Below are 115343 nucleotides of genomic sequence, written 5' to 3' on the forward strand. Positions count from 1 at the left end.
GCCAGCACCGTCTTCGTCAGCGCGTCCTCGCGCTGCTGCCCTGACAGCTTCGGGTGGTCGTAGACGAACACCGCCACGTCCAGGCCCTGCGCTCGCAGGTGACGCAGCTGCTCCAGCATGTTCGCCACCGCCTCACTGCCCCGGCCGTCCGGATACGGGCTGCGCCAGAACGGGGCCTCCATCAGCTTGAGCCAGTTCACCTCGCCGCCCTGACTCTGGAGGAAGGTGGTGATGCGATCCTCGTTCTCCACCGGCAGCTCCAGGCCCACCGTCACCGGCATGCCGGACGTGACGAGCTGACACACGGACTGCGCGATGAAGCGCGGCACTTCCTGCGTGCCGTGCAGCTCGCCCAGCAGCAGCACCCCGCCCGCCTTCGCCAGCTTCTTCAGCCCGAGGATGGACTGGCCGCATTCGGTGAACGTCGCCGCTGCCTCCGCCACCGGCTGCTCCGTCTTCACCGGCTGCGTCTTCGCGAGCTTGGGCATGATGCCCCGGAACACCCGCCACTCCATGGTCAGGTCGCGCGTGCCCTGTCCCGACTCCATGTAGAAGGCATTCTCTCCCACCGGGAAGGACAGCCGGTCCGCATCGTCCTCAGGGCTCAGGTCCCCGGCATTTTCAGCGTCAGGGGCCCGGCCAGCGGTAGTGCCCCAGTCCAGCTCCTTCCCGGGCCGGGACAGCGTCTTGTTCACCGACTTGGTGATGCGGATGATCCACAGCTTGCTCTTGGTCGGCGTCTCCCGCTTGCCGATGACCATGTACCGGTGCCAGTAGCCGGCGATTTTGGAGCCGCCGAACTCCTGCTTCCACTCGGTCTCCAGCACCAGGCTGCCCCGGTCCTCCCGGTAGGGCAGGTTCGCGTCCGTGAAGTACTCACGGACCGACGGCCACATCTCCTCCAGCGGCACGTCGTAGATGGCTTCGTAGTCCGGCGTCTCCAGGTCCTGCCGTCCGGCGCACCCCACCGCCAGGAGCAACGCGAGCCATCCCACTTTCACCATCGAGCGCATCCGCGAGACCTCCCTCTCCGATGCGCAGAACAACGTTGGGGGAGCGGTGGGCATATCGGGTCCCGTGAAAAGCCAGAGGCCGCGCGGGCCACCGTCTCCGGTGACTCGCACGGCCCCTGTGCTTCTCCCTCGGGTACGGGTTACGGAGCGGACGCGGGTTCCTGCGCGGGCGCCTCGTCCGGGTTCCCCAGCCCCTTGAGGATGGCCGGTTCGGACGCCGTCACGTGGCCCACGTAGAAGACGCCGTGGTAGCCCTCTGCGTTGGCCGAGCTCCAGGTGTGCATGAAGAAGCGGTCGCCGTTGTCCTTGCCCTTCGCTTCCTTCACACCGCAGTCCAGCTTGCTGCTCTGCTGGTTCGCCGCGCAGATCCATGCCGTGCCGCTGTCGTAGGCCATGTCCAGTGCCGTGACATCCTCGAGCTGTGCCTTCAGCAGGTGGCCCATGGGCTTGTACTGCTTGTCCCAGGGCAGCCCCTTCTCCGTGCGGGGGTGGATGTTGCCGCTCACCACCAGGTGGAAGCGCTCCGGCTTTGCCTTCACCTGTGCCAGCACCGTCTTCGTCAGCGCGTCCTCGCGCTGCTGCCCTGACAGCTTCGGGTGGTCGTAGACGAACACCGCCACGTCCAGGCCCTGCGCTCGCAGGTGACGCAGCTGCTCCAGCATGTTCGCCACCGCCTCGCTGCCACGGCCGTCCGGATACGGGCTGCGCCAGAAGGGGGCTTCCATCAGCTTGAGCCAGTCCACGTCACCCCCCTGGCTCTGGAGGAAGGCGGTGATGCGGTCCTCGTTCTCCACCGGCAGCTCCAGGCCCACCGTCACTGGCATGCCGGACGTGACGAGCTGGCACACGGCCTGCGCGATGAAGCGCGGCACCTCCTGCGTGCCGTGCAGCTCCCCAAGCAACATCACCCCACCCGCCTTCGCCAGCTTCTTCAGTCCGAGGATGGACTGGCCGCACTCGGTGAACACCGGTGCGTCCTGCGCGCCCGGCGCCTTCGCCACCTGCTGCTCCGCGCTCACCGCCTGCTTCTTCGCGAGCTTCGGCATGATGCCCCGGAACACGCGCCACTCCATGGTCAGGTCGCGCGTGCCCTGCCCCGACTCCATGTAGAAGGCATTCTCTCCCACCGGGAAGGCCAGCCGGTCCTCATCGTCTTCCACGCTCAGGATATTCGGATCACCGCCCCTGAGAACCACCCGGGAGACGCTCCAATCCAGCTCCTTGCCGGGCTGCGACAGCGTCTTGTTCACCGACTTGGTGATGCGGGTGATCCACAGCTTGCTCTTCGTCGGCGTCTCCCGCTTGCCCATGACCATGTACCGGTGCCAGTAGCCGGCGATCTTCGAGCCGCCAAACTCCTGCTTCCACTCGGTCTCCAGCACCATGCTGCCGCGGTCTTCGCGGTAGGGCAGGTGCGCGGCCGTGAAGTACTCACGGACCGACGGCCACATCTCCTCCAGGGGCACGTCGTAGATGGCCTCGTAGTCCGGCGTCTCCAGGTCCTGCCGTCCGGCGCAGCCCACCGCCAGGAGCAACGCCAGCCATCCCACTTTCACCCTTGAGCACATCCGCAGTGTCCCCTCTCGTTCCCCGATGCGCTGAACAACGCCGTGGGGGCGGTGGGCATATCGGGTCCCGTGCAAAAACCAGAGGCCGCGCGGGCCACCGGCTCCGGTGACTCGCACGGCCCCTGTGCTTCTCCCTCGGGTACGGGTTACGGAGCGGACGCGGGCTCTTGCGCGGGCGGCGCGTTCGGATTCCCCAGGCCCTTGAGGACGGCGGGCTCGGAAGCCGTCACGTGGCCCACGTAGAAGACGCCGTGGTAGCCGTCCTTGTTGGCGGAGCTCCAGGTGTGCACGAAGAAGCGGTCGCCGTTGTCCTTGCCCTTCGCTTCCTTCACACCACAGTCCAGCTTGCGTCCCTGAGCATCCGCCGCGCAGACCCACGCCGTGCCGCTGTCGTAGGCCATGTCCAACGCGGTGACGTCCTCGAGCTGTGCCTTCAGCAGGTGGCCCATGGGCTTGTACTGCTTGTCCCAGGGCAGCCCCTTCGCCGTGCGCGGATGGACGTTGCCACTCAGCACCAGATGGAAGCGCCGAGGTGTCGCCTTCACCTGCGCCAGCACCGTCTTCGTCAGCGCATCCTCGCGCGGCTGGCCGGACAGCTTCGGGTGGTCGTAGACGAACACCGCCACGTCCAGGCCCTGCGCTCGCAACTGCCGCAACTGCTCCAGCATGTTGGCCACCGCCTCGCTGCCACGGCCGTCCGGATACGGGCTGCGCCAGAAGGGGGCTTCCATCAGCTTGAGCCAATCCACCTCACCGCCCTGGCTCTGGAGGAACGTGGTGATGCGCTCCTCGTTCTCCACCGGCAGCTCCAGACCCACCGTCACCGGCATGCCCGCCGTGACGAGCTGGCAGACGGACTGCGCGATGAAGCGCGGCACCTCCTGCGTGCCGTGCAGCTCCCCCAGCAGCATCACCCCGCCCTCCTTCGCCAGCTTCTTCAGCCCGAGGATGGACTGGCCGCACTCGGTGAACACCGGTGCTTCCTTCGCGCCCGGCGCCTTCGCCACCTGCTGCTCCGCGCTCACCGCCTGCTTCTTCGCGAGCTTCGGCATGATGCCCCGGAACACGCGCCACTCCATGGTCAGGTCTCGCGTCCCCTGCCCCGAGTCCACGTAGAAGGCGTTCTCTCCCACCGGGAAGGCCAGCCGGTCCTCGTCGTCCTCGACGGAGATGCCGTATGCGACGCTCGAGGACGAATCGCCCGGGGCCCCAGTGCCGCGGTCATCGAGAATTCCGCCGACCCCGCGACCGACGCCCCAATCCAGCTCCCGGCCCGGCTGCGACAGCGTCTTGTTCACCGACTTGGTGATGCGGATGATCCACAGCTTGCTCTTGGTCGGCGTCTCCCGCTTGCCGATGACCATGTAGCGGTGCCAGTAGCCGGCGATTTTGGAGCCACCGAACTCCTGCTTCCACTCGGTCTCCAGCACCAGGCTGCCCCGATCCTCCCGGTAGGGCAGGTTCGCGTCCGTGAAGTACTCCCGGACCGACGGCCACATCTCCTCCAGCGGCAGGTCGTAGATGGCTTCGTAGTCTGGCGTCTCCAGGTCCTGCCGCCCGGCGCAGCCCCCCACGGCCAGTCCCATCAGCATCACCAGCGACAACCAGATTCCTGAACGCATCCGAATCCTCCCGCCCCACCAACGCGCCGGCGGCGCCCCCATATCGGACCGGGTCCCCGTCCTACGGATAGAGGCGCCGGGCGAGCTGCTGGAACGCCCTGCCACCCTCCTCCGTCAGCGGATGGCGGCCGTCCCGGACCACCAGCCGGCCCGCCACGGCCACCTCTCGCACCGCGCCTCCCGCCGCCCCAAAGACGATGCCCGGCAGGAGCGACGCCACGCCCGCGCCCACCAGCGACGGGTGATTCACGTCCACCGTGAAGAAGTCCGCGGGAGACCCCGGCGACAGCGTGCCCGTGCCCATCCCCAGGCTTCGCGCGCCCTGCACCGTGGCCATGTCGAAGAGCCGCGCCGCCAGTCCGTCCAGGGTCCCCGTCCCCGGGTCCAACACCGCCCGGCGCAGCCGCACCAGCCGCAGGTGCTGCTCCAGCTGCCGCGCCTCGTCCAGCAGGTCCACCACCGTCTGGCTGTCCGAGCCGAAGCTCACGCGCGCCCCGGCCTTCACCAGCGCGTCCGCCGGCACGATGCCGTCGCCCAGGTTGCGCTCCGTGGACGGGCACGCGCACACCGTGGCCTCCGCGCGGCCCAGCAGCGCCACCTCCTCCTCCGTCAGGTGCACGCCGTGCACCGCCGTGAAGCGCGGCCCCAGCAGGCCCACGTCCGACACCAGCTCCACCGGACGGCGGCCGTGCTCCGCGAGGCACGCTTCAATCTCCTTCGGCTGCTCCGCCACGTGCATGTGGATGGGCATGCCGGCGGGCGCGGCGCGGGCCACCTGCGTCAGCCAGTCCCGCGACACCGCGCGCACGCTGTGCGGCGCGAGCCCCACGTTCACCCGCGCGTCACCGCGCACCGCGTGGGCCAGCGCCTCCGTGGTGGACAGGAACGTGTCCACGTCCGCGTCGATGAAGCGGCGCTGGCGCGGGTTCGCTTGCACGTTGAAGCCCGCGCGCGCGTAGCCCACCCGCAGCAGACAGATGCGCAGCCCCACGTCCGTGGCCGCGCGGATGACCGCGTGCGCCAGCGCGTTGCGGTCCGCGTAGGGTGTCCCGTCCGGCTGGTGGTGCAGGTAGTGGAACTCGCCCACCGTGGTGATGCCCGCGAGCACCATCTCCAGGAACACCTGCCGGGAGGCGATGTGGAGCTCCTCCGGCGTGAGCGCCTCCGCGGCGCGGTACATCGCCTCGCGCCAGGACCAGAAGTCGTCCTGTCCTCCAGCGGACGCCACGTATTCGGTGCGTCCGCGGATGAGCCGCTGGAACGCGTGCGAGTGGCCGTTGACGAGCCCCGGCAACAGCGCCCGCCCCGCGAGCCGCTCCACGCGCGCCCCTTCGGGCACCGCGTCGAGGACCCGTCCATCCGCGCCCACCGCCAGCGCGCGGCCTTCGTGGAAACGCCCTTCCGTGAAGAGGAAGTCGGGTTGGTAGACAGTGATGTCGCTCACGCGCGGCAGCGTATGCCAGTTCCCCGCGACGCGCGGTAGCGGCTTCAGGCGCCCATTTCGGCGGTGTCCATGAAGGGCAATCGGCTGTCCGCCCAGGGCCGGGTGCGCACCGCGTCGCGGATCCACGTGCCGTGGCGGCGTTCGTCCTCGCGGTGCTGACGGATGAGGGCCTTCACCTCCGGGGACCACTCGAACTGGAGCGCCAGCTCATAGGCCCGGTCGAACAGCTCCTCGTTGCCGAGCATGGCCCACAGCGTGGCCTCCGTCCCCATCAGCCCCGTCATGGCCGTCAGGCCCTTCATCGCGGAGCCCTTCAGGTCCGGGCGCAGCGTCACCGGTTCGCCCCCGAAGTGCTGGATGAGCGCGTTGAGGTCCTGCACGTGGCGCAGGTGGTCCGCGCGGAAGCTGTTGAGGCGCTCGCGCACCAGGGCGGGCCCGATGCGGGCGATGGCCACGTCATACGCGCCCACCGCGTCGGCATCGAGCTGGGCCAGGCTGTGCAGGCGGCGCTCCACTTCGGACTTGTCGGCCATGGGTGCCTCCTCCAACCGGGTGCCATGAATGCCTGGGCCCGAACAACGTGGGGCCTCCTCCGCCCGGAACCAACGGCCCTCCCCGGTACCCATCCCTCCTTCGCACCCAGAGCAGGCGGGCAGCCTGGGTTTCACTCGGGGGTGTGGCCGAAAAGCGGGGCCCGGGTCCGCATGGAGCGCCTGCCCTCCTGGTCCCCCACCAACCCATGTGAGGAATTGCGCGCTCGCCCTCCTGTGCAGAGCGTTGGAGGGTGAAGACCTCCGAGACCCAGAAGCGGCTGCGGCGCTACCAGACGAAGCGCGACTTCCAGCTCACCCCCGAGCCGTCCCCGGACGTGGTGGCGCCGAGGACGTCCGCGCCCGTCTTCGTCATCCACAAGCATGACGCCACGCGCCTGCACTACGACCTGCGCCTGGAGATTGGCGGCGTGCTGGTGAGCTGGGCCATTCCCAAGGGCCCCAGCCACGACCCTTCCGTGAAGCGGCTCGCGGTCCAGACGGAGGACCACCCGCGCTCCTACGCGGACTTCGAGGGCCACATCCCGGATGACCAGTACGGCGGCGGTGATTCGCTGCTCTGGGAGTCCGGGACCTTCGAGGTCGTGCCTCCCGGCGACGCCGAGGCGCAGCTGAAGCGCGGGCACCTGGAGGTCCTGCTGCACGGCGCGAAGCTCAAGGGGCGCTGGCACCTCATCCGCACGCGTCCACGCGGCGGCAAGGCGCAGTGGCTCTTCTTCAAGGCGAAGGACGAATACGCCAAGGCTGGCTACGACGTCACCGTGGAGCGCCCCGAGTCCGTGAAGAGCGGACAGGTGGAGACGCAAGGGCCTCGAAAGCCCGGCGTGCTGCGCAACAAGAAGCCCGCGGCGCCCGTGCGCGCGGCCCGTCTCCCGAAGGCCGTGCGCAAGGCCGCGAAGAAGCCGGCCCGTCCGCCCTCGACGCCGGAGAAGCTGCTGGAGCGCGTGTGGCCGCCCATGCTGGCGCGGCTGGCCGTGTCCGACGAGGTGCACGACGAGACGCACGCCTACGAGGTGAAGTACGACGGCTTCCGCGCCGTGTGCGCGCTCACGCACGGGAAGCTCGCCTTCCAGAGCCGCCGGGGCAACGACCTGTCGGGCCGCTTCGCCCGGCTCACCGCCGCGCTGCGCGAGCTGCCCGCGAAGGACGTCGTCGTGGATGGAGAGATTGTCGCGCTCGACACGAAGGGCCGCTCGCGCTTCCAGATCCTGCAGAACACGGAAGAGGGCGCGGAGCAGCGCTTCATGGTGTTCGACCTGCTGTGGATGGACGGCGAGGACCTGCGCGAGCGTCCCTATACGGAGCGCCGCGCGCGGCTGGAGAAGCTGATGGCCGGGGCGCGGCTGCCCCTACAGCTCTCCGAGAAGGTGGACCTGCCGCTGTCGCGCGCCCTGCTGGAAGCGCGGCGCAAGGGGTGGGAGGGGCTCATCGCCAAGCGCGAGGACTCGCCCTACACGGGCACGCGCTCCGGGGACTGGCTGAAGCTGAAGGTGGTCGCGGGCCAGGAGGTCGTCATCCTGGGCTACCTGCCCATCAAGAACGAGCGGGCGAAGTCGGAGATTGGCGCGCTGCGCGTGGGAGTGCGCGGCAAGGACGGCTTCCACGACGTGGGCAAGGTGGGCACGGGCTACACGTCGAAGGACCGCCGCGAGCTGCGCTGGCTGCTGGACGCCACGCGCGTGAAGAAGCCCACCGCCGTGGATGCGCCCACGAACACGGACACCGTCTGGGTGAAGCCGAAGTACGTGGCGCAGGTGAACTTCACCGAATGGACGAAGGACGGCCGCCTGCGCCACCCCGTGTTCCAGGGCCTGCGCAGCGACAAGGTGCCGCAGGAGGTCGTGCGCGAACACCCCGCCCCCATCGAAGGCGCCGCACGCCGGGGCTCGCGGCGCGCGCCGGTGCAGGCCGCTGCCCGCACCGCGAAGGCGCCCGCCGTGAAGACGCAGCGTGGGAAGCAACGCGCGCCGGAGGTGGCCCTCACGCACGGCGACCGCGTGCTGTTCCCCGAAGCCGGCCTGACGAAGGCGGACGTGTTCGCGTACTACGAGCAGGTGGCGCCGCTGCTGTTGCCCGTGCTCGCGGACCGGCCCCTGGCCCACCAGCAGTGGCCCGCGGGCATCCAGGCCCCCGGCTTCTTCCGGCACGAGCTGTCCGGCCTCCCCGCGTGGATGCCCACGCTGCGCGTGCGCCACGAGGACAAGACGCTGCGCCACGTGAACGTGAAGAGCACGTCCGCGCTCCTGTGGCTCGCCAACCAGTCCGCGCTCACGCTGCACATGTGGCTGTCCCACGCGCCCCGGCTGGCGCAGCCGGACTTCGTGGTGTTCGACCTGGACCCTGGCGAGGGCGGCTGGAAGGACGTGGTGAAGGTGGCCACCCTGCTGCACGCGCGCCTGGACGAGCTGGGGCTCAAGGCCTTCCCGAAGACGTCCGGCAAGCGCGGCCTGCACGTGCTGGTGCCCCTGGCGCCAGGCCACACCTACGCGCGCACCCAGGCGTTCGCGGACGCGCGGGCGCGAGAGCTGGAGGAGGAGCTGGGCGACATCGCCACCACGGAGCGCTCCATCCGCGAGCGCGGCGGGCGGCTCTACATCGACGCGGGCCAGAACGCGCGCGGCAAGACGGTGGTGGCGCCCTACTCCCTGCGCGCCGTGGAGGGCGCACCCTTCTCCGCGCCGCTCGAGTGGAGCGAGGTGAACGGCCGCCTGGACCCGCACCGCTTCCGCCTGAGGACGCTGAAGAAGCGCCTGGACGCCGTGGGGGACCTGTTCGCGCCCGTGCTCCGGCTGAAGCAGGTGCTGCCGGACGAGTGAGCAGGCGGCTGACGCGCCGCGCCCTGAACGGATGTTTCCCGAAGGGGCGGCGCGTGTTAGTGCGGCGCCGCCATGTCGTCCGTGACCGTCGTGACCCCGGCCGCGCAGCCCGCGCCGCGGTGGAAGGTGTCCCTCGCCTACGCCACCTGCTTCATCCTCTGGGGCTCCACGTGGGCCGCGGTCAAAGTGGGGCTGGAGGACCTGCCGCCCCTGCGCTTCGTGGGCACGCGCATGCTCGTGGCCGGGGTGGCGCTGTTGCCCTTCGCGCGCTCGCGCGGGACGGCGCTGGGGGGCGGCACCGGGTGGCGCATCGCGGGGCTGGGCATACTCCAGCTGGCGGTGCCCTTCGGGATGCTCTTCGTGGCGCAGCAATGGATTCCCTCCAGCTGGTCCGCGCTGCTCTTCTCCACCTTCCCCGTGTGGCTGCTGCTGGTGGGGCGCGTGGTGTTTCCGGACCAGCCGCTCACCGGGCGCAAGCTCTTCGCGGCGGGGCTGGGCCTGACGGGCGTGGTGGCGCTCCAGCACCAGGAGCTGGTGTCGCTCAGCTTCTCCGGGCAGGTGCTGCTGGGCTGCGCGATGACGCTGTTCGCGGCGTCGGTGGTGGCGGTGGCCAACGTGCTGGTGCGCCGGCACATGACGCACGTGCCGCCGCACCTGCTGACGTTGGTGCAGACGTTGAGCAGCGCGGTGCTGCTGCTCTCCGCGTCCGCGATGTTCGAGTGGAACCAGCCGTCGCACTGGACCCCGAAGGCGGTGGGCGCGCTCCTGTACCTGGCGCTGGGCGGGACGGTGCTCACCTACCAGTGCCTGTACTGGCTCCTGCCGCGCATCTCGCTGGCGGCGCTGGGCGCCATGGCGCTGCTGGACACGCTGGTGGCGGTGACGCTGGGCGTGGCGCTGCTGGACGAGCCGCTCACGCCGTCGCTGCTCGCGGGCGGCGTGCTCATCCTCACGGCGGCGGCGCTCGCCAACCGCGACGAGGCCCCGGAGGCGAAGGTGCCTCCGGAAGCCCCGCCCGCGGGGTGAATCAGAACGGCAGGGGCAGCGAGTACGCCGTGCCGTTCTGCGTGCCGGTGCGGTAGCTCCTCGGCGCGCCGATGACGACCGACGGCGGCGAGCCTCCGGAGCCCGGGACGACGGCGATGGACTGGCCCAGATAGGAGCGCTCCGCGCCGTCTCCCACCACCAGCAGGAACGGCGACAGCGCGCCCGTGGACTTCGCGCCACCGGCGAAGAGGAACGCCGCGCCGTCGCCGTCCGAGGCCACCGACGCGTTGGGCGCGCCCACCCACAGGTCCGGCACGCTGTCGCCATTCAGGTCCGTGCCGCCCGACAGCGACGTGCCGAAGCTCACCGCGCGGGCGCGGTACGTCACGGGAATGGGCGTCAGCCCGTCGTTGATGGCGCCCACCAGGGTCTCGCCGGAGGAGGCCGGGCGCCTCGCGTTGATGGCGGCGACGTCGTAGAGCAGCACCGTGGGCTGGTTCACGCCTTCGAACAGGTAGTTGTTGGCCGTCACCGCGATGAAGTCGCGCGAGTCCCCCAGGAACTTCCCCGCGCGCGTGGTGGCCACGCCCAGGTTCATCAGCGCGATGTTCTTCTCCGTGTCACCGGAGATGCGCACCATGGACGGCGTCGTGCGGGCACCGCACCGCGTGCCCCCCGGGTCGTAGCCATAGAGGATGACGATGCCGGAGCGGGTGCCGTCGTTGTAGCGCCACGCCACCTCATCGCATCTGTCCCCGTTCAGGTCGCCCAACGCGGCGGGCGCGGACGTCTGCAGTCCGGCGGTCGCGGCGGAGAAGAAGGAGGAGTAGAGGGGGTCGCAGGCCAGCGTCATCTTCGCGAGCGACGCATCCTCGGGTGCACGGCCCAGGAACAGCTCGAAGCCGCGATCCCGCAGCACGGCCAGGTCCTGCTTGCCATCGCCGTTGAAGTCGAAGCCGCCCACCACCCCCCGGCCGATGCTGGTGCGCTTGCACCGGGCAGCCGCGGCATCGTCGCAGTCGGTGACCACGGACGGCGCGAACACGCGGTAGGCCGGCTTGAAGGTGCCGTCCGACTGGCCCAGCGACACCAGCAGTCCGCCCAACGACTGGGTGGCCGTCGTCATGCAGGCGTTCTGCACGTAGGGGTCCCGCTCCGTCGCGGCGGAGTTCGTGGCCGGGATGACGAGCCCCGTGGCGCCGGCCACCATGTCCGGCCGGCCGTCGCCGTTGAAGTCCGTGAACGCCACGTCCACGCCCACGTTGCGGCCGCCATGCCACGGAGAGCTGGCGCCCTCCCCTGACACGATGGCCTTCCCCGGCTCCGCGGTGTCGAAGGTGTACGCGCGGCCCACGGTCATGTCCGCGCCGTCGTTGTTGGGGCCCGGGCCGGAGAAGCCCGGCGAGCCCACCAGGGCCATCACCTTGCTGTTGAGGCGCGCGACCGCCACGGCCTCACCGAAGCGCTCCACGCTGGCCTTGGCCGTCACGTCCATGCCGCTGCGCGACCACTCCGCGATGCTCGCACCGGCCTTGGAGAAGACATCCACGCGGCCGGTGAAGGCGCCCGGGGTGAGAGACGCGCGGCCGGAGAAGCCCGCCAGCACCGGGCCGGACGGCAGGTTCCACGCCGCGAGGCCCGCGCCCAGCACCTCCGCCTTCGCCGCGCCGCCCAGCGCCGCGAGCGGCTTGTTCATCACCGTGTCCTTCGACAGGCCGGTGAGCGGGAACACCAGCACCTTGCCCGCGTTGCCCAGCGTCGTCGTGCCCGACATCACCGACGCGTAGGGCGCGCCCAGGAGCAGCTCCGGCCCCGCGGTGCCGTCCACGTCCATCACCGCCCAGCTCCGGGTCGCGGTGATGCTCCGCGCGTCGCCGTAGAAGCGCGCGAACGCGTTCGCCAGCGGCACCGTCGGCGGATTCACCACCGACGGGTCCGCCGCCAGCGTCGCGCCCCGCAGGTCGAACAGGTACGCGCCGCCCGCGTCCTGCGCCGCCGCCACGCCCCCCACCTTGCTCAAGTCCGGCGAGTCCGCCTTGTCCGCCATCACCACGAGGAACGGGGGGCGGCTGCCCTCGCCAGGGATGGCGCCCAGGCGGAAGGTGCCCTCGTTGGCCATCGTCTCCACGGCGGTGTTGGACACCAGCACGTACTGGTCCGCCGCGGAGCGGTAGCGCGGCGCCGAGTCCCGCGCGAAGTACACCGCCACGGCCATCTGCTGCCCGTTGGTGCTGCCGTCCGCGTTGTAGCGGGTCAGCCGGTGCAGCGCCGCCAGGTCCGGGCGGCCGTCGTCGTTGAGGTCCGCCACCACGAGCGCCCGGCCCAGCTCCGTGGTGCTCTTCAGCAGGAACTTGCCGCTCGCATCCAGGTCCTGGCCGCCCAGGCGCACCACCGGCAGGTCCGGAACGGTCTGACCCTTGGTGAGGATGAAGATGTCGATGACGCCGCGCCGGCTGATGCCGGAGAGGGTGGACAGGTCCGCGCCGGGCGAGCCCACGAACAGGTCCATGTCCCCGTCGCCATCCGCGTCCGCGATGGCCAGGCCCGTGCCGAACCCGCCGCGGCCCAGGCCGGTGAGCGCGGGCCTCATCAGCGCGGGCCCCTGGCCCGGCTTGAACGAGTAGAGGTACACCGCGCCCGAGTCACCGATGGTGACGTCCGCGGCCGGCGAGGACACCGCCAGGTCCGCGATCCCGTCGCCGTCCAGGTCACCCGCGGCCAGCATGTCGCCGAAGAGCGCGCCCTCCGTCTCACCCGTCAGCACCCAGGTGGGCTTCGAGGGCAGGCCGGACGCGCTGCCCTTGTAGATGAACACCGCGCCGCCCGTGGGGCGCGCCAGCTCGCTCTCGCGCTGGCCCACCGCCAGGTCCTGGATGCCGTCGCCGTCGAAGTCCGCGGTCACCAGCGTGGCCACGTCCGACAGCTTGCCGTGCGCCAGCAGGGGCCGCGTCAGCTCGTCCAGCACGCGCACCGACACCGGGGCCACGTCGCCGGTGAAGGCGTCCTTCGCCTCCAGCACGACGGTGCCTGCCGCGCCCGCCTCCACCACGATGCGGCCGTTCACCACGGAGCCGGGGCCGGACTTCTTCGTCCACGTCACGCGGTCCGAGCCGCCCGTCGTGCCCAGCGGCGCGGAACTGCCCGACGGCACGCCCAGGTACTGCGGGTCGCCCACCAGCTTCGCGGCCTTGCTCACGGTGTACTGGAGCGACTCCGTGTCGCCGGACTTCGTGTCGCGCACCGTGATGACGTCCAGCGCCTCCACCTGCCCCGCCGTGTAGAGGCCCGTGTCGGAGAGCGTGGCGCCGGAGCCGTTGTTGGTGAGCGCGAAGGTCGCCGTGCCCACCAGCCCTTCGATGGCGATTTGAAAGGACGTGCCCGGCCGCAGCATCGCGCGCGCTGGCGCGACGCCGAACCTGGAGATCACCTTCACCCGCACGCTGGTGGCGCCGCCGCACTGCTCGTCCACCACCGTCAGCGTGTCCTCGCCGGGCGTGCCACCCGCGACGAAGCGATTGCCACGCACGTCGCCGGAGGAGCCGCCTGCCTCCGCGCGGAAGGAGTAGTGGCCGCTGCCGCCGCCGGCCGTCAGCGTGGCCACGCTGCCGGAGCGCACCGTGGTGGGCTCCGCCGACAGCGTCAGCGGGGCGAGGCCCTCGCAGGGGCCCACGTAGGGAAGCTGGTCGGCGGGCTTGAGCTCACCGTCACAGGCCAGGGTCAGCAGCGCGGCGAGGGGGGTCGCGCGGAGGAGACGTTTCATGGGGGTGCCTCGGAAGGGGGCGCCCGTCCTCCCCCGGGACGAAAGGAAGACGGGCGCATGCAACTGACGGAGAAGCAGTCTTGAAGCAGGGACTTCAGGGCAGCGCGCCGGAAGACACCCATCGCTGGATGAGGGCGATGCCCTGCTGATCCAACGGCCCGTCCGCGGGCATGCGCACGTCGCGCACCGCCGCGTTGATGAGCTGGGCGTTGGACTTCCACAACTCGTAGGTGTTCAGCGCCCGGCCGTTGCCGCCGGGGGTGTGGCACTTGGCGCAGCGGGCTTCGTGGATGGGCCGGATGTCGCGCGCCCAGCTGGGGACGGTGGCGAGCGGCTGGTAGAGGAAGGGCATCTGCCGGCGCGCCTCCGTGCCGTCCTCGAAGCGGGACACGACGCTCAGCGTGTGGCCGCCCGGCGCCAGGGTGGTGAAGGAGAACGCCTTGAGCGTCTCGCCGTCCGCCTCCAGGCCGCCCATGCTGAACGCGGGCCCGGTGGCTTCGACCTCCTGGCCTTCCAACTGGAAGTGGACGCTCTTCGGCGGAGTGCCCGGCGGCAGGCGGGCCTGGACCACCAGCCCGTCATCCACCACCAGCATGCCCTGGTGCATGCCCGTCACGCGCGGCGCCGGCGTCTGGCTGATGGCCAGGGCCTGCTCACCCACGCGCAGCCACGCGCAGCCACTCTCGTCCGCGGCCAGCAGCGTCACCGCGCCGGATGGCAGCCCCTCCGCGGAGCCCCAGAGCTTCGTGTCCGCGTCGTAGGTGAAGAGCCGGTCCCCGGCGCGGGCCCAGAGGTAGCGCCCCGCGCCCAGCAGCTGTTCGGGCAGCGCCGGCAGCGACACCGTGCTCCAGCCGTCCGTGTTCCGGCGCAGCACGCGGGTGCTGGTGAGCACCCAGGCCTCACCCGCCGTGCCCGTGCCCGCGCTCAGCCCCGCGAGCGCGCGCACCGTCTCACCTCCGGCGAGAGGCGCGTCCGTGCCGCGCACCTGGTAGACGCCCGGCGCGGACGCCACCACCACGTTCAGCTTGCCCTCGCGCGCGAACCACAGGCCCGCGAGGCCGTCCTCCGCGGGCGCGGCCGCCATGGTGGTGATGCCGGTGAGCGGCTGCCCGGACAGCTTCAGCGACGCGAGCACGCCGCCTTGAATCTGGAACAGGCCCGTGGGGTGGGCAATCCAGGCGGCGCCGTCCGCGGTCCGCGCGGTGGCGACGATGCCGGTGCCCAGCACCTCCTGCCACAGCGGTTCGATGAGCCAGCCCTGGTCCGCGAGGAACAGGCCGCGGTCCGTCTCCACCAGGGCGCTGTGCGGCCCCAGGCGGAAGGTGGCGCGCACCGAGCCCAGCGCCGCCGTGTTCTTCGGGTGGGCGGAGAGCGCGGCCTTGCTGCCGTCCAGCCGCAGGCGCACGGCCTCACCCGTCGCGGTGGCGAAGATGCCGCCGCCGGACTGGTCCGCGAAGCCGGGCACCGCGGCCAGCGACTGCGCCGTGGTGACCCGCGTGGCCGTGAATGCCGCGGGCTTCGCCGGGTCGCTGCCCGGAGGTGCGTCCTCGCCGCACGCGGCGGACAGCACCGCGGACATCAGCAGGAGCGAGGTGGGGAGGAAGCGCGCCACGGAGGGGGAACCGTGGCGCGGACGGGGACGCATGAGGGGAGTGCTCATCAAGGTTCAGGCAAGGATGAACCGCAGCGGGTCCACCCGCGTGATGCTGTAGTCCAGCTTCGCCGAGGCCAGCACCGTGGCGATGATGTGCTCGGGGAAGATGTTGGAGCCGTTCGGATCATTGGCGCCCGTGCGCAGGTCCACCAGGCCCGGCGACATGCCAATGTCACCGCTGCGGCCCACCACCAGGTTGTGCTTGATGCCCGCGCCCATCAGCAGGCAGCTGTTGGACAGGTGGTGGTCGCGGCCGCCCGTGGCGTTGATGGTGGGCGTGCGAGCGAACTCGCTGAACACCAGGATGGTGGTGTGGTCCATGAAGTTGCCGCCGCCCGGGTGCTGGGTGGCGCGCAGGTCCGTCACCAGCAGGTTCAGCGCGTTGAAGCCCGCGCGCTGGTTGGTCGCGTGCGTCTGCTGCGTGCCGAAGTGGGTGTCCAGGCCGCCCGCCAGGTTGATGGACACGCACTGGCTGATGCCCTTCTTCAGGGCGGTGGCCACCATGGCCGCGCGGCCCGCGGCGCTGTTGTACGGGTAGGCCTGGTTGTTGAGCCCGTAGAAGTCGCGCACGGACTGGTTGGCCGCCAGCTGGAAGCGGAACGAGTCCGACAGCTTGTTCTCCATCACGGTCTGCATCTGGCCGCGGCTGCTCTCATAGGCGGTGCCCACGCCCCGCGCGGTGAGCGCCTGCTCCTCGCAGGTGATGGGCATGCCGTTGAGGTCGATGAGGCTCTTCTCGATTTCGCTGTCCAGCTGGCGCGACGCCACGGGCGGGTCCAGCGTGAGCACCAGGTCCGCCAGGCCGCTGACGCGCAGCGCGTTGGCGTAGCCACCGTAGCGGTCGTTGTAGGACTCCACGCCCTGGGCGATGGACGGGATGGGCACCGTGGGCTTCATCTGGCCCACGATCTCCGTGGCGGTGGAGGAGCCGCGCGCCGCGCTGCCGATGGGCATCTTCCCGGTGAGGAAGTAGCGGTAGCCCACCTCGTGGGTGAGCGTGCTCATGTTGATGCCGCGCACCACCGTCATCAGGTCGTAGTGGTCCGACAGGTTGGCCACGCGCGGGTCGCCGATGGCCGGCCCGAACGCGATGTTCGACGGGCCCGCCCCCGCCCGCTCCTTGGGGGTGACGGGGGTCTGCGCGAAGGCCCCGTCGGTGAGCAGGCTGTAGCCCGGCATGATGCGCGTATCGCTGACCTTGTCAGCGGTGAACACCGCCGGGTCACGCGGGTCGAACGCGAGCAGTTGGTCCCACCCTCCGCTGAAGTAAACGAACACGAAGCAGCGGTCGGGCGGGGCCAGGTTCGTCGCCTGGGCCACGGCCTTGAAGGGGATGCCTCCCAGGAGGAGGGAGCCCATGAAGCCGGCTCCGGCCTTGAGGAAGGTGCGGCGCTCGGGGCTGCTGAGGTCGTCTTGGCGTGTCTTCTTCATCGCAGGCACCGTCAAGGTCAGTAGGTGATGAAGCGCGAGTCCGTCAGCATGGCGATGCAGACCACCGCCAGCGCCTGGTCGCGCTTCTTGAGGGTTTCGGCCCGGGCCGCGGCCTTGCGGAAGAACGTCGCGTAGCGCGTCAGCTCCTCACCGGCGAGGGGCGCGCCCCAGAACCGGGTGGAGAGGTACACGAGCGTTTCGTCCACCTGCGCGTCCGTGAGCTTCGTCAGGTCGCTCATGGGCGAAGGCAGCGTGCGCCCCAGGGTGCGCAAGCTCACGTCCACCTGCGCGATGTCCTTCTGCGCCTGGGCGATGCAGACCTTGCGCGCGCCGTCGTCCAGGAAGCGGGCGAAGACGAGGTTGGGCTCCGTGTTCTCCGAAGTGATGAGCGCGTAGTCGGCGCGGCCCAGCGACTGGGCGCGCGCCTCCAGCTCATCCCACTCCATGCCCACGGCGATGCGGATGGACTCCTTGAGCTGCGCGACGGTGAGGCGGCGGGGCGCGCGGCCCACGCTGCCGCCCTGGGCCTCCGGGTCCGGCAGCGGGTCGATCTGGTCCGTGTTCCCGTGCGGGTTGGGCACCGGGTCCAGCTGGGCGTCCAGCGGGACGGGCTTGGCGGGGACGTCCACGGAGCCCTGGGTGCAGCCCGTGGCGAGCGCGAGCAGCGCGGTCAGCAGAAGGCGGCGCATCAGTCGATCCTCCGGTACGCGTCGGACATCACCACCTGCTCGATGAGGCCCTTGAGGCTGTGGTTGTTCTTGGCGAAGTCCTGCGACAGCGTCTGGAGGTACATGCGCTGCTCCTCGGCCGTCATGGCGCGGCCCAGGAACTCGTTCCAGACGCGCTTGACGGTGCAGCGCTCCAGGTCGCCCGTCTCCATCATGCGCTCCACCAGCGCCTGCGGACCGCCCTCGATGTTCTTCTCCTCGGCCGGGCTGCGGTAGAGGTAGGTCTTCAGGAGGCCCAGCGAGTTGGCGCCGTCGCCGTCGAAGGCCTGCATCACGTACTGGCTGCACTCGCCGCCGCAGTTGGTGTCACCGTTGATGGCGCAGTCGCGGCACTTCACGTCCAGGCGGGGGAACTGGTCCGGGGACAGGAACAGCGCGGAGCGCTCCGCGTAGCGGCCCCAGTGCGCGCCCGTGGGCTCGATGGTGGCGTGGCAGTAGTTGCAGCCGCAGCGCGTGGCCAGGTTGTTGCTCCGGTTGCAGATGTCGTCCGGGGACGGCAGGTTCGCGTCCGCGGCCGGGGCGAAGTGCTTGCAGAGGAACGCCTCGTAGAAATGGTTCACGCGGGCGCGCTGCGTGGGGAAGCGGTAGAGGAACGCGGGCGTGGTGAGCACGCCGGAGTGGGTGTTGTCGCGGACGTACGAGGTCCACTCGGTGGCGTTCGCGTACGTCACGGCGGGCAGCGTGGCCGCGTCCGCGGGGGACTTGATGCTGAAGACGCCCACGCCCTGGCGCTGCTTGTAGAACTCCGCCAGCGGGCCGTTCACGAAGGAGCCGCGGGTGGTGAGGATGTTGAAGTAGGGCTCGTCGTTCCGCACCACGGAGTCCGTGATGTAGAGCGGCTCCTCGTTGAAGGCTGCCACGCGCGCGGTGTGCACGTCGGCGATCTCGCAGCGGCGCATCTTGTCGCCGCAGCCGCAGCTGCGGTCGCTGTTGAAGCGCGGCGTCTCACAGGACTCGCCCGTGTACGGGTTCGCCGCGCGGTCCTGCGCCTCCACGGCACACACCTTCACGGTCTCCGTGGTGGTGGACCAGAAGGGCTGCACCGTGGTGGTGACGTAGCCCTCGCGCTGCACGCAGCCGCGCTGCGTCGCCCAGACGCCGTCGCGGGTCGGCCTGTTGTTGACGTCCGTCTTGATGTCGAACCCGCAGCGCTTCAACGTCAGGGTGCCGGTCCCACCCGCCGGCTGCACCCATTCGGTGATGGTGCCCGTGGCCGGCGACGCCACCAGCACGTTGGTGGTGTTCTTGTTCGGGTCCGGCAGGCAGAGGTAGCCCACGGACTTGCCCGCGGACGCCAGGAAGCGGTTGTCGCAGAAGTTCACGTACTTGCCGTACGTCGCGTCGGCCTTCAGCGCGTTGCAGTCCGCGAACTTCAGCTCCGGCGCCGTGGAGGCCACGTCCAGCTGGCGGCACTGGTAGAAGTTCGTGTCGTAGTCGTAGCTGACCGGCAGCGGAATGCCCTGCGCGTCACGGCAGGCGGGGGCCGTGGAGTTGTCCTGGTGGGGGTCCTGCGGGTTCGCCTTGCAGCTGTCCTGCGCGATCTCCCCATCACAGCGCTGGCTCTGGCCACCGCGCAGGTTGTTGGAGTTGTTGCCCGCGAAGCTCAGCGGCGTGCCGGACACGCGGTAGTCGCCGTTGCCCTGCACGCTCGAGTTGATGTTCGAGCGCAGCAGCGCGCGGTGGTAGTTGCGCATCCGCGCGTAGAAGGACTCGTCCTTCATCATCGCGCGGACGTCTTCCGCCGTGACGGAGCCCTTGGCCTGGAACGCCTTGTACTCCTCCATGGTCGGAGGACGTCCCAGCAAATCGAGAGAAAGCTGACGTAGATGCCGCTCCAAGGGAACCTTCGCCACGGGCGCGCACACCGCTTCTTCAGCGGCTGCGGGCAGGGCGAGCAGGAGGGCGGCGCTCGCCAGGGGGGCAAGGCAACGCACGCTGAACACGGGGAACCTCCGAGAGGGGGGGTCGGGGGTGACGCAGTGGACCGAAGTATGAAGGAATTTCCGGTTTGATATCCAGTTGACCTAACCGATTCCATTCAACCGACATGTAGGCATTAGCGGGATTCCGCTTGGAGTCCCTGTTGCAAGCCGTCCGGACGCGGTCCACAAGGGAGACATGTCCAACGCCGCTTCCGGGCTCACCCCGTCGTCTTCGTCCACCAACGACCGCTCCTTCTTCATCGCGATCGGCGTGGTGTCCGCTGGCGCGCTGGCGCTGCTGGCGTGGCTGCTGCTCATCCGGCGCGGAGGCGCGGGCATGGGCGTGGACCTGCGCTTCATGCCGGCGGTGAACGCGGGGCTCAACGCGACGGCGGCGGCGCTGCTTTTGGGCGGCTGGGTGGCCATCAAGCGCGGCGCGCGGAAGGTGCACCAGAATCTAATGGTGAGCGCGTTCGCCGCGTCCGCGCTGTTCCTGGTGGGCTACCTCGCCTACCACTTCGTGCACGGGGACACGCGCTACGTGGGCGACTTCCGAGGGCTGTACCTGACGCTGCTGGCCAGCCACGTGCTCCTGTCCATGCCGGTGCTGCCCATGGCGCTGGTGGCCTTCTACTTCTCCTGGCGGCAGCAGTTCGCCCGGCACCGCAAGGTGACGCGGTGGCTGGCGCCCATCTGGCTCTACGTGTCGGTGACGGGCGTGGTGGTGTTCTTCATGCTGCGCGGCGGCGTGCCCGCGGTGTCCTGAAGCGCCGCGCTACGGCGCGGTGTGCTCGGACGTGGACCGCGCGGGCCCCGCGGGGAGCGCGATGCCCCGGGGCAGGCGCACGGTGAAGGTGGAGCCCTGCCCCTCCACGCTGCGCACGGCGAGCGTGCCGCCGTGCAGCTCCACCATGCGGCGCGCGCTGGCCAGGCCCACGCCGCTGCCGGACACGTCCCGGGACACATTGCGCCCGCGGTGGAAGCGCTCGAAGACGAAGGGCAGGTCCCCGGCAGGGATGCCGATGCCCTGGTCCGTCACGGCGAGCAGCACGAACTGCTGCGTCTGCGCTTCTTCCACCGTCAGGTGCACGATGACGGTGGAGCCCGCGGCGCTGTACTTCACCGCGTTGCCCATCAGGTTCTCCAGCACGCGCTCCAGGGCGTGCGCGTCCCAGTCGCCGGTGAAGTCGCGCCCGTCCGGCACCTCCAGGACGAAGTGGTGGCGTGACGCGTTGGCCTCCAGCTCGCGCACCTTGCCGCGCACCATGGCCAGCAGGTCCATGGGCTCGCGCTTGAGGGGGCGCTCCTGGCCGCGCGTCACCTCCAGGAAGTGGTCGATGAGTTCGCCCATGCGGTGCGCCGCGCGCACGATGTGGCCCAGGCGCGTCTCCAGGGCGGGCGTCATCGCGGCGGGGGGAATCTGCCGGCGCAGCACCTGGGCGTTGAGCGTCATGATTTGAAGCGGGCCCTTCAAGTCGTGCGTCGCCAGCGAGAAGAGCTCGTCGCGCACGGCCAGGGCCTCGCGAGCGGCGGCCTCGGCGCGCTCGGCACGCAGGCGGCGCTCCTCCAGCTCGCGCGTCATCAGCACCGTGTCCACCGCGGCGCGCAGGCTGCGGCGCAGGCGCTCCGGGCTGAAGGTCTCCTTCACCAGGTAGTCCTGGGCACCGGCCTTCATGGCGTCCACCGCGACGCGCTCGTTGCCGCTGCCGGTGAGCACCACCACGGCGGGCACCCTGGGCAGCGCCAGCTCCGTGAGCCTCTGGAGCATGCTGACGCCGTTCATGCCGGGCAGGTGGTAGTCGAGCAGCATCGCGTCCACGGTGTTGGCGGCCAGGTACGCCAGCGCGTCCTCCGCGGAGGACACCGGCACCACCTCCCACTGCATGTCCGGGTCACGCGCCAGCGCGCGGCTGACCGCGAGGCGGTCCGCCATGCCGTCGTCCACCAGCAGCACGCGCAGGCTCATGCTTCCGGCTCCTGGACCTCGGGCAGGCGCGCGGCCTTGAACCAGAAGGCGTGGAGCGCCTCCGCGGTGGCCTGCAGCTGGGGACCGACTTCCGGCTTGAAGAGGTAGCTGTTGGCGCCGTCCGCGTAGGCGCCCTCCACGTCCCCTACCTCCACGGAGGAGGAGAAGATGATGACGGGGATGGAGCGCAGGTCCGGGTCCGCCTTCAGCGTGGCCAGCACCTCGCGCCCGCTGATGCCGGGCATGTGCAGGTCCAGCAGGACGAGCACCGGGCGCTCCGCGTCCGCGTGGGCCCCGCGCCGGTAGAGGTAGTCCAGGGCGTTCTCGCCGTCGCGCACGCGCACCACCGGCACGGGCAGGGGCAGCCGCTTCGCGATGCGCATCAGCGCCTCCGCGTCTGGATCACTGTCCTCCACCAGCAGCAGCGGCTTCATGAACGCGGTCCCTCGCCCAGCGTGAAGAAGAAGGTGGAGCCCTGGCCCGGCGCGGAGTCCACCCAGAGCGCGCCGCCGTGCAGCGACACCAGCCGGCGCGCGATGGCCAGCCCCGCCCCCGTGCCGCCGCCATAGGCCTGCGCGGGATGCAGGCGGCGGAACAGCTCGAAGATGGCTTCGTGGAATTGCGGCGCGATTCCGATGCCCGGGTCCTTCACGTAGAAAAGGTAGGGCGCGGTGACGTGCCGCGCCGCCTCCGGGCGCGCTTCCCCGGGCCCCACGAAGCCCACCTCCACCCAGCGCGGCTCGGCTGTCTGGTACTTGGCCGCGTTGCTGATGAGGTTGGCCCACACCTGGCGGATGCGGACGGCGTCACACGCCACCGTGGGCAGGCGGCGGGGCAGGCGGACCGCCACCCTGCCCTCCTCCAGCCGTGCGCCCAGCGTCCTCAGCACGTCCTCCACCAGGGCCTGCTGATCCGTCTCCTCCCACGACAGCTCCAGGCGGCCCAGGCGGCTGAACTCGAAGAGGTTGTCCAGCAGCTCGTGCGTGCGCTTCGCCAGCCACCCCAGGGCCTCCAGCTGCCCGAGTCCGTCCGTGCCCAGCGTGGAGCCGAAGTCCTCCTGCAGGAAGGAGCTGTACTGGAGGATGCCGCGCAGGGGCTCCTTGAGGTCGTGCGCCACGGTGCCGCCGAACGCGTCCAGCTCCGCGTTGGAGCGGGCCAGCTCCCGCGACAGCCGGGCCAGCTCCTCCGCGTGCCGCAGCACCACGCCCACCAGCGCCCCCTTGAGCGCGCGCGCCGCCTCCAGGTCCTGCGCGGACCACGGAGTGGAGGCGCCCTTCATCTCCTCGCGCCACACGTCGAAGGACGCGCGGGGACGCAGCCGTGCATGGCCCGGTTCCGGACGCACGGGCTTGTTCGGGTTGCCAGCCCACGCCACGGTGCGCGCCACCTCCGGGCGGAACCACAGCGCGAAGTGCGGCACGGACGGGTCCAGGCGCACCGCCAGCAGGCCCGCGGCCACGTCCGCGCGCGAGGCCAGCGGCGGGTACACGTCCCCCAGCCGGTCCACGTGGAAGGCTTCCTCCGAAAGCTCGCGCTCCGAAAGCCAGGCCACCAGGGCGCGCACCTCCTCCGCGGACGGCGTGGTGCCGAGCAAGAGGGGCGACGCCTCCGGGCCCGCGCTCGCGCCCAGCACCAGCGCCACGCCGTGGGAGCCCGTGAGCTCCATCAGCAGCGGGGCCTGCGCCTCCAGCGCCTTCGCGGGGCTGTGCTCGCCCAGGTTCGGCAGGACCAGCGCGTTGAGCAGCGACGCGCGGCGCGCCTGGGCGGCGGACTCCAGGCTCCGCTCCTCCGCGGCGAGCTGGAGCGACAACACGCGCGCCAGCACCTCGCACGCCTGCCGCCGCGCGGCGGACACCGTGCGGGGCGCCAGGTGGTGGCAGGCCATGAGCCCCCAGAGCTGTCCGTCCTTCAGGAGCGACACGCTGAAGGACGCGCCCACGCCCATGTTGCGCAGGTACTCCAGGTGGATCTCCGACACGCTGCGGAGCGCGGAGCCGGACAGGTCCAACGGGCGCTGGGTGCCCGGCAGCACCGGCGGCACCAGGCCCACGGCCTTCGCGTCCACGTCCGCGATGAGGCGCACGGGGTTGCGCGTGTAGAGGGCGCGCGCCTGCGCGGGGATGTCGCTCGCGGGGTAGTGCAGGCCCATGAAGGAATCCACGCCCTCGCGCACGCTCTCCGCCACGACCTCGCCGTGGAAGTCCGCGTGGAAGCGGTAGACCATCACCCGGTCGTAGCCGATGAGCTCCCGCACCGCGTCCGCGGCCTCTTGAAGCAGCGCGACCGTGCCCTTCGCGCGCGCCAGCGGCGACACCAGCCGCTGCACCGCGCCCAGCGCCGTCTCCTCCGCGCCCACGTCCTCGTCCGCCAGCGGCTCCAGCTCCAGCACGCGCAGGCCGTCGCTGTCATGCAGGAGCGCGGAGCAGCGCTGTCCCGACACCTCCACGGTGACGGGCCCCGGCCCCGTGCCCGCCTCCACGCGCGCGAGCAGCCCGCGCGGCAGCACGCCGGACAGGGGCTTGCCCAGGAGCGCATCCGGCCCTGCGCCGAGCAGCGCGGGGACGTTCGCGCTCACGACCGCGACGGCCTCCGTGTCCGGGGGGAAGGCGACGAGCACACCCCGGGGCTGGATGCCCCCCAGCAGGTGGATGGGCTCGCGTTCGCAGACGCTGAGGTCGGCATCAGAGACGGACGGAGCCATCGTGCTCTCGCATCAACCAGGCGGCGAAGGTGTCGAAGGTATCGCGGGCGCCCTGCACGACGGCTGCGTCGAAGGTGTCGGAGGCCGCCCGTTCGGACGCCCGGGTGAGGGCTTCACCGAACGCGCGCCACATGGGGCCCACCTGGTCGCCATAGGCCCGGAAGAAGGCGAAGTTCCCCACGCGCGCGTCCGGCCCGAAGTGGCGCGTCAGGTGGCGCAGGATGAGCTGGCCCCCCAGCGTGGAGCCCTCCAGCACGTATGCGCAGCCCAGCGCCTCCGCCAGCCCCGGCAGCGCCGGCAGTGAAGAGGCGCGCGGCAGCCGCGCGAGCGAGGCCGTGTCGTGCCCCATGGCGCGCAGGTCCGCATCCAACAGCGGCGTCTTCCAGCGCGCCCTCGAATCCAGCGCCGGCTCCAGGGCCGCCAGGGGTCCGGCGAGCAGCGCTTCCAGGGGCAGGTAGAGACCGTAGAAGGCCTCCAACTGGCGCTGGTAGTCCGCGGGTGTCAGGTGCGCGTCCATCAGACGCACCGCGCCCTCCGTGCGCTCATGGTGGGGGCGCGTCTCCGTCCTCAGCCGCTGCATCAGTTCCAAGGTGCCCGGAGGATCGGGAGCGGCGCGGCACGAGGAAAGAACCAATTGCGCTGAATGTTGGCCGTTCATCGCGGGTGACTGTTGTCCGTTCACTTACGCATGCGGCGGGGGGCGCACGGAGCGTGAGGCTTCACGGGGTGCCTGTTTCCCCGGCACCACTCCACGCGGTGAGTCGACCCCCTGAGTCGCCCTGTCTTTACGGGCCGCGACACAACGCGTTAGCCTGAATGCTCCACAGCTTGGCTTCCCGCGTCATGCGGGAAAGGGGCCCTGACGATGCCGTTCACCCTCCCTCCGCGCTACGGGCTGTATGAGCCGGAGACCGAGCACGACGCCTGCGGCGTGGGATTCGTGGCCCACATCCGTGGACAGCGTTCGCGGGGCATCGTGGAGGACGCGCTGGAGCTGCTCAACCGGCTGAGCCACCGCGCCGCGGCAGGGCGCGACCCGGAGACGGGCGACGGCGCCGGCATCCTGGTGCAGCTGCCGCACCGCTTCTTCAACCACGAAGCGCCGCGGCTGGGTTTCGAATTGCCGCCGCGACGCCAGTACGGCGTGGCGCAGGTGTTCCTGCCACCGGAGCCGGAGGCGCGCCGCGCGTGCGAGGCGCTGTTCGAGGACGTGGTGGAGGAGGAGGGGCAGCGGCTGCTCGGCTGGCGCGACGTGCCGGTGGCGCCGGAGGAGCTGGGGCCGCTTGCTCGGGAGGCGGCGCCGGTCATCCGGCAGCTCTTCATCGCGCGCAGGCGCGTGGTGCCCAGCGCCTTCGAGCGCAAGCTCTACCGCATCCGCAAGCTGGTGGAGAACCGCGTGCTGGCGCGCGGCGTGGATCCGCAGGGGCGCTTCCACGTGGCCAGCTGTTCGTCGGAGACGCTCATCTACAAGGGCCTGCTCTTGCCCCGGCAGCTGCCGCGCTTCTACGCGGACCTGCGGCACCCGGAGTTCGTGAGCGCGCTGGCGCTGGTGCACTCGCGCTTCTCCACCAACACCTTCCCCACGTGGGAGCTGGCGCAGCCGTTCCGCTTCATCGCGCACAACGGTGAAATCAATACACTGCGTGGCAACCGCAACTGGATGACGGCGCGGCGCGGGCTGCTCCAGACGGCGAAGCTGGGCGGGAGCCTGGAGCCGCTGTGGCCCATCATCGTCCCGGGCAAGAGCGACTCCGCGCAGTTCGACAACATGGTGGAGCTGCTCTACCTGGGCGGCCGCACCCTGCCCCACGCGATGATGATGATGATCCCGGAGGCGTGGGAGGGCCACAAGGAGATGGGCGACGAGCGCCGCGCCTTCTACGAGTACTCCGCGTCCCTCTTGGAGCCGTGGGACGGCCCCGCGGCCATCGCGTTCACGGACGGGCAGCTCATTGGCGCGACGTTGGACCGCAACGGCCTGCGCCCCGCGCGCTACCTGGTGACGGAGGACGACCGCATCATCCTGGCGTCGGAGACGGGCGTCATCGACGTGCCCTCGTCGCAGGTGCGCCGCAAGGGCCGGCTGACGCCGGGCCGCATGCTGCTGGTGGACACCACGGAGGGGCGCATCCTGGAGGACGAGGAGGTGAAGCATGAAATCACCTCGCGCTGGCCCTACCGCCGCTGGCTCCAGCGAAACGTCTTCACCTTCGAGGATCTGCCCGCCGTCCCCGCCCCTGCGCGCCTGAAGGGCGAGACGCTGTGGAGGCTGCAGCGCGCGTTCGGCTACACGGACGAGGACGTGCGCACCACGCTGGCCCCCATGGCTGAGACGGGCAAGGAGCCCACGGGCTCCATGGGCACGGACACGCCGCTCGCGGTGCTGAGCGACCAGGCCCCCACCCTCTTCAACTACTTCCACCAGTTGTTCGCGCAGGTGACCAACCCGCCCATCGACCCGCTGCGCGAGGCGCTGGTGATGACGCTGGCCACCGCGCTGGGCCCGGAGGGCAACACCTTCGAGGAGACGCCGGAGCAGTGCCACCGGCTGTCGCTGCCCGGCCCCATCCTCACCAACGGGCAGCTGGCGCGGCTGGCGAACCTGCGCGGAGACACGGGCCTCTTCGAGCCGCGCTCGTTGAGCCTGCTGTACCCGCACGCGGGCGGCGCGGCGACAGCGCTGGAGGTCGCGGTGGAGCGGCTGTGCACGGCGGCGGTGGACGCCGTCGACGCGGGCGCGAGCATCCTGGTGCTGAGCGACCGGGGCGTGGACGCGGCGCACGCGGCCATCCCCGCGCTCCTGGCCGTGTCCGCGGTGCACCAGCGGTTGGTGCGCGACGGCACGCGCATGTACACGGGCATCGTGCTGGAGACGGCGGAGGCGCGCGAGGTGCACCACTTCGCGTGCCTGTTCGCCTACGGCGTGTCCGCGGTGAACCCATACCTGGCGCTGGACACGCTGCGCGCGCTGGCGGACGCGGGTGAGCTCAAGGCGGACGCGGACAAGGCGCAGGCGCAGTACCTGCACGGCGTGGAGGAGGGCCTGCTCAAGGTGATGTCCAAGATGGGCATCTCCACGCTCCAGTCCTACCGCGGCTCGCAGCTCTTCGAGGCGGTGGGCCTGCAACGAAGCCTCATCGAGAAGCACTTCACCGGCACGTCGTCGCGCGTGGAGGGCGTGGGCCTGCCGGAGCTGGGCCGCGAGGTGGCGGAGCGGCACGCGCGCGGCTTCGGCGCCGGCGCGGACGGCGAGGAGGACCTGCTGCCCGTGGGCGGTCAGTTCCGCTGGCGCCGGCAGGGTGAGCGGCACAAGTGGAACCCGGCCACCGTGGCGAAGCTCCAGGAGGCGGTGCGCACGAACGACGCGGCCCGGTTCCAGGAGTACTCGAAGCTGGCGGACGACGAGACGCGCGAGCACAGCAACCTGCGCGGCCTCTTGGACGTGGTGACGGACGGCTGCACGCCGGTGCCGCTGGAGGAGGTGGAGCCCGCGCTGGAGCTGGCGCGGCGGTTCGTCACCGGCGCCATGTCCTTCGGCTCCATCAGCGCGGAGGCGCACGAGACGCTGGCCATCGCGATGAACCGGCTGGGCGGCCGGTCCAACAGCGGCGAGGGCGGCGAGGAGTCCCGCCGCTACACCAAGGACCCCAACGGCGACTCGCGCCGCAGCGCCATCAAGCAGGTGGCCAGCGCGCGCTTCGGCGTCACCGCGGAGTACCTGGTCAACGCGGACGAGCTTCAAATCAAGATGGCCCAGGGCGCCAAGCCCGGCGAGGGCGGCCAGCTTCCGGGCCACAAGGTGGACGAGCGGATTGCCCGCGTGCGCTGGAGCACGCCGGGCGTGACGCTGATTTCGCCGCCGCCGCACCACGACATCTACTCCATCGAGGACCTGGCGCAGCTCATCTACGACCTCCAGTCCGTGAACGCGAAGGCGCGCGTGAGCGTGAAGCTGGTGAGCGAGGTGGGCGTGGGCACCATCGCCGCGGGCGTGGCCAAGGCGGGCGCGGGCTGCGTGGTGGTGGCGGGCTACGAGGGAGGCACGGGCGCCTCTCCGCTCTCCAGCCTCCAGCACGCGGGCCTGCCGTGGGAGCTGGGGCTGGCGGAGACGCAGCAGGTGCTGGTGCACAACGGCCTGCGCTCGCGCATCCGCGTGCAGGTGGACGGCGGCCTGCGCACCGCGCGTGACGTGCTGGTGGCGGCGCTCCTGGGCGCGGAGGAGTTCGGCCTGGCCACCGCGAGCCTCGTGTCCGTGGGCTGCATCATGCTGCGCAAGTGCCACCTGAACACCTGCTCGGCGGGCATCGCCACGCAGGACCCCAGCTTGCGCGAGCGCTTCCAGGGCACGCCGGAGAACGTGGTGAGCTTCTTCCTGCTGCTGGCGGAGGACCTGCGCCGGCACATGGCGAAGCTGGGTGTGCGCAAGCTGGATGAGCTGGTGGGCCGGGTGGACCTGCTGCGCCAGCGCGCGGCGGTGGACCACTGGAAGGCGCGCAAGGTGGACCTGTCCGCGCTGCTCACCGCGCCGTCCGCGCCGGCCACCGAGCCGCGCCACTGCCAGACGCCGCACCGCAAGGACGTGGCGGACCACCTGGACCACGAGCTGCTGACGAAGGCGCAGTCCGTGCTCGCGGGCGGGCCGCCGCTGATGCTGTCGCTGCCGGTGGCGAACACGCACCGCGCGGTGGGCGCCATGCTGTCCGGCGAGATTGCCCGCCGCCACGGCGCGCAGGGGCTGCCGGACGGGAAGCTGCGGGTGAAGCTGAAGGGCTCCGCGGGCCAGAGCTTCGGCGCGTTCCTCGCGTCCGGCGTGACGCTGGAGCTGGAGGGCGACACCAACGACTACCTGGGCAAGGGGCTGTCCGGCGGACGCATCATCGTCTACCCGCCGGAGGGCAGCCGCTTCACGCCCGAGGAGAACGTGCTGGTGGGCAACACGGTGCTCTACGGCGCCACGGCCGGCGAGGTGTACCTGCGGGGACTCGCGGGTGAGCGCTTCGCGGTGCGCAACAGCGGCGCGCAGGCGGTGGTGGAGGGCGTGGGCGACCACGGCTGCGAGTACATGACGGGCGGCGTGGTGGTGGTGCTGGGGCAGACGGGCCGCAACTTCGCGGCCGGCATGAGCGGCGGCACCGCGTACGTGCTGGACCGCGAGCGCTCCTTCCGCGAGCGCTGCAACCTGGAGATGGTGGAGCTGGAGTCGCTGGTGGACGAGTCGGAAATCTGGCTCGTGCACGGGATGATTGAACGCCACCTGCACCACACCGGCAGCGCACTGGCGCGGCGGGTGCTCGACAACTGGGAGCTGCTGGTGCCGCAGTTCATGAAGGTGATGCCGTCCGACTACAAGCGCGTGCTCCAGGCGCGCAGGGCGGCGCGCAGGCCGCCACCGGCCGCGGGCGTGCAGCAACTCCACGTCGTTGGCGGGGGGGCCTGAACCATGGGCAAGCCCACGGGTTTCATGGAGTGGCAGCGCGTCCACGCACCCAAGCGGGACAAGGTGGAGCGCCTGGAGGACTGGCGCGAGCTGCACCTGCCGCTGGCGGCGGACGAGGCGAAGCGGCAGGCGGGGCGCTGCATGGACTGTGGCATCCCCTTCTGCCACCAGGGGTGTCCCCTGGGGAACCTCATCCCGGACTTCAACGACGCGGTGTACCGGGGACAGTGGAAGGAGGCGTACCAGGTGCTCAGCCGCACCAACACCTTCCCGGAGTTCACCGGACGGCTGTGCCCCGCGCCGTGCGAGGCCGCGTGCGTGCTGGCCATCGACCGGGACGCGGTCACCATCGAGCAGATGGAGAAGGAGATCTCCGAGCGCGCCTTCGCGGAGGGCTGGGTGAAGGCCCGGCCTCCGGCGCGGCGCACGGGCAAGCGCGTGGCGGTGGTGGGCTCCGGCCCCGCGGGCCTGGCGGCGGCGGCGCAGCTCAACTCGGCCGGGCACAGCGTGACGGTGTACGAGAAGGACGGCCGCGCCGGTGGCCTGCTGCGCTACGGCATCCCGGACTTCAAGCTGGAGAAGGAGGTGCTGGACCGCCGGCTCGCGTTGATGGAGGCGGAGGGCATCGTCTTCCGCACGGGTGAGGACGTGGCCGTCACGCCGGGCTGGCGCGCGCTGCGCGAGCAGTACGACGGCGTGGTGCTGGCCCTGGGCGCACGCAAGGCCCGCGAGCTGGACGTGCCGGGCCGCGAGCTGTCCGGCGTGCTGCAGGCCATGGACTACCTGGAGCACCAGAACCGCGTGGTGACGGCGGGCGCCGCGCCGGACGCGCGGCTGGAGGCACAGGGCAAGCGGGTCATCATCCTCGGCGGCGGCGACACGGGCTCGGACTGCCTGGGCACGGCGCTGCGCCAGGGCGCGGCGAGCGTGATGCAGGTGGAGCTGCTCCCCGCGCCGCCACAGGTGCGCGCGAAGGAGAACCCGTGGCCGCGCTGGCCGCTGGTGTTCCGCACGTCGTCCAGCCAGGAGGAGGGCGGCGACCGCGCCTTCGCGCTGATGACGAAGCGGCTGGAGGGCGAGGACGGTCAGCTCAAGCGCCTGCACACGGTGGGCGTGGAGGTGCAGCGCGAGCCGAACGGCCCGCTGAAGCTGGTGGAGGTGCCGGGCTCCGAGCAGGTGTTCGAGGTGGACCTGCTCGTGCTGGCCATGGGCTTCACCGGCCCGAACACGGACCGGCTGGCGGAGGAGCTGGGCGTGACGCTGTCGCCGCGTGGCACGGTGCAGGTGGACGGGAAGTTCGCCACCTCCGCGCCGGGCGTGTACTGCGCGGGCGACGCCAGCCGGGGCGCGAGCCTCATCGTCTGGGCGCTCGCGGACGGCCGCGAGGCGGCGCGCGCGCTGGACACCTGGCTGTCCGGCACCACCTCCGTGCTGCCCACGCGCGGCCAGGACTGCGCGTTCTGAAAAGACGCAAACGGCACGGGGCCCCTCCTCCTGAGGGGAGAAGGAGCCCCGGCCGGCTTTAGTGGACGCGGGCCGCGGGCGGCTGGAGGAAGTCGAGCGGCACCTCCCGCGGCTGCGTCCTGAAGTCCTGGCGCAGCTCCAGCAGTTTCTTCACCACGCCGACGTCGCGGATGGGGCCCACCGTGAGCGCCGGCTCGGGCGAGCCGGGCGGCACGTCCAGGGGCACGCTTCCGGCGAGCGCCTCCATCCGCGCCAGGTAGCCCGTGTCCAGGCCCCTGACCCATCCGCACGTGGTGCAGTTGGCCAGTTCCTGGAGCCGCTGATGCCGGCGCAGCAGGTCCGCGAACGACCACGACGCCACGGCGGACCCGAACTGGGCGTCCGGTACGGCGAACATGAAGCCTGGGCCCCCGCCCGTCAGGAACCTGGACAGCCGCGCCGGGATGCCCGACGTGGGGCTGACGTGTGTGAAGGCCAGGTTGTCCGTGCCGGAGAAGTCGTTCGTGCCCGTGTCCTTGAAGTGACAGCCATTGCACGTGTTGACGGAGAACTCCTTCCGCGCGCAGACCTCCGTGGCATTCGTGGGCACCACGCTGAAGCCCTCCCAGTGGGTGGGCGACGCCACCAGCGAGTTGGCGCCCAGGAACGGCCTGCCATTGAAGGTGCGAGGCACCGTGAACTGCGCGGTGCACCGGGTGGGGACGGTCACCGGCTGCTCGACGCCGTTCTTGACCTGGGTGCGTACGAAGGAGTCGATGTCCGGATCCGTCTGGGAATCATGGGTCGCGTCATCCGGAGTCAGCGCCATGGTGTGGACGCGCAGGAATCCGTTGGAGGGTTTGTCCTTGCCGGTGACGGGGTTCTCGTCCGCCAGCCGGAACTCCCGCAGCTCCCACGGGAACGCCAGGGCGGCCTCGTTGGTGCGGATCTGGTTGAGCGCGTTGGCGTTGCCCTTCCCCGGAGCCCGTCCTCGCAGGACGACGCTCTGGGTCATCTGTGTGAGCTGCGCCTTGTAGGCCGCGTTGAAGGAGCTGTACGTCCCCAGCAGCGCCCACTGCCGTGCCCAGGCGACGACCGGCGAGCACCCCTCGCCGGGCACGCCGTATTCGAAGATGACGGTGAAGGGCTTGAGGTTGCAGGTCGCCTCCGTGCCGCCGCTTCCCCAGGGCGAGGGGCGCGTCAGCCCGAAGATGAAGCGCAGCTCGCCCGGGTCGGTCTGCCGGTCGGCGTAGTCCCAACTGCTGGCCAGGTCGATGCGGTTGACGATGGACAGCAGCCGGAAGGGCGCGATGTCCAGGTCCAGCGGCTTGCTCAACACCACCTCCCAGCGGTTCGTGGAGGCGTTGAACTCAAGGGACGAGGTCGCGCCGCTGGCGGCGGCCCAGGGGGCAATCACTTCGTCATACATCTTGCGGCGCGCGGGCACCGTGTCGCCGTTGGACTGGAAGTCATTGAGCCAGAGCGACAGCCAGTTCAGCACGAAGGCCTCCGGCCGCGCGCCAGACCCCTGGGCCATCTCCCGCATGAGGTGCGCGAAGGTCCACACGCCGCCCTTCGTCCCCGCGCCGGTGCACGGGTCCCACGTGCGCGCCGGGTCGAGCACCACGGCCGGGTCGCGGATCATCAGCGTCCGCTCCCACCGGGGCTGGGTGGAGGCCGGCAGCAGGGGGCAGATCGTAACCGGCACCTGCTCGCCCCACCCGAAGGCCGCCGCGTCCACGGGGAGTCCTTCGTAGCGGGCGACCGGGTGGCGTCCGTTGAACAGGACGGTCTCCCGGGTGGTCACCCCAAGCTCGCCCGAGGCCAGGCGGCGTTCATTCTCCTGGCGCCGCTCCAGCTCCGAGTCCGGGAGCTGCGCGAAGAGCGTGAAGAAGTCCGGACCGGGGCTCGAGGGAATCGCGCCCAGCCGCGCCAGGGTGTCGGAGTGGAACAGGACCGTGGGCCGCGCCGGGTCACCCACCACGCGCACCAGGCTGTCCGCGAGCAGCCGGTTGGCCGGGGGCAGCAGCTTCACGTTCACGGCCGTCGTCTCCCCCAGGGGCGTGGGTTGTTCCAGCTTCTGGGCGAACGTTCCGGCGACGGACAGGCCCGGCACGAGGGGCAGCTCCCCCAGGCTCGTGCTGCTCACCCGCGAGTCCTCCGCGGCGTCCTGCCTCGAAGGCTCCGGAGCCGGCTCCTGCGCCGGCTCCTTCGCGCAGCCGCTGATCGCCAGCACGGCTCCCACCACGACGATTCTCAATTCCTCGCACTTCCACAACATACATTCCCCCGGGAAAAGCCAGCCTTTGTCTTGAATGGCTGGCATTGATTCAACGCCGCGGGGGTGAAGTGCGCGCACGGACGCCCGACCCATGAGGTTCGAAGTCAGGCCCCGGACAAGGTGCTGCCCGCGCGATTGATCAGCAGGGGCTCCACCCATTCCCTTCCCGACAGGCTCACGGCCTCGCGGGGTCCACACGCTTGGAGGCCCAACGCATCACGGGGCCCGTCAGTGGACGCGGGCCGCGGGCGGCTCGAGGAAGTCGAGCGGCAGCTCCCGCGGCCGGATCCTGAAGCCGGGGCGCAGCTCCAGGAGCTGCTTCACCACGCCGACGTCGCGGATGGGGCCCACCGTGAACGTCGGCCTGGGTGAGCCGGGCGCCACGTCCAGGGGCACGCTCCCGGCGAGTGCCTCCATCCGGTTCAGGTAGCCCGCGTCCAGGTCGATGAACCATCCGCAGGTGGAGCAATGGGCCAGCTCCTGGAGCCGCTGGTGGCGGCGCAGCAGGTCCGCGAACGGCCACGACGTCAAGGCGGTCCCAAACTGGGCGTCCGGCACGACGTACATGAAGCCGTTGCCCCCACCCGTCAGGAACTTGGACTGCCGGGCCGGGATGCCCGACGTGGGACTGACGTGCGTGAAGGCCAGGTTGTCCGTGCCGGAGAAGTCGTTCGTGCCCGTGTCCTTGAAGTGACAGCCATTGCAGGTGTTCACGGAGAACTCCTTCCGCGCGCAGACCTCCGTGGCGTTGGTGGATAGCGCGGAGACCGCCTCCCAGTGGGTGGGCGGCGCCACCTGCGCGTTGGCGCCCAGGAAGGGCCTGCCGTTGACGGCTTCCGGCACCGTGAAGCGGGCGGTGCAGTGGGTGGGGACGGTCACCGGCTGCTCGACGCCGTTCTTGACGTGCGTGCGCACGAAGAAGTCCACGTCGGGGTCCGTGCGGAAGTCGTGGGTCGCGTCATTGGGAGTCAGCGCCATCGTGTGGACGCGCAACAGCCCGTTGGAGGGGGTGTCCTTGCCGGGGTGCTCGTCCGCCAGGTGGAACTCCCGCAGCTCCCATGGAAACCCCAGGGCCACCTCGTTGGTGCGCAGTTGATTGAGGGCGCTCCGGTTGCCCTTCCCAGGCACCCGCCCATGCAGGACGACGCTCTCCGTCATCTGCTGCAGTCGCGACCGGTAGGCCGCGTTGAAGGACGGGTACCTCCCCAACCCCACCCACTGCCGCGCCCAGCCGGTGATGGCCCTGCACCCCTCGCCCGGCACGCCGTATTCGAAGATGGTGGTGAAGGGTTTGAGGTTGCACGTCGCCTCCGTTCCACCTCCCCAGGGGGAGGGGCGCGTCAGCCCGAAGATGAACCGCAGCTCCCCCGGGTTGGATGACCGGCCTCCGTATTCCGAGCTGCCCCCCAGGTCGATGCGGTTGACGATGGACAGCAGCCGGAAGGGCGCGATGTCCAGGTCCAGCGGCTGGCGCAGCACCACCTCCCAGCGGTTCGTGGAGGCGTTGAACTCGAGGGACGAGGTCGCGCCGCTGGCGGCGGCCCAGGGGGCAATCACTTCGTCATACATCTTGCGGCGCGCGGGCACCGTGTCGCCGTTGGACTGGAAGTCATTGAGCCAGAGCGACAGCCATTCCAGCACGAAGTCCTCCGGGCTCGCGCCGGACCCCTGGGCCATCTCCCGCATGAGGTGCGCGAAGGTCCACACGCCGCCCTTCGTCCCCGCGCCGGTGCACGGGTCCCACGTGCGCGCCGGGTCGAGCACCACGGCCGGGTCGCGGATCATCTGCGTCCGCTCCCACCAGGCCTCGGTGGAGGCTGGAATCTGGGGACAGCTCGTCTGGGGCACGAGCGCGCCCTGCGCGAAGGCGTTGGCGTCCATGGGGAGCCCCTCGTAACGGGCAGCCGGGTGGCGGCCGTTGAACAGGACGGTCTCCCGGGTGGGCATCCCGAACTCGCCCGAGGCCAGCCGTCGCTCGCGCTCCGCTCGGCGCTCCACCTCCGGGTCCGGGAGCCGCGCCAAGAGGGTGAAGAACTCGGGGCCGGGGCTCGACGGAATCACCCCCAGCCGGGCCAGGGTGTCGGAGCGAAAGAGGACGGTGGGCGCTGACGGCTCACCGACCACGCGCACCAGGCTGCTCGAGAGCCCACGATTGGCGGGGGGCGGCAGCTTCATGTGCACCGCCGTCGTCTCTCCCAGGGACGTGGGCTTGCCCAGCTTCTGGGCGAAGACCTTCGCGACGGACAGGCCCGGCACGACGGGCAGCCCCCCCAGGCTCGTGGTGTCTCCCGGAGCAGCCTGCACGCCCGCCGGGGCCTCCCGTACCGGTGGGGGCTGCTCGGATGCAGGCTCCTTCGAGCACCCCCACACCGCGAGCACGATTCCCAGGACAGCGATTCTCAATTCATTGCATTTTCGCGACATGCGCTCCCCCCATGGCGACGCCAGCCCCGTCATTCGATGACGGGCCTTATCTCAACGCCGCAGGCGCCCATGCATGACCGGACGTCCGATGCATGGCAGGTCGCAGTCAGGCCCCTGACAGGGCGCTGCCCGCGTGAATGATCAGCGGGGGCTGTGCCCATCCCCTTCCCGACAGGTTCCCGGCCTCGCGGGGTCCGCACGTTTGGGGCCCCAACGCACCACGGGGCCCACCCGCGTGAAGCGAGGGGCCCCGTGTCTACGGCATCGACAGGGAGAGGATGTTACGCGGGCACGGGCTCCGACGAAGCGGCGTGCTCCGGTGCTGTGGGCGCGCTCGGGGCGGGCGGAGTGGGGACGGCGAGCGCCGCGGTGGGGACCTCGCCCACGGTCTCTCCGTGCTGGCTCAGGTCCAGGCCCTCTTCCTCCTGCTCACGGGTGACGCGCAGCGGGACGATGCGGTCGACGATCTTGTACAGGATGTATGAACCCACGAACGAGAAGACGGAGACGACGACCAGCGCCAACAGGTGCATGAGGAAGGTGCGCGTGGTGCCGTAGAGCAGGCCCACGTCCTTGGCGAGCACGCCGGTGAGCACCATGCCCACGATGCCGCCCAGGCCGTGGCAGGGGAACACGTCGAGCGTGTCATCCAGGGCGGTGCGGCTCTTGAAGTGCACGGCGGCGTTGCTGACGAAGCTGGCGACCAGGCCCACCACGATGCTCTGCCCCACGGTGATGAAGCCGGCGGCGGGGGTGACGGCGACCAGGCCCACCACCGCGCCCACGCAGGCGCCCATGGCGCTGGGCTTGCGGCCGCGCAGCCAGTCAAAGGCGATCCACCCGAGCATCGCGGCGGCGGAGGCCGTGTTGGTGGTGGCGAAGGCGAGCGTGGCCAGGGACGACGCGGACAGGGCGGAGCCCGCGTTGAAGCCGAACCAGCCGAACCACAGCATGCCCGTGCCGAGCATCACGAAGGGGACATTGGCGGGAGCGTGCGTGGCGTGCGTCAGGTGCACCTGGCGGCGGCCCAGCACGATGGCGCCCGCGAGCGCGGCGAGGCCCGCGGACATGTGCACCACGGTGCCACCGGCGAAGTCGAGCACGCCCCACTGGCGCAGGAAGCCCTCCGGGTGCCACGTCCAGTGGGCGAGCGGCGCGTAGATGAAGACGCTGAAGAGCACCATGAAGAGCAGGTACGCCTTGAAGCGCACGCGCTCCGCGAACGCGCCGGTGATGAGCGCGGGGGTGATGATGGCGAACTTGAGCTGGAAGAGCGCGAAGAGGAGCAGCGGCACGGTGGGCGCAAGGTCCGGGTGCGTCTCACCGCCCACGCCGCTGAACATGAAGAAGGTGCGCGGGTCACCGATGAGGCCGTGGAAGCTGTCGCCGAAACAAAGGCTGAAGCCCACCACGACCCACAGCACGCTGATGACGGCCATGGCGATGAAGCTCTGCATGAGCGTGGAGACCACGTTCTTCAGCCGCACCATGCCGCCGTAGAAGAACGACAGGCCGGGCGTCATCAGCAGCACCAGCGCCGTGGCGGTGAGCAGCCACGCGGTGTCCGCCGGGTTGATGGGACCGCCCTGCTTCACCTGCGCCGCCGGGGCCACCAGGAGTCCCGCCACCCCCACCGCCACCAGCAGGGCCACCGCCATCCACTTCTGCATCGCCGCACCTCCCCAGAGAGCTGACGCGATGCATCGTAAGCCTGAAGTGGGCTAACTTCAATCCGTCAGGACCTAGATTTCACAAAATTAAGCCTAAACTCAGCATCTCGAAGCACAGCGGACAACATTTCAGCAGCAAACACCGAGACAGGGGCCTGGTCGCTACCTCCTGTCCAGGATGCGTCCCTGTCGGTCGATCGCGTAGAGGGCGCCACCCTGGGCGAGGCTGTCCTCCGTGGGTCAATCCTCCTCCGACTCCATCGCGTTCAGTTCTTCTGGCAGCGGGGCGTTCATCAAGGTGAGCCGCCCAGGGAGTTGGACCACGAGGAAGCCGGCACCGCCGATCCGGATGTGCATGCCATGTACGGCTGTACCTTCATTGAGCCATGCATCGGCTTCAGTCCGCGTTCCGAAATCCCGTTCGACCTTGATCTTGAAATCCGGGCTGAGGATCTCACGGTAATAGCGCTTGAAGTCGTCCAGCTTGTTCATGTGCCGGACGTAGACGAGGCAGATCGCCGCGACCTGGAGGGCATTCCATTCTCGTGAACCCTTCTCGTGACGCTGGGTCTCGTCATCCAGGACAGCGAGCACATCCTCCACATTGATCTCCGGCTCTTTGCTCACGGATACGTCCTTTCAAATGGGGCTCAAAACCAACAGGCCCGCAGGAGCCACGACGAGCGAGAAAGCCACTCCCCCGACGATGACCACGGTTCCCAATACGACCTCGGACTTGTGGTCCCGAAGCCATTCCAACGCGGCAGTCATGTCAGGGAATCGCAGTTCCCGTTTCGCGCCCTGTTGCTCCAGAGCCTCCTGTTCCTTGATGCAGTTCATGAACGCTTCAAGGCATTGGCTCGTGCAGAGCCGGTGGTGGCTCTCTGAGTGCTTCTCCATGTCTTTCACTGTCGGCTTTCGTCTCCAGCACTTCTGGAAGCACTGCTTCTGCATCTCGCCGCAGTAGGCATCCGCCCCAGAGCCGCCTGTGCCAGGTCCTTCAGCCGTCCCGACGCCTCGTGCATCCTCGGAGACGACATAGGTCTTCCGCTCGGGACGTTGGGTGTGTCCACAAGCGGTGGCCAGCATCACCATGAGGACGAAGAAGGCCCCGGCATGAGAACCGGGACTTCTGTGCCGGACGCTGGGGCTCATGGGCGTCACTCCACTCCCGAACCCCAATCGTCTTCAAGCCGCGACGGGCCTCTGTCCCGCGCAGGTCAGTTCACCTGCGCGAGCGAACCATCGACTTCCGCGTCCTCGTTCTCCGACGCGTCCTCCACCGCGTCCACGCCCTGCGGAATCCCATCCACGTAGGTGACGACGTTGTTCGGCAGCGCGGCCACGCGCGGGCCCGGTGTCACCACGCCCGTAAGGTTCAGCGGATCCACGCCGGACAACTGGATGCGCACACCTGACGGAGGCGCACGCCGCACCGCTCGCGCCATGTCCACCGCTTCTGGCAGCGCGAACTGCTCACCCACGAAGCCGGACACGAAACGCCCGCCTCGCAGCTCGCCTCGCGCTTCCATGCGCCGGTAGACGAACAACAGGTCGCGCCACGTGGGCGCCAGCGATTCGCGCATCACCAGGTCACGCCAGACGATGCCGTAGCGCTGGAGGAACAGCTTCGCCAGCGACTCCGTCACCTCTTCCTGTGGCTTCGGCTCCGAAGGCGCCAGCAGGCTCCAGCGGCCCGGCCCGCCCCGGTTGAGCAGCTTCTGCCGCTTGCGGTGCGCCGGGCTCTGCAGGATGCGCAGGTTCTGCACCGCGTCCGCAGTCACGAGCCCCTTCGCCACCAGCTCCCACAGCGCGTCCTCCACCTCCGCCGGCAGCCGCCGCGCTCGCGTCACCAGGTCCTGGAAGAAACACGCGCCCCGCCGCTCCAGCACGCCCACCACGTCCTTCGCCGCCGCGCTCAGGTCCGGCGGCGTCCACACGCCGCCATCCGCCAGCACCGCGTGCGGACGCGCCGCCGCGAGCATCCACTCCAGGTCCTCGCGCACCGTGAACGTCAACGGCGCGTTGCGCGTCGGTGAGGACCGCTTCGCCACCACCGGCTCCGGCGCCTCCACCGGCGCGCCCCTGCGCGGGCCCGCGGGCTTCGGCGGATCCTTCAGCGTCACCCGCCCCCATGCGACCTCGCCCGCGTAGCACGCGCGCTCCATCAGGTCCGGCGTGTAGCCCCGCATGCGCACGGGCAACAGGAAGCGCTCCCACGCGGAGGCCGGCGCTTCGTACCCCTGCAGCAGCCGCACCGCCTTGAGCAATCCCGTGGAGCCGCGCAGCGCGTCCACGTCCTCCAGGTGGTGCCACCGGAAGAGGAAGCGCATGAAGTCCTGGGGACTCAGCGGCTCAATTTCGCGGCGCAGCCGCCCCACCGTCAGCCGGTGGATGCGCTGGAGCAATCGCCGGTCGCACCACTCCAGCACCGGGCTTCCGTCCGCGTCCCGAGGCACCGGCACGTCGTCCTGTGCGCGGAACTGGCCTCGCAGCACGCTGCCCTGGCTCTCCAGGTTGTGCAGCGCCAGGTTGATGTCGTCCGGATCCAACAGCGTCAGCCGCGCCAGCTCCGTCACCGTGGTGGGCCCCACCAGCTCCATCCGCCCACGCACCACCTGGAGCACCGCCGCGTCGCGCTCCACCGGCCGGTCGTACTCCAGCACCGGCAACACCGGCTGCGTCCGCGCGTCCGGGAAGAGCGCGCGCACCGCGTTGCCCCGCTCCGCCGACACCAGGAACCGCCCGCCCTGCCGCTCCAGCCAGGCCACGCGCCCCTGCTTGAAGAGCCCTGTCTCCAGGCCCCGCGGCACCTCCGACGCTCGCACCAGCACGAGTTGCAACAGCGCGTCGTGCAGCTCGTCCTCGTCGCGCATCGGCTGCGCGGCGTCCTCCACCACCTGCCGGATGGCGTTCGCGTCCAGCGCGCCGAACGCCGCCGCGTCCTCGGCCGGCATCGCGCGGCGCAGGGCCACGTTGCGCACGCGGCGCTCCTCGGCCGGCGCGTCGTCCAGGAAGGTGTAGGGCTGGCTGTTGATGAGCGCGTGCGCGAAGACGCTCGGCTCCGGGACGTCTCGCGCGACCAACTGGATGCGCCCGTCCTTCATGCGCCGGAGCACCTCGCGCAGCCCGTCGATGTCCATCGCCTCGCGCAGACAGTCGTCCATCGTCTGCTTCACCAGCGGATGGTCCGGCAGCTCCACGTCCCCGCCGCCGTGGTTGTCCTGGCAGCCCACCTGCGCGGGGAACACCGCCGCCAGCAGGTCCTCGCTGCGCGCGCGCTGGAGGTTCGGCGCCACGCGCTTGCCTCCCATCATCCGGTGCAGCGTCAGCGCTCGCGACGCCACCCACCGGAAGCGCGTGCCGAAGATGGGCGCCTGGAGGATGGCCTGCACCAGCACCTCCTCCACGTTGTCCGGGTGCAGGAAGTCGAAGATGTCCGCCAGCGGGAACGAGTGCTGTTCCCCCAGGCTCAGGAGGATGCCGTCCTCCGTGGCCGCCGCCTGCAACTCGAAGTCGAACGAGCGGCAGAAGCGCTTGCGCAGCGCCATGCCCCACGCGCGGTTGATGCGGCTGCCGAACGGCGCGTGGATGATGAGCTGCATGCCGCCGGCCTCGTCGAAGAAGCGCTCGGCGACGATCTGGTTGTGGCTGGGCACCACGTCGCCCAGCATCTTCTTGCCCAGCCGCAGGTAGCCCAAGAGCGCGTCCACCGCGGGCGGCGGCACGCGCAGGAGCTTCTCCAGGAAGCCCGCGGGGTCATCGTGGCGCAGCAACTCCTCGCGCAGCCGGCCCACCTGGAGGCTCAGCTCGTCCGTGCGGCCCGGGGCCTCCCCGCGCCAGAAGGGCACGTTGGGCGGCGCCCCCTTCGCGTCCTCCACCATCACCGTGCTGCCCATGACGCGCTGGATGCGCCACGCGGTGCTGCCCAGCAGGAAGATGTCCCCCGGCGAGGACTCCACCGCGAAGTCCTCGTCCAGCGTGCCCACCACCTTGCCTTCCGGTTGCGCGGTGACGCTGAAGCTGAACGTGTCCGGAATGGCGCCGCCGTTGGTGAGCGCGGTGATGCGCACGCCCCTGCGCCCCTTGAGCCGCTGGTTCACCCGATCCCGGTGCAGGTGGATGCTGCCCCGGCCGCGGCGCTCGGAGACGCCTTCGGAGAGCATCTCCAGCACCTGCTGGTACTCCTCCCAGGTGAGGTCCTGGTACGGGTACGCGCGCTGGAAGATGCTGAAGAGGGCGCGCTCGTCCCATTCCTCGCACGCGCACGCGGCGACAATCTGTTGCGCCAGCACGTCCAGCGGCTTCTTGGGGATGCGGACCGCGTCCAGGTCGCCCTCGCGCACGGCGTTGAGGAGCGCGACGCACTCCACCAACTCGTCGCGCGTCATCGCGAAGAGGACGCCCTTGGAGATGCCCGCCTTGTGGTGGCCCGCGCGGCCCACGCGCTGGAGCAGCACGGAGATGGCCTTGGTGGTGCCCAGTTGCACGACCAGGTCCACGTTGCCCACGTCGATGCCCAGCTCCAGCGACGCGGTGGCCACCATCACGCGCAGCTGACCGGCCTTGAGGCGCTCCTCGGCGGACAGGCGCATCTCGCGGGACATGCTGCCGTGGTGCGCGGCCACCCACTGCTGGCCCAGGCGTTCGCCCAGGTCGTGCGCCACGCGCTCGGACATCTTGCGCGTGTTGACGAAGATGAGCGTGGTGCGGTGCTCGCTGGAGAGTTGGATCAGCCGGTCATAGACCTGCCCCCACATCTCGTGGCTCGCGATGGAGGACAGCTCCGCGTCCGGAATTTCGACCTTGAGGTCCCACGGGCGCTGGTGGCCCACCTCCACGCGCTTGCACTCGGTGAGGGACGCGCCGGTGAGGAAGCCGGAGATGGCGTCCAGCGGCTTCTGCGTGGCGGACAGGCCCAAGAGCTGGGGCCGCACGTCGGTGAGGGCCTTGAGGCGCTCCATGGACAGCGCGAAGTGGCTGCCGCGCTTGTCGCGAGCGAGCGCGTGGATTTCGTCCACGATGACCGTGCGCACGTGGCGCAGGGTGGCGCGGGCGCGCTCGGCGGTGAGGTAGAGGTAGAGGGACTCGGGCGTGGTGATGAGGATGTGCGGCGGGCGGCGCACCATCTGGGCGCGCTCGCCCGCGGGCGTGTCGCCGGTGCGCACCTGGACGCGCAGCTGCTGGGGTTCGTAGCCCTCTTCGCGCGCCAGGGTCATCAGCTCCTCCAGCGGCTGGAGGAGGTTCTTCTGCACGTCGTTGCCCAGGGCCTTCAGGGGCGACACGTAGAGGACGCGCGTGTGGTCGGGCAGCGTGCCGTCGAGCGCCAGGCGGAACAGCGAGTCCAGCGCGGCGAGGAACGCGGTGAGCGTCTTGCCGCTGCCCGTGGGCGCGGCGATGAGCACGTCATGGCCGCCGTGGATGAGCGGCCAGCCTTCAATCTGCGGACGGGTGGGTTCGCCCAGGCGTGAAGCGAACCAGCGCCGCACCACCGGGTGGAAGGCGGCGAGCGCCGGATGGGCCGCGGACTCCGACGAGAAGGCGAGGGCGATTTGAGGGGACATGGCGGGCTCCCAGAGGGCCAGCCTGAACACAGGTACAGCGCGTCGTCAACGGACGGGGGGTGCCGCCTCCTCGCTGACTGAACCTCCAGACGGGCATGTGCGTCGCGGTAACCTTCCGGGCGCGACGAACCGCTTCCCTTGAAGAGGCCCCACCATGCGGATGGGATTGCTGTTGCTGGTCGCCTGCATCATGGGCTGCGCTTCTGTCCGCGCCCCAATGACGGAATGGGGTGCAGCAGAGGATGACTCACCTCCGGACGATGCTTGCGTCCTTTCACTCCAATGCGATGGAGACGTCTGCGGCCTCTACGCGTGTCATGCCCTCCCTACAGGCCGGGTGGTTCGCACCTTCAGCAATGCACCCGTGTTCGTCGCTCCAGGCGGCACCGCGCAGCGCAACTGGGGGAGTGCACAGCGGCTCCCAGGCGACTCCCTTCCCGTGATGCGGAGGTCCATAAGCGCATCCATCGCGAAGCGGACCGAGGTCCCTGGAACACGGAATGGCTGGCGTTTCGCGAGCGGACCCGGGGACGCGCCACCAAGCCCATGCACTTCGAGCAGGCCTCGCTGATGATCCAGCGATTCGACCTCTTCGGGCTTACGATGACCTACTGGCAAGGCGTCGACCTCGCCCCCATTCCCGAGCCGTGATGCCGATGCGCTTCTACCAACTCCAACGTCCGGCCCCTTCCACTCCGCGACACTGGAGCGGCAGCCTCTCCGCCGAGCACATCTGGAGCCTGCCCGGGGTGGAGTGCCCCACCTGCCATGAGACCTGGAGCGGCCAGTTCACGCTTCCTAGCGTGAATCTGTCCTCGTTGCCCGAGCGCGACCTGCTGGTGGAACCGCGTGTCGAACCCCACGCGGAATACGCGCGCCTTGCGTCCCATGTGCAGCCGTTCCTCCCAGCCGATCTGTCCCCGGAACCCGGCATGCAATTCGGTCCGCTTCGAGGCACGGCGAGCGGAACCTTCGGCCCCTTGAGCGCACGCTACGGCTGGGAGGTACTGGTCACGCAGGAAGCCTTGCGGCACCTCCAGGCCGTGGGGATCCGGGGGCTCGTTCCTGTGCGCGCGGAGTTACAAGGACTCGATTCAGGAGTCGTGCTGTATGAGCTGGAGCTTCCTCTGCGCGGGCTTCTGCACCGAGACGCAGTCCTGACAGGTCCCAGGTGCCCAACCTGCGGCTTGTACGAGGCACGAATCTCGCCCGAGCCCTGGCTGGATGGAGATGACCTCCCTCACGACGTGGACCTCTTCCGCCCCACGAACGGAACGACGTTCACCTTCGTCAACGAACGCTTCGTTGAAGCAATCGAAGCCCTGGGCCCATCCGACGTGATGTTTCGCGAAACCGCTGTCGTGCCGGAATGCCGCACAGGCTCGGTCCACTGAGTTCAGCGCCGGACCGTACAAGCACGCAACGCCGCCCCTCATTCCGCGGAAAAGTGAGCCGCGCGCTCCAGCCCGAACCGAGGCACACTGAGCGCCTTGAAAAGGAGCTACACCATGAGCTGGGAAGAAGACCTGCAGGGCCGTGAGCCCCCGCCCTCCCTGGAGACGCTCATCGTCCCGCGCGTGCGCGACCTGGGCGACGGCTTCCATGTCCGGCGCGCCCTGCCCTCCGCGCGCCGCCGCATGGTCGGCCCCTTCATCTTCCTGGACCAGATGGGCCCCGCGGACTTCGACCCCGGCCGCGGCCTGGACGTGCGCCCCCATCCGCACATCGGACTGTCCACCGTCACCTATCTCTTCCAGGGCGAAATCCTCCACCGCGACTCGCTGGGCTTCGTGCAGCCCATCCGCCCCGGCGCCGTGAACTGGATGACCGCCGGCCAGGGCATCGCCCACTCCGAGCGCACCGGCCCGGAGACGCGCGCCGCCGGTGGCCGCCTCTTCGGCATCCAGGCCTGGCTCGCCCTCCCCAAGCAGCACGAGGAGACCGCCCCCGCCTTCGTCCACCACCCCGCGGACACGCTCCCCATCATCGACGGCGAGGGCATCCACCTGACCGTCATCGCGGGCCAGGTGCACGGCGGCAAGTCCCCCGTGCGCGCCCACTCCGACCTCTTCTACGCGGACGCGAAGATGGAGGCGGGCTCCCGCCTGAAGCTCTCCGCCGAATACGAGGAGCGCGGCCTCTACCTCGTGGAAGGCACCGTGGAGGTGGAGGGCACGCGCTTCCAGCCCGGCGAACTGCTCGTGTTCAAGCCGGGCAGTGAGATCATCCTCAAGGCGGAGTCCTCCGCGCGGATGATGCTCCTGGGCGGCGAGCCCATGGACGGCCCGCGCTACCTCTTCTGGAACTTCGTGTCGTCCTCCAAGGAGCGCCTGGAGGCCGCCAAGGCGGACTGGAAGGAGGGCCGCTTCGCCGCCGTGCCCACGGAGACGGAGTTCATCCCCCTGCCGCCGGATGATCCGCCCGCGCCCGTGCGCTACCCGTAGAGCCGGCGCACCGGCGCCAGCGTGCCCGCGGGCCGCTGCGACTTCGCCTGCGACCACGTCAGCCGGTACGTCGCCGCAGTCCCGTCGAAGGCGATGGGCTTCACCTCCGGGGAGCCCGCGCCCGACGCGCGCAGCGTCTCCGCCAGGAAGCCGCAGGCGAAGAAGGGGTTGTCCGCCAGCACGTCCTTCACCCACAGGGTGGCGTCCTGCTTGGACAACTCCTCCACCCGCACCTCGTTGAAGTTGTTGCCCGCGCGCAGGTTGTACGGCACGCGCTCCAGCGTCTTCTGCGGGCCCAGGTGCGTGACCAACTGCATGCTCGCCCGCCCCACGGACGTCTGCTGGAAGCCCTTCAGGTAGCGGGCGCCCAGCTCCAGGTAGGCCGACTCCAGGGTCTGGCCAGGGAAGACGTCCCGCGCGGCCACGTCCAGGAAGACGCGCCACTGCTCCAGCGAGTAGTGGGGGCGCAGCGGCTCCGACAGGTTCAAGCCCGCGGCCTTCAGCTTCTGGCGTCCTTCACGTGTCAGGTAGGGCCCCAACGCACGCACGAAGAGGGCTTCCACGCTCTGGGCGAAGATTTGCTTTTCGGATGGGGCCATGCCCCCAGGGTGGGGGCGCCCCTGCGCATCCGGAAGGGTGGACGCCATGCATCCGTCCACGAGTCGTCAAACCCGTAGCTTTTTCAGCCTCGCGGCAGACGCACCGTGAAGGTCGTCCCCTGGGCCTCGGTGGAGGTCACCTGCACGGTGCCGTCGTGGGAGCGGACAATCTGGCCGGCGATGTAGAGCCCCAGGCCCAGCCCTCCGGCCGTGCCGCGCTCCCGGTCGCTGCGGCCGGCGCGGCGCCACGCGGCGAAGAGGTGCGGCAGCTGCTCCGCCGGAATGGGCGCGCCCAGGTTGTGCACCCGCAGCACGGCGTCCCCGTCCAGCCCCTCCGCGCTCACGCGCACGGGTGAATCCGGCGGGCTGAACTTGAGCGCGTTGGACACCAGGTTGCCCACCACCTGCTCCAGCCGGTCCGCGTCCCACGCGCCGCGCCCGTCACCCCGCACGTCCAGCAGCACCTCGCGCTGGGGCTGGCTGGCGCGCACTTCCTCCACCGCGCCGCGCACCACGTCGAACAGGTCGCAACGCGAGCGCACCACCGGCAGCCCCGCGCCCAGCCGCGCCCGCGCGAAGTCCAGCAGCTGGCGGATCATCCGATCCATGCGCACTGCGCTGGTGAGGATGCGCTCGGTGAAGACGCGCTGACGGTCGGACAGCTCACCCTGGCGCTGGAGCTGCTGCGCGGACATGGACAGCGCGTTGAGCGGATTGCGCAGGTCGTGGCCCAGGATGCCGATGAACTGCTCGCGGAAGTCCTCCGCGTTGCGCATCTCCGTGATGTCCTGGCCGGTGGCGATGACGGCCTCCACCGCGCCCGTGGGCCCGGTGGCCGGGGACATCGTGTACTCGAAGTGCCGCGGGCCCTGGTCCGAGGACAGGCTGACGCGGCCGCGCTGCACCTGGCCCGTGCGCCGCGCCGCGTCCAGCGCCTTCGCGTAGGGCTCCAGCTGCGGGTCCATCTCGCGAATCGCGTCCATGCTCCTGCCCGGCACGTGCACGTGGTGCGAGCCACGCGACGCGGCCACCGCCTGGTTGGCGTAGATGAGCGTCCCGTCGCCGTCATAGAGCGCGATGGGGTCCGCCGCCGCGGCCATGGCCAGCTCCAGGAGGCGGCGCTGCTGCTGCACCTGGTCGGAGAGGACGCGCACCTCTCGCTCCGCGCGGCGCAGGCGCAGGAGCGCGTGCACCTGGGCCACCAGCTCCTCCGGATCCACCGGCGCCACCAGGTACGCGTCCGCGCCGTGCTCCAGGCCCTGCGCCCGGTCCGCGGCGCCCACCGCCTGCGCGGACAGGTGCAACACCAGCGCGTTGCGCGTGCGCGGGGAGGCCTTCAGGCGCCGGCACACCTCCAGGCCGCTCATGTCCGGCAGGCGGACGTCCAGGATGACCAGGTCGGTGTGCTCGTCCGCGAGCGCCAGCGTCTCGCTGCCCGTGCCCGCCTCCAGCACCTGGAAGCCCGACAGGGACAGCACGCGCGACGTGACGTAACGGCTGGCCAGGTCGTCGTTGACGTTGAGGATGGTGGGCGAGGAAGGCATGCGGGCGGATGAAACCGTGGCCCTTCTTCGTAATGGCTGCCCCCGGGCGCGCCAAGTGTCGCACGTGGGAAAATGTCTTCTCTGACGGAACAGCCAGGGGAACGGGCGTCCGCGGCCGCTCGCTGGACGACAGGGTGGCTCCCCCGCCAGCGCGTTTCGCGATAGGGATGACCCATGCGCCCTCCCTGCCGCCCGCTCCCCGCTGATGGTCGCTTCCTCCAGGCCGTGGGGCCCACGCCGCTCGTGCCCGTGCGGCTGGACCCGGAAGGTCCGACCATCTGGTGCAAACTGGAGTTCCTCAATCCCAGTGGGTCCACAAAGGATCGCATCGCCCGGTACATGCTGGAAAAGGCGTGGCGTCTCGGGGAGCTGAGCCCGGGCGGCGACGTGGTGGAGGCGTCCAGCGGCTCCACCAGCATCGCCATGGCGCTGGCGAGCGCGCAGATGGGCTGCCGCTTCACGGCGGTGATGCCGGAGGGCGTGACGGAGGAGCGGCTCATCGCCATCCGCGCCTACGGCGGCGAGGTGGAGCTGGTGCCGCGCTCGGAAGGCATCCGGGGCGCCATCGCGCGGGCGGAGGCGCTGGCGAAGGAGCGCGGCGGCTACGCGCCCCGCCAGTTCGAGAACCCGGACAACGCGGAGGCGCACCGCGTGTGGACGGGGCAGGAAATCCTGGCGCAGGTGCCGGGCGGGCTGGTGCACGGCGTGGTGAGCGGCGTGGGCACGGGCGGCACCATCGTGGGCCTGTTCCAGGCGTTCGCGGAAGCGGGCTGTCCGGTGACGCCCTTCGTGGCGCGGCCCATCGCCGGGCTGGGATGTGACATCGAGTGTTGCAGCTTCAGCGCGCGCGTGCCGGGCGTGGTGGACGGCCTGTCGCGGCTGTACCGCGAGGCGGACATGCCGGGCCGGGTGGAGCTGGACGTGTCGGACGACCTGGCCATGAGCACCGCGCGGGCGCTCATCCGCCGGGGCTTCCCGGTGGGCCCGTCCTCCGGCCTCAACTACGCGGCGGCGGTGGAGGCGGCGAAGCAGCTGGGCCCGCAGGCCCAGGTGGTGACGGTGTTCCCGGACCGCATGGAGCGCTACTTCTCCACGGAGCTCGTGCAGCCCCGGGCCGCGCCGAAGGCTGGCTGAGGTTTCACGTGCGCATGCGCACGCGCGTCTCGTGCACCGTGTCCGGAGGCGGCGCGGTGCGCTCGCGCTCCTGGGCGCGCATCAGGCGAAGGATGCTGGGCCCCAGGACGTCAATCTCCGTGGAGGCGTAGGCCTCCGTGCCGAAGCGGCGGATGGAGTCCGTCTGCCGCTCCAGGATGCGCACGTCCTGCCCGAAGATGTGCAGCCCCACCGGCAGCACGAAGGGCACCGCGGCCTTGAGCAGCCAGCGCGGCACGGGCAGCTTCACCGTCACCACCGCGTACACGAGCGTGTCCCAGTCACTCACGGGTGTCATGGCGGAGTTGACCAGGATGTGGCTCTTCTCCCCGATGCGGTACTCCACCTGCGCGATGGACGGCATCAGGAAGCGGTCGAAGTGCTGCACCACCCCACCGCCCGGCGCGAGCAGCCGCCCCACGAGCCCCTTGGGCGCGGGCTCGCCCAGGTACTCCGCCTCCACGCGGTCCGCGCTCCTGCGCACCACCACGTCGATTTCGTTCTTCTTCTCCGCGGTGCGGAACAGGCCGCCGTGGAGGAAGGCCGTGTGCGGCACGTCCAGCGTGTTCTCCAGCACCGCGTGCAGCGACCCGGGCGCGCGCAGCACCCGGCGCACGGTGGTGTAGTCCGCCGCGTCCAGCAGCGGGAAGCGGAAGGGCTCCGACGTGGGCTCCACGCCGGGCGTGGAGTAGACCCAGACGAAGCCGTCCTGCTCGCGCGTCGCGTAGGTCGCGGCGCAGCGGGAGCGGGCCTCGGGCTCGCCCACCAGGCCGGGGATGAGCCGGCACTGGCCTCCGGTGTCGAAGCGCCACCCGTGGTAGCCGCACTCCAACTGCCCGTCCTTCACGCGCCCCAGCGACAGGGGCACGTTGCGGTGCGGACAGCGGTCCATCAGGGCCCCGGGCTTGCCGCCCTCGCCCCGGAAGAGCACCAGGGGCGTGCCCTGCAGCGTGCGCGCGAGCGGCTTGTCCCCCAGCTCGCGCGACGTGCAGAGGATGAACCAGGAGTGCGGAAGCCGGACCACGGAGATGTGACTGGGGGGCGCACCTGGGGTGCGCCCCTCCTCGCGGGCGTTCATGCGCCCAGTCTAATGGGCCCGGGCCTCCGTGCACGCCCCCTTCAGGCGGGCAGGTCGGCGAAGCGTTGGGCGGCCTCCGGGTTGAGGGGCTGGGGCATCACCCCGCCGCTCATCCCCCGGCAGGATTCCTCACAGCGGCGGCACGCGTACGCGCAGGCAGCCATCAGCCCCTCGTTGCCCAGCTCCTCGCAGGCGGTCGCGCAGGCGGCGCACACCTCCGCGCAGGCGAAGCAGGTGCGCGAATGCAGGTCCGAGCCGCGCAGCATGAAGCGCGCGCTCGTCTCGCAGATGTCCGCGCAGTCCATCAGCAGCCGGAGGTGGCCGGGCTCGGCGAGCCTGCCTCCCCGCTTCAGGCAGTCCGCCAGGGTCTCCAGGCAGACGCGGTGACAGGCCGTGCAGTCGTCGATGCACTCCCGAATCGCGTCGTCGCCTCGCATCACTTCGGCGTTCGCCATGGTGGCTTCCTTTCGGGCCAGTGAGCTTCGGGCCTCACTCACGGTGGGCACGCGCGAGGACGCCACCATCGCGCCTCGCGCGGCCGGCTGGCCGGCTGCCTCCGGACCTAGAGCTTCAGTCGTCGCAACCGCAGGGCGTTGCCGATGACGGACACCGACGAGAGGCTCATCGCCGCGCTCGCGAACAGCGGGCTCAGGAGCAACCCGAGGACGGGGTACAGCAGGCCCGCCGCCAGCGGCACTCCCAGCAGGTTGTAGACGAAGGCGAAGAAGAGGTTCTGCCGGATGTTGCGCAGCACGGCCTGGCTCAGCCCGCGCGCCCGGGCGATGCCTCGCAGGTCGCCCTTCACCAGCGTCACGCCCGCGCTCTCCATCGCGATGTCCGTGCCCGTCCCCATGGCGATGCCCACGTCCGCCCGAGCCAGCGCCGGGGCGTCATTCACGCCGTCGCCCGCCATGGCCACCACGCGCCCCTGGGCTTGCAGCGCCTTCACCGCGTCGCCCTTCGCGTCCGGCTGCACGCCCGCTATCACCTCCGTGATGCCCAGCCTGCGCGCCACCGCGTGCGCCGTCGTCGGGCTGTCGCCGGTGAGCATCACCACGCGCAGGCCTTCGTCCCGCAGCCTCGCCAGGGCCTCCGGCGTGGACGGCTTCAGCGGATCCTCCACGCCCAGGAGCCCCGCCGCGCGGCCGTCCACCGACACCAGCACCACCGTCTGCCCCTCCTGGCGCAGCGCCTCCGCGCGCTCCGTCAGCGCCTCCACCTCCACGCCCAGGCTCCGCATCAGCGCCGCGTTGCCCAGCGCGACCTCGCGTCCTTCCACGCGGCCCCGGACGCCCTGCCCTGGCACGGACTGGAAGTCCTCCACGCCACCGGGGGACACGCCTCGCTCCTTCGCGCCCGCGACCACGGCGGCGGCCAGCGGGTGTTCGCTGCCGCGCTCCAGGCTGGCGGCCTGGCGCAGCAGCGCGGATGCGTCCACGACGCCCGGCGATGGCTCCACCGTCACGAGCCGCGGCTTGCCCTCCGTGAGCGTGCCCGTCTTGTCCACCACCAGCGTGTCCACCGCCGCCATCCGCTCCAGCGCCGCCGCGTCCCGGATGAGCACGCCCATGCGCGCGCCCTGTCCCGTCCCCACCATCACGGACATGGGCGTGGCCAGGCCCAGCGCGCACGGGCAGGCGATGATGAGCACCGCCACCGCGTTCACCAGCGCGTGCGCGAGCCTCGGCTCCGGGCCCCACACGCCCCAGACCACCGCCGTCACCACCGCCACCGCGATGACCGCGGGCACGAAGATGCCGGCCACCCGGTCCGCCAGCCGCTGGATGGGCGCGCGCGTGCGCTGCGCCTCGGCCACGCGCTGGACGATGCGCGACAGGAGCGTGTCCTGCCCCACCCTCTCCGCGCGCATCACGAGCGTGCCCGTGCCGTTCACCGTGCCGCCCGTCACCTTCGCGCCCGGCCCCTTCTCCACCGGCACGGGCTCTCCGGTGACGAGTGATTCATCCACCGAGCTCGCGCCCTCCAGCACCTCGCCGTCCACCGGCACCTTCTCACCGGGGCGCACGCGCAGGCGCCATCCGGCGTGCACCTGGGACAGCGGCGCGTCCTCCTCGTGGCCGTCGTCCGAGATGCGCCTCGCCGTGGCGGGGGCCAACGACAACAGGGCCCTCAGCGCGCCGGACGTCGCGTGGCGAGCGCGCAGCTCCAGCACCTGCCCCAGCGCCACCAGCGTGAGGATGATGGCGGCGGCCTCGTAGTACACGGGCACGGTGCCGCCGTGCCCCGTGCGCGCGCCTTCCGGCAACAGGTGCGGGAACAGCGTGACGCCCACGCTGAAGACGTACGCCGCGCCCGCGCCCAGCGCGATGAGCGTGAACATGTTCAGGTGCCGGTTCTTCACCGACGCCCAGCCCCGCTGGAAGAACGGCGCCCCCACCCACAGCACCACCGGCGTCGCCAGCGCGAACTGCGCCCACACGAGCGCCGAGGCCGACAGCCCGTGCCGCACCGGCAGCATGTCCGACATGCCCAGCAGCATCAGCGGCGCGCTCAGCACCAGGCCCACCCAGAACCTTCGCGTCATCGAACGCAGCTCCGGGTCCGGCGGCTCCTCCACCGTCACCGTGCGCGGCTCCAGCGCCATGCCGCACTTCGGGCAGGTGCCGGGCCCGTCGCTCACCACCTCCGGGTGCATGGGGCAGGTGTACTCGACGCGCGTCTGGAGCGCGGGCGGCGCCTCGGGCTCCAGCGCCATGCCGCACTTCGGGCAGGCCCCTGGCGCGTCCTGCCGCACCTCTGGATCCATGGGGCACACGTACACGGCGCCCGGCGCGGCGGGCGGTGGCGGCGTTTGGGGCTGGAGGAACCGCGCGGGGTCCTCCTGGAAGCGCTGGCGGCACTTCGGGTTGCAGAAGAACCAGGTGTGGCCTTCGTGCTCCCAGCTCCCACCCCGGGGCGCGCGAGGGTCCACCTCCATGCCGCACACAGGGTCGATGGCCGGCCCCTCCCCGCCCACGGGGGGCGGCCGGGGTGAAGGCGGGACAGGGGAATGCGAGTGGGGATGCGTCATGGGGATGCCTCCTTTCCCCGGGCCAACGCGGCACCCGGCGCGCTCTTACACATGCGTAACCCTCCCTCCCGAAGCCCGTGCCGCCCGCGCTCCGCCCACTGGGGGGCAGGGCGCCAGGCGGGCCCGGGGGTTTGTGCCCGTGGGGTCTTTTCCGGTAGGACGCGGCGTCGGAGGCCTGGAGTTCCAAGGGCTTGCGCGTCCGGCCGCGGTAGACCCGGCGCGAAACGGCCAGGAAAATCCGCTCGCTCCGTATGGTCATGGAAGCAAGGTCGGGGCCCGACCAGAGAGAGCATCGAATGCGACGCATGTGGGTGACCTGGGGGGCGGTGCTGGCCCTCCTCGCCGGCGGCTGTGATGCCATCGACCTGTCGGACATCACCCAGCGCGACGCGAAGACCCGGGTGCGCCCGGAGCCTCCTGGCGAGCACTGCGAGTTCGGCGGGGACGCGGTGGAGTCCGGCCTGGACCGGGACCGGGACGGGGAGCTGGACGACGCGGAGGTCACCGCCACCGACTACGTCTGCGACGCCGCCCTGCCCCAGGTCCTCACCCGCGCGCGGGCCGAGGCCCACGGAGCGAACTGCACGCTGGGGGGACAGGCGGTGCAGTCCGGCCTGGACCAGGACGGCAATGGGCAGCTCGACGACGCGGAGGTCTCCGCCACCGAGTATGTCTGCGCCACCTCGGTGGCCAACGTGCTCCTGCGCGTGCGGCTGGTGAGCCCGGGCGCGCGGTGCTCCCTGGGCGGACAGGTGTCGCACGCCGGCCATGACGCCAATGGCAACGGGCTGCTGGAGGACGAGGAGATTGCCAGGGAGGTGTACGCCTGCGACGAGCCAGCCCCCGTCGTGTTGCGCCTGCGCTCGCTGGCGGCCTTCACCGCACCGTGCGACGGCGACGACAGCGGCGGCACGGCCCTGGAGGCGGGCCCGGACCTGGACGGTGACAAGGCGCTCGCGATGTCCGAGGTCGAAGCCACCCACTACTTCTGTGGCCTGGAACTGACCGAGCTGAAGCTCCGCCACCAGACCGAGCCCGCGGGGCCGAACTGCTCACGCGGGGGCACGCGCGTGGAGGCGTTCCAGGACCTGGACCACGACGGCGAGCCGGACCACGACGGCGTCTCGGCGACCGTGTACGTGTGTCAGGCCACCCGCGTGCACGACGGGGACTTCGCGGTGACGAGCCCCGTGGACCTGGTCGCGCTCGAGGGCGTCACCCACCTGCGGGGCGAGCTGTTCATCTCCGCGCCCACGCTCACCGACGCGTCCCTCCCCTCGCTGGCGGTCATCGAGAAGAGCCTCACCGTGCGGGGCAACGCCAGCCTGCGGCGGCTGTCCATGCCCGCCCTGCGCTTCGTGGGCGGCATTGTGGCGGTGAGCTCCAATGCCCGGCTGGACGCGCTCACGCTGGGCACGGCGCCGGACACCATGGTGCAGGTCGAGCGCAGCCTCCTGGTGGAGGACAACCCCATGCTCCCCACGCTGGAGGGACTGGCGGCGGTGCAGCCCGTGGACAGCATCTCCCTGCGCGCGAACAACGCGCTGGTGGATCCCGGCCTGCTTCCGTACGTCACCGTGCTCCGCGGGTCGCTCATCATCGAGAACCACCTCCGGATGGACCGGACGCCCTTCAGCCAGCTGACCCAGGTCCACGGGGAGGTGCGCATCACGAACAACGCCGCGCTGGGCGGCCCCTCCGGCCTGGAGCGCCTGACGGACGTGGGGGGCGCCCTGCAGCTGAGGGACAACCCGGTGATGGAGGTGCTCCACCCGCTGGCCCAGCTCGTCTCCGTGGGGGAGCTGCTCATCTCCGGCAACCCCCGGCTGACGGACACGACGGGGCTCGAGCGGCTCTCCTACGCGGGCCGCATCCACATCCAGGGCAACCAGGGGCTCTTGAGCGTGGGGGACATGCCCTCGCTGTCGTACGTGACCGGGGGCTTCTTCGTGAAGTACAACGAAAAGCTTCAGCGCGTGCACCACCTGCCTTCCCTGGGCAACGCGACCACGGTGTCCCTCGTGGGCAACACGGCGCTGACGTCCCTGGAGGGACTCCACCAGCTGACCCGGCTGAGCAACCTTGAGGTGCTGGGGAACGCCGCGCTGACGAACCTGGGCGACCTGGCGCGGCTGCGAGAGGTGGACTTCCTCAACCTCCAGGGCAACACGGCGCTCACGGACTTCGGCCTGACGGAGCTTGCGCGCGTGTCGCTGGCCTTCACCGCCGTGGACAACCCGAAGCTGCCCACGTGCCGGGCCACCGCGCTCGCGGCGAGCGTGTTCCAGGGCGACCCGCTGGGGGGCGTGAACATCGACAGGAACGACGACGCGGCGACCTGCCCCTGAGCAGGCGCCTCAGCGGCGCGGCTTGCAGGAGCAGTCCAGGCAGCCGTGCGCCGCGCACGCACCGCAACCGCGCTCCAGCGAACGCTTGAGCGCGAGCCGCGCACGGTGCAGCCGCACGCCCGCGTTGTTGGGGGTGATGCCCACCTCGCGCGCCACGTCCGGCACCGCCCGCCCCTCCAGGTCCACCTGGCGCACGAGCCGGGCGTACTCGGGCTTGAGCGTGGGCAGCAGGTCCGCGAGGCACGCGCACACCGCGCCCTTCAGCTCCAGGTCCACGGTGGCGGAGTCCGCGTCGCGCGCCTCCACCTCCAGCGCGCGTCCTTCCGCGGCCTGCCGGCGGTGATGGTCCACCAGCGCGTTGCGCAGCAGGCGGTAGAACCACGCCACCGCGCTCTCGCCGTCCTTCAGCGCCCCGCCCTTCTCCAGGGTGCGGGCGAAGGCCGTCTGGAAGAGGTCCTCCGCGACGGCCCGGCTTCCCACGCGCCGCTCCACGAAGGCGAGGAAGCGGCGCTGATGGGCCAGGAGCGCCGCCACCACGTCCTCGCGGTCCGGGGGCAGCCCTGCGTCTGGCCCTTCAGCCTCCATGCGACTCCTTCGTGACTACGGAGGGCCGTTGCCCTGGCGCAGCGAGTTCAGCTCCACCGCGGTGGCGTAGACCTGGGCCCAGGCGCGGTACTTGAAGCGGTCCAGCACGCCCTTCTGGTCGTTCGCGTAGTCGAACATGTCCTTGCGGAACAGCGCGTCGGCGGCCTTGCGCGCCTCGGGCTTCAGCGGCGTGCCCTTCTTCTCGAAGTAGCGCAGCAGGTCATAGCCGTAGTCGTGCGTCTTGGCCGCCTTGTCGAACTCCTTCACCGGGCCAATCTGGCCGGGGACGGAGGCGTAGCCGAGCGGGTCCTGCATGCGCTGGCCGTGGGGCGTCTGGATGCTGTACGGCTTGTAGCCCATCACCTTCTCGAAGTCCGCCGGGGGCGGGCGAGCACCGGTGAGGTATTCGTTCATCAGCTTGCCGTGGTCGCCCGCGGGCGCGCCGGAGATGGCGGCGGTGCGCTGGGTGGCGGCGGTGCCGGAGGAGAAGGAGTCCTTCACCACGTTGCGGGCCGCGGGGGCGGTCGGACGCGTGGCGGGGGCTTCCTTCGCCTGGGTCTGGGGCGTGAGAACGGGCTTGTTGCGGATTTGCATGGGGGGCCTGTGCGAGAAGTCTTCTCGATTTTTCGGAAACCGCCCATCCAAAGTTGCGGATCCGCACGCGAAGTCACGCAGAATGCGCTCAAAGCGCCGCGGGGCGCATTGGAGGACTGCATGGGAAGCGACGCGTACCTCGATGAAATCCAACAGTTGCGCGCCGACGACGCGCAGGGCGCCCTGAACCTCGTGGACCGGGCGAGGAAGCAGGCGGACCTCTCCATCGAGGAGCTCACCGGGCTGGCGCACGCGCTGGACGAGCGCAAGCAGCGGGTCGCCACGCTGACGCTCCTGGAAGAGGCCCTGCGCCGGGAGCCCACGGCGGCGGAGCCGGCCTACACGCTGGCCATGCTCTACCTGGAGCAGCAGCAGGACGCACGGGCAGTGGAGATCCTCAAGCCCGTCCTGGCCGCTCAGCCGGACCACGACAAGGCGAACCTGACCCTGGCCATGGCGCTGGCGAAGACGGAGCCCTCGCAGGCACGCGCGCACGCGGCCCGGGCCGCGAAGTCCCCGGACGAGGATGTCCGGGCGCAGGCGCAGGAGCTGGAAAAGGTCCTCGCGGAGCACGCGTCCCGCTAGCGGCCTTCAGTCGCCGCGCTTGAAGTCCTCCGTGCGCACGCCGTAGCGCTTGAGCAGGCGGTGCAGGCTCTCGCGCTCCATGCCCGCGCGCTCAGCCGCGTGGGTGACGTTGCCGGAGAACTCCTGCATGAGCGCGGTGAGGTAGTCGCGCGACACGGCATCGCGCACACGGTCCACCGCTTCACGGTAGGGCTGCTTCGCCAGGGCCTCCGCGGACGGAGCCACGGAAGGCGCGGGGGCACCGGACACCCCCAGCTCCGGGGGCAGATCCTCCGGGGTGATGCGCGGCCCGGTCGCCACCGCCGCCGCGCGCGCCACCGCGTTCTGGAGCTGGCGGACGTTGCCCGGCCACGGCGCGCCGGTGATCACCTGGAGCGCCTGGGGCGTGAAGCCCTCCAGCTCCGGCCGGTTCGCGGCCGTGAGGAAGTGCATGGCGAGCAGCGGGATGTCCTCGCGCCGCTCGCGCAGGGCCGGCATCCGCACCGTCACGCCGCCCAACCGGTAGTAGAGGTCCTCGCGGAAGCGCCCCTGCGCCACCTCCTGCGCGAGGTCCCGGTGCGTCGCCGCCACCACGCGCACGTCCACCGTCACCGGCGTGGTGGTGCCCACGCGGCGGATCTCCTTCTCCTGGAGCGCTCGGTTGAGCTTCACCTGCACGGGCAGCGGCAGGTCGCCCACCTCGTCCAGGAAGAGCGTGCCGCCGTGGGCCTCCTCGAAGAGGCCGGCCTTCGCGCCCGTCGCCCCGGTGAAGGCGCCCTTCGCGTGGCCGAAGAGCTCGCTCTCCACCAGCTCCGCCGGCAGCGCGCCGCAGTTCACCGCGACGAAGGTCTTGTCGCGGCGGGGGCTCTCGCGGTGCAGCGCGCGGGCGGCCAGCTCCTTGCCGGTGCCCGTCTCGCCGGTGAGCACCACGGTAAGGTCGCGCGCCGCCACCTGCGCGAGCAGCGCGTGCGTCTTCTGCAACGCAGGGCTGGTGCCACGCAGGCCGTGGAAGTCCGGCATGCGCGCCACGCGGGCGGCGAGTCCCTGTGCGTCGCGACGCTGGCGCTGGCGCTCCAGGGCGCGGGCAACCACCAGGGCCACCTCGTCCGGGTCGAAGGGCTTGGACAGGTAGTCGTACGCGCCGTCCTTGATGGCCTCCACGGCCTTGGGGATGCTCGCGTAGGCGGTGACGAGGACGACCTCCGTCTCAGGTGCGCGCCGCTTCACCTCGCGCAGCACCGTGAAGCCGTCCGCGCCCGGCATCTGGATGTCCGTGACGACCACGTCGAACGTGCGCGCGGAGACCAGGGCCAGCGCCTGCACCCCGTCGGGCGCGGTCGTCACCGCGTACGCGTCCCCGAGGATGCGCGCGAACAGCTTGAGCATGTTCTCCTTGTCGTCCACGACGAGGACCGAAGGCTTCGCGCCGCTCATGCCGCCGCCTCCTGTTCACGCGACGGCACGGGCAGGGACAGCGTGAAGCGCGCGCCGCCCAGGGCCCCGGTGTCCACGTCGATGCGGCCGCCGTGCGCCTCCGCGATGGCCTGGCTCACCGCGAGCCCCAGCCCCGTGCCAGAGGGCTTCGTGGTGAAGAAGGGCTCGAACAGCCGCGCCCGCGCTTCCGGCGTCACCCCGGGCCCCGAGTCCGATACCGCCACGCGAGCGCTCCCGTCCGCGTCCACCGCGATGCGCACCTCCACCCTTCCCTCCTCGCCCGCGGCCTCCGCCGCGTTCTTCACCAGGTTGAGCAGCACCTGCCGCAGCCGGGGCGCCTGCGCCCACGCGGTGCCCTCGCCATGCACGTCCACCGTCACGGTGCCCAGGCGCGTGGCTTCACGCAGGCGGGAGACGACCTCCTCGCACGCGTCGCGCAGCGCCACCGGCTCCCGAGGCCCTCGGCCCGGACGCGCCAGGTCCAGCAGCCCCTCCACGATGTCCTGGCAGCGCACCGCCTCCTCCTCCACCACGCGCAGGTCCTCCGCGAGCGAGCCCTCCGCCCGCCGCTGCAACAGCCGCACGTACCCGAGGATGACACCCAGCGGGTTGTTGATTTCATGCGCCACGCCCGCCGCCAGCCGGCCAATGCCCGCCAGCTTCTCGTGCTGGACGAGCCGCGCCACCGCGTTGCCGATGTACACGCCCACCCCGGCCGCGAACAACGTGGCCCCGCCCAACAGCAGCAGCGCCCAGCGGAAGCTGTCGCGCTCCACCGCGCCCACGTGCGACTCGAAGGCCTCCATGGACGCGTCCGAGTCCGCCGTCAGCGCGTCCGCCCGCGCCTGGATGCGCGACACCCACTCCAGCGCCCGCCCATGCGCCGCCTCCACCGCGCCCGCGTCCTTCGCCATCACCGCGGGCAGCAGCGTGTCCCGGTAGAGCGTGTCCAGCGCGTCGCCCGACGCCTGGATGTCCGCCACCGCCGCGCGCTCGTCCGCGTCGCGCGCGTGCTCCGCGAGCCGCCGCGTCAGCGCCTCCACGCGGGCGCGGGCCTCGGTGTGGAAGCGCCGGTGGCTGTCGTTGCCCAGGATGATGGTGTGCGCCAGGTGCGCGTACTGGTCCCTCACCGCCGTGGCCAACTCACGCGCCTCCCGTGCGCGGCCGCCCACCTCGCGCAGCGCACGCGTGCCCTCGTGGATGTCCGCCAGCCGGCCGAGCGCATAGCCCGACGCCGCCGCGAACAGCGCCACCAGCGCGCCGAACGCGAGCAACACCCTGCGGGTCGTGGTGCCGGAGACAGGTCCCATGGGAAGCCCTCTTATACGGCGCGCGCCCCTTTTCGCCCGCGCCCTCCGCATGTCCTCCCCAGGCGGTCCGGGCCGCATTCCCCTTGCGCCCCTCCCCTCCGGCCGAGCATGACTCGCCCGAGGCGGCGCGGGCCCATCCTTGGGGGACACCCGTTGCCAGGAGCCACTCATGGCGATGCGCTTCAAGAACCTGGATGGCAGCGGACCGCAGGCCTTCACCCGCGTCTTCAAGTGGGCCGTCACGGACAAGCTCGCGGGCAAGCGCCGCAGCGCGCCCGCGCGCGCGGTCGTGCCACACGTGGAGCCGGACCTGGCGGTGCTCGCCACCCCGCCCGCCCCGGGAGAGGGCGCCCGCCTGACGTGGCTGGGCCACGCGAGCTGGCTGGTGCAGCTGGATGGCGTGTCGCTGCTCATCGACCCGGTGCTGCGCGACTCCATCAACGTCATCATCCGCCGCAACGTGCCGCCCGGCGTGCCGGTGGAGAAGCTGCCGCGCATCGACGCGAGCCTGGTGTCCCACAACCACTACGACCACCTGGACCTGCCCACGCTCAAGCAGGTGGGCGCCCGCATCGTCACCGGCCTGGGCCACGCGCCGGTGTTCCAGGGCCAGGGCCTGCCCTTCCATGAGCTGGACTGGTGGGAGTCCACGCAGGTGGGGCCCGTGCGCGTGCACTACGTGCCGTCCCAGCACTGGAGCCGCCGCGGCCTGCACGACGCCAACCAGATGCTCTGGGGCGGCTTCGTGGTGGAGGGCTCGAGCGCGCGTGTCTACCACTCCGGCGACACCGCCTACTTCCAGGGCTTCAAGGAGATTGGCGCCAGGTTCCCCAAGCTGGACGCGGCACTCCTGCCCATTGGCGCCTACGACCCCGCGTGGTTCATGCGGCTGCAGCACATGAACCCGGAGGAGGCGGTGCAGGCCTTCGAGGACCTGGGCGCGATGGCCTTCTTCGCCATGCACTGGGGCACGTTCAAGCTCACGGACGAGCCCTTGGACGAGCCTCCCGCCCGCCTGGACGCGGAGTGGCTGCGCCGGGGCTGGCCGCGCGACCGCGTGCACGTGCTGCCCGTGGGCGGCACACACACCGTGCGGCACGGTTGAGCGCTGGCGGGGCTTGTGGTCTCAAGCGGGCATGCTCCTGCCCACCCTCGCCGCCCTGGTCCTCACGCAGGCCCCACCCCCACTCACCACCGTCTCCGAGCAGAGCGGCTGGAAGCGCACCGGCCGCTACGCGGAAGCAGAGAGCCTCTGCCGCGCCTTCCCCAAGGCGTTCCCCGGCAAGGCCCGCTGCGACACGCTGGGCACCACGCCGGAGGGCCGCCCCATGGTGGCGCTCGTCGTCAGCCAGGACGGCACGCTCACCGCGGACGCGGCGCGCAAGAAGGGGCGGCCCGTCGTCTTCTTCCAGGGCGGCATCCACGCGGGTGAAATCGACGGCAAGGACGCGGGCTACTGGCTCTTGCGTGACGCGCTCCAGAACCGGGCGTCCGTGCCGGACCTGCTCAAGGGTGTCACCGCCGTCTTCGTCCCCGTCTTCAACGTGGACGGCCACGAGCGCTTCAACCCCAACCACCGCCCCAACCAGGTGGGCCCGGAGGAGATGGGCTTCCGCGTCACCGCCCAGAACCTCAACCTCAACCGCGACTACGTGAAGGCGGACGCGCCGGAGATGGTGCTGCTCTTGAAGTACCTCAACGCGTGGGACCCGCTCGTCTACGTGGACCTGCACGTCACCGACGGCGCGAAGTTCGAACCCGACGTGTCCGTGGGCCTGGAGCCCCAGAAGTCCGGCCCGCTCGCGCTGCGCGAGCTGGGCACGAAGCTGGTGGACGAGCTCTTCACCGGCCTCACCGCCCAGGGGCACCAGCCGCTGCGCTTCTACCCGTCCTTCATCGTGGACGACGACCCCACGAGCGGCTTCGCCTACGGCGTCCCCCCGCCGCGCTTCAGCCATGCCTTCTGGTCCGTCCACCACCGCTTCGGCGTGCTCGTGGAGACGCACTCCTGGAAGAACTACGCCGAGCGCGTGAAGGCCACCCGCGACGTGCTGGAGGGCCTCCTGAAGCTCGTGGCCCGCGACGGCGCCGCGCTCCAGGCCGCCGTGAAGACGGAGGACCAGAAGGCCGTGGCCGGTCAGGTGCGCGAGGTGGTGCTCGGCTGGAAGAACACGTCCAAGCGTGAGGCCATTGCGTTCAAGGGCTACGCCTATGAGCGCCTGCCGTCGGACATCTCCGGCCAGCCGTACATCCGCTACGACGACACGCAGCCCCAGACGTGGAAGGTGCCGTACCTGCCGGACGTGGAGCCCGCCCTCACCACGAAGCTGCCCGAGGGCGGCTACCTGGTGTCCGCCGCGCACGCCGCGTGGGTCGCGCCGAAGCTGGCCGCGCACGGCATCGCGTTCCAGCGCCTCACCCGCGCGGTGCCCGCGGCGAAGGTGGAGTCGTTCCACTCGAAGGACTTCCAGTTCCAGGTGCGCACCAACGAAGGCCACCAGGGCCTCACCGCGAAGGGTGAGTGGAAGCCGGACACGCAGGACCTGCCCGTGGGGACGCTCTACGTGCCGGTGGCGCAGAAGAACGTGCAGTTGGTGGCGCACCTCTTCGAGCCCGCGGGGCCGGACTCGCTGCTCACGTGGGGCTTCTTCAACGCCCACTTCGAGCAGAAGGAATACATCGAGGACTACGTGCTGGAGCCCTACGCCCGGGAGCTGCTGGCGAAGGACGCTGGCGTGAAGGCCGCGTTCCAGGAGCGCCTGAAGGACGCGGGCTTCGCCAAGGACCCGCGCGCCCGCCTGCGCTTCTTCGCCGAGCGCCACCCGACCTGGGACGAGCGCCTGGGCCTCTACCCCGTGTACCGCGCCGCCAGCGCGCCTCCGAATCTGGCCGCGAAGTAATCCTGGGGAAAGAAGAAGCCCCCGGCCCGCTTCCCCCCTGAGGGGGCGTCGCGGAGCGGGGGCTTCGGATTCAGCGCCGCGCTCCCGGTCCATGAGGCACCGGGAGCGCGTTTTCATTCCGGCCTAGCCGATGGGCTTCTCGCAGACGCACGAGCTGACGTTGCAGGTGAAGCCCGGCGCGCAGCCGCCGCAGTCCGACTTGCAGACGCAGGCGCACAGCTCCGCGTTGGCGCCGAAGGCGTTGCCGCAGTTGAGCGCGCCCGTGTCGCAGACGCAGCCGCAGGCGTTGTTGTCGAACTTGTAGCCCGCCGCGCAGGTCGCGGACTGCACGCAACTGCACGAGCAGGTGCCCGTGTTGCACGTCTCGAAGGTGCCGCACGTGCCGCCGCAGTCCTGGGCGCAGGTGAAGTCACACACCGCGCGGTCCGTGTTGCACACCTTTCCCGGGGGCGCCGTGTCACCGCAGTCCGCCGGGCACTCGCACTTGTCCGTGGTGCGGTTGCAGGCGAGCTTGCCCTTGCAGAAGTCCGGGTCGTTCGGGTCGTAGTACGTCGTGTCGGACGCGCACGGGGGCGGGTTGCCGTCCGCCTTGGCCGTGCGGTCGATCCAGTAGCGGTACGACAGCGCCGCCTGCGTCTTGCCGGACTCCTTCGGACGGCAGGCGCCGTAGAAGGACACGGTGCGGTTGATGCCGTCCACGTCGAAGCCGTTGGTGCGGCTGCGCGGCAGGTCCCCGATGCTCGGGCAGATGCCCGGATCCACCACCGCCTCCACCGCGACCTTCAGCGACGCGCCAATCGGCGGCTTGAGCGTGCGGTAACCCACCGACGCGATGACGCTGTCCACGATGGCGTTGATGGTGTTGGTGATGGAGGTGTTGTCCCGGATGCTGCCGGACACGCCGCCCGTGGCCTGGATGACCTCCAGGTGGCGCGGGTTCGTGTTGTCCTCACCCGAGTAGCACTGGCCGCCGTCCGGCGGGCAGATGATGCCGTGCACCTGGATGCGCTGGCCCGTGGGGTTGCTCGTGGTGCCGGCCGTGGTGCCGCTGTTGAGGAAGTACGCGGAGTAGTTGGCCACCGTGTCCGTGGACTGGTCCTTCACGTCCGTGAGGATGACCACCACCACCTTGGCGCCCGGACGGATCTTCGTCTCCGGGCCGCCCGTGGACGCGGCCATGTCGTTGATGGCCTTGCGAGCGGCCTCCAGCGGACGCTCGCTGCCGTCACCGCCCAGGGCCACCCAGCAGTTGGTGTTGGCCGTACAGGCGGTGTTGGGCAGCGGCGTGTACGTGGGGTTCTGGGTGGTGCCACCCTTCACCGCGCACACGTTGTTGTTGCACACCGCGTTCTGGGTCAGCCACGCCTTGAACTGGTCGATGTTGGTGGTGAAGGGGCGGATGACGTTGCGGTTGGCGCTGTTGCCCACCGTGTAGCTGGTGGTCACCATGGACACGCGCCAGTCCAGCGTCGCGTTGCCCAGCTTGTTGGCCACCGCCGTGCCCGCGTTCGCCAGCGACGTCTGCGACGACGCCATGGAGCCGGAGTCGTCCACCACGAAGAGGAAGTCCACCACGGCCGTGTTGCCGGTGAAGACCTCGCACTGCACCGCGTCCGCGTCTCCGAACTGCGCCAGCGCGGAGCCGCCCGCCGTGTCCGCCGTGGTGAAGATGCTGCCCGCCTCGTTGTAGCGGGCCGCCGGCGTGATGGCGAGCACCACCACGACGCTCTGGTTGGAGCGGTGCACGTACTGCGCCTGGATCTTGAACGGGCCGTTGATGCCCGCCGTACCGCCGAGCGTCTCCGTGCTGTTGGGCACCAGCTGGCGCGCCAGCGAGTTGGTGAACGCCTTCAGCTCCGTCGTGCCGGCGAGCGCGTAGCGGGAGACCGCCGCGGGGAAGCCGTCCCAGGTGGTGAACGTCTGCGTGAACTCCACGTCCGCCGGAGACAGGAGCGCCGTGCCGGTGCGGATGCCCGACTCGTCCGTCGAAGGCGTGGAGGACGAGCCCACCTGGCCGCGCTTGTAGGCGATGAACGTCACCTGCTTCGTGTCGTCATAGCCCATGACGCCCACGGTCTGGCCGTTGGCCTTCAGGTTGAGGAGGTTGGCGGCCTTGAAGGTGTTGGGCAGCGCGAGCCGGATGTCCGCGCCGCTGTCCTCCTTGAAGGTCACCGTGCGCAGGTTCTGCACGCTGCACGCCTTGCCCGCGGGCGTGGTGCCCGCGCCGTCCTTGGGGTCCAGCGGGTTGAGCTCGCCGGGGTCCACCTTACCGTTCTGGTTGGAGTCCTCCGCGCCGTCGGGGATGCCGTCGCCGTCGGTGTCCGCCTTGTTGGGGTCCGTCTTCGTCGTCGGGTCCGCGTCGCCCACGTAGTTGCAGCCAGCGCTCGGGGGGGCCGCGGCCGTGGTCACGCCGCGCTCCACGCCGTCGAGCAGACCGTCACCGTCGGTGTCCGGGTTGGTGGGGTCCGTCTCGCCGGGGTCCACCTGGCCGTTGGAGTTGGGGTCCTCACCGAGGAAGCCGTTGCGGCCGGCGCCGTCCTGGAGCCCGTCGCAGTCGGTGTCGGTCAGGCGCGGGTCGGTCTCACCGGAGTCCACGCGGCCGTTCTTGTTCGTGTCCTCCACGCCGTCCGCCACGCCGTCGCCGTCCGTGTCGGCGTTGTTCGGATTGGTGCCGGTGGCGACTTCGACGGAGTCCGGGATGCCGTCGAAGTCCGCGTCGGGGACGGCCGCGTTGCAGTCCGCCTTGCGCGGATCCGTCTCGCCCGGATCCACCTTGCCGTTCTTGTTCACGTCCTCGGCGCCGTCCGAACAGGTGTCGCCGTCCGAGTCGGGCTTGAGCGGATCCGTGCCCGACTGCTTCTCCAGGCCGTCCGGCAGGCCGTCGCCGTCGGTGTCGCGCAGGCGGGGGTCGGTCTCGCCGGGGCTTACCGAGCCGTTCTTGTTCGCGTCCTCCACGCCGTCCGCGATGCCGTCACCGTCGGAGTCCGCCGTGTTGGGGTCCGTCTCCGTGAGGTCGCGCTTGCCGTTGCGGTTGGCGTCCTCCAGGCCGTCCGGCAGCCCGTCGTCGTCCGTGTCCGCCTTCACCGGCGAGGTGCGCGTGGTGGGGTCCTGGTCCGCGTAGAACGAGCACGCGGGGTTCACGCTGCTCGTGCGGCCCACCTCCACGCCGTCACGGATGCCGTCGCCGTCCGTGTCGCGCCGGCCGGGGTGCGTCTTCAGGCCGCCGGCGTAGACCGTGGAGAACTCCTCCTGGTCCGTCAGGCCGTCGCAGTCCGAGTCCTTCGTGGCGTTGTCCGGATCATACGGGTTGACGGGGACCTCACCGGGGTCGGGGTCCGGGTCGATGATGACGCCCGCGTCCTCGACATAGCCGGCGTCGAAGCCCGCGTCGGAGCCGGCGTCGGAGCCGGCGTCGGAGCCGCCGGGACCTCCGTCGTTGGTGGGGGTGGGATCATCAGGGCCGGGGTCCGGGTCACTGCCGCCGCAGCCCGCCATGAGCGTGGCGGCAAGCAGTGTGCCGGAGAAGAGTCGGATCCAATTGCGCATAACGGGTCAGCACTCCGGGAAGGGGGGACGGAGAATTGACTCAGCATAGAGGGATGCGCGCCTGATTCCGATGTAGGTGCGCCCTGGGACGGAGGTGGAATCACGATTCGTAAACTCGGCGTTCACCTCTGTCGCCTGTTTCCGGCTGCACTGTCTTTACGGAGGCCAGGCGGGCTCGGTTATCGTCCGCCCCGTGCCTGTGTTCGGTCTTGCGGCGGTATGGGGGGAAGCGGCTTCGCCTGAGATGGCGGCAGCCGTCGTGGAGGGCCTGGGCGCGCTTTTGCCGTCCGCGCAGTCGATGCAGCTCGTGGTGGCGTTTCGCGACGAGGCCGGCGCGCTGGAGGTGAAGGTGGAGGTGCCCGGTTATCCGCGCGCGGCGGTGGAGCGGCTGGGCGAGGAGGTTCGCAAGAGCGGCGGCACGTTCGTGGAGCTGTGGCGGCTGCCCAAGGCGGAGCGGGACGCGCTGCGCTCGCGCACGCTGTCGGGCGGCACGCCCTTCGCCGGCAATGAGCGCACGCAGGCCGCGCAGGAGCTGCGGCAGCACCTGGAGGCCCTGTCCGCGCGAGGTCCCCTGCCCGCCCCGTCCACGCCGAAGGCTCCGCCGCCATCCGAGGCACCGCCCGCGCCCCAGGCCGCTCCCACCGGAGGCGGGGTCGCGCCGGAGACCGGACCGTCCGAGGAGTCATCGCCGTCGGATCCGCCCGCGCCGTCCCCCGCGCCATCACCCGCACCCTCTGGTGATGAATCCCAGCGCCGCGCCCGGCGCTTCGCGGTGAAGCTGGAGATGGAGTTCCGCACGGAGCTGGACTTCGTGCGCGAGCACGCGCTGAACATCAGCAACGGAGGACTCTTCGTGCGCACGGCGCACCGCCCGCCGCAGGACAGCGTCGTCACCGTGGACGTGAAGCTGCCCAACGGCCAGCGGCTGCAGGGCGAGGCGCTGGTGGTGCACGTGGTGGACGAGCAGTACACCGGAGGCGTGGGGCTTGCCTTCCTGAGCGACGACGCCACCTTCTCGGCGACGCTGGACGGGTACCTGGCAAGCCTGGCCGGAGAGAAGGCGTGACGTTGGAGGAAGGCAAGACACCCGAGTGGCCGCGCGACCTGGGCCGCTTCCAGCTGCTGTCGCGGCTGGGGCGCGGCGGCAACGCGGAGGTGTTCCGCGCGCGGATGCTCCAGGGGCCGTATGCGGGGGAGGAGATGGCCCTCAAGCGCGTGCGACCGGAGCGCCTGCGGGACCCGGAGGCGCGCGAGCAGCTCCTGCACGAGGGGGAGCTGGCGCGGTGCCTGGACCATCCGCACATCGTGGGCTTCCGGGAGTACGGCGAGCTGGCGGACGGGCCCTACCTGGCGCTGGAGCTGGTGGACGGCACGGACCTGGGGCGCGTGCTGGCGCAGTGCCGGCGCCGGCGCATCGAATTGCCCATCGACATCTCCGTGATGATGGTGCGCCACGTGCTGGAGGCGCTGGCGTACGCGCACAAGGCCACCAACTCCAAGGGCCTGCCGCTGGCGCTGGTTCACTGCGATGTGTCTCCGCACAACGTGCTCTTGTCGCGCGGCGGAGAGGTGAAGCTGGCGGACTTCGGCGTGGCCCGCTCGCGCGCGGGCCTGGAGGTGGACCTGCGGCGGGTGGGCAAGCAGAACTACCGCTCACCGGAGCTCCTGGCGGGCGAGGTCTCCGTGGCGGTGGACCTGTGGGCGGCGGCGGTGCTGCTGTACGAGCTGCTGTCCCTGGAGTCGCCCTATGAGGAAGGGACGTCCGAGGAGGTGGAGGCCTCCATCCGGGGCCTGCGGTTGACGCCCGTGCGCATGGTGGCGCCGGAGGTGTCGGATCCGCTGGCGCTGGTGTTGGACCGGGCGCTCGCGCCGCACCCGTCGCAGCGCTTCTCCTCCGCGGAGCAGTTCGCGCGGGCGCTGGCGGCGCTGAGCGACGACCGCGTGGCGACGCCGCTGGCCGTGGCCGCGGTGGTGCGCGGCCTGATGGGCGCGGAGCCGGTGACGGGCTGAGCTACGCCACCTGCTGATCCGAGGGCACGACCATCCCCGCGTCGCCTTCGACGACGAGCTTGCTGCGGCCGCCGCCCTGCTTCACCACGCGCACCTGCACGCCGATGCGCTCAGCGAGCCCGCTCACGTGGGAGATGATGCCCACCTGGCGGCCGGTGGCCTGGAGCGCGTCGAGCGTGGCGAGCGCGACCTCCAGCGTCTCCGGGTCGAGCGTGCCGAAGCCCTCGTCGATGAAGAGGGTCTCCACCTGCGTCGTCTCCGACGACAGCGAGGCCAGGCCCAGCGCGAGCGCGAGCGACACGAGGAAGCTCTCGCCGCCGGAGAGGCTGGCCACGCTGCGGACCTCGTCGCCCATGTCGCCGTCCACCACCTGGAGGTCCAGGTCGTGGCCGGGCACGCGCTCCAGGCGGTAGCGGCGGGCCAGCTCGCGCAGGTGCGCGTTGGCGTGCAGCAGCAGCGCGTCCAGGGTGAGGCTCTGGGCGAAGACCTTGAACTTCTTTCCGTCGTGCGAACCGATGAGGTCGCCCAGCGTCTTCCACACCTCCGCGTCGGCGCGGCGAAGCTCCAGGGCCCGGGCCTCCGCGCCATGGCGAGCGCGGGCGGTGTCGTCGGTGTCCAGCTTCGCGCGCAGCAGGGCCTCGGCACTGCGGCGCACCTCCACGTCGGTGCGCAGGCGTTCGCAGAGCTCCGCGACGTCTGCCTCCGCAAGCGAGGGAAGCCCGGAGGCCTCAAGGCGGACGCGGCGCTCGCGGCGCTCCACGAGGACGGCGCGGGCCTGGGCCACGGACTCGCGCAGGGCGTTGAGCGCGCGGGCCTCCGAGTCGCACCAGGCGGCGCCGCGCGACAGCAGGGCCTTGAGCTGCTCCAGGGTGGTGCCGTGACCGGCGAGGCGTTCCGCGAGGACGGCCTGGGCGCTGTCGAGCGCGCGGGCGGCCTCGGTGCGCAGGCGCACGGCGTCCTCGGCGCGGGCGGTGGCCACCTTCTCCGCCTGCTGGAGGGCTTCGGAGTCCTCGCGGGCGCGCTCGTAGGTGGACTGGGCGGCGTCGATGCGCGCCTGGACCTCCGCGCGCACCTCCTGTGTGGGGCGGCCCTGGAGCAGCCGGGCGCGCGCCCTGGACGCATCCTGGAAGGCCGCGTCCTTGAGGCCCGCGCGGTGGGTGGCGGTCTCCGCGTCCTCGTGCCGGGACTGGAAGCGGACTTCTTCACGGGCACGCAGGCCCTGTTGCTCCTCCAGGCGCTTGCGCGAGGTCTCCAGCTCCGCGAGCTTCTCGCGCCACTTCGTCACGCGCGCCAGGCACTGGCCCTGGAAGCGCGCGGGGTCCGCGGCGAGCTTGTCCTTCCAGGTGACCTCCTCGCTGGCGAACGGAGGGGATACTTCGGTGAGGGCGCGCTCGCGGGCATCGCGGGCGGTGTCCCGGCGAAGCAGTGCATCCCGGTGGGACTGGGACGCGCGGGACTGAGCGTCCTCGGCCTTGCGAAGGGCATCGGCCGCGCCTTCGCGCCGGGTGCGCCGGGTCTCCAGCAGGGCCCGGGCCTCGCGCGCGGCGCTGGCGCGGGCTTCCGCGGAAGCCTCTTCGTCACGAAGGGTCGCGAGCCGCGCGCGCACGTCCTCCTGAGCGGAACGGATCCATGCCTGCGCGGTGGAGTCCTCAGCGTCCTCAGGGGGTGATGCAGCGGCACGGGCATCCTGTGCGGCGTGCTCCACGCGGGCCCACCGCTCGCGAGCCGCGCGCCAGGCATCACGATGCGCGGTGCGCTTGCGGGCCGCCGTGTCGCGCCGGGCTTCGGCCTGGGTCGCGGCCGTGTCCGCGGTCGCCTGCCGCACGCTCGCCGCGCCCTCTTGCTTCGCCGCGGCATCGCGCGCCGACTCCAGCTCCAGCACCCGGGCCGCGGCCTCCGCGACCAGCCCCTCCAGCGCGGAGGCCTCCCGGGCATACGGATGTTCGAGCGCGCCGCACAGTGGACACGGCTCACCTTCATGCAGCGCGGCCCGGTGCGAGGCCAACCCCTGCGTCGCCTCCGCGCGCGACTGCGCACGGCGCGCCTCGTGGAGCATCGCCTCCTGCGTCGCCCGCCGCGCCGCCGCGTCCTTCGCCTCCTCCGCCGCGCGCTGGGAGACCTCGCGATGCGTCTTCACCTCCGCCGCCGCGTCACCTTCCGCCGTGCCCTCCGCCCGAGCGCCTTCACCCGCGAGCGCCAGGGCCCCCAGCGCGTCCTGTCGCGACAGCAGCGCATCCCGGAGCGCCCGCCGCGCCGCGCCGCCATCCTCGCCCAGCGCGGCTTCCGCGTGCGTCGCCAGGGCCTGCGCCTGCGCTTCCGACTCGACCGCGCCCTGGTGCTCCTCGCGGCGAGCCTGGGCCTCGTTGCCCAGGCGGTCCGCGTCCTTCCCCAGCCGGTCCGCGTCCGCGCCCGCCGACTGTTCGTCCTTCAGCGCTCCCGCGAAGCGCTCCAGTTCGCGCTGCCAGCGGGGCCACTCCGTGGCCAGGGACTCCCAGCTCGCATGCGACGTGCGCCACGCGTCGGCCGCGTCCACCAACACCTGGGCCTTTGCTTCCGCCGTCTGCACCAGCGCCAGCGCATCGCGAGCCGACGCTTCCGCGGCCTTCGACTGCGTCGCCAGCTCCGCGGCCTCACGGGCCTCGCGCTCCGCCTCCGCGCGGCGCGTGTCCAGGGTCGCGGCCTCCTCCAGCGCCGGACGCACCGACGCCTCCGCATCCAGCGCCGCCGCCCGCGCGGCCTCCGCCTGCATCCGCACCTGCCGCTGCGCCGCCGCCGCCGCGAGCGCCGCTTCCGCCTGCGAGGCCCGCTCCAGCTGCTCGGCCTCCGCCCTCACGCAGCCCTGCTCCGCGGCCTCCACCGCGGACACCACCGCGCGGAAGCCCTCCGCCGCGCGCACCGACTCCAGCAGCGCCTCGCGAGGCGCCGCCGCCTCCCGCTCCGACTCCGCCCGGGCCACCGCGCTTTCGGCCTGCTGCTCCTGCCCCACGAACTCCGCGCGCTGCGCGTACCAGGACCGGGCCGCTTCCGCCTCGCGCGACCGCGTCTCCTCGCGGACCCGCGCCGCCTCCTCCTCGCCCAGCTGGGCGCGCACGCCCTCGCGATCCGCGTCCGACATCAGGGCGATGGCCGCGAGCCCCAGCGACAGCCGCTTCAGCTCCTCCTGCTCCTTCGCGTTCTTCTCGTGCGCGGCGATGGACAGGCGGCTGTACACCTCCGTGCCCGTCATCCGCTCCAGCAGCTCCGCGCGCTCGTTCGCGTCCGCGCGCAGGAACGCCGCGAACTCCCCCTGCGCCAGCAGCGCCGAGCGCCGGAACTGATCAAACGACAGCCCCAGCCGCTCTTGGATCGCGTGGAGCACCTCGCCCTTGGTGCGGCCGAACAGCTGCCCCGAGGCCACGTCCGTCAGGCTCAGCTCCTGCGGCCGGAAGCGCCCTTCCGCGCGTTCGCGAGCACGCCACACATTCCACCGCGCCCGGTAGCGCCGCCCGTCCTTGCCCAGGAAGTCCACCTCCGCGTGGCCCTTGCCCGCCCCGCGCCGCAGCATGCCGCGCACGTCGTACGCGGACAGCCGCGCCTCCTCGTCCTCGTCCGCCCGGCCCACCAGCACCTTGCTGGGCCCGCCCAGCCGGGGCGTGCGGTCGAACAGCGCCAGGCACAGCGCATCCAGCAGCGTGCTCTTCCCCGCCCCCGTCGCGCCGGAGATGGCGAACAGCCCCAGCCGGTCCAGCGGCGCCCGGTCCAGCTCCAGCGCGAAGTCCCCCGCGAAGCTCGTGAGGTTGCTGCCGCGAATCGCCAGAATCTTCACGACGCGTCCTCCTGCACCTGCGTGAGCAGCGCGTGGAACGACTCCAGCAACCCCGGCGAGGGCGCCTCCTTGAAGTCCCGCGCATACCGGGCGAGGAACACGTCCTCCGGAGTGCGCTCCCGCAGCGACAACCCCGGCCGCACGTCCGCCAGCGCCCCGCCCGTGCCCGTGTAGAAGGGCGTCAGCTTCACCAGCCGCGCCGCCCGCCCTTCCAGCGCCTTCTCCACCTTGTGACGCAGCGCCGGCTCCGGCCGGGGCAGCGACACGCAGACCTCCAGGTACGGCCGCATCGACTCCGGAGCCTCCGCCTCGTACGCGGGCAGCGCCGCGAGCAGTTCCAGCACCTCCGACAGCGGCGCCGCGTCCCGCGCGGGCACCCGCATCATGTCCGTGGTGCGCGGCACCGTCAGCGGGCGCACCTGCGTCAGCACTCCGTCCTCCACGTCCAGCACCAGCACCTGGTGCCGGTAGTGCGCCTCCGACAGCGACAGCGGCAGCGGAGAGCCGCTGTAGCGCACGCCCTCGCGGCCACCCACGCGCTGCGCCTTGTGCAGGTGCCCCAGCGCCGCGTACGCGACGTCCTCCGGGAACAGCTCCACCGGCAGCGCATGCTGGTTGCCGCCCAGGATCTTGCGCTCGCTCAGCTCCGACAGCTCCGAGCCCGTCATGTAGCAATGGCCCATGGCCACCAGCGCCTGCCCGGACCGGCGCCGCCTGCGCGCCGCCTCCAGCACCTCCGCGTACACGGAGCGCACACCCTCCACCAACCGGTCCCCTTCACTGTCCGGCACGGACGGCAGGTCCGAGGGCCGCAGGTACGGCACCGCCGCCACCCACGCGCCCACCTTCCCGCGCGCATCGTGCACCGGCACCACCAGCCGCTCCATCTCCAGTCCACCCCGGTGGCGCGGCAGGCCGCCCACCACGCGCACACCCAGGGCGTGGAACAGCGGATCCGGCGCGTCCAGGCGAGCGGCGGAGTCGTGGTTGCCGCCCACCACCACCACGTCCAGCTTCGGCAGCGTGCGACGGGCGCGCGCGATGAAGTGGTACCAGGCCGCCTGCGCCTCCGCGCTGGGGTTGGCCGTGTCGAAGATGTCCCCGGCCACCAGGAGCGCATCCACCTCCTGGGACTCCAGCGTGTCCAACAGCCACGTCAGGAACGCGGCGTGCTCCACTTCGCGTGAGACGTCATACAGCGTGTGGCCCAGGTGCCAGTCCGACGTGTGCAGCAGGCGCATCCGGCGTTCACCCTCCCTCGTGGCCCGGTGGCGGGTGCGGGCCGGGCAGCCTCCCCCGGTCCCATCCCCGACTCCAAGCGGCGAGCCCCCGCTCCCTTACCCGCCCCCTCTGACATTGTCGAAAAAGGGTGTCATTCCGCGAGCTTGCATCCGTGGCCTGCCCGACGCGTCCCATCCTCCCCACCCCACGCGCCACGGAGCCTCCGCATGCGGCCGAGGCCCACCCGCGAGGGCACACCCGTGGCATGGGGGCCCTGCGCCATGCGAGCGCACGGTCCGCGCGAGACACACGGAATTCCACACGTTTGCGCTCGCGCGGCGTTCCTTCCCCAGGTCCACGCACCCATGCAGCAAGCCTGCCCGGCGCACGGAGGTGCATCCGCGATCGGATTGATGGACCACGCGCCGCGAGGCCAGTGCACAATGCGCCGCCATGCTTTCCGGTGTCTTCTCCCCGCTCGGCATCCTCGCGTCCCTGCTCGTCCTGGGCGTCCTGGTCCTCGCCACGCTGTTCCAGCTCAAGCGCCGCCAGCGCGCCGCGTGGGAGGCGTTCGCGAAGGCGCACGGCCTCTCCATCGCGGAGCGGCGGATGGAGGTGCAGGGGCGCTACCAAGGGCGGACGCTGCTCCTGGCCACGGGCAAGCGCGGCGCGAGCAGCAAGAAGCGCCACACCGTGACGGTGCTGCGGCTGGACCTGGAGGGCGCGCTGCCCGCGGACCTGCTGCTGGAGCACGAGCGCCCCGAGGACAAGATTCCCGGCGCCGCCACGCCTCGCGAAGAGGCGCTGGGCGATTCGGAGTTGGACGCGGCCTTCCAGGTGGAGGGGCTGTCCCCGGAAGCGCGTCCCATCATCCTGGATCCGGGCGTGCGTCAGCGCCTGCTGGGCCTGAAGGGCCACCGCCGCGTGAGCATCAAGGGCGGCTGGCTCCAGGTGGAGCAGCGCGGCGTCCCCGCGAGCACCGCCGCGCTGGAGGCGTTGATCCGCGCGCCCCACGACCTGGCCCGCGCCGTCTCCGAGGCCGCGCCCTCACTGCCCGCGACGAACGCGGTGGAGGCCCCGCCGCACGCGGAGGCCTCGCTGGACAAAGAGCTGCCCGGCTCCGAGCACGCCTGAGCCTTCGCGGCACCCGGTACGACGTCAGACCCGGCGACGCCGGGCGCGCAGCCCCAGCAGCCCCAGCCCCATCCACACCGCCGGAGCCAACCCGGTGGTCGCGCAGTCGCAGCTCCAGGGGTCGATGATGTCGTCGCCCTCGTCCCCCACCACGATGGGCCCACCATCCACCGCCGTTCCCGCGTCCGGGCCGGGACCGTCGACGAACACCCTGACGGCCTCCGCCTCGGCTACGTGTCCTGCCGAGTCCGTCACGAAGACCTGCAGGACATAGCCTCCAGGCGTGAGCTCCGAGATGTCCCAACCCCCCACGGAATAGATGGGGCCCGGGCCCTCCCGCGTCACCAGGGGCACACCATTCACCCGGAACTGCGCGCGTACGCAACCCACGTCGTCGATGCACTCGCAGGTGAAGTCGGCAAGGCGCCCTGACAGCCGTTCGTCATAGAGCGGGGCGGTGATGCGCGCAGAGGGGGGCTGATCCGTCCCCACGACGAGCCGGAAGGACAGCTCCGCATCGGGTTGCTGCCCATTGCTCGCCACCACCACCACGTCCACCGCCCCCAGCTGGGAAGGCGTCCACGTGAGGTTGCCCAGCGCATCCAGGCTCATCCCGGGAGGCGCGGTGCGCAGGGCATATGTCGGCGCGGGCCGTCCCCGCGCGTGCACTGCGAGCCGATAGGGGACACCCACCACGGCCTGGGGGACCAGCACGGGGGTGAAGACCGGAGCCAGGGGGTCCTGATCCGCTTCCGTCACGACGAAGGTGAGCGACTCCAGGCCCGGCGCGGACACCGTGAAGATGGCCGTGCCGTCCTCGTTGTCCGCGTCCTTCGCGGCCGCCAGCACCACCTCCTGGGGGTCCCAGTTCGTCGGGGCGAACGTGAGCGACGCTCCTTCCCGCACCGTGAGGTCCGCGTCGCCGTCCGTCCGCGCCACCGTGACGGTGAGCGACTCACCCGGGCCGCCGGGCCACAGGTGGCCGGACAACGACACGTGGATGGACGCCGTGCCCCCTTCAACCACCCTCAGCGACGACTCGGACAACACCAGGCGCAAGGGGTCGGGGATTCCCGCCTCCGGCAAGGGGATTCTTGCCCACGCAGTGGAAGACAGACAGACCCCGAGCCAGCACAGGAGCAGGTGGCGCATGCCCCTGACGCTACCCCGTCCGTGCTCCTTCAGCCCACCCGCGCCAGCGCCTCCACGAACTGCTCACGCACGCGCGTGGCCAGCGCCGCCGAATCCGGCCCGAACGTCTCCGGCGGCAAGGCCGGCATCACCTGCACCGTGACGGTGGCGCGAGGGCTCATCCACGGCCCATCCCCATCCACCAGCTCCCGCGTGCCGCGCACCAGCACAGGCACCACCGGCACGTGCTCCTCCAGCGCCAGCTGGAACGCCCCGCGCTTGAAGGGCAGCAACTCTCCCGGCGAGTACGTGCCCTCCGGGAAGATGAGCACCGGGATGCCCTTGCGGAGCCACCGGCGGCACGGGCCCAACAGCTGCTCCATGGACGTGGAGCTGCCGCGCACGATGGGCACATAGCCCAGCAGCGTCATCATCCAGCCCACCAGCGGCGTGCGGAACAGCGACGCCTTCGCCACGAACTTGTACGGCGTGAACAGCCCCATCACCGCCAGGATGTCCGCGAACGACTGGTGATTGACGACGTAGACGCACGGCCCCTTGGGCAACAGCTCCCGTCCCTCCACCCGCACGCTCCAGCCGGGGGACGCGTGCAGCCACAACCCGTAGCACCACCGGCACACCAGCACGTGCAGCCACTGGCGGTTCGGATCCAACGGGTACGCCACCACGAACAACACCGCGCCCAACGTGAAGAGGAGGGGCGCGGTGACCAGGAACAGTGCGAAGAACCACAGCGAGACGACGTAGCGCATGCGAGAGAAGGAGCTTCCGTTCAGCGCGACGCCGGAGGCGTCCGGTCCGCCAGGAGTACCACGTTCCAGGCAGCCAGCTCACGCCGGCCCGGCCGCCCGCGCGCCCTCCGAAGGAGTTCGAGCGGAGCCTGGGGGAAGCCGACGGAGCACCCGAGCGCCGGGGCAGGCAAGACGTCAGGCCCGCATCATTCTCCTGCAATGCGCTTGCAGGGCCGCCAGATTAGCGCCTTAAGGTGCCCGGCGAACCCGGAGGGAGAACCGCATGGACGCGCAGGGAGTGCACATCGAAACCCATCCCCGTGAGGGCGAACCGGTGTTCAGCGCGGGGCGCCCGGACCCCTGCACCCTGGTCCTCTTCGGTGCCACGGGCGACCTGGCCGAACGCAAACTATTCCCCGCCCTCTTCGAGCTCGCCCGCTCCGGCCTGCTCCCCGAGCACTTCGCCATCGTCGCCTTCAGCCGCTCCAAGCTGGAGGACGCGTCCTTCCGCGAGCACGTGAAGGAGGGCCTGAAGAAGTTCGCCCGCACGCAGCCGCTCGACGAGGCCACCTGGAAGCGCTTCTCGGAGACCATCGAGGTCGCCTGCGGCGGTTACGACGACCCGGAGGCCTTCAAGCGCCTGGGCCAGAAGCTCCAGGACATCTCCAAGCGCCACAAGACGGACGGCAACAAGCTCTATTACATGGCCACGCCGGCCTCCACGTTCCCGCAGATCATCCAGAGCCTCTCCGGCGCGGGGCTGATCAAGCGCGAGGAGCAGCCGGGAGAGAAGCCCTGGAGCCGGCTCATCATCGAGAAGCCCTTCGGCCACGACCTGGAGAGCGCGAAGGCCCTCAACAAGACGCTGGGCTCGGCGCTGGACGAGAAGCAGATCTTCCGCATCGACCACTACCTGGGCAAGGAGACGGTGCAGAACATCCTGGTGTTCCGCTTCGCCAACGCCATCTTCGAGCCGCTCTGGAACCGCCAGCACATCGACCACGTGGAGATCACCGCGGCCGAGGCCATTGGCGTGGAGGGCCGCGGCGGCTTCTACGACGAGACGGGCGTCATCCGGGACATGGTGCAGAACCACCTGCTCCAGGTGCTGGCCCTATGCGCCATGGAGCCCCCGGTGTCCTTCGCCGCGGAGGACATCCGCGATGAGAAGAACAAGGTCTTCCGCGCGCTGCGCCCCGTTGAAGGCGGCGAGGTGCCCCAGCACGTGGTGGTGGGCCAGTACGAGGGCTACCAGGACGAGAAGGGCGTGAAGAAGGGTTCGCGCACGCCCACGTACGTGGCCATGAAGATGAACATCGACTCGTGGCGCTGGCAGGGCGTGCCCTTCTACCTGCGCGCGGGCAAGAACCTGAAGAAGCGCCTGACGGAGGTGTCCATCCACTTCAAGTCGGTGCCCATCGGCCTGTTCAGCGGCGGCGGCGCCACCTGTCAGCGGCTGCAGCCCAACGTGCTCACGCTGCGCATCCAGCCGCACGAAGGCATCGCGCTGTCCTTCGAGTCCAAGATTCCCGGCGAGGACGTCAACATCGGCGGCGTCACCATGGACATGGACTACGCGGAGAGCTTCAAGAAGCCCGTGCCGGAGGCGTACGAGCGCCTGCTCCTGGACTGCATGCGCGGCAACGCCACGCTCTTCGCGCGACAGGACAGCGTGGAGCAGGCGTGGGGCTACATCACGCCCATCCTCCAGGCACTGGAGACGGACGCGGGCGGCACGGTCCACACGTACGCCAAGGGCAGCAAGGGACCCGACGCCGCGGACGCGCTGCCCGCGAAGAATGGCCGGCGGTGGTCCACGCTATGAGCCAGCCCCTCGTCGTCCCCCCGGACCAGTTCGCCCGCGAGGCCGCGGACTGGATGGCGCGAGAGCTGGAGAAGGCGCTCGCGACGAAGGCCCGCGTGAGCCTGGCCCTGTCGGGCGGCAACACGCCCAAGCCCGCGTACCGGATGCTCGCGGACCACAAGCTCCCCTGGGAGCGCGTGGACGTGTACTTCGTGGACGAGCGCTTCGTGCCGCCGGACCACCCGGACAGCAACTACCTGCTGGTGAAGCAGTCGCTGCTTGAGCCGCTGAAGCTGCCGGACGCGCAGGTGTTCCGCATGCAGGGCGAGCGCACGGACCGCGACGCCGCCGCGCACGACTACGAGAAGACGCTTCCCGCGCAGTTGGACGTGGTGCTCATCGGCGTGGGCGAGGACGGCCACACCGCGAGCCTCATGCCCGGCCACCCTGCCCTGCGGGAGCGCACGCGGCGGGTGCTCGCGGTGGAGCAGAGCGCGAAGCCGCCGCCGTGGCGGATGACGTTGACGTTCCCCGTGCTCCAGGGCGCGGGGGCGGTGCTGGGGCTGGTGGCCGGCGAGGGCAAGCGGGACGCCATGCGGCGCATCCTCGCGGGCGACATGTCCCTGCCCGCGTCGCACGTGACGAACACGCAGTGGATGTTGGATCCCGCCGCCCACGGGTGAGGCGGCCCCTCTGGAGGGAACAATGAGCGAACAGACGAAGCCGGCGCAGTTCGGCGTGGCGGGCATGGGCGTGATGGGCGCGAGCCTGGCCCTCAACATCGCGGACCACGGCTTCAGTGTCGCCGTATGGGACCGCCACCCGGAGAAGATCCAGCAGGTCCAGAAGGAGAACCCGAAGCAGGCCCTGCAGGGCTTCCCGGAGCTGGAGAAGTTCGTCGCCGGCCTGGAGCGCCCGCGCCGCATCCTCCTGATGATTACGGCCGGCGCCCCCGTGGACGAGATGATGGGCCGGCTGTTCCCGCTGCTGTCGCCGGGCGACGTCATCATGGACGCGGGCAACTCCTGGTACCTGGACACGCGCCGCCGTGAAGCCCTGTGCAAGGAGAAGGGCTTCCACTTCCTGGGCATCGGCGTGTCCGGTGGTGAGGAGGGCGCGCGCAACGGCCCGTCCATCATGCCCGGCGGTCCCAAGGACGCGTACGCGCTGGTGCAGCCCGTGCTGGAGGCCATCGCCGCGCGCAGTGAAGAAGGCCTGTGCGTCACCCACGTGGGCCCGGAGGGCGCGGGCCACTTCGTGAAGATGGTGCACAACGGCATCGAGTACGCGGACATGCAGCTGCTCGCGGAGACGTACGACGTGCTCCACCGCGGCCTGGGCCTGGACACCGCGACGCTCGCCGACCTGTTCTCCAAGTGGAACGAGGGCATCGCCGAGTCGTTCCTCCTGGAGACCACCATCAAGGTGCTGCGCAAGCGCGACCCGGAGACGGGCAAGCCGCTGGTGGACATGGTCCTGGACAAGGCCGGCCAGAAGGGCACGGGAAAGTGGACGGTGCAGGTGGCCCTGGACCTGGGCGTGCCGGTGCCCTCCATCGCGTCCGCGCTGGACGCGCGCAACCTGTCCTCGCGCAAGGACGAGCGCGTGGCCGCGAGCAAGAAGCTCCACGGCCCCGACATCTCCCTGTCCTCGGAGGAGAAGAAGGAGCTGGCCCAGTGGGCGCATGACGCGCTCTACGCGGCGCGCGTGGTGACGTACGCGCAGGGCATGCGGCTCATCCAGGCGGCGTCGGACGAGTACAAGTGGGGCGTGTCGCTGGCGGAGATGGCGCGCATCTGGCGGGGCGGCTGCATCATCCGCGCGAAGCTGCTCACCCCGCTGCGCGAGTCCTTCCAGCAGCAATCCACGCTGCCCAACCTGATGGTGTCCGAAGCCTTCGCGCCCGTGCTGGACAAGATGGCCCCGGCGTGGCGCAAGCTCGTGGGCGTCGCGACGAAGGCGGGCATCCCCGTGCCGGTGTTCAGCAGCAGCCTGGCGTACCTGGACAGCTACCGCAGCCCGGAGCTGCCGCAGAACCTCACCCAGGCCCAGCGCGACGCGTTCGGCGCGCACACCTACCAGCGCCGGGACAAGCCCGACGCCGGCTTCGTGCACTCGGACTGGCTGAAGTAGTCCGTCTCCCCTGCCCTGCGCGCCGCCTACTTCTTCTGGGTGGCGCGCAGCTCGGCGCGGCGGATCTTCCCGCTCACCGTCTTGGGCAGCTCCGTGACGAACTCAATCTCGCGCGGGTACTTGTAGGGCGCCGTCGTCTTCTTCACGAAGTCCTGCAGCTCCTGCGCGAGCTCCGGTGACGGCGTGTGGCCCGGCGTGAGCAGCACGTACGCCTTGATGCGGTGGCCCAGCTTGTCGTCCGGCACGCCGATGACGGCGGACTCCGCCACCGCCGGGTGCTCAATCAGCGCGGACTCCACCTCGAAGGGGCCCACGCGGTAGCCGGACGTCTTGATGACGTCGTCCGAGCGCCCCACGAACCACAGGTAGCCGTCCGCGTCGCGCACCGCGCGGTCGCCGGTGACGTACCAGTCCCCCCGGCTGCTGGCCGCGTTGGCCGCGTCGTCGTTGAGGTAGCCCGCGAACAGGCCCACCGGCCGCTCCGGCTTCACGCGCACGGCGATGTCGCCCTCCTGCCCGTCCGCCACTTCGTTGCCGTGCTCGTCGATGACGGCCACGGTGAAGCCCGGGGACGGCTTGCCCATGGAGCCCACGCGCGGCTCCATCCCGGGGAAGATGCCCACGATGACCACCGTCTCCGTCTGGCCGTAGCCCTCGCGGATGTGCAGCCCGGTGGCTTCCTTCCACGTCTGGATGACCTCCGGGTTGAGCGGCTCACCCGCGCTCAGGGAGTGGCGCAGCGAGGACAGGTCCACCGCCTTCAAGTCCTGGAGCACCAGCGCGCGCCACGCGGTGGGCGGCGCGCAGAAGGTGGTGACCTTCTCCCGCTCCAGCACCTTCAGGAAGGCCATGGGGTCGAACCGGCCGCGGAAGTCGAAGACGACGTTGCACGCGCCCACGCTCCACGGACCGAAGAGCTTGCCCCACGCGCACTTCGCCCAACCGGTGTCGCTGAGCGTGAGGTGCCGGTCCTCCGGCTGCAAATCCAACCAGTAGCGGCCGGTGATGAGGTGCCCCTGGCCGTAGCTGGACTGCGTGTGCAGCACCATCTTCGGCATGCCCGTGGTGCCGGACGTGAAGTAGATGAGCAGCGGATCATCCGAGCGCGTGGGCGGGAACGCCGTCGCCTGGGATTCCGCCAGCGCCTCCGACACGTAGCGCGTCCACGGAGAAGGCGCGTCGCCGGTGGACACCCACGTCGTCACGCCGGGGGCCTGGCCCAGCACGCCCTCGAAGCGGTCCAGGCAGCTGCCGTCGGTGAGGACGGCCTTCGCGCCGGAGACCTCCAGCCGGTAGCGGATGTCCTTGGCGGTGAGCATGGGCGTGCCGGGCATGAAGACGATGCCCGCGCGGATGCAGCCCAGCACCAGGAACCACCACTCCGGCACGCGCGGCATCAGGATGAAGACCCGGTCGCCGCGCTTCAGGCCCAGCCCGGTGAGGAAGCGCGCCGCGTGCAGCGAGCGCTCCTTCATTTCCTTGAAGCTGAAGCGCTGGGAGCGTCCGGACTCGTCGGACCACTGGAGCGCGGGGGCCTGGGGCCGCTCGGCCGCGTGCCGGTCGATGACGTCCGTGGCGAAGTTGAAGTGCGCCGGCCGCTCCCACCGGAAGTCACGGCGGGTGGACGCGTAGTCGGTGGAAGCGCGGGATGAAGACTCGGGCATGGGCGGCTCCTGGAGTGTTCCGACAACCCCAGCAGCCTGTCACGTCATCCCGAGGAACGAGTCACGAGCCCCGCGCGAAAGCGCCCGGTGGTGGACGCTCGTGACGCGCGGGGGAGTCCAGCGTGCTTCAGCGGGCGGCGGCGCGCAGCTCTTCCGCCAGCTTGCGCGCTTCGTCGCTCCAGCCCGGCTCGCCCAGCGCGGCCACCTGGTCGAAGTCGCGCGCGGCGCGGACTTCCTGGTGCAGGGCGCGCAGCGCGAGGCCGCGGTTCCACAGCGCCTGCGGGTTGCGCGGATCCGCGCGCACCACCGGATCCAACAGCGCCAGCGCGTCCTGGTAGCGGCCGTCCTGCAGCGCCACCACCGCCAGGTCGCTGTCGCGCGCCAGCGACGCGGGCTCGCGCGCCAGCACCGCCTGCGCCTGCTGCCACTGGCCGTGCAGCACGTAGGCCGCGACGATGCCGCGGAAGTCCTTGCGCTCCTCCATCTCCGCCAGCGGACGCAGCGGCAGGATGCCCTTCCCGGCCTCCACGCCCTCCGCGCCACCGCGCATGGGGCTGTAGCGGCGCCACTGGTCCGCGCGCGGATCCGACAGGCGGGCCTCCAGCTCGCGGGTGGTCTGGTTCTCCAGGAAGACGACCGCCGGCACTTCCGCGGCGGGCATCATGCGCGGCACGAAGACGGCGCAGAGGCTGGCGGCCATGGCCAGCGGCGCCACCACGCGCGCGTTGCGGCGCACCCACGCGCCCAGCGACACCACGTTGCCCTCCGGCTTCGCGGCCGGCACCTCCGCCACGCCCGTGCCCAGGGCCCGCGCCGCCAGCAGCTCCAGCTGGAGCAGGTCCCTGAGGCCCCCCTCGCAGGCGGCACAGCGCGGCAGGTGGTTCCGGAAGCCTTCGGCGTCGGACTCGGACAGCTCCCCGTCCATGAAGAGATGCAACCGGGTGCAATGCGCGTTCATGACTGGACCCCCCGCTCCCGAGCCACGGCGACGCTCGGAAGCAGCAGTTCCCTCAGGTCCCGGCGCGCCAGCGTCAGCCAGCTGCCCACGGTTCCCACGGGGACGTTGAAATGTTCAGCGATGGCCTGATAGCGGCGGCCTTCCGCGTGAAGCCTGTACGCGTCCCGAAGGTGCGGCTTGAGCTGCTCGATGGCAGCCTGGAACGCGTCGTTGCCCACCAGCTCCCAGTTCTCCTGGTCGCCATCCCCCGTCAACGGCAGGTCCTGCACCAGCGCCAGGTGCGGCAGCCCCCGGCTCTCCGTGCGCTGCCGGCGGCAGTGGTCCAGGAACCGGTTGGTCATGGTCGTGCACAGCCACGCCGCGCACGCCGCTTCCGTCCGGTCCTTCAGGTGGCCAAACTCCGGCAACGCCCGCTCGAAGGCTTCCTGGACCAGGTCTTCCGGGTCCAGGGCGCCGCGAGCGCACAACCGCCGCGCCACCGCCAGCAGGCTGGGCCGGTGTCGCTGGATGAACGCCTCGAAGTGGCGCTTTTCCCGGTTGAAGAGATTGGCCATGACCCAAGGCCCCGAAGTGACTGGTGGACTTTCCTGACTAAAGACGCCGAGCGGTTCGTTTCTTGAGAGAAAAATGCCCGGAAGGGCAGACAGGCCTGCCCGGCAGGAGGCTCAGCGAGCGCCTTCCGCCCCCTCCAACAGGGGAGGCACCGCCGGCGGCGGCAGAGGGCGGCGCCGCTTGGGGCCCCGCTCCTGGCAGTTGACGTACGAATTCTTCACGTGCGGGGCGCTGCGGTCCGGCTCGAAGGCATTGACGGCGGAGGACACGTCTCCGGGGATCATGGGTCGCTTCTCCTGGTACGGCGGAAGTCCGGCGAAAACCGGGGATGGGTAGAAAAAGACTGTTGGGCGTGGTCCATAGCACGCCTCGCGTCACCGGCAGGAGGGGCCCCCAGGGCCATTCCTTCAAGGATTTCAAGGAGTTCCGAATGAACGAGGACAAGTCTCCCCTGCACCCCACGTGGCGGCAGTGGCTGGCGGAGAACCTGGCATTGGGAGTGTCGGCGGAGGACGTACAGCAGACGCTGGAGCAGGCGGGCGTGGACCCGGCGCTGGCGCGGGAGGAGATCGCCGCGGTGGGGCAGCACCCCTACTTCAAGGCGGCGCTCCAGGTGGCCCGGCACTTCGGGTGGCTGGAGTCGCTGATGGATGTCTACAGCGAGCTGCGCGCCCGGGATGGGGGCCGGGAGCTGGAGGTGCGCGAGGGGGTGTCCCCGGAGGAGTTCTTCCGCCGCTACTACCTGGGCCACCGGCCGGTGGTGCTGCGCGGCCTGATGGCGGACTGGCCCGCGATGAAGCGCTGGTCGCTGCCGTACTTCCGCGAGCGTTTCGGGACGGTGGCGGTGGAGGTGATGGTGGGGCGCGACGCCAACCCGGAGCACGCGGCCGAGCAGGACCGGCACCGGGCGCGGATGCCCTTCTCCGACTTCCTCTCCCGGCTGGAGACGGCCGGAGAGACGAACGACTTCTACATGGTGCCGCGCAACGAGAACTGGGGGCGCGAGGGGCTGGCGCCGCTGCGCGAGGACCTGCGGGCCCCCGCGGGGCTCATCGACCCGTCGCTGCGGGCGGATCAATTGACGCTGCTCCTGGGGCCCGCGGGCACCGTCACCCCGCTGCACCACGACAACATGAACATCCTGTTGGGCCAGGTGATGGGCCGCAAGCACGTACGGCTGGTGCCGTCCTTCGAGCGCCACCGCGTGTACCCGCACCGGGGCACCTTCAGCCACGTGGACGCGGCGAAGCCGGACCTGGCCGCGCACCCGCTGTTCGCCGAGGCCACGGTGCTGGAGGCGGTGCTGGAGCCCGGGGACATGGTGTTCCTGCCGGTGGGCTGGTGGCACTGGGTGAAGGCGCTGGACGTGAGCGCCAGCGTCACCTTCCATCACTTCCTCGTTCCGGGAGGCAACACGCACCTGGACGCTCCCTTCTGACCCGCTCAGTCCGCCCGCTCCACCAAGAGGACGGAGCGCGTCCAGACAGCGCGGGCATCACGCGCGAGCCACGCCTGACGCTCGTCGCGCAGCGCGACGGCCGCGGGCTTGCCAGCATGGATGCTCCGGCGCACTCCGTCGAAGAAACGGCCCGCGGCGTCCGGGATGTCCACCGTGGAGGCCAGCACCGCGCGGGCCCCGGAGTCGATGAAGGCCGCGGGCAGGCTGAAGGGCTCCGTGCTCTGGAGGGACGCGGTGCGGCCCGCGCTGCACGCGGCCAGGAACACGGTGGGCGCGCCGGTGAGCCGCTGTTCGCGCACCACGTCCGCGGTGAGCGCGTAGCGGCCATTCACCTCCGGTGACAGCACCACCAGCGACGCGCCGGAGATGCTGGGGTCGGTGATGCCGTGCGCGTGGATTTCAATCTCCGTGGCGTCCGCCATCCGCGCCAGCACGCGCGAGGGCGTGGCGTCCGCGCCGGACAGCACGTCCGGCGGCGCGGCCCCGGGCTCCGCCTCCGGCGTCCACGAGGGGAGCCGGGGCAACTGCAGGAGCGACGGCGCCTCCACGCCAGCCACCACCAGGCGGCGCGTGGCGGTGGACGTCCGCGCGGGGCGCGGCCCCTGCGTGCGGCCCAGGCGGAAGCTCCAGGCCATCTCCGGAGGCAGCAGGTCCGTGCGGCCGAAGAGCGGCGTCCACGCGAACACGTCCACGTGTTCGCAGCCGGCGAGCGTCTGGCGCAGGGCGTCCGGGACCAGCCGGGACGAATCCACCCGGGCGAGGGACTCCCGGCGCGAACCGTCGTAGGAGCCCTTCACCTCGCCCTTGGGGCCCAGCGCCACCAGCGTGGTGCGCTCGGCGTGGATGCTGGCCGCCAGCGCGCACCGCGTAGGGACGGGCGTGCCCAGCTGCGCGGCCATCAGCGCCACCACCTTGGGGAACTCACCGGCGCGGCCCGCGTCCACCGCGAGCGACGAATAGCTGAGCGCCCAGGTCTCACGCCCCAGCACGTCGCCGCGGGGCAGGGTCTCCGCGTCCGCGATGGCCTGCTTCAGGAGCGCCTCGCCCCGGGCCCGGTCCTGGTCCAGGAGGAAGCGGCCTTCCAGATAGTGCGTGTAGATGCGGTCGCTCTCCAGGACGGAGGAGCCCTCCAGGGCCCGCGTGGTGACCGTCTTCAGCCACTCCGCGTCCCGGGGGCCGGAGCCGAAGCGGGACAGCTCCGCGACCGTCGCGCCGAACACCAGCTCCATGGAGTTGTCCGCGCAGGCCTCCGCCGCTTCCAGTTCGCGCCGCGCGGCGTCCGGCCGCAGGTCCAGGTAGTACAGGTGCGCCAGCTGCACGTGGGGCCAGGAGCAGCTGCGGGTGGGGCCTCGCGCGGCCCATTCCTCCAGGTAGGCGCGCGCGCTGCCCAGGTCGTTGCGGGAGCGCGACACGTGGCTGAGGATCTCCAGGACGTTGAACTCCGTCTCCCACTCGCGCAGCTGCCGGGCGCCCGCCCACAGCACGCGCGCGTGCTGCTCCGCCTCCGTGAGGCGCTGCAGGTCCGTGTAGAAGATGGCCAGCCCGCGCTCCAGGTCCAGGCAGCGCACCGACAGCGTCGTCTCACGGCAGCGCTGGAGCGCGTTGAACAGCCGCTGTTCGGCCTTCCACCACGCCCCTTCCGCGACCTCCTGGCGCGCCTGGTCCCGCTCCGCGATGTACGTGAACCAGGGGTCGTTCATGCGGCCGACGCGCGCGACCATGTCCTGCAGGCCGCGCAGGGAGCCGTTGCGGCCGCGCAGGAGCGCTCCCACGTAGATGTCGTCGTCCCCCGACACGCGCGCCCGGTCCAGCAGCGCCTCCGGGACGCCGTGGCCCGCGCGCAGCGTCTCCGCGTACTGCCGCCCCAGGTCCGCCCGGCGGGAGAAGTCGCGCTTCGACACGCGCTGCACGTAGTCCGTGAGCACGCTGCCGCCCTGCACCCGGTCCAGCTCCTTCGCCAGGGGCAGCAGCGAAAGCGCGCGCTCCTTCGACGCCGCGGCGCGCACGGCCTCATAGAAGACGCCACGCACCGCGCCCGGGAGCTGCCGGGCCGCGTCCATGGGCAGCGGCGCCTTCGGGTCCTCCACCAGGGCCAGGGTCGCGTCGCGCGCGGCCTTCCACTGGCGCTGGCGATCCAGCGTGGCCTCGCGCAGCGACAGCGCCTGGGCGTGGGCTTCACGTCCCCAGCCCTGCTCGTTGCGCTTCGCCACCTCTTCGAACAGCTCCGACGCGCGCAGCGTCAGCCCCATCTCCCGGAACACCAGCGCCCGGTTCCACAGCGCCTGCGTGAGGTTCGGCTTCGCGGTGAGCGCCGCGTCCAGCAGGCGCAGCGCGCGCTCATGGTCGCCCCGGGCGAGCGCCACCGCCGCCAGGTCACTGTCGCGCTCCGGCGAGGCTGGCAGGCGCTCCAGGAAGGAGGCCGCCTGGTTCCACTCGCCCTCCAGGGCATACGCCGCCGCGATGCCGCCCCAGTCCTCCCGGGCCTCCATGCTTGCGAGCGGGCCCAGGGGCATCGGCTCGGCGGGCACCGGGCAGCCACCCGCGGGGACGCGTGAGCGGTAGCGATCCGCTTCCGGGTGCGTGAGGCGGGCCTCGATGCGAGCCGCCGCCCGGCGATCCGTCCAGAAGGTGTCAGGCAGGGACTGCGGCTGCTGCGCCCGGGGCTTCAGGGCCGCGACGCCGGCCGCCAGGAGGGGGAGGGCCATGGCCAGCGCCCAGAGACTCATCTTCGCCGGCTTCACCATGCGGTCCCCTCGGGCGTCTCCCCCCTGCCGCCCCTACGGGACGTTCTACACCAACCTCCGACGAACGCCGACCTGGCCCCGTCCCCTGCCTCCAGGCGTTCCATGACGCGGTGGGCAGCAAGGCGGTGGGAGAACAGGCGCATCGGATGTTTTGGGTGACACACGCACCAATAGACGGGCTGCTCCGCCGATCTTGAAAAAAGCCCCCACTTCCCACGTCAGGCGCGAGAGGCAGACAGGGCGCCGGGCCGTCAGGCTGTTGAGGGGATGACGCCCGGGGGCTCGGCTGCACGGCTGCTCTCGAAAGACAGTTTGAGCGCCCGCATCCACCCGGAATCACGCGCTTCGGCATGCCTGGGGAAGTGACGGGCGGCAGGGCCCTGTCCCCCTCATCCCCCACCAAGCGTCCCGGCGAGCGCGCGTATGGCAGGGGGTTGGCAGGCGGGACGGGGCGGGAAGGCTTTTTTCCCGCCGAGTGTCCCCTTGGCCCAACCCGGACCGAAAGGACCCCTGTTTGAAGCGACTCCTTCAGCTCGTTGCCGCTGCTTCCCTGATGCCGGCCCTGTCTTTCGCTGGCGTCCTCTGGAAGGGCGACTTCGAGACCGGCAACACGTCCCAGTGGACGCGCCAGCAGGCCGTTGCCAACAGCCGCTTGCAGGTCGTAACGGATGTGGTGCGTGACGGCAGGTACGCCCTCAAGGCCACGGTGAAGCAGGGCGACAACCCCATCAACGCCAGCGGCAACCGCAACGAACTGCTGTACCTGACCCACGAGACGCAGGGGAAGGAGTACTACTACAAGTGGAGCACGCTCTTTCCCTCGAACTACCCGGTGCATGACTCGTGGCAGGTCATCACCCAGTGGCACCAGGAGAGCTGCTGTGGCTCGCCGCCGCTGGAGTTCTTCGTGCGCGGGGACAAGATCAACCTGCGCGTGGGCGGCAACACCACGCCCGTGCTGTGGCAGACCTCCATCAACAAGGGCAACTGGCACGACTTCGTGCTGCACGTGAAGTGGTCTTCGGACAAGAAGGTCGGCTTCGTGGAGCTGTGGCACAACGGCGAGCACGTGCTGCCGAAGACCTACGGCGCCAACCAGTTCGGCAAGGAGCTGAACTACCTGAAGATGGGTCTGTACCGCGACGCCGCCATCAAGCCCGAAGGCGCCATCTACCATGACGGCTTCACCATGGCGACGACGCTCGAGGAGGTGATGCCGCCCGCGCCCGCGCCGGTGGAGGAGCCCGCGCCCACGCCCGTGCCGGATGACACGAACATCCCCGCGGAGGACCCCACGGCGGAGACCCCGGTGGCGGAGACGCCGGTGACGAACACGCCGCAGCTGCCCACCACCCAGCTGCCCACCGTGGGCGGCCAGACGCCCACCCCCACGCCCGTGTCCAACAACCCCAATGGCCTGCCGGACTCGTCCGACGCCATGGCGGGGGGCTGCAGCGCGTCCGGCACGTCCGGCACCCTGCCCTTCGCCGGTGCCCTGCTGATGCTGGGCGCTGTCGCGCTGCGCCGTCGCCGGGCCCCCGCCCGCGCGCTGGCCCCGCGCGCGAAGCGCTGACTTCCGCTCGATACCGAAGCAAGTTCCCAGGCCCGGTGCGTCTCATGACGCACCGGGCCTTCTTGTTTCCTGGGACTTTCTTCGGTCACACAAAAATGTCGGAGATTTTAAGTAATTCTTGAATTGATTGACCTTCGCGGCTCAGTCGGGTTTCGCTTCGGGCTCCCACGCAGCACGAAAGGCAGGACCCGATGAAGCGGACCTCCGGTCTGTTCTCCACCGCGACGGCGCTGTTCGCTGGCGCCACGTTGAGCGTCATTCCCTCGATGGCGATGGCGGCCCCTTCCCAGGCGGAAGCGGCGCTGGCGCACGACGTGTCGCCCGACCTGCTCTCCGCGATGCAGCGGGACCTGGGCCTGACGGCGGACGGCGCGAAGCAGCGGCTGGCGTCGGAGGCGGCGGCGGTGCGCGTGGAGGGCAACCTGCGCGCGGCGCTGGGCGAGCGCTTTGGTGGCGCGTGGATGAACGCGGACGGCAGCGCGCTGGTGGTGGGCGTGACGACGGACGCGGACGCGGACGCGGTGCGCCGCGCGGGGGCGGTGCCGCGGAAGGTGAAGTACACGCAGGCGGAGCTGGACGCGGTGAAGGCCCAGCTGGACCGCGACAGCGGGATGGCGGGCCGCGCCGTGCACGCCTGGTACGTGGACGTGATGACGAACAGCGTGGTGGTGCTGACGCAGGACTCCGCGCTGACGGGCGGCACGGACTTCGTCGCGAAGGCGGGCGTGAAGCACGCCGCGGTGCGCACGGTGCCGTCGCGCGAGGAGTTCAAGCCGGTGTACGACCTGCGCGGCGGTGACGCGTACTACCCGGGGAACTCGCGCTGCTCCATCGGCTTCCCGGTGGCGGGCGGCTTCGTGACGGCGGGCCACTGCGGCGGGCCGGGCACGACCACCAGCGGCAGCGGCGTGGCGCAGGGCACGGTGGTGGCGGCCAGCTGGCCCGGCAACGACTACGCCTGGGTGCGCACCAACGGCTCGTGGGTGTCGCAGCCGTGGGTGAACAACTACGCGGGCGCCAACGTGCTGGTGCAGGGCTCGCAGGAGGCGGGCGTCAACGCGTCCGTCTGTCGCTCGGGCTCCACCACCGGCTGGCGCTGCGGCGTCATCACGGGGAAGAACGTCACGGTGAACTACTCCGCGGGCCCGGTGTACGGCCTCACGGCGTCCAGCGCGTGCGCGGAGGGCGGTGACTCCGGCGGCTCGTGGCTGTCCGGCAACCAGGCGCAGGGCGTGACGTCCGGCGCTGGCGGCAACTGCACCTCCGGCGGCAACACCGTCTACCAGCCGCTCCTCCCCATCCTGAACGCCTACGGCCTGTCGCTCACCACCACGGGCGGTGGCGGCTCCGGCGGCCCCATCATCGGCCTGGCGAACAAGTGCATCGACGTGCCGAACTCCAACACCAACGACGGCACCCGCCTGCAGCTGTGGGACTGCAACGGCACCAACGCGCAGAAGTGGTCCTTCATGTCGGACGGCACCGTGCGCGCGTTCGGCAAGTGCATGGACGTGGCCTGGGGCTCCAGCGCCAACGGCACGGCCATCCAGTTGGTGAGCTGCAACGGCAACCCCGCGCAGCAGTTCATCCTCTCCGGCGCCGGTGACCTGGTGAACCCCCAGGCCAACAAGTGCGTGGACGTGACGGGCGGCAACTCCGCCAGCGGCACCCCGCTGCAGCTCTGGGAGTGCAACGGCACCAGCGCGCAGAAGTGGCGCCGGTAGTCGTCTCCCGTAGCGCCTGAAACGAAGAAGCGCGGGCCCCCGCTACCCGGGGACCCGCGCTTTGTCGTTCCAGCGACCGCGTTGCTAGTGCGCGCCTTCCACCTTCACGTTGGGGTCCGCCTTCTGGAGCATGACCACCAGGATGAGGGCGCAGACGAACAGCGCGGCGAGGATGAGGAAGTTCGTGTTGAAGGCCCGCACCAGCGCCTGGGCATTGATGCGCTGACTCAACAGCCCGTAGGCGGCGCCCGTGGGGTTGAGCACGCCCTTCGCCGCCATGGCGCCGGTCATCGAGGCGACCTGCTCCTGGGCCACCTGCCCGTAGACGTCCACGTGCGAGGTGATGGCGGTGACGTTGGCCTGGGTGGAGCGGCTGAGCGCGCTGCTCATCCACGCGGTGCCGATGGAGCCGCCCAGCTCACGGGTGAGGTTGAAGAGGCCCGCCGCGTTGCCTCGCTGCTCCGGGCGCAGGTTGCTGAGCGCCATCACCGACAGCGGCACGAAGATGAAGCCCAGCGAGCAGGCGCGGATGAACACCGGAGTAATCAGGGTGATTTCATCCACGCGCGTGGCCAGGTGGCCGTTGGTCCACAAGGACAGGCTCATGCCCAGGATGCCGAAGCCAATCAGGAAGCGGCCATCCACCTTGCCGCCGAACTTGCCGATGAGCGGCATCAGCAAAATCTGGATGGCGCTGCCCTTGAGGAAGATGAGCCCGATGTCCAACGCCTCGTAGCGCATCACGGAGCCGCAGAAGAGGCTGAAGAGGAACGAGCCGGAGAACAACGCCGTGCCCACCAGGAAGTTCACCCCGGTGGCCGCGGAGTACGAGCGATTGCCGAACACTCGCAGGTCCACCACGGGACTGGGTGTCTCCAGCTCGTGGACGACGAAGGTGATGAGCGCGATGCCCGCGATGACGGCCAGGAGCGTGATGAGCTGGCTGTCGAACCAGTCCTCGCGGTTGCCCTCCTCCAGCACGTACTGGAGGCAGGCCATGCCCACGGCGAGCAGCGCGATGCCGTTGCGGTCCACCTTCTCCGTGGACGGTTCGAAGTGGGGCTGTTCGATGGAGCGCCACGCCATGTACGCGGCGAAGAGGCCCACCGGCACGTTGATGAGGAAGATCCAGTGCCAGCTCGCAGCCTCGATGAGGAGCCCGCCCACGGTGGGCCCCAGCAGAGGGCCCGTCACGGCGCCCAGGCCGAAGAGGGCGCCCGCCATGCCGTGCTCCTCGCGCGGGTAGCGGGCGAAGAGGATGGCCTGGGACGTGGGGATGATGGCGCCGCCGCCCATGCCCTGGAGGATGCGGAAGGCCACCAGTGACGTCAGGTTCCACGACAGGCCGCACAGCACGCTGGCCACCGTGAAGAGGATGATGGAGAACGTGAAGTACTTCCGGTAGCCAAAGCGGCGCTGCAGCCAGCCCGTCATCGGGATGACCACCACGTTGGCCATCATGTAGCCGGTGGACACCCAGGCGATCTGATCCAACGGCGTGCCGAAGCTCGCGCGGATGTCGCTCAGGGCCACGTTGACGATGGAGATGTCCAGCACGGACATCAGCGCCGCGGCCATGGCCGCGATGGTGATGCCCGTCTTGGAACCTTGGATGACGTCGCGGCGTGCGTCCACGGTGGGCTACTCCGCCTTCCGGGTATCCACCGCCGCGGACTTCTGCGGCTCCGGCTTCGCGCCGGTGTCCACGGTGACGTAGGCGCTCATGCCCGGCTTGATGGGCAGGTCCTTCAGGTCACCGTCGAAGCGGATGAGCACGGGGATGCGCTGCACGACCTTCACGAAGTTGCCGGACGCGTTGTCCGGCGGCAGCAGGGCGAAGCGCGCGCCGCTGGCGCCCGCGAGGCTGTCCACGTGGCCCTTGAACGCGTAGCCGCCGAACGCGTCCACCTTCAACTCCACCGGCTGGCCCGCGCGCATCTCACCGACCTGGTCCTCCTTGAAGTTGGCGACGATCCAGATGTCGTTCTGAGGGACGACGGCCATCAGCGGGCGCTCCGGGCCCACCATCTGCCCCACCTCCACGGTGCGGCGGCTGATCACGCCGTCCACCGGGGCGCGCACCTGCGCGTAGGACACGGCGAGCTCCGCGAGCGTCAGCGCGCCGTGCGTCTGCTTGAGGCGGGCCTCGGCGAGCTTCAGCGCGGCCTGCGCGGCCTGCATCTGCACGGGCGCCGTCTCCGCGGCGCTGAGCTTGCCCTGCGCGGCCTCCAGGCCACCGGAGGAACTCTGGATGCCGGCCTCGGTGGAGGTCAGACGCGCGCGGGACTGGTCCAGCGCGGCCCTGGCCTGATCATAGGAGGCCTGGCGGGCGTCCAGGTCCGCCTGAGCGACGGCGCCCTGCTCGCGCAGCTGCTTGATGCGGCCCAGGTCCGTCTCCGCCAGCTTGAAGCGCGCCTCGGACGCGGTCACGTCCGCGCGGGCCTGATCCAGCGCGGCCTTGGAGGAGCTGATGCCGCTGGAGGCCTGGGTGATGCCGGCACGGGCCTGGCGCAGGTTGGCGCCCGCGTTGGCCTCCGTGAGGGTGAGCTGGGCCTGGGCGTTGGACAGCTGGGCCTCCGCGCTCATCACGTCCGCGCGGGCCACTTCCAGGCGCGCGTCCAGGTCCGCGTGGTCCAGCTCCACCACCACGTCGCCGGCCTTCACCGTCTGGTTGTCGTGCACCAGCACGCGGGCCACCTGTCCGGCCACGCGCGGCGACACGTTGGCGATGCGGCCCTCCACCTGGGCGTCGTCGGTGGACTCGTGACCGTGGGTGAGGAGGAAGCGCGCACCCCCGCCCAGCACCGCCACGCCCACGAGGATGGGCAGCACCTGCTTGGCGCGTGAGCGCTTCGCGGGCTTCGCGACGGCAGGAGCATCGGTGGAGGGAGCGGCTTCCAGTGAAGGTGCGGTACGGGTCGTCATGGTTGTTGCTCGGTACGGCGTTGAAGAAGGGGTGTGGGAAGGGGCTCAGGGGTCCCGCAGGGCGGGGATGCCGGAGGACACCTTGGCGAGCAGCGCGCGCAGCGTGTCCCGCTCATCCAGACTCAAGGGGGCCATGAGCGCGGCGATGCGGCGATAGTGGTCGGGCATCATTCCCTGGATGAACTCGCGGCCCTTCGAGGTGAGGTGCACGGAGTACATGCGCCGGTCCTCGGGGTGATCCATGCGGGAGATGAAGCCGTCCTTCTCCAGCGTGTCCAGGAGCCCGGTGATGGTCGCGCGGCTGCAGCTCGACAGCTCCGCGAGGTCCGCGGGCCGCAGGGTCTCACCCGCGTCCTCCGCCGCGAACAGCTGCACCAGCACGACGAAGCGTCCGTGCGACACACCGTGCCGTGCGAAGTGCGCTTCGTAGGCTTCGGTCAGCTCATTGGAGAGCCGCAGCATCGTCAGGCACGTCTCGATGGCGCTGGGGTCGAGCGCGGGGAAGCGCTGGGCCATCTGCTTCAGCCGCTCGTACCGGGGCACGAGCTTCATCGGCGTGACGTTTTTCGGACGGGGAGGAGCCAAGACGAGGCGTCTAGTAAGGCCCCTAACGATTTTGCGCAAGATGATTTCGTCGCCTGACTAAATCCATGATTTCCCGGTCGGGGAATGGACCGTCTGGCTACTCGACGGCCTTCACATCGGCAGCGGTGGGACGCGTCTCCAGGAGGAGCGCGGCGCGCAGCTCTGGATGACGGTCCTGCATGGAGCGCACGGCGCGCAGGTCGAAGGACTGCACGTCCACCCTCCGTGCGAGCCCTGCTTCCTGAATCACCTGAGCGACCGCGTCGCCGTGGGCTGGAGCGATGTCTGTCTTTTCCGATGTCCGTTTGAGTTCCACATTGAAGCGGGCGCGGCGGGCGTTCCGGGCGCGGAGCGGATCGCGGGCTTCATGGGCGGCGTCCGCCTGGTCCGCCGCGAAGGCGAACACCTGGCTCAGGGTGGGGACGGAGTAGGGGTCCGGAAGTCTGGCGCGAGTGGCGAACGCGACGGCCTCCGGGGAGAGGGCGCGGTCGTTCGTCTGCTCCGGGCGGTCCTTGAGGAGCCGGTCGCAGACGAAGGTGGCCTGGAGCCGCGCGACGGTGAGGGTCGCGATGGGGACGGGAGCGGGCAGAGGGCTTCCATCCGCGTGGCGGCACTTCGTGGGGGACAGGTCCGGGTCGTGGGAGAGTACGGGGACGCCGTCGGCGGTGAGGACGGTGTCCAGCTCCAGCGTGGTCATCCGGTGGTCGAGCGCGGATTCGAAGGCGGGCAGCGTGTTCTCCGGCCGCAGGTTCCGCGCGCCCCGGTGGCCCTGCGCATCGAAGCGCTTCGGGTCGATGAGCCCGTCCGCGTCCAGCAGGTCCCCAGGAGTGCCGTCGCCGTTGGCGTCGAAGTCGCGCACCGCCTGCATCAGGAGGTCCGGCCGGTCGCTGATGATGCCGTCCACACCGCGCCGGAGCAGGGCCTGCATCGTGGGCAGGTCGTTCACGGTCCAGACGATGACGGGGTGGCCCGCGGCGCGGAGGCGCTCCAGGTCGATGCCGCCTCCAGGCCGAAGCAACGCCACATCCGGCGAACACACCGGAGCGTGCGCCCGTGCGTGCGCACGCAAGGTGTCCATGAGGCGCAGCGTGGGGTCGTCCGCGGGCGTGCGGGAAGACGGGCCAGTCCTCGTGCATGCGCAGGCGAGGAACGCCAGGAGCACCACGAGGACCTGGCGGATGAACGATGCCGTGCGCATGGGCTGCCTTCCTTCCGGGTGTCGGTTAGGAAGCTGAAGCGATGGACGTGAAGGATGCCACCGTGCAGTCAGCGCTGCGTCAGGCTTGCGACGACGCGGGACTGCCCCAGTCCCTGCGGGCCTGCGTGTATCCGCTGCTGCGGGACCCGGAGGGCGACTGGGCTCCCTGCTGCGGCGGGGGCTGTATGCCGTGTTCGTCCACGCTGGCGGATGTGGCGCTGCGCACGCTGGAGCTGCTGGGCACGCCTCGACGCTCGCCGCTGCCTCCGGGGTGATCAACGGTACTGGTGGTCCACCAGCACCTCCGTGCGCGGGAGCGACCAGTGCATCTGGACCATCCGCCACTCGGTGCCCCGGCGCTCGAAGGCGCAGGCCACGCGAATGCCCTCGAAGGTGACGGGCTTGCCGCCCGCGACCAGGTTGATGTCCATCGCGGGCACCGTGAGGCAGGCCATCGTGGAGGGCGCGGCCCCCCCGTGCAAGAGCTGCTCCGAGCGCAGCGTCACGCGGATGTCGCGCAGGCTCCCGAACTGGGTGCGGAAGGAGTGCTCCACCTGCGCCCAGCCGATGAAGTGGAGGTTCGAGTGCGTGCCCACGACCACGATGTCGTCGTCGTGCCAGAACAGCTCCGACAGGGCCTCCAGCCTGCCGCGCTCGTAGGCCTCCACGAACGCGGTGAAGCGCCGTGAGAGCTCCGCCTTCCATTCATCCCGCGCCGAGGTCATCGCGCTCCCCTCCCCTTCCCGCTGTCAGCGGGTCCCGGATGAGCCGCGCCACCTCCGCCACGTGGGGCTCCTCCATGACGGTGAAGTGGTTGCCGCGCACGTCGTGGGACTGGAACGAAGCGGTCGTCAGCGCCTTCCACCAGGCCGCCGCGTGCGAGTCCAGCACCGAGTCCCGCTCCGTGGCCCGCAGGTACACGAGCGGCACCGCGTGACGTCCCGGCGCGTATGCGGCGATGGCCTCGTTGGTGGCGAGCACCACGTCGCGCAGCCGCGTGTCGTGTTCCATCGCCGCCCGCAGTCCGTCCGCCGCGCGCGGGGAGATCTCCTGGAACGCGTCGATGAGCTGGAGCACGTCTCCCACGCTCCGGACGTTCAGCCTGCGCGAGTCGTCCACCGTCACCGTGTCGATCTGGATGACGCCCGCCACGGAGTGGCCCCGCTCCAGCAGCTCGGCCGCCATCTCGTACGCGATGACGCCTCCCGAAGAGTGGCCGCCCAGCCAGAAGGGGCCCTGGGGATGGAAGGCCAGCAGCTCATCCACGTAGGCGCGGGCCATCGCCGGTACGTCGCGGTAGAGCACCTCTCCGGGCTCCAGCCCCGACGCGCGGAACGCGTGGACCGGGATGTCCGCGCCCAGCTGCTTCGCCAGTGGCAGGTACGTGTAGACGGTGCCCCCGATGGGCTGCACCAGGAAGAGCGGTGTCCGTCCTCGCCGTCCCTCCTGGAGCTCCATTCGGAGCGGAGCCGCTTTGGTGAGTGGCCTCCCCGTCCGCTCCAGTTCGTCCTGGACCGCTCGCACCCATGCGCCCAACGTCGGGTGTTCCAGCACCGCGTGCAGCGACATGCTGACCGACAGCCTGGACTTGAGCTCGCGGTTGAGCTGCACGACCAGGAGCGACGTGCCGCCCAGCTCGAAGAAGTGGCTGTCCGGCGTCAGTGTGTCCACGCCGAGCAGCTCCTTCCAGAGTGCTTCCATGGAGGCACGGACCTCTTCACGGCTGAGCGGCCGGGGCGCGTTCGTGACTTCAGGCCGCGGCAGTCGTGGCGCCTTCTCCGCCAGCGAGTACCGCTTGCGCTCGAAGGGATACGTCGGCAGCACGACGCGTCTGCGCGGCCCGCTTCCGCGCACCGCGCCCCAGTCCACGGGGAGGCCCGCGGACCAGAGCTGTCCCACGGCATGGAGCAGGGCCTGCTCATCACCCTCCGGTGGATGACGCCGTCCCGTGTGCAGCACCAGTCGCTCCCGCCCTACCCGGGGATTCAGCAGCGTCAACGTGGAGAGCGTCTGTCCCGGCCCCACCTCCACGAACAACCGCTCGCGGTCCTCCAGCAGCAACTCCAGCCCTTGGGAGAACCGGACCGTGTGCCGCAGGTGACGGGCCCAGTACGTGCGGTCGTGCGCATCGTCCGCGGTCAGCCAGGTGCCCGTGACGTTGGAGATGAGGGGAATCGCCGGGGACTTCGGGCGCATCGACCTGGCCAGGTCCGTGAGCGGTTGCATCGCGGGCTCCACGAGCGCGGAGTGGAACCCGCTCGCGTTCGGCAACCGCTTCGTCCTCACGCCCCGCTCCCGCAGCCGCGCGGCGAAGTCCTCCAACGCCTCCAGCGCCCCGGACACCACGCACTGACCGGGCCCGTTGACCGCGGCCAGGGACAAGCCGGATGGCAGCTCCTGCGTGAGCACGCCCTCCGACAGCGGCACGGCCAGCATGCCGGAAGGCGGCAGTGCGTCGCAGAGACGGCCACGCAGCGCGACCAGCGCCACGGCCTGCTCCAGCGACAGGACGCCGGAGAGGCACGCGGCGGCGTATTCCCCCAGGCTGTGGCCCAGGAGGCTCGTCGGGTGGAGCCCCCAGGCGCCCAGCAGCCGCGACAGCGCGTACTCCGTCGTGAAGATGGCGGCCATGCCCAGCGAGGGTGCTCGCAGCGCTTCCTCCGCCTGTGCTCCGCGCTCGCCGGAGAGCAGCGCGGCGCGAAGTTCGCGCTCCATTTCCGGGCCGAAGTGCGCGGCGCAGGCATCGAAGGCTTCGCGATACGCCGGAGCGCGCCGGTACCACGCCGCGCCCATGCCCGCTTCCTGTGTGCCCGTGCCGGGAAACAGGAAACACACTTCAGGAGCTGGGGACGAAGCGGGCTGCACGGGACCGTCCCGTCGGAGCTTCGCGATGGCCTCCGCGGGTGTCTCGCATGCGATGGCGCGCCGGATTCCGAACGCCGTCCGCCCTTCCTGCAACGTGTACGCGACGTCCGCCAGGGACTGCCCGGGATGCCGCTCCAGATGATCCGCGAGCCGCCGTGAGGCCGCGCCCAGTGCCTCCCCGCTCCGCGCGGAGAGCACCAGCACCTCCGCCGCCGGGCTCACGGGGACAGGGGGCTCGGGGCGTGCTTCCTCGAGGACGACGTGCGCGTTCGTTCCGCCAATGCCAAACGCGCTGACTCCCGCGAGACGCGGGAAGCCCTCGGGCAGGGACCAGGGCCGCCCCTCGCGGCTCACGACGAACGGGGAATGCTCCAGGTCTGCTTCTGGATGGGGCTGCTCGAAGTGGACGGTGCCCGGGAGGAAGCGGTGCTCCAGGGCCAGCGTCGTCTTGATCAACCCCGCCACCCCGGCCGCCGAGTCCAGGTGCCCCACATTGCTCTTGAGCGCGCCCAGGACCACCGCGGGCTCCGACGCCTCACGCGCTCCGAAGGCGAGCCGCAGCGCCTGGACCTCCAGCGGGTCGCCCAGCGGCGTCGCCGTGCCGTGGGCCTCGATATAGGTGATGTCGCGAGGGGATACGCCCGCGTCGGCATGTGCTCGCGTGATGACGTCGCGCTGGCCCTCCACGCTCGGGGCAGTGAAGCCGACCTTGGCGTTTCCGTCGTTGTTGATGGCCGAGCCCCGGATGACGGCATGGATGCAGTCTCCATCCCGCAGCGCATCCTCCAGGCGCTTGAGCACCACGATGCCCACGCCACTGGAGGGCACCGTCCCCTGCCCCTTCGCGTCGAAGGGACGGCAGTGTCCATCCGGAGAGGTGATGCCGCCTGCCTCATGGAGATAGCCGGATGGACCGGACGCGAAGAGGGAGACGCCTCCCGCGAGGGCCACGTCGGATTCGCCCGCGCGCAGGCTCTGGCAGGCCAGGTGCACGGCCACCAGTGACGTGGAGCAGGCGGTCTGCACCGTGAGCGCGGGCCCGCGCAGGCCCAGTTGATACGCCGTCGCCGTGGCGAGGAACTGCCACGGGTTGCCCAGGATGGACCGGTACGCCTCCGAGGCTACGGACAGCGAACGGAAGCGCGGCAACACCTGATCCAACCAGTAGCGCGGCACTCCCGAGCCCGCGAACAGCCCCGCCTTGCCGGGCAGCCGCTTGGGGTCGTAGCCCGCCGCTTCGAGCGCCTCCCAGGCGCACTCCAGGAACACGCGGAGCTGCGGATCCATCAGCCGCGCGTCCAGGGGGCTGTAGCCGAAGAAGGTGGCGTCGAAGGACTCGACGTCCTCCAGCAGCCCGGAGGCACGGACGTAGGCGGGATCCTCCAGGAGCTGGGGATCCTCGCCCGCGGCGAGCAGCGTCTCACGGCTGAAGCGGGACAGGCCCTCACGGCCCTCCACCAGCAGCGTCCACAGCGCTTCGACGCTGGGAGCCCCGGGGAACCGCCCCGCCGTGCCAATGATGGCGATGGGGTCCGAGGAGCGCACGGGACTTCGCGTGGGCTCCGGCGTCACCGGTTGCACGGCGGAGTCCGCGTCCAGGTGCCGCGCGAGGGATTCGAGGGTCGGGAACTGGAACAGCGTGGCCATGCTCACGCGGATGCCCAGCTCCGAGGCCAGCGTGGACTGGACTCGCGCGAGCAGCAGCGAGTTCCCGCCCGCGTCGAAGAAGCCCTCGTGCCTGCCGACGCGTTCCACGCCGAGAATCCGGCACCAGATGCGCTCCAAGGCCTTCTCACGCTCCGTGGACGCGGGAGCAGCCTGGGCTTTGACGGAAGGCAAAGGCAGCGCGTTACGGTCGAGCTTCCCCGTAGAGCCCATCGGGAACGCATCCAGCAACACCCACTCCCGGGGAACCATGTGCGGGGGGAGTGTTTCGCCCAGCGACTCCTTGAGCGCAGGCGTCACAGCGGCGTCCCGGGGAATGACGTAGCCCACCAGGTGCCGCTCTCCTGCGATCAGCCGGGGTTCGACCACGGCGTCCCGGACATCGGGGTGCTTGCGCAGGGCGGCCTCGATCTCGCCCAGCTCGATGCGGAAGCCGCGCAGCTTGAGCTGGCGGTCGGACCGTCCATGGAAGTCGATGCCGCCGTCAGGGCGATGGCTGGCGATGTCTCCGCTCTTGTAGAGGCGTGCTCCCGGATCCGCGCTGAAGGGATGAGGGATGAATCGCTCCGCGTCGAGCTCAGGGAGGTGCAGGTAGCCGTGCGCCAGTCCCTTGCCTCCGATGTAGAGCGCGCCGCGCACGCCCACGGGGACGGGCGTCAGGGTTTCATCCAGCAGGTAGACCTCGTAGCCCGGGAGGGGTGTTCCGATGGGGTATGGGCCTTCGCCGGCCACGCACTCCGCGGCCGTCGTGAAGACCGTGGCTTCGGTGGGCCCATAGACCTGGATGAACCGGCGGCCCGGAGCCCACGTGTCCACGAGCCGTGCGGGAAGCTCCTCGCCTCCAATCGCGAGCGTCTTCAGGTCTGGAAGGGCTCGCCACGCCATGGAGCCCAGCGCCGACGGCGTGAACATGGCGGTGTGGATGCGATGGGTCTCCAGGAAGTCCGCCAGTTCCTCACCGGCGGCCAGGTCCTCCTGGGCCATGAGGTACAGCGTCGCGCCGGTGGAGAGCGTGGGGAAGATCTCCGCGACGGAGAAGTCGAAGCCGTACCGCGCGCACTGCGCCACGCGCTGGCCCGGTGCGAAGCCGAAGTCCGAAGCCACGGTCTCCGTCAGGTGCACCGCGCTCCGGTGGCTGATGCACACGCCCTTGGGCTGACCCGTCGAGCCGGAGGTGTAGATGACATACGCGAGGTCATCCCCGGTGACGTGGACCCGTGGCGCGTCTTCCGGACCGCCGCGCACCTGCTCCAGCACGACCACCGGGACGCCAGCACCCTCCATGAGCGCGAGCGTCGTCTCCTGCGCGAGGATGAGCCTCAGCCCCGAGTCCCGCGCCGTGAACTCCAACCGTGCCCTGGGATAGGCGGGGTCCAGCGGCACATAGGCCGCGCCCGACTTCAGCGTCGCCAGCAGGGCGATGATCAACTCGAAGGAGCGTTGAATACAGACGCCCACGAAGTCTCCAGGCCCGATTCCCTGGGCCAGGAGGCGATGGGCCAGCCGGTTCGCCTCCGCGTCCAGCGCCCGGTAGCTCAGGGACCGTCCCTGTAAGACGAGGGCCGGCGCGTCCGGCGTGCGTTCCACCTGTGCTTCGAACGGGTGGTGCAGGCAGTCCGCGTGAGCCACGTCCCGCACGGGTCCGTGGGCCCAGGCGAGCACCTGTGACTGCTCCGCCTCCGAGAGCAGCGGCAACGTCGCGACCCGTTGCTCCGGGTCGTGCGCGGCCTCACGCAGCAGCGTCACGAAGTGCTGGCCCAGCTGGTGGATCATCCAGGGCTCGAAGACGTCCAGCGCGTACTCCCACCGCACGGACATGCCGTCGGGCCGCTCGTCCAGCTCGATGGAGAGGTCGAGCTTCGACGTCCCCGTGTCGACGTCGTGGGGCTCCACCCGCCAGTCCGACGCCGGCACCGCGATGCGTGGCTCCAGCGTGCAGCACACCTGGAACAACGGGTTGGCGCCAGGGATGCGCGCCGGGTTCACCGCCTCCACGATGCGAAGGAGCGGCGCGTCCTGATGTTCGAGCGCCTCCAGGCAGACGCGGCGCACCTGCGCCAGCAGTCCCCGGACGGTCAGCCCTTCGGAGAAGCGCAGCCGCAGCGGCAGCAGGTTCACGAAATGTCCGGAGATGGCCTGCGACTCCTCGCGGGTCCGCCCGGAGAAGGCACCTCCGACGACGAGGTCCTCCGCCCCCGAGTAGCGGTGCAGCAACGCGCCAAACACGGACAGCATCGTCATGAAGAGCGAGGTGTCCTCGCCGCGCCCCAGCGCCTTCACGAACTCCAGGAGGTCCCCGGGGATTCGCACGACGTGCTTGGCCCCGCGGAAGCTCGGGACCTGGGGGCGGGGATGCTGCGTGGGCAACTCCAGGTGCGGAGCCCCCGCGAGCGTCTGCTTCCACCAGTCCAGGTGCGGTGCGATGGCCGATTGGTAGCGGGCCCCCTGCTGCCAGACAGCGGCGTCGCCGTACTGGAGCGGCAGTGGAGGCAGCGAAGGTGCCTCCGCCAGGTAGAACCCGTGCAACTCCTGGAGGAACGTCGCCATCGTGAAGCCATCCACGATGAGGTGGTGCATCACCAGGGCGAGGCGACTCTCCGCCTTGCTCAATCGCATCCACGTCGCACGCAGCAGCGGCCCGTGCTCCAGGTCGAAGGGCTCACGCGCATCCTGGGTGGCCACCTGCAACGCCTTCGCGCTCCGCAGGCTTCCGGGCACAGCGTGCAGGTCCACGCGTCGCAGGTGGAACGGCATGTCCGGATACACGAGCTGGAACGGACCGTCCGGCGTGGATCCGAAGGTCGTCCGCAGCACTTCATGCCGGGCGATGAGTGAATGGAACGCGCGCTCCAGCGCGTCGGGCTGGAGATCACCGGGCAGGTACAGCGTGAAGGGCTCGTTGTAGACGGCGCTCCGGGGCGCCAACTGCTCAAGGAGCCACAGTTGCCGCTGGGAGTCCGACAGGGGCAGGGGCTGAGTCCGGTCCACCGGGACGATGGGGGGCACGTCGATGCTTCGACCCGTTCCCCGCGCTGTTTCCACCCACCGCGCCAGCTCTGCGATGTTCGGGCTGTCGAAGAGCGTCCGCACGGGCAGGCGGACCGACACCGCCTGCTCCAGCCGTTCAATGAAACGGATCGCGAGCAGCGAGTCCCCGCCTGACTCCATGAAGCGGTCCTGCGTTCCGGCCTGCTGCGTCCCCAGGACCTCCGACCAGACACGCGCGATCTCCTGTTCCAGCAGCGTGCGTGGTGTCTCACCCTCCCCCGAACCAAAGCGCGGCGCTGGAAGCCGCGAGGGGTCCACCTTGCCGCTGGAGTTGAGCGGCATGTGCTCCAGCGCCATGACCGCATGGGGGAGCATGAAGTCCGGCAGCTTCGACCCCAGATACGCGCGCAGCTCCGCGTCCTCCACCCCGCGCGGTGAGACATACGCGACGAGCCGCTTGTCGCCCGGGGACACCTCGTGCACGCGGACCACGGCGTCACCGACTCGCGGGTGGGTGCGCAGGACGCTCTCGATCTCCGCCAGCTCGACCCGCGCGCCGCGAATCTTCACCTGGTGGTCCACCCGCCCCAGGAACTCCAGGTTGCCGTCCTGGAGCCACCGCGCCCGGTCTCCCGTCCGATACATCCGCGCCCCGGGCACGTCGCTGAATGGATCCGGGAGGAACCGCTCGCCGGTGAGGACGGGCCGGTTCAGGTAGCCCCGCGCGAGCCCCTCTCCGCCCAGGTACAGCTCTCCCGCTTCGCCCACGGACAGCGGCTTCCCCGCGTCATCCAGGACATGCAGCTGGAGCCGTACGAGCGGCCTGCCGATGGGGATGGACACGCCCGGCTCCGGAGGCGCGTGGAGCTCATACGCCGTCGCGGAGGTGGTGCACTCCGTGGGCCCATAGCTGTTGAGCAGCCGCTGGGGCTTTCCCTTCGCCATGACTCGCGCCACCCACTTGGGATCCAGCACGTCACCGCCCACCATCAGGACGCGGAGCCCGCCAAACGCATCCGGGATGGCGGCGGCCAGTTGATGGAACAGCGACGTGCTCAGCACTGCGGCGGAGATGGCATCCCGCTGGAGCTTTTCTGCGAAGAGCGGAGGCGACAGCAGGGTCTCCCGTGAAACCAGACACAGCGTCGCGCCGTTCAGCAGCGCGCCCCAGACCTCCAGCGTCGAGGCATCGAAGGCATACGACGCGGCCTGAAGGACGCGGTCCTCGCGCCGGAAGCCCATGAAGCCCGCGTCCAGCACCAGCCGCGCCACGCCCCGGTGCGGGATGCACACACCCTTGGGCCTCCCCGTGGATCCAGACGTGTAGAGCACATAGGCCAGCGAGTCCGGTCCCGCGCCGCCCTTCACGTTCACGGCATCCTGTTCCTCCAGAGGTTCATCCGGAGCGGGAGGCTCGACGACGTGCCCCTGGAAGCGCAGCCCGTGCAGTGCCTCACGCCGCCCGACGAGGACCCGCATTCCGGAGTCCGCCACCATCGCGGCGAGCCGCTCCGGAGGATGACCCGAGTCCAGCGGGAGATAGGCGCCTCCTGCCTTCAGGATGCCCAGCAATCCCACCACCGTTTCCGGTGTGCGGTCGGCGAGGATGCCCACGGGCTGGTCGGGCCCCACACCGAGCGCCTGGAGCCGGCGCGCCAGCCGGTTCGCGCGCCGGTTGAGCGTGTCATAGCGGAGCACACCCCCTTCGAAGTGCAGCGCCACGGCCTCGGGTGTGTTTCGTGCGTGCGCTTCAAAAAGCGTGGCGATGTCCAGCCGCGGGTGCGCGGAGATGGAATTCATGATGAGTCATTGCCCCCCACCTTCTCAACGCACTGCCCCGGGAACCTTCAGCGTGGGCCCGGCATGCCGTACGCTAGTGCACACCCATGAATCCCATCGTCCACGCCGAATTGTCCTGGCTCCTCTCGCAAGGCCTGCGCGAACGGCGTGACCGCGTCCTGGTCACCTGCGCGGGACTCGCGCCGGACTTGGATGGTTTGTCATTGCTGGCGGGTGAAGAGTTTTATTCGCGTTATCACCACGTGATTTTCCATGGCTACGTGGGAGCGCTCGTCACCATGGCGGTGTGTACGGCGCTGGCGCGGCAAAGAGCAGCGGTGGCCCTGCTGTCGGTGGCTGCGTTCCACGGTCATCTGCTGTGCGACCTCGCAGGCAGCGGGCCGGGCTGGCCCATCCACTACCTGTGGCCCCAGAGCATGCAGCCGTGGTCGTGGTCCGGGCAGTGGAACCTGGCCTCCTGGCAGAACACGCTCATCGGGTTGGCCGCGACGCTGGCGTGCCTGGCGTGCGCCCTCCCCTTCCGGCGGACCGCGCTGGAGCTGCTGTCACCGCGCTGGGACGCGGAGGTGGTCCGGACCGTGCGGCGGCGCTTTTCCAGACAGGGTGAGTCGCCCTCCGCCTGAAGCAGAAGGTCTGGAATGCGCTACGGCGTGGCGGCGGGCCCCACCAGCGTCACCTCGAAGAGGTCGGGCCACAGCTTGCCGGTGAGGAACAGGCGGCCGGTGCCGGGCTCCAGCGCGATGCCGTTGAGCACCGCCTCGTAGCTGCGCACCCGGCCGCTCACCGCCCGCGCCAGCGCCGACGCGTCGATGACCGCCAGCACGCGGCCCGTGGCGTAATCAATCTTCAGGATGTTGTTGGAATGCCAGACGTTGGCGTAGACGCCGTCCTCCGCGCACTCCAGCTCGTTGAGCATCTCCTGCGGCGTGCCCTGCAACGTCACCTGCACCTGGGACTTCACGCGGAAGTCCTTCGGGTCGTGGAAGCGCAGCGTGGACGTGCCGTCGCTGCGCACCAACTGGCCCTGCCAGTAGCACAGGCCCCAGCCCTCGCCTTCGTACTCCACCTGCTTCTCCTGCGCGGGCGGCGCGCCGTTCCACACGAAGAGCGTCTCGTCCTGCCAGGTGAGCTGGTACAGCCGCTGTCCGTCGCTCGCGAGCCCCTCCGGGAACACGTCTGGCAGGGGCTGCTTCCACAGGGGCTCCGCCTGCTCCAGCGAGATGCGGCGCAGGTCGCCCTTCTCCCCGGTGCTCTCGTAGAGCTGGCCCTGGTGGAACTGGAGCCCCTGCGTGAAGGCCGTGGGGTCGTGCGGGTAGGTGTGGACGATGTTCGCCACCAGCCTCTGGAGCTTGACCTCCGGAGTGCCCGCGTCTGGCGTCTGGCGCTGCGTGGGCGCGCATGCCAGGCACAGGAGCGACAACGACAGGGACCAGGGGAGGCGGCGCATGGGCTTCCTTGCGACAGGCATTACCGCGCCACCTTAGCGCGCCATCACCCGGGGCTGCGTCACTCGCGTGTCACCGCGAGGGCCACCTCCACCGCGCCGCGCAGCTCGTCCATGTCGAACGGCTTGTTGAGCACACAGGCAGCCCCCAGGCGCAGGGCCTCGCGGTGCAGTTGCACGTCGCCGAAGGCGGTGATGAGGATGACCGGCGTGTTCCACTGCTCGCGCCGCAGCCGGGCGAGCACCTCCAGGCCCGTGAAGCCCGGCATGCGCACGTCCGTGATGATGAGGTCGGGCGCGCGCGACTCCTCCGCCTTCAGCCCTTCAATGAGGACGCGCACCAGGTCCGGCCCGTCCGACGCCTCCACCACGTCATAACCGCGCCGCACCAGCATCTTGCGGATGAGGGTGCGCATCTCCGTCTGATCATCCGCGACCAGGATGCGCGGAGGCCTCGCGGGCTCGGAGTGCGGGTCTTCCCAGGCCGCGTCGCGCGCGACTCCTTCTGACTGCTCGTGCACCATGGGCGTGAACTCCTGGAGGGGTGGAAAGTGCCGCGGCGGCGACGCTCGCGGGGGGACCTTTCGCTCCATGAGCATCCGCCGTGCCATGTCCGGCGGGAGCCGCGGAGGTGGGGCATGGTGCACGCCGCCCCCGGGCGAAATGCCCCAGCTGGGGCACTTTGCCCCGCGTCCTGGGGCCTCCCGGGGCCTGGCTCTCCTCTGAAGGGGGGGCTGGAGGGGTTGGCCCACGGACTGCAATGAAGTCCCGGCGTCGGACCGGATGCGGGGCTTCCTCCAAGAGCTCCCTTCAGGCAGCTGGGCCACTGGTGGCTCCCGGTGTCGCTGGTGGAACGGGACCGCTGCCTCCTTCCCAGGGTGCCCACCGCATCCGGTTCGACTCTTTCTTTCCCATCTCCGCCCGGAAGGCCCTCTTCCGGCCGCCACACCCAAGGAGAACGCACGATGGTCCGCACGCTTCCGTCCCGCCGCCACCTTGCCCGCGCGCTCACGCTGATGCCCCTGGTCGCCCTGGGGGCCTGCAAGCCGGCCGCGGACGTGGCTCCCCCTGCACGTCCCACGCTGTCATTGAAGACAGCCACGACGCCCTCGGGCGCGAAGGTGGAGCCGGCGGTCTATTCGCCCACGCCGGGGTCGCCCGGCGCGCTCATGTCGCTGGCGCCGCTCGTGGACACGGTGAAGGGCGCGGTGGTGAACGTGGAGGTGCAGGCCCGCGCCCGCCCCGCGATGGGCGGGATGATGCAGGGCCTGCCCCCCGGCCTCGCCGAGCGCTTCGGCATGCAGGGCGGACAGAACCCCTTTGGAGGGGGCGGCGCGCCCGCGAAGCAGGGGGTGGGGTCGGGCTTCGTCATCGACCCGTCCGGACTGGTGCTCACGAACAACCACGTGGTGGAGGGCGCGGACACCGTCCGGGTGAAGCTGGAGGACGGGCGCTCGTTCGAGGCGGAGGTGCTGGGCCGCGACGCGCTCACGGACGTGGCGCTCATCCAGTTGAAGGGCGTGTCCGGGAACCTGCCGTTCGTGAAGCTGGGGGATTCGGATGGCCTGCGCGTGGGCGACCCGGTGATGGCCATTGGCAATCCGTTCGGGCTCGCGTCGAGCGTGAGCGCGGGCATCCTGTCCGCCCGGGCGCGCGACATCCACGCGGGTCCGTATGACGACTTCCTGCAGACGGACGCGGCCATCAACCCGGGCAACTCCGGCGGCCCGCTCTTCAACATGAAGGGCGAGGTGGTGGGCATGAACACGGCCATCATCGGCGGCGCGACGGGCATTGGCTTCGCGGTGCCGGCGAACCTCATCCAGGCGCTGTTGCCGCAGCTCCAGGAGACGGGCGTGGTGCGCCGGGGCTGGGTGGGCCTGGCGGTGCAGGACCTCACGCCGGAGCTGGCGCGCGCGCTGCGCGTGGAGACGGCGAAGGGCGCGGTGGTGGCCGGCGTCAGCGCGGGCGGCCCCGGCGCGAAGGCGGGCCTGCAAGAGGAGGACATCATCACGTCCGTGGGCGAGCGCGCGGTGGACTCCGCCGGGTCGCTGACGCGCGCGGTGGCGCTGCTCAAGCCGGGCAGCGAGGTGAAGGTGAGCCTGGTGCGCGGCGGCAAGGAGATGGAGGTGCCGGTGAAGCTGGGCACCCGGCCGACGCAGCGGGGTGAGGAGGAGATGACGCCTCGGGATTCGACGCCCGCGCCCCTGTCGAAGCGGATGGGCCTGCGGCTGTCGGAGGCGCAGGACGGCAGCGGCGGCGCGCAGGTGGTGTCGGTGGAGCCCGGCAGCCCCGCGGAGCGCGCGGGACTGGCGCCCGGGATGGTGCTGACGCAGGTGGGTGACCAGAAGGTGTCCGGCGTCGCGGAGGCGGCGCAGGCGCTGACGTCCGCGGAGCCGGGAGCCGCGCTGCTGTTGCGTGCGCGGATGCTTGGACAGGACGGGTCGCTCTTGCGAGCGATTGAGGTTCCGCAGCGGTAGGACCGGGATTGTCTTTGGCGCGCTCCACCGGCCGGGTTGGAGCGCGCCGTTCTTCTTTCAGCGGGTGTGGATGAGCCCGGCCCGGGTGAGCAGCTCGCGCACGCGCCGGCCCAGCGCCACGTGCTCCGGGTTGGCCACGGTGAAGCGCTCCGGGGTCAGGACGATGAGCGTGCCCTTGTCCTCCACGGGTTCGATGCGCACGGGCGCGGGTAGTGGGGGCACGGTGCCTCGCTGCTTGGAGAAGTAGGTCAGCCAGCCGACCCAGGCGTTGGTCCTGTTGTCTGGATCATCCAGATCCCGATGTTCTCTGGACATGGCAGCGATCCACTCCGGCTCCCAGGCAGCCACCATGCCGCGCATCACGGCCTCCAGCACGGAAGGGGTCAACACCCGCTCCGCGGTCGGTCCGTAGAATGGGAGGGACAAGAGGCAGTTGTTGGGACTGGGGTCGTCGAAGGCTCCGCATTTGATGCTGAGGCGTGCGTCATCGGAGGCGGCACCTCCGTTGAGGAAGCCGACGCGGAGGCCCAGTTCCTCGATGATGGGTCCTCGGCCCTCACGGTTGACGCCCCGCCGGAACAAGTCCGTGAGCACTGACACGTCGGGCGGCATCAATGACAGCTTCTGCGTGCCCTTACGGGAACGGATGGACTTGTACCAGTGGGCCAGGAGCGGATCGCATGCGGCCAGGAGCTCCAGGAAGACCGCCGCACGACGCGCGCACGCTTCTGGCGACTCCCGACGTGCCCCCCAGTAGGCACCGACAGAGAAGCTATCCGGGTAGGCCTGGGGCTTGGACTCGGTGGTCAAGGGGTTCTCTGATCAGCGTGCCGGAGTGTGAACGACTTCGATTCCTTCAATACCATTACCCTTGAGAAGGCTCCGGATGGCATCCGCCGCTTTCTTCTCCGCGACATGCCACTCAATGCGAACTCCCAGGTTCCGCGTCTTTCTCCACTGCCGCTCTGCTTGTTCCCGGAGCTGCCTGGCCCCCGTTTCCTCGAACCAGACCTTTGGCTCCAGGCTTTCCTGGAACTTGTTCGCGTAGCCAGGGCCCTTGGCCTCCCGTAGCACTCCGTCCCGGAAGCCGTCGAACTTCACGCCGCCGCTGTTCCGACCTACGCCCCCGACCCAGTAGGCCTCGTCCGCTGTGTGTCCGGAGATCTGCTCCTGGTAGCGCCGGGCCCGCGCGGACATCGACTCCTCAGCGGGCCCCCACTGTCCTGGCTCGGCCGGAGCCGGTGTCGCGTTGGCCTTCTGAAGGACGATGGCCGCTCCGGGTCCTCCGCTCAGCACCGCCGCCGCGCGTCCCACTGGCACCGCGATGCGCTCGACACTGAGCAGTCCCTCCGCGGACACGGCGAGCACGGGCACCGTGGCCTCCATGCCCGCCGCTGCTCGCGTCACCGTGCGCGTCGTCGCAGAGGCCGTGCCCCACAGCGCGATGACGTTCGTGGTCAGCCGTGCTGTTTCGCGGATCTGCTCCCCCTCCGTCATGTACCGGAAGCGCTCCCAGTACGCGGGCGATGACGCGATGAGCGCCGCCACGCCCTGCGGAAGATGTCGCAGGCTCGCGAAGCTGTCCGTGGGATGGGACAGCAGCTGCCCCATGCCGTGGTACAGCTCCACGAACGCGTCCTCCGCGCCATCCAGGGAGCGGCTGAGGACATCCGCGTCGTCGTACACCTCCGCGAGCGGGCGCCAATCCGCCGCACGCAGCTGCGCATCGACTCCGCGGAAGACACCGCCCTTGCCGCTGTAGAAGCGCCCCAGCTCGAAGTTGCCCGCGCGGAAGGTCCCGTCCCTCCACTGCACGGTCCCCACCTTCTGCTGCGTGCGCCCATCGAGCGCCCAGGCCAGGTACCCGTCCGGCCGCAGCACCGCCACCTGCTCCCGGACGAACCGCTCCACCCGGCGCGCCAGCTCCTCGCGCGACACCGCGCCGCCTTCCAGCACCTCGCGCAGCACGAAGCCCGCCGCCATGCGGGGCGGATACGTGCCTGTCGTCGCCGGCTGCTCCATCAGCCGGTTCAGCACCTCCGCCGCGTCCTCGGGCGTGAAGGGATTTCGGCGGAGCGGCGGCTCCTCCAGCCCGGCGCGCAGCAGGAGCTTCTCGAACGCGTCCACCTCCAGCAGGCCCAGCTCCACCGCCTGCCGCGTCCGCTCCTCCGCGCTCCCGATGAGCACCGTTCCCGGAGGCAGGCGCACCGGAGCCTCGTCCCCCACCGTGCCGCCCGCGCCCGCGGACGCCGGGTCCCCATGCAACGGCGCCGGCGAGGCGCTGTGGTAGCGCGCGTAGCCGTGCAGCCCCACCGGCAACGAACGGGCACGTCCTCCCGCGCAGCCCACCAGCCCCGCGATGAGCACCAGGCACAGCCACTCGCGCCTTGGCGACTGAATCCCTTTCATGCCTGTTCCTCCTGTTGAACAGGGCTAACAGGGACTCCTGACATCCTTGCCGCGATGCGGTGTGAATTGACGCAGCCGGTGCCCGGTCGACCCGCTGAGCCGTTGGCTGCCCGGGATGTCAGGTGTCGCGCGGTTCACAGGGCGTGACGCCTGGAAGCCCTCCGGGCTTGGGAGGCCTTCTGACGAATGCTTCACGCGTCCGTCGAATGACCGGCCACGGCGGTTCGGAAATCACGCTGACGCTGGCATAGAGTGGCGGTCGTGCCGCGCTGCCTCACATGCGGGCGGCGTTGGGAGGGCTCTCATTCGCCGTGCCCGCCCGGCGTCTCGCCTCCCATCGCTCCGCCATCCGATGCCTCGCTCGTCGTGCCCGACGTCCCGGGCTACCGCTGCGAGAAGGTCATCGCGCGCGGTGGCTTCGGCGTGCTGCTGGCCGCGCACAAGCGCTCCGCCGACGGCGCCGAGGGTGAACGCATCGCGCTGAAGCTGGCGCGGCCCGGCATCGCGCTCGCGGAGGCGCAGCTGGCCCGCGAGGCGGAGGCCCTGCGCGTCATCGGGCCGCCCACCGTGCCCGCGCTCCATGCCGTGGGCACGCTGCCCGGCGGCCAGCGCTTCGTCGCCATGGAGTACGTGCCGCTGCCCACGCTGGCGGACTGGCTGGCCCGGGTGTCCGGGCCCATGTCGCCGCAGGAGTTCGGGCCTCGCGCCAACGCGCTCCTGGAGGCGGTGGCCGTCGTGCACGCGCAAGGACTGGTGCACTGCGACCTCAAGCCCGAGCACGTCTTCCTGGACGACGCCCACAAGCGCGCCCGCGTCTTCGACTTCGGACTGGTGCAGCGTCCGGCCCCCGGCGCGCTCGTGGACGACGGCACGCCCGGCGACACGTCCTCCTTCGCCGGCACCGCCGAATACATGGCGCCCGAGCAGTGCGCCGGCCACGCGGTCCTGGACGCGCGCGCGGACGTGTACGCGCTGGGCGTCATCCTCTACGAGCTCATCACCGGCCGGCCCCCCTTCTTCGGCTCGCTCACGGAGGTGCTCCAGGCGCACCTGTCGCTGCGGCCCCCGCCTCCGTCGGAGTACGCCCCGGTGGCGCCGCCCGTGGAGGAGGTCGTGCTGCGCTGCCTGGCCAAGGAGCCCGCGCGCCGTCCCCGCGACGCCGCCGCCGTGGCCCAGGCCCTGCGCGCGGCGCTGGACCACGCGGGACAGTCCGCCGTGCAGCCCGCGCCCCGGCTCACCCTGCTGCCCGAGGTCCGCCCCGCCCAGACGCGCCGCTCGGTGTCGGTGCTGTTCACCTTCTCGCGCGCCAACCCCGTGGCGATGCAGAAGGCCCTGGCCGCCTACGGAGGCCACATGGCCTTCGCGGACGGTGAGCGCTTCGCGGGCGTCTTCGACCCCGACGTGGGAGAGAACCCCGTGCGCCGCGCGCTGCGGGCCGCCGAAGGACTGGCCGAGCGGGGACTCGCCCCGGTGTCCATCGTGGACGTGGCCAACGTCACCGTGCAGCGCCGCCGCGACGGCGCCCCCCGCTACCTGGGCGCCATCTTCGCGCGCGAGGACCGCTACCCCCAGCTCGCGGAGCTGCGCGGGCCCATGCTCTCCACCGCCGCCGCGGAGGCCGTGCCGGAGGTGCCGTGCCTGCCGGTGGCGGGACGGTCCGGGCTGATGCGCCCCGCGCCGTCGGGCGGCGCGCCCCGGCCGGACGTCACCGTGCTGCAACTGGGCAGCGCGATGCTGGTGGGCCGCGACGTGGAGCTGGAGCAGCTCCTGGAGAGCGCCCGGTCCGCGGTGGCGGACACGGCGCCCACCATCGTCACCGTGCGCGGCGACCGGGGCCACGGCAAGAGCCACCTGTCCTCCACGCTGGGCCTGCGCCTGAGGGCCGCGCTGCCGCACGCGCGCGTCTACTCCATGCTCGCGCGCGAGCCCGTGCAGGGCGACCCAGAAGGCACGCTGCGCACACTCCTGCGCGTGGCGCTGCACGGCTTCGACCGCGACGACACCGACACGCAGGAGGACGGCCGCACCGCCATCCTCGACCGGCTGGGCACCCGGCTGGGCATGGAGCTGTGGCCGGGCGTGGCCGCGACGCTCGGGTGGTACGCGCCGGGCGGGCCGGAGTTGCACAGCTGGGCCGCGGCCCCGGGCGCGCTGCGCTCGCTGGCCATGCGCGCCACGGGTGAGCTGCTGGCGGCGCACGCCCGCGAACGGCCCCTGTGCCTCATCGTGGACGACGCGCACTTCGCGGAGGAGACCGCGCTGGACGCGCTGGAGTACGCGGCGCTCGCGGAGACGCGCGTGCCGCTGTGGATCTGCGTGCTGGTCCGCCCGGGCTTCGAACAGAGCCGTCCGGCGTGGAGTGCCCGCGCCGCCCGCCAGTTGGACCTGCCCCTGTCCGGCCTGTCCCCGGGCGACGCGCATGCCCTGTGCCGCACGCTGCTCAAGCCAGTGGAGAACGTGCCCGCGCAGGCGGTGGAGCGCATCATCGAGCGTGCGCAGCGCGTGCCCCTGTTCCTGGTGGAGCTGGTGCGCGGCCTCAAGCGCCAGGGGCTGGTGCGGCAGCGCTCGCCGGGCGGCAACTGGTACCTCGTCACGGACGAGTTGGACCGCCTGCCGGAGCTGCGGCTCGTGGAGTGGCTGGCGGACCGCGAGCTGGGCGCGCTGCCTCCGGCGCTCGCCGCGCATGCCCGGCTGTGCGCGCTCCTGGGCGCGACCTTCACCGGCACGGCGGCGGACGGCGTGGTGCGCGAGCTGGAGCGCGACGGGGCCGCGTCCCAGTTCCCGCTGGACATGGGGCATGCGACGCGGCGGCTCCTGGACCTGGGGCTGCTGGTGGAGCACCGCTCGGAGGGGCTGAGCTTCCGCAACGAGCTGATGCGCGAGGCCGTGGTCGCGGGCCTGCCCGCGGAGGAGAAGGCGCGCATCCACCACGCCGCGTACCGCCACTACCTGAGCCCGGCGGGCGCGCAGGAGCGCCAGCGGCTGGCCCGGCTCGCGCTGCACGCCGCGGCGGCGGGCCTGCGCGACGAGGCGGCGGCGCTGACCATCGACCTGGCGGAGTCCGCGCGCGGCCGTCACGCGTACCTGGACGCGGAGGCCATGTACACGCGCGCCCTGGAGCTCATCGAGCCCGAGGACGAGCTGCGCAGGCTCACGGCGCTGCGGGGCCGGGGCCTGATGCGCTACCGCATCGGCCGGTACGAGGACTCGCTCACGGACTTCGCCATCGCGCGAGAGCGGGCGCGGAGCGTGGGGGATTCACGCGCGGTCGTGGAGCTGCTGCTCGACGAGGCGGTGGCGCTCGACTGGGTGAACGACTACGCGCGCAGCGAGGCGCGGGTCCAGGAGGCGCAGCAGCTGACGGAGACGGTGACGTCGCCCTACGTGCAGGCGCGGCTCCTGCTGGCGCTGGGCCGCACGCAGTTCCGCAAGGGCGAATGGATGGACTCGCTCATGACCCTGGAGGCCGCGGCGGAGCGGGCGCGGAAGCTGGGCGACGCGGGCTATGAAACGCTGGTCGTCTCCCTGCTCCTGCTGGTGGCCATCCTGCCGAGCCTGGGCGACATCGACGCCGCGGAGCGGGTGCTGGACGAGCTCATCTGCGCGTGCACGGAGCGCGGCGACCGCTTCCACCTGGGCTCGGCCATCAACAACCGCCGCAACCTGCGGGTGGCGCGGCGCGACCTGACGAACGCGCTGAAGGACCAGGAGCGCTTCATGCAACTGGGGCGCGAGCTGGGTGTGGTGGGCTGGGAGTACTTCGCCGAGTACAACCTGGGCGAGCTGTACTACCAGGCGGGCGACGTGGAGGCGGCGGCGCCGCACATCGCGCGGGCCATCGTGCTGGAGCGCCGGCATCCGGAGGTGGCGCACCGTCCCTGGGCGCTGCTGCTCCAGGCGCGGGCCATGGCGTGGACGGACAGGCACGACCGGGCGCGCGACCTGCTGGAGCAGGTGCGGCAGGCGATGGCGACCAACCGGCACGGCGTGAACCTGAGCCCGTCGGAGGAGGTGCTCTTCTCCATGGTGGAGCTGGCCTCGAAGGACGCGACCGTGGAGGAGTGGCACGCGCTGCGCGAGCGCTCCGCCCAGGCCTCCGTGGAGCAGGAGCCGCTGGAGGTCCTGGAGATGATGGGCCTCGCGGCCTGGCGCCGGGGCGACTTCGCGGAGGCGATGCTCGCGCTCGGAGAAGCGCTGGCGCGCGCGGCG

At 70.9% G+C, this 115343-nt stretch carries 75 protein-coding genes and 1 pseudogene (1 of these 76 running past the window's edge); 27 read left to right on the forward strand and 49 right to left on the reverse strand.

Annotated features, from left to right (window positions below; genetic code table 11):
• The 5 genes from D7X30_RS07035 to D7X30_RS07055 form a co-directional block, all read right to left on the reverse strand.
• The coding region (locus D7X30_RS07035; RefSeq protein WP_120562589.1) for a hypothetical protein at positions 1 to 1013 on the reverse strand (1013 nt) is incomplete at its 3' end.
• 140 nt (positions 1014 to 1153) lie between these two features.
• On the reverse strand, positions 1154 to 2581 hold the full coding sequence (locus tag D7X30_RS07040; RefSeq protein WP_120562071.1) for a hypothetical protein: 1428 nt from the start codon (positions 2579 to 2581) through the stop codon (positions 1154 to 1156).
• Positions 2582 to 2727: 146 nt separating this feature from the next.
• Positions 2728 to 4203 (reverse strand): hypothetical protein, encoded by a 1476-nt coding sequence (locus D7X30_RS07045; protein ID WP_120562072.1) that lies wholly within the window; start codon positions 4201 to 4203, stop codon positions 2728 to 2730.
• Between the two features lie 61 nt (positions 4204 to 4264).
• Positions 4265 to 5647, reverse strand: a complete 1383-nt coding sequence (gene hutF, locus D7X30_RS07050; RefSeq protein ID WP_120562073.1) for a formimidoylglutamate deiminase — start codon at positions 5645 to 5647, stop codon at positions 4265 to 4267.
• Between the two features lie 44 nt (positions 5648 to 5691).
• Entirely contained in the window at positions 5692 to 6180 is a 489-nt protein-coding gene (locus D7X30_RS07055; RefSeq protein WP_120562074.1) for a ferritin-like domain-containing protein, read from the reverse strand.
• 251 nt (positions 6181 to 6431) lie between these two features.
• Between D7X30_RS07055 and ligD the strand changes: the two genes are divergently transcribed.
• Both ligD and D7X30_RS07065 read left to right on the forward strand, forming a co-directional pair.
• Positions 6432 to 9014 carry a DNA ligase D gene (gene ligD, locus D7X30_RS07060; protein ID WP_120562075.1) on the forward strand — a complete coding sequence of 861 codons (2583 nt, stop codon included), beginning with the start codon at positions 6432 to 6434 and terminating at the stop codon, positions 9012 to 9014.
• Between the two features lie 72 nt (positions 9015 to 9086).
• Positions 9087 to 10040 (forward strand): DMT family transporter, encoded by a 954-nt coding sequence (locus tag D7X30_RS07065; protein ID WP_120562076.1) that lies wholly within the window; start codon positions 9087 to 9089, stop codon positions 10038 to 10040.
• 1 nt (position 10041) lies between these two features.
• On the opposite strand, the gene D7X30_RS07070 is transcribed toward D7X30_RS07065, so the two are convergent.
• From D7X30_RS07070 to D7X30_RS07090, 5 genes are all read right to left on the reverse strand, one after another.
• Positions 10042 to 13761 (reverse strand): FG-GAP-like repeat-containing protein, encoded by a 3720-nt coding sequence (locus tag D7X30_RS07070; RefSeq protein WP_120562077.1) that lies wholly within the window; start codon positions 13759 to 13761, stop codon positions 10042 to 10044.
• 94 nt (positions 13762 to 13855) lie between these two features.
• Complete coding sequence (locus tag D7X30_RS07075) at positions 13856 to 15406, reverse strand: cytochrome c (protein ID WP_120562078.1); 1551 nt, start codon at positions 15404 to 15406, stop codon at positions 13856 to 13858.
• A gap of 21 nt (positions 15407 to 15427) precedes the next feature.
• Positions 15428 to 16846, reverse strand: coding sequence for a DUF1501 domain-containing protein (locus D7X30_RS07080; RefSeq protein ID WP_120562079.1), 1419 nt, complete (start codon positions 16844 to 16846; stop codon positions 15428 to 15430).
• Between the two features lie 17 nt (positions 16847 to 16863).
• Complete coding sequence (locus D7X30_RS07085; RefSeq protein ID WP_120562080.1) at positions 16864 to 17535, reverse strand: hypothetical protein; 672 nt, start codon at positions 17533 to 17535, stop codon at positions 16864 to 16866.
• Positions 17535 to 19517 (reverse strand): DUF1585 domain-containing protein, encoded by a 1983-nt coding sequence (locus tag D7X30_RS07090; protein ID WP_120562081.1) that lies wholly within the window; start codon positions 19515 to 19517, stop codon positions 17535 to 17537. Before D7X30_RS07090 ends, D7X30_RS07085 begins: the two co-directional genes overlap by 1 nt.
• A gap of 175 nt (positions 19518 to 19692) precedes the next feature.
• On the opposite strand from D7X30_RS07090, the gene D7X30_RS07095 reads away from it, so the two are divergent.
• Positions 19693 to 20262: a DUF420 domain-containing protein gene (locus tag D7X30_RS07095; RefSeq protein WP_120562082.1), complete on the forward strand. Its 570-nt coding sequence runs from the start codon at positions 19693 to 19695 to the stop codon at positions 20260 to 20262.
• 9 nt (positions 20263 to 20271) lie between these two features.
• On the opposite strand, the gene D7X30_RS07100 is transcribed toward D7X30_RS07095, so the two are convergent.
• From D7X30_RS07100 to D7X30_RS07115, 4 genes are read right to left on the reverse strand one after another with little or no spacing between them, the layout of a single operon-like run.
• Positions 20272 to 21462 carry a hybrid sensor histidine kinase/response regulator gene (locus tag D7X30_RS07100; RefSeq protein ID WP_120562083.1) on the reverse strand — a complete coding sequence of 397 codons (1191 nt, stop codon included), beginning with the start codon at positions 21460 to 21462 and terminating at the stop codon, positions 20272 to 20274.
• On the reverse strand, positions 21459 to 21896 hold the full coding sequence (locus tag D7X30_RS07105) for a response regulator (RefSeq protein ID WP_120562084.1): 438 nt from the start codon (positions 21894 to 21896) through the stop codon (positions 21459 to 21461). Before D7X30_RS07105 ends, D7X30_RS07100 begins: the two co-directional genes overlap by 4 nt.
• Entirely contained in the window at positions 21893 to 24163 is a 2271-nt protein-coding gene (locus tag D7X30_RS07110; RefSeq protein ID WP_120562085.1) for an ATP-binding protein, read from the reverse strand. The genes D7X30_RS07105 and D7X30_RS07110 overlap by 4 nt, the downstream gene beginning before the upstream one ends.
• Positions 24144 to 24743 carry a biliverdin-producing heme oxygenase gene (locus tag D7X30_RS07115; protein WP_120562086.1) on the reverse strand — a complete coding sequence of 200 codons (600 nt, stop codon included), beginning with the start codon at positions 24741 to 24743 and terminating at the stop codon, positions 24144 to 24146. Before D7X30_RS07115 ends, D7X30_RS07110 begins: the two co-directional genes overlap by 20 nt.
• Positions 24744 to 25028: 285 nt before the next feature.
• Between D7X30_RS07115 and gltB the strand changes: the two genes are divergently transcribed.
• Together gltB and D7X30_RS07125 are read left to right on the forward strand one after the other, a co-directional pair.
• Positions 25029 to 29600 (forward strand): glutamate synthase large subunit, encoded by a 4572-nt coding sequence (gene gltB / locus D7X30_RS07120; RefSeq protein WP_120562087.1) that lies wholly within the window; start codon positions 25029 to 25031, stop codon positions 29598 to 29600.
• 3 nt (positions 29601 to 29603) lie between these two features.
• Complete coding sequence (locus D7X30_RS07125; RefSeq protein ID WP_120562088.1) at positions 29604 to 31064, forward strand: glutamate synthase subunit beta; 1461 nt, start codon at positions 29604 to 29606, stop codon at positions 31062 to 31064.
• A gap of 58 nt (positions 31065 to 31122) precedes the next feature.
• On the opposite strand, the gene D7X30_RS07130 is transcribed toward D7X30_RS07125, so the two are convergent.
• From D7X30_RS07130 to D7X30_RS07155, 6 genes are all read right to left on the reverse strand, one after another.
• Positions 31123 to 33303 carry a hypothetical protein gene (locus tag D7X30_RS07130; RefSeq protein ID WP_233591432.1) on the reverse strand — a complete coding sequence of 727 codons (2181 nt, stop codon included), beginning with the start codon at positions 33301 to 33303 and terminating at the stop codon, positions 31123 to 31125.
• Positions 33304 to 33552: 249 nt separating this feature from the next.
• Positions 33553 to 35727 carry a hypothetical protein gene (locus D7X30_RS07135; protein ID WP_233591433.1) on the reverse strand — a complete coding sequence of 725 codons (2175 nt, stop codon included), beginning with the start codon at positions 35725 to 35727 and terminating at the stop codon, positions 33553 to 33555.
• A 302-nt stretch (positions 35728 to 36029) separates the two neighbouring features.
• Positions 36030 to 37418: an ammonium transporter gene (locus tag D7X30_RS07140; protein WP_120562091.1), complete on the reverse strand. Its 1389-nt coding sequence runs from the start codon at positions 37416 to 37418 to the stop codon at positions 36030 to 36032.
• Positions 37419 to 37658: 240 nt separating this feature from the next.
• On the reverse strand, positions 37659 to 38045 hold the full coding sequence (locus D7X30_RS07145; RefSeq protein WP_120562092.1) for a hypothetical protein: 387 nt from the start codon (positions 38043 to 38045) through the stop codon (positions 37659 to 37661).
• A gap of 12 nt (positions 38046 to 38057) precedes the next feature.
• Positions 38058 to 38573, reverse strand: a complete 516-nt coding sequence (locus D7X30_RS07150) for a hypothetical protein (RefSeq protein ID WP_120562093.1) — start codon at positions 38571 to 38573, stop codon at positions 38058 to 38060.
• Between the two features lie 65 nt (positions 38574 to 38638).
• Positions 38639 to 42982, reverse strand: a complete 4344-nt coding sequence (locus D7X30_RS07155) for a DEAD/DEAH box helicase (RefSeq protein ID WP_199724197.1) — start codon at positions 42980 to 42982, stop codon at positions 38639 to 38641.
• Positions 42983 to 43172: 190 nt separating this feature from the next.
• Between D7X30_RS07155 and D7X30_RS43790 the strand changes: the two are divergent.
• The 4 genes and pseudogenes from D7X30_RS43790 to D7X30_RS07170 form a co-directional block, all read left to right on the forward strand.
• Positions 43173 to 43411, forward strand: a pseudogene (locus D7X30_RS43790) (DUF2380 domain-containing protein); the annotation flags it as partial.
• A complete protein-coding gene (locus tag D7X30_RS07160; RefSeq protein ID WP_370051374.1) occupies positions 43295 to 43633 on the forward strand; it encodes a DUF2380 domain-containing protein in 339 nt (112 codons plus the stop codon). The pseudogene D7X30_RS43790 and the gene D7X30_RS07160, both read left to right, overlap by 117 nt.
• The gene (locus D7X30_RS07165; RefSeq protein ID WP_120562095.1) at positions 43633 to 44376 is read left to right on the forward strand and encodes a double-CXXCG motif protein; all 744 of its coding nucleotides are present in this window, start codon (positions 43633 to 43635) and stop codon (positions 44374 to 44376) included. Before D7X30_RS07160 ends, D7X30_RS07165 begins: the two co-directional genes overlap by 1 nt.
• A 114-nt stretch (positions 44377 to 44490) precedes the next feature.
• Positions 44491 to 45426 carry a pirin family protein gene (locus tag D7X30_RS07170; protein ID WP_120562096.1) on the forward strand — a complete coding sequence of 312 codons (936 nt, stop codon included), beginning with the start codon at positions 44491 to 44493 and terminating at the stop codon, positions 45424 to 45426.
• Here D7X30_RS07170 and D7X30_RS07175 read toward each other — a convergent pair.
• The gene (locus tag D7X30_RS07175) at positions 45417 to 46025 is read right to left on the reverse strand and encodes a DUF2378 family protein (protein ID WP_120562097.1); all 609 of its coding nucleotides are present in this window, start codon (positions 46023 to 46025) and stop codon (positions 45417 to 45419) included. The two genes, D7X30_RS07170 and D7X30_RS07175, sit on opposite strands and share 10 nt — an antisense overlap.
• A gap of 83 nt (positions 46026 to 46108) precedes the next feature.
• On the reverse strand, positions 46109 to 47569 hold the full coding sequence (locus tag D7X30_RS07180; RefSeq protein WP_120562098.1) for an ATP-binding protein: 1461 nt from the start codon (positions 47567 to 47569) through the stop codon (positions 46109 to 46111).
• Between the two features lie 174 nt (positions 47570 to 47743).
• On the opposite strand from D7X30_RS07180, the gene D7X30_RS07185 reads away from it, so the two are divergent.
• Positions 47744 to 48703 carry a PLP-dependent cysteine synthase family protein gene (locus D7X30_RS07185; protein WP_120562099.1) on the forward strand — a complete coding sequence of 320 codons (960 nt, stop codon included), beginning with the start codon at positions 47744 to 47746 and terminating at the stop codon, positions 48701 to 48703.
• A gap of 4 nt (positions 48704 to 48707) precedes the next feature.
• On the opposite strand, the gene D7X30_RS07190 is transcribed toward D7X30_RS07185, so the two are convergent.
• The 3 genes from D7X30_RS07190 to D7X30_RS07200 all read right to left on the reverse strand — a co-directional run bounded on the left by D7X30_RS07190 (position 48708) and on the right by D7X30_RS07200 (position 52830).
• Complete coding sequence (locus tag D7X30_RS07190) at positions 48708 to 49799, reverse strand: aromatic ring-hydroxylating dioxygenase subunit alpha (protein WP_120562100.1); 1092 nt, start codon at positions 49797 to 49799, stop codon at positions 48708 to 48710.
• Positions 49800 to 49840: 41 nt separating this feature from the next.
• Complete coding sequence (locus D7X30_RS07195; RefSeq protein WP_120562590.1) at positions 49841 to 50254, reverse strand: four-helix bundle copper-binding protein; 414 nt, start codon at positions 50252 to 50254, stop codon at positions 49841 to 49843.
• A gap of 107 nt (positions 50255 to 50361) precedes the next feature.
• A complete protein-coding gene (locus tag D7X30_RS07200; RefSeq protein ID WP_120562101.1) occupies positions 50362 to 52830 on the reverse strand; it encodes a heavy metal translocating P-type ATPase in 2469 nt (822 codons plus the stop codon).
• A 296-nt stretch (positions 52831 to 53126) separates the two neighbouring features.
• On the opposite strand from D7X30_RS07200, the gene D7X30_RS07205 reads away from it, so the two are divergent.
• Positions 53127 to 55178 carry a hypothetical protein gene (locus D7X30_RS07205; RefSeq protein ID WP_120562102.1) on the forward strand — a complete coding sequence of 684 codons (2052 nt, stop codon included), beginning with the start codon at positions 53127 to 53129 and terminating at the stop codon, positions 55176 to 55178.
• Between the two features lie 9 nt (positions 55179 to 55187).
• On the opposite strand, the gene D7X30_RS07210 is transcribed toward D7X30_RS07205, so the two are convergent.
• A complete protein-coding gene (locus D7X30_RS07210; protein ID WP_120562103.1) occupies positions 55188 to 55763 on the reverse strand; it encodes an RNA polymerase sigma factor in 576 nt (191 codons plus the stop codon).
• A 15-nt stretch (positions 55764 to 55778) separates the two neighbouring features.
• The gene (locus tag D7X30_RS07215; RefSeq protein WP_120562104.1) at positions 55779 to 56357 is read right to left on the reverse strand and encodes a hypothetical protein; all 579 of its coding nucleotides are present in this window, start codon (positions 56355 to 56357) and stop codon (positions 55779 to 55781) included.
• Between the two features lie 120 nt (positions 56358 to 56477).
• Between D7X30_RS07215 and D7X30_RS07220 the strand changes: the two genes are divergently transcribed.
• Entirely contained in the window at positions 56478 to 56942 is a 465-nt protein-coding gene (locus tag D7X30_RS07220; RefSeq protein ID WP_120562105.1) for a tetratricopeptide repeat protein, read from the forward strand.
• 6 nt (positions 56943 to 56948) lie between these two features.
• On the opposite strand, the gene D7X30_RS07225 is transcribed toward D7X30_RS07220, so the two are convergent.
• Entirely contained in the window at positions 56949 to 58355 is a 1407-nt protein-coding gene (locus D7X30_RS07225; protein WP_120562106.1) for a sigma-54 dependent transcriptional regulator, read from the reverse strand.
• Positions 58352 to 59665 carry a sensor histidine kinase gene (locus tag D7X30_RS07230; protein ID WP_120562107.1) on the reverse strand — a complete coding sequence of 438 codons (1314 nt, stop codon included), beginning with the start codon at positions 59663 to 59665 and terminating at the stop codon, positions 58352 to 58354. Before D7X30_RS07230 ends, D7X30_RS07225 begins: the two co-directional genes overlap by 4 nt.
• A gap of 169 nt (positions 59666 to 59834) precedes the next feature.
• On the opposite strand from D7X30_RS07230, the gene D7X30_RS07235 reads away from it, so the two are divergent.
• Both D7X30_RS07235 and D7X30_RS07240 read left to right on the forward strand, forming a co-directional pair.
• On the forward strand, positions 59835 to 60770 hold the full coding sequence (locus D7X30_RS07235) for an MBL fold metallo-hydrolase (protein WP_120562108.1): 936 nt from the start codon (positions 59835 to 59837) through the stop codon (positions 60768 to 60770).
• Positions 60771 to 60801: 31 nt separating this feature from the next.
• Positions 60802 to 62565: a M14 family zinc carboxypeptidase gene (locus D7X30_RS07240; protein WP_120562109.1), complete on the forward strand. Its 1764-nt coding sequence runs from the start codon at positions 60802 to 60804 to the stop codon at positions 62563 to 62565.
• 123 nt (positions 62566 to 62688) lie between these two features.
• Here D7X30_RS07240 and cglD read toward each other — a convergent pair whose 3' ends face one another.
• On the reverse strand, positions 62689 to 66111 hold the full coding sequence (cglD, locus tag D7X30_RS07245) for an adventurous gliding motility lipoprotein CglD (RefSeq protein ID WP_120562110.1): 3423 nt from the start codon (positions 66109 to 66111) through the stop codon (positions 62689 to 62691).
• Positions 66112 to 66355: 244 nt separating this feature from the next.
• Between cglD and D7X30_RS07250 the strand changes: the two genes are divergently transcribed.
• Positions 66356 to 67177 (forward strand): TIGR02266 family protein, encoded by an 822-nt coding sequence (locus D7X30_RS07250; protein ID WP_233591434.1) that lies wholly within the window; start codon positions 66356 to 66358, stop codon positions 67175 to 67177.
• Positions 67174 to 68121, forward strand: coding sequence for a serine/threonine-protein kinase (locus D7X30_RS07255; protein ID WP_199724198.1), 948 nt, complete (start codon positions 67174 to 67176; stop codon positions 68119 to 68121). The genes D7X30_RS07250 and D7X30_RS07255 overlap by 4 nt, the downstream gene beginning before the upstream one ends.
• Position 68122: 1 nt before the next feature.
• On the opposite strand, the gene D7X30_RS07260 is transcribed toward D7X30_RS07255, so the two are convergent.
• Together D7X30_RS07260 and D7X30_RS07265 are read right to left on the reverse strand one after the other, a co-directional pair.
• Entirely contained in the window at positions 68123 to 71926 is a 3804-nt protein-coding gene (locus tag D7X30_RS07260) for an AAA family ATPase (RefSeq protein WP_120562112.1), read from the reverse strand.
• Positions 71923 to 73167, reverse strand: coding sequence for an exonuclease SbcCD subunit D (locus D7X30_RS07265; RefSeq protein ID WP_120562113.1), 1245 nt, complete (start codon positions 73165 to 73167; stop codon positions 71923 to 71925). Before D7X30_RS07265 ends, D7X30_RS07260 begins: the two co-directional genes overlap by 4 nt.
• Before the next feature lie 433 nt (positions 73168 to 73600).
• On the opposite strand from D7X30_RS07265, the gene D7X30_RS07270 reads away from it, so the two are divergent.
• Positions 73601 to 74281 (forward strand): hypothetical protein, encoded by a 681-nt coding sequence (locus D7X30_RS07270; protein WP_120562114.1) that lies wholly within the window; start codon positions 73601 to 73603, stop codon positions 74279 to 74281.
• Between the two features lie 24 nt (positions 74282 to 74305).
• Here the strand turns inward: D7X30_RS07270 and D7X30_RS07275 are convergent, their stop codons facing one another.
• Entirely contained in the window at positions 74306 to 75367 is a 1062-nt protein-coding gene (locus D7X30_RS07275) for a hypothetical protein (protein ID WP_120562115.1), read from the reverse strand.
• Between the two features lie 95 nt (positions 75368 to 75462).
• Positions 75463 to 76185 (reverse strand): 1-acyl-sn-glycerol-3-phosphate acyltransferase, encoded by a 723-nt coding sequence (locus D7X30_RS07280; RefSeq protein WP_120562116.1) that lies wholly within the window; start codon positions 76183 to 76185, stop codon positions 75463 to 75465.
• Between the two features lie 262 nt (positions 76186 to 76447).
• Here D7X30_RS07280 and zwf point away from each other — a divergent pair, with 262 nt between their 5' ends.
• Genes zwf through gndA form a run of 3 tightly spaced genes read left to right on the forward strand, consistent with a single transcriptional unit; the run spans position 76448 to position 80101 of the window.
• Positions 76448 to 77989 carry a glucose-6-phosphate dehydrogenase gene (zwf, locus tag D7X30_RS07285; RefSeq protein ID WP_120562117.1) on the forward strand — a complete coding sequence of 514 codons (1542 nt, stop codon included), beginning with the start codon at positions 76448 to 76450 and terminating at the stop codon, positions 77987 to 77989.
• Positions 77986 to 78651 (forward strand): 6-phosphogluconolactonase, encoded by a 666-nt coding sequence (pgl, locus tag D7X30_RS07290; protein ID WP_120562118.1) that lies wholly within the window; start codon positions 77986 to 77988, stop codon positions 78649 to 78651. The genes zwf and pgl overlap by 4 nt, the downstream gene beginning before the upstream one ends.
• 22 nt (positions 78652 to 78673) lie before the next feature.
• Complete coding sequence (gene gndA, locus D7X30_RS07295; RefSeq protein ID WP_120562119.1) at positions 78674 to 80101, forward strand: NADP-dependent phosphogluconate dehydrogenase; 1428 nt, start codon at positions 78674 to 78676, stop codon at positions 80099 to 80101.
• Between the two features lie 26 nt (positions 80102 to 80127).
• Here the strand turns inward: gndA and D7X30_RS07300 are convergent, their stop codons facing one another.
• The 4 genes from D7X30_RS07300 to D7X30_RS42235 form a co-directional block, all read right to left on the reverse strand.
• Positions 80128 to 81765 (reverse strand): acyl-CoA synthetase, encoded by a 1638-nt coding sequence (locus D7X30_RS07300; RefSeq protein WP_120562120.1) that lies wholly within the window; start codon positions 81763 to 81765, stop codon positions 80128 to 80130.
• A gap of 127 nt (positions 81766 to 81892) precedes the next feature.
• Positions 81893 to 82723: a zf-HC2 domain-containing protein gene (locus D7X30_RS07305; RefSeq protein WP_120562121.1), complete on the reverse strand. Its 831-nt coding sequence runs from the start codon at positions 82721 to 82723 to the stop codon at positions 81893 to 81895.
• Positions 82720 to 83277: an RNA polymerase sigma factor gene (locus D7X30_RS07310; RefSeq protein WP_120562122.1), complete on the reverse strand. Its 558-nt coding sequence runs from the start codon at positions 83275 to 83277 to the stop codon at positions 82720 to 82722. The genes D7X30_RS07305 and D7X30_RS07310 overlap by 4 nt, the downstream gene beginning before the upstream one ends.
• 111 nt (positions 83278 to 83388) lie before the next feature.
• Positions 83389 to 83559 (reverse strand): hypothetical protein, encoded by a 171-nt coding sequence (locus D7X30_RS42235; RefSeq protein ID WP_199724199.1) that lies wholly within the window; start codon positions 83557 to 83559, stop codon positions 83389 to 83391.
• 146 nt (positions 83560 to 83705) lie between these two features.
• On the opposite strand from D7X30_RS42235, the gene D7X30_RS07315 reads away from it, so the two are divergent.
• Positions 83706 to 84713 carry a cupin-like domain-containing protein gene (locus D7X30_RS07315; RefSeq protein WP_120562123.1) on the forward strand — a complete coding sequence of 336 codons (1008 nt, stop codon included), beginning with the start codon at positions 83706 to 83708 and terminating at the stop codon, positions 84711 to 84713.
• A 5-nt stretch (positions 84714 to 84718) separates the two neighbouring features.
• Here D7X30_RS07315 and D7X30_RS43555 read toward each other — a convergent pair whose 3' ends face one another.
• On the reverse strand, positions 84719 to 87478 hold the full coding sequence (locus tag D7X30_RS43555; RefSeq protein ID WP_120562124.1) for a CHAT domain-containing protein: 2760 nt from the start codon (positions 87476 to 87478) through the stop codon (positions 84719 to 84721).
• 514 nt (positions 87479 to 87992) lie between these two features.
• On the opposite strand from D7X30_RS43555, the gene D7X30_RS07325 reads away from it, so the two are divergent.
• The gene (locus D7X30_RS07325) at positions 87993 to 89051 is read left to right on the forward strand and encodes a polysaccharide lyase (protein ID WP_120562125.1); all 1059 of its coding nucleotides are present in this window, start codon (positions 87993 to 87995) and stop codon (positions 89049 to 89051) included.
• Positions 89052 to 89242: 191 nt separating this feature from the next.
• A complete protein-coding gene (locus D7X30_RS07330) occupies positions 89243 to 90775 on the forward strand; it encodes a S1 family peptidase (RefSeq protein WP_120562126.1) in 1533 nt (510 codons plus the stop codon).
• A gap of 84 nt (positions 90776 to 90859) precedes the next feature.
• Here D7X30_RS07330 and D7X30_RS07335 read toward each other — a convergent pair whose 3' ends face one another.
• From D7X30_RS07335 to D7X30_RS07350, 4 genes are all read right to left on the reverse strand, one after another.
• Positions 90860 to 92410 carry a DHA2 family efflux MFS transporter permease subunit gene (locus tag D7X30_RS07335; protein WP_233591435.1) on the reverse strand — a complete coding sequence of 517 codons (1551 nt, stop codon included), beginning with the start codon at positions 92408 to 92410 and terminating at the stop codon, positions 90860 to 90862.
• A 6-nt stretch (positions 92411 to 92416) separates the two neighbouring features.
• Positions 92417 to 93700: an HlyD family secretion protein gene (locus D7X30_RS07340; protein WP_120562127.1), complete on the reverse strand. Its 1284-nt coding sequence runs from the start codon at positions 93698 to 93700 to the stop codon at positions 92417 to 92419.
• Positions 93701 to 93745: 45 nt separating this feature from the next.
• Positions 93746 to 94252 carry a MarR family winged helix-turn-helix transcriptional regulator gene (locus D7X30_RS07345; protein ID WP_120562128.1) on the reverse strand — a complete coding sequence of 169 codons (507 nt, stop codon included), beginning with the start codon at positions 94250 to 94252 and terminating at the stop codon, positions 93746 to 93748.
• 130 nt (positions 94253 to 94382) lie between these two features.
• On the reverse strand, positions 94383 to 95483 hold the full coding sequence (locus D7X30_RS07350) for a glycerophosphodiester phosphodiesterase family protein (protein ID WP_120562129.1): 1101 nt from the start codon (positions 95481 to 95483) through the stop codon (positions 94383 to 94385).
• 41 nt (positions 95484 to 95524) lie between these two features.
• Here D7X30_RS07350 and D7X30_RS07355 point away from each other — a divergent pair, with 41 nt between their 5' ends.
• Complete coding sequence (locus D7X30_RS07355; protein WP_120562130.1) at positions 95525 to 95758, forward strand: hypothetical protein; 234 nt, start codon at positions 95525 to 95527, stop codon at positions 95756 to 95758.
• On the opposite strand, the gene D7X30_RS07360 is transcribed toward D7X30_RS07355, so the two are convergent.
• Both D7X30_RS07360 and D7X30_RS07365 read right to left on the reverse strand, forming a co-directional pair.
• Positions 95759 to 96208 (reverse strand): nuclear transport factor 2 family protein, encoded by a 450-nt coding sequence (locus D7X30_RS07360; RefSeq protein ID WP_120562131.1) that lies wholly within the window; start codon positions 96206 to 96208, stop codon positions 95759 to 95761.
• Positions 96189 to 104801, reverse strand: a complete 8613-nt coding sequence (locus D7X30_RS07365) for a non-ribosomal peptide synthetase/type I polyketide synthase (protein ID WP_120562132.1) — start codon at positions 104799 to 104801, stop codon at positions 96189 to 96191. The genes D7X30_RS07360 and D7X30_RS07365 overlap by 20 nt, the downstream gene beginning before the upstream one ends.
• Positions 104802 to 104887: 86 nt before the next feature.
• Here D7X30_RS07365 and D7X30_RS07370 point away from each other — a divergent pair, with 86 nt between their 5' ends.
• The gene (locus D7X30_RS07370; protein ID WP_120562133.1) at positions 104888 to 105424 is read left to right on the forward strand and encodes a metal-dependent hydrolase; all 537 of its coding nucleotides are present in this window, start codon (positions 104888 to 104890) and stop codon (positions 105422 to 105424) included.
• A gap of 20 nt (positions 105425 to 105444) precedes the next feature.
• Here D7X30_RS07370 and D7X30_RS07375 read toward each other — a convergent pair whose 3' ends face one another.
• Together D7X30_RS07375 and D7X30_RS07380 are read right to left on the reverse strand one after the other, a co-directional pair.
• Positions 105445 to 106248: a glutaminyl-peptide cyclotransferase gene (locus tag D7X30_RS07375; RefSeq protein WP_120562134.1), complete on the reverse strand. Its 804-nt coding sequence runs from the start codon at positions 106246 to 106248 to the stop codon at positions 105445 to 105447.
• Positions 106249 to 106307: 59 nt separating this feature from the next.
• A complete protein-coding gene (locus D7X30_RS07380; RefSeq protein WP_120562135.1) occupies positions 106308 to 106769 on the reverse strand; it encodes a response regulator in 462 nt (153 codons plus the stop codon).
• Positions 106770 to 107210: 441 nt separating this feature from the next.
• Between D7X30_RS07380 and D7X30_RS07385 the strand changes: the two genes are divergently transcribed.
• Positions 107211 to 108725, forward strand: a complete 1515-nt coding sequence (locus D7X30_RS07385; RefSeq protein ID WP_120562136.1) for a Do family serine endopeptidase — start codon at positions 107211 to 107213, stop codon at positions 108723 to 108725.
• Positions 108726 to 108782: 57 nt separating this feature from the next.
• Here the strand turns inward: D7X30_RS07385 and D7X30_RS07390 are convergent, their stop codons facing one another.
• Both D7X30_RS07390 and D7X30_RS43560 read right to left on the reverse strand, forming a co-directional pair.
• Positions 108783 to 109535 carry an immunity 52 family protein gene (locus D7X30_RS07390; protein ID WP_199724200.1) on the reverse strand — a complete coding sequence of 251 codons (753 nt, stop codon included), beginning with the start codon at positions 109533 to 109535 and terminating at the stop codon, positions 108783 to 108785.
• A 12-nt stretch (positions 109536 to 109547) separates the two neighbouring features.
• Positions 109548 to 111134 (reverse strand): Tox-REase-5 domain-containing protein, encoded by a 1587-nt coding sequence (locus D7X30_RS43560; protein WP_120562138.1) that lies wholly within the window; start codon positions 111132 to 111134, stop codon positions 109548 to 109550.
• Between the two features lie 366 nt (positions 111135 to 111500).
• On the opposite strand from D7X30_RS43560, the gene D7X30_RS07400 reads away from it, so the two are divergent.
• Positions 111501 to 115343, forward strand: the 5' portion of a protein-coding gene (locus D7X30_RS07400) for a serine/threonine-protein kinase PknK (protein WP_199724201.1). It continues 75 nt past the right edge of the window; the window shows 3843 of its 3918 coding nt (coding positions 1-3843); it begins with the start codon at positions 111501 to 111503; the stop codon falls past the right edge of the window.

The organism is Corallococcus sp. AB011P (genome assembly GCF_003611605.1).
In the GTDB taxonomy this organism is placed as follows: Bacteria; Myxococcota; Myxococcia; order Myxococcales; family Myxococcaceae; genus Corallococcus; species Corallococcus coralloides.

Bases quoted from the DNA above. Each gene is read 5' to 3' on its own strand.
- D7X30_RS07040 (WP_120562071.1), bottom strand. From the start codon at position 2,581: ATGTGCTCAAGGGTGAAAGTGGGATGGCTGGCGTTGCTCCTGGCGGTG.
- D7X30_RS07045 (WP_120562072.1), bottom strand. From the start codon at position 4,203: ATGCGTTCAGGAATCTGGTTGTCGCTGGTGATGCTGATGGGACTGGCC.
- D7X30_RS07055 (WP_120562074.1), bottom strand. From the start codon at position 6,180: ATGGCCGACAAGTCCGAAGTGGAGCGCCGCCTGCACAGCCTGGCCCAG.
- D7X30_RS07065 (WP_120562076.1), top strand. From the start codon at position 9,087: ATGTCGTCCGTGACCGTCGTGACCCCGGCCGCGCAGCCCGCGCCGCGG.
- D7X30_RS07070 (WP_120562077.1), bottom strand. From the start codon at position 13,761: ATGAAACGTCTCCTCCGCGCGACCCCCCTCGCCGCGCTGCTGACCCTG.
- D7X30_RS07075 (WP_120562078.1), bottom strand. From the start codon at position 15,406: ATGCGTCCCCGTCCGCGCCACGGTTCCCCCTCCGTGGCGCGCTTCCTC.
- D7X30_RS07080 (WP_120562079.1), bottom strand. From the start codon at position 16,846: ATGAAGAAGACACGCCAAGACGACCTCAGCAGCCCCGAGCGCCGCACC.
- D7X30_RS07085 (WP_120562080.1), bottom strand. From the start codon at position 17,535: ATGCGCCGCCTTCTGCTGACCGCGCTGCTCGCGCTCGCCACGGGCTGC.
- D7X30_RS07095 (WP_120562082.1), top strand. From the start codon at position 19,693: ATGTCCAACGCCGCTTCCGGGCTCACCCCGTCGTCTTCGTCCACCAAC.
- D7X30_RS07100 (WP_120562083.1), bottom strand. From the start codon at position 21,462: ATGAGCCTGCGCGTGCTGCTGGTGGACGACGGCATGGCGGACCGCCTC.
- D7X30_RS07105 (WP_120562084.1), bottom strand. From the start codon at position 21,896: ATGAAGCCGCTGCTGCTGGTGGAGGACAGTGATCCAGACGCGGAGGCG.
- D7X30_RS07110 (WP_120562085.1), bottom strand. From the start codon at position 24,163: ATGGCTCCGTCCGTCTCTGATGCCGACCTCAGCGTCTGCGAACGCGAG.
- D7X30_RS07115 (WP_120562086.1), bottom strand. From the start codon at position 24,743: ATGCAGCGGCTGAGGACGGAGACGCGCCCCCACCATGAGCGCACGGAG.
- gltB (WP_120562087.1), top strand. From the start codon at position 25,029: ATGCCGTTCACCCTCCCTCCGCGCTACGGGCTGTATGAGCCGGAGACC.
- D7X30_RS07125 (WP_120562088.1), top strand. From the start codon at position 29,604: ATGGGCAAGCCCACGGGTTTCATGGAGTGGCAGCGCGTCCACGCACCC.
- D7X30_RS07140 (WP_120562091.1), bottom strand. From the start codon at position 37,418: ATGCAGAAGTGGATGGCGGTGGCCCTGCTGGTGGCGGTGGGGGTGGCG.
- D7X30_RS07150 (WP_120562093.1), bottom strand. From the start codon at position 38,573: ATGAGCCCCAGCGTCCGGCACAGAAGTCCCGGTTCTCATGCCGGGGCC.
- D7X30_RS07155 (WP_199724197.1), bottom strand. From the start codon at position 42,982: ATGTCCCCTCAAATCGCCCTCGCCTTCTCGTCGGAGTCCGCGGCCCAT.
- D7X30_RS07165 (WP_120562095.1), top strand. From the start codon at position 43,633: ATGCCGATGCGCTTCTACCAACTCCAACGTCCGGCCCCTTCCACTCCG.
- D7X30_RS07170 (WP_120562096.1), top strand. From the start codon at position 44,491: ATGAGCTGGGAAGAAGACCTGCAGGGCCGTGAGCCCCCGCCCTCCCTG.
- D7X30_RS07175 (WP_120562097.1), bottom strand. From the start codon at position 46,025: ATGGCCCCATCCGAAAAGCAAATCTTCGCCCAGAGCGTGGAAGCCCTC.
- D7X30_RS07180 (WP_120562098.1), bottom strand. From the start codon at position 47,569: ATGCCTTCCTCGCCCACCATCCTCAACGTCAACGACGACCTGGCCAGC.
- D7X30_RS07185 (WP_120562099.1), top strand. From the start codon at position 47,744: ATGCGCCCTCCCTGCCGCCCGCTCCCCGCTGATGGTCGCTTCCTCCAG.
- D7X30_RS07190 (WP_120562100.1), bottom strand. From the start codon at position 49,799: ATGAACGCCCGCGAGGAGGGGCGCACCCCAGGTGCGCCCCCCAGTCAC.
- D7X30_RS07195 (WP_120562590.1), bottom strand. From the start codon at position 50,254: ATGGCGAACGCCGAAGTGATGCGAGGCGACGACGCGATTCGGGAGTGC.
- D7X30_RS07200 (WP_120562101.1), bottom strand. From the start codon at position 52,830: ATGACGCATCCCCACTCGCATTCCCCTGTCCCGCCTTCACCCCGGCCG.
- D7X30_RS07205 (WP_120562102.1), top strand. From the start codon at position 53,127: ATGCGACGCATGTGGGTGACCTGGGGGGCGGTGCTGGCCCTCCTCGCC.
- D7X30_RS07210 (WP_120562103.1), bottom strand. From the start codon at position 55,763: ATGGAGGCTGAAGGGCCAGACGCAGGGCTGCCCCCGGACCGCGAGGAC.
- D7X30_RS07215 (WP_120562104.1), bottom strand. From the start codon at position 56,357: ATGCAAATCCGCAACAAGCCCGTTCTCACGCCCCAGACCCAGGCGAAG.
- D7X30_RS07220 (WP_120562105.1), top strand. From the start codon at position 56,478: ATGGGAAGCGACGCGTACCTCGATGAAATCCAACAGTTGCGCGCCGAC.
- D7X30_RS07225 (WP_120562106.1), bottom strand. From the start codon at position 58,355: ATGAGCGGCGCGAAGCCTTCGGTCCTCGTCGTGGACGACAAGGAGAAC.
- D7X30_RS07230 (WP_120562107.1), bottom strand. From the start codon at position 59,665: ATGGGACCTGTCTCCGGCACCACGACCCGCAGGGTGTTGCTCGCGTTC.
- D7X30_RS07235 (WP_120562108.1), top strand. From the start codon at position 59,835: ATGGCGATGCGCTTCAAGAACCTGGATGGCAGCGGACCGCAGGCCTTC.
- D7X30_RS07240 (WP_120562109.1), top strand. From the start codon at position 60,802: ATGCTCCTGCCCACCCTCGCCGCCCTGGTCCTCACGCAGGCCCCACCC.
- cglD (WP_120562110.1), bottom strand. From the start codon at position 66,111: ATGCGCAATTGGATCCGACTCTTCTCCGGCACACTGCTTGCCGCCACG.
- D7X30_RS07250 (WP_233591434.1), top strand. From the start codon at position 66,356: ATGGCGGCAGCCGTCGTGGAGGGCCTGGGCGCGCTTTTGCCGTCCGCG.
- D7X30_RS07265 (WP_120562113.1), bottom strand. From the start codon at position 73,167: ATGCGCCTGCTGCACACGTCGGACTGGCACCTGGGCCACACGCTGTAT.
- D7X30_RS07270 (WP_120562114.1), top strand. From the start codon at position 73,601: ATGCTTTCCGGTGTCTTCTCCCCGCTCGGCATCCTCGCGTCCCTGCTC.
- D7X30_RS07280 (WP_120562116.1), bottom strand. From the start codon at position 76,185: ATGCGCTACGTCGTCTCGCTGTGGTTCTTCGCACTGTTCCTGGTCACC.
- zwf (WP_120562117.1), top strand. From the start codon at position 76,448: ATGGACGCGCAGGGAGTGCACATCGAAACCCATCCCCGTGAGGGCGAA.
- pgl (WP_120562118.1), top strand. From the start codon at position 77,986: ATGAGCCAGCCCCTCGTCGTCCCCCCGGACCAGTTCGCCCGCGAGGCC.
- gndA (WP_120562119.1), top strand. From the start codon at position 78,674: ATGAGCGAACAGACGAAGCCGGCGCAGTTCGGCGTGGCGGGCATGGGC.
- D7X30_RS07300 (WP_120562120.1), bottom strand. From the start codon at position 81,765: ATGCCCGAGTCTTCATCCCGCGCTTCCACCGACTACGCGTCCACCCGC.
- D7X30_RS07305 (WP_120562121.1), bottom strand. From the start codon at position 82,723: ATGAACGCGCATTGCACCCGGTTGCATCTCTTCATGGACGGGGAGCTG.
- D7X30_RS07310 (WP_120562122.1), bottom strand. From the start codon at position 83,277: ATGGCCAATCTCTTCAACCGGGAAAAGCGCCACTTCGAGGCGTTCATC.
- D7X30_RS42235 (WP_199724199.1), bottom strand. From the start codon at position 83,559: ATGATCCCCGGAGACGTGTCCTCCGCCGTCAATGCCTTCGAGCCGGAC.
- D7X30_RS07315 (WP_120562123.1), top strand. From the start codon at position 83,706: ATGAACGAGGACAAGTCTCCCCTGCACCCCACGTGGCGGCAGTGGCTG.
- D7X30_RS43555 (WP_120562124.1), bottom strand. From the start codon at position 87,478: ATGGTGAAGCCGGCGAAGATGAGTCTCTGGGCGCTGGCCATGGCCCTC.
- D7X30_RS07330 (WP_120562126.1), top strand. From the start codon at position 89,243: ATGAAGCGGACCTCCGGTCTGTTCTCCACCGCGACGGCGCTGTTCGCT.
- D7X30_RS07340 (WP_120562127.1), bottom strand. From the start codon at position 93,700: ATGACGACCCGTACCGCACCTTCACTGGAAGCCGCTCCCTCCACCGAT.
- D7X30_RS07345 (WP_120562128.1), bottom strand. From the start codon at position 94,252: ATGAAGCTCGTGCCCCGGTACGAGCGGCTGAAGCAGATGGCCCAGCGC.
- D7X30_RS07350 (WP_120562129.1), bottom strand. From the start codon at position 95,483: ATGCGCACGGCATCGTTCATCCGCCAGGTCCTCGTGGTGCTCCTGGCG.
- D7X30_RS07355 (WP_120562130.1), top strand. From the start codon at position 95,525: ATGGACGTGAAGGATGCCACCGTGCAGTCAGCGCTGCGTCAGGCTTGC.
- D7X30_RS07360 (WP_120562131.1), bottom strand. From the start codon at position 96,208: ATGACCTCGGCGCGGGATGAATGGAAGGCGGAGCTCTCACGGCGCTTC.
- D7X30_RS07365 (WP_120562132.1), bottom strand. From the start codon at position 104,801: ATGAATTCCATCTCCGCGCACCCGCGGCTGGACATCGCCACGCTTTTT.
- D7X30_RS07370 (WP_120562133.1), top strand. From the start codon at position 104,888: ATGAATCCCATCGTCCACGCCGAATTGTCCTGGCTCCTCTCGCAAGGC.
- D7X30_RS07375 (WP_120562134.1), bottom strand. From the start codon at position 106,248: ATGCGCCGCCTCCCCTGGTCCCTGTCGTTGTCGCTCCTGTGCCTGGCA.
- D7X30_RS07380 (WP_120562135.1), bottom strand. From the start codon at position 106,769: ATGGTGCACGAGCAGTCAGAAGGAGTCGCGCGCGACGCGGCCTGGGAA.
- D7X30_RS07385 (WP_120562136.1), top strand. From the start codon at position 107,211: ATGGTCCGCACGCTTCCGTCCCGCCGCCACCTTGCCCGCGCGCTCACG.
- D7X30_RS43560 (WP_120562138.1), bottom strand. From the start codon at position 111,134: ATGAAAGGGATTCAGTCGCCAAGGCGCGAGTGGCTGTGCCTGGTGCTC.